The sequence below is a fragment of the Streptomyces sp. NPDC031111 genome (genome assembly GCF_055570675.1).
In genome coordinates, this window is the sequence record NZ_JBVIGS010000014.1 from 1 (window position 1) to 110,371 (window position 110,371).

114 protein-coding genes, 1 rRNA gene and 2 riboswitches (1 of these 117 cut by a window edge) are annotated in these 110,371 nt (G+C 72.5%); of the genes, 59 read left to right on the forward strand and 56 right to left on the reverse strand.

Going from position 1 to position 110,371, the window contains the following annotated elements; translation table 11 throughout:
• The 11 genes from rrf to ACZ470_RS26405 form a co-directional block, all read left to right on the forward strand.
• A 5S ribosomal RNA gene (gene rrf / locus ACZ470_RS26355) occupies positions 1-95 on the forward strand; the annotation flags it as partial.
• A gap of 109 nt (positions 96-204) precedes the next feature.
• Positions 205-813 (forward strand): CDP-alcohol phosphatidyltransferase family protein, encoded by a 609-nt coding sequence (locus ACZ470_RS26360; protein ID WP_468431050.1) that lies wholly within the window; start codon positions 205-207, stop codon positions 811-813.
• A gap of 116 nt (positions 814-929) precedes the next feature.
• On the forward strand, positions 930-3,425 hold the full coding sequence (locus ACZ470_RS26365; protein ID WP_468431052.1) for a sugar phosphate nucleotidyltransferase: 2,496 nt from the start codon (positions 930-932) through the stop codon (positions 3,423-3,425).
• A gap of 142 nt (positions 3,426-3,567) precedes the next feature.
• Positions 3,568-4,461 carry a DUF881 domain-containing protein gene (locus ACZ470_RS26370; RefSeq protein WP_468431054.1) on the forward strand — a complete coding sequence of 298 codons (894 nt, stop codon included), beginning with the start codon at positions 3,568-3,570 and terminating at the stop codon, positions 4,459-4,461.
• Positions 4,458-4,790, forward strand: a complete 333-nt coding sequence (locus tag ACZ470_RS26375; protein WP_003988855.1) for a small basic family protein — start codon at positions 4,458-4,460, stop codon at positions 4,788-4,790. Before ACZ470_RS26370 ends, ACZ470_RS26375 begins: the two co-directional genes overlap by 4 nt.
• Before the next feature lie 5 nt (positions 4,791-4,795).
• The gene (locus ACZ470_RS26380) at positions 4,796-5,704 is read left to right on the forward strand and encodes a DUF881 domain-containing protein (RefSeq protein ID WP_468431055.1); all 909 of its coding nucleotides are present in this window, start codon (positions 4,796-4,798) and stop codon (positions 5,702-5,704) included.
• Positions 5,705-5,765: 61 nt separating this feature from the next.
• Positions 5,766-6,701 (forward strand): FHA domain-containing protein, encoded by a 936-nt coding sequence (locus tag ACZ470_RS26385; RefSeq protein WP_468431057.1) that lies wholly within the window; start codon positions 5,766-5,768, stop codon positions 6,699-6,701.
• Between the two features lie 38 nt (positions 6,702-6,739).
• Entirely contained in the window at positions 6,740-7,477 is a 738-nt protein-coding gene (gene ftsR, locus ACZ470_RS26390; RefSeq protein WP_468431059.1) for a transcriptional regulator FtsR, read from the forward strand.
• Positions 7,478-7,562: 85 nt separating this feature from the next.
• Positions 7,563-8,036, forward strand: a complete 474-nt coding sequence (locus tag ACZ470_RS26395) for a bifunctional nuclease family protein (protein WP_004934251.1) — start codon at positions 7,563-7,565, stop codon at positions 8,034-8,036.
• Between the two features lie 189 nt (positions 8,037-8,225).
• Complete coding sequence (locus ACZ470_RS26400; protein WP_468431061.1) at positions 8,226-8,909, forward strand: MerR family transcriptional regulator; 684 nt, start codon at positions 8,226-8,228, stop codon at positions 8,907-8,909.
• A 55-nt stretch (positions 8,910-8,964) separates the two neighbouring features.
• Positions 8,965-10,371, forward strand: coding sequence for a DNA polymerase IV (locus ACZ470_RS26405; RefSeq protein WP_468431063.1), 1,407 nt, complete (start codon positions 8,965-8,967; stop codon positions 10,369-10,371).
• Between the two features lie 9 nt (positions 10,372-10,380).
• On the opposite strand, the gene ACZ470_RS26410 is transcribed toward ACZ470_RS26405, so the two are convergent.
• Positions 10,381-10,755 carry a PRC-barrel domain-containing protein gene (locus tag ACZ470_RS26410; protein ID WP_468431065.1) on the reverse strand — a complete coding sequence of 125 codons (375 nt, stop codon included), beginning with the start codon at positions 10,753-10,755 and terminating at the stop codon, positions 10,381-10,383.
• 113 nt (positions 10,756-10,868) lie between these two features.
• Positions 10,869-10,964, forward strand: a riboswitch (glycine riboswitch).
• A 175-nt stretch (positions 10,965-11,139) separates the two neighbouring features.
• On the opposite strand from ACZ470_RS26410, the gene gcvP reads away from it, so the two are divergent.
• Entirely contained in the window at positions 11,140-14,025 is a 2,886-nt protein-coding gene (gene gcvP, locus ACZ470_RS26415) for an aminomethyl-transferring glycine dehydrogenase (protein ID WP_468431067.1), read from the forward strand.
• Positions 14,026-14,239: 214 nt separating this feature from the next.
• Here the strand turns inward: gcvP and ACZ470_RS26420 are convergent, their stop codons facing one another.
• The 7 genes from ACZ470_RS26420 to ACZ470_RS26450 form a co-directional block, all read right to left on the reverse strand.
• Positions 14,240-15,337, reverse strand: coding sequence for an ABC transporter ATP-binding protein (locus ACZ470_RS26420; protein ID WP_468431069.1), 1,098 nt, complete (start codon positions 15,335-15,337; stop codon positions 14,240-14,242).
• Positions 15,338-15,341: 4 nt separating this feature from the next.
• Positions 15,342-16,169: an ABC transporter permease gene (locus tag ACZ470_RS26425; protein WP_468431071.1), complete on the reverse strand. Its 828-nt coding sequence runs from the start codon at positions 16,167-16,169 to the stop codon at positions 15,342-15,344.
• On the reverse strand, positions 16,166-16,981 hold the full coding sequence (gene modA, locus ACZ470_RS26430) for a molybdate ABC transporter substrate-binding protein (protein WP_468431073.1): 816 nt from the start codon (positions 16,979-16,981) through the stop codon (positions 16,166-16,168). Before modA ends, ACZ470_RS26425 begins: the two co-directional genes overlap by 4 nt.
• A gap of 166 nt (positions 16,982-17,147) precedes the next feature.
• A complete protein-coding gene (locus ACZ470_RS26435) occupies positions 17,148-17,543 on the reverse strand; it encodes a TOBE domain-containing protein (protein WP_468431075.1) in 396 nt (131 codons plus the stop codon).
• A 47-nt stretch (positions 17,544-17,590) separates the two neighbouring features.
• Positions 17,591-18,625, reverse strand: coding sequence for a LacI family DNA-binding transcriptional regulator (locus ACZ470_RS26440; RefSeq protein WP_468431076.1), 1,035 nt, complete (start codon positions 18,623-18,625; stop codon positions 17,591-17,593).
• A gap of 243 nt (positions 18,626-18,868) precedes the next feature.
• Positions 18,869-19,069: a DUF5999 family protein gene (locus ACZ470_RS26445; protein ID WP_073934577.1), complete on the reverse strand. Its 201-nt coding sequence runs from the start codon at positions 19,067-19,069 to the stop codon at positions 18,869-18,871.
• Between the two features lie 316 nt (positions 19,070-19,385).
• Positions 19,386-19,970 carry a hypothetical protein gene (locus ACZ470_RS26450; protein WP_468431078.1) on the reverse strand — a complete coding sequence of 195 codons (585 nt, stop codon included), beginning with the start codon at positions 19,968-19,970 and terminating at the stop codon, positions 19,386-19,388.
• Between the two features lie 563 nt (positions 19,971-20,533).
• Between ACZ470_RS26450 and ACZ470_RS26455 the strand changes: the two genes are divergently transcribed.
• Both ACZ470_RS26455 and ACZ470_RS26460 read left to right on the forward strand, forming a co-directional pair.
• Positions 20,534-22,051 carry a glutamate-cysteine ligase family protein gene (locus ACZ470_RS26455; protein ID WP_468431080.1) on the forward strand — a complete coding sequence of 506 codons (1,518 nt, stop codon included), beginning with the start codon at positions 20,534-20,536 and terminating at the stop codon, positions 22,049-22,051.
• A 79-nt stretch (positions 22,052-22,130) separates the two neighbouring features.
• Complete coding sequence (locus ACZ470_RS26460) at positions 22,131-22,931, forward strand: CPBP family intramembrane glutamic endopeptidase (RefSeq protein ID WP_468431082.1); 801 nt, start codon at positions 22,131-22,133, stop codon at positions 22,929-22,931.
• Between the two features lie 54 nt (positions 22,932-22,985).
• On the opposite strand, the gene ACZ470_RS26465 is transcribed toward ACZ470_RS26460, so the two are convergent.
• Entirely contained in the window at positions 22,986-23,795 is an 810-nt protein-coding gene (locus ACZ470_RS26465; protein WP_468431084.1) for a PhzF family phenazine biosynthesis protein, read from the reverse strand.
• Between the two features lie 163 nt (positions 23,796-23,958).
• Between ACZ470_RS26465 and ACZ470_RS26470 the strand changes: the two genes are divergently transcribed.
• The 4 genes from ACZ470_RS26470 (at position 23,959) to ACZ470_RS26485 (ending at position 27,529) form a co-directional block, all read left to right on the forward strand.
• Positions 23,959-24,591, forward strand: coding sequence for a PadR family transcriptional regulator (locus ACZ470_RS26470; RefSeq protein WP_468431086.1), 633 nt, complete (start codon positions 23,959-23,961; stop codon positions 24,589-24,591).
• Between the two features lie 179 nt (positions 24,592-24,770).
• On the forward strand, positions 24,771-25,301 hold the full coding sequence (locus ACZ470_RS26475) for a Clp protease N-terminal domain-containing protein (protein ID WP_468431087.1): 531 nt from the start codon (positions 24,771-24,773) through the stop codon (positions 25,299-25,301).
• Positions 25,302-25,347: 46 nt separating this feature from the next.
• Positions 25,348-26,352, forward strand: coding sequence for an EamA family transporter (locus ACZ470_RS26480; protein WP_468431089.1), 1,005 nt, complete (start codon positions 25,348-25,350; stop codon positions 26,350-26,352).
• Between the two features lie 220 nt (positions 26,353-26,572).
• The gene (locus tag ACZ470_RS26485; protein ID WP_468431091.1) at positions 26,573-27,529 is read left to right on the forward strand and encodes a DMT family transporter; all 957 of its coding nucleotides are present in this window, start codon (positions 26,573-26,575) and stop codon (positions 27,527-27,529) included.
• A gap of 101 nt (positions 27,530-27,630) precedes the next feature.
• Here the strand turns inward: ACZ470_RS26485 and ACZ470_RS26490 are convergent, their stop codons facing one another.
• Positions 27,631-28,314 carry a pyridoxamine 5'-phosphate oxidase family protein gene (locus tag ACZ470_RS26490; protein ID WP_468431093.1) on the reverse strand — a complete coding sequence of 228 codons (684 nt, stop codon included), beginning with the start codon at positions 28,312-28,314 and terminating at the stop codon, positions 27,631-27,633.
• A 35-nt stretch (positions 28,315-28,349) separates the two neighbouring features.
• Here ACZ470_RS26490 and ACZ470_RS26495 point away from each other — a divergent pair, with 35 nt between their 5' ends.
• A complete protein-coding gene (locus ACZ470_RS26495) occupies positions 28,350-29,687 on the forward strand; it encodes an aminotransferase class I/II-fold pyridoxal phosphate-dependent enzyme (protein WP_468431095.1) in 1,338 nt (445 codons plus the stop codon).
• 174 nt (positions 29,688-29,861) lie between these two features.
• On the opposite strand, the gene ACZ470_RS26500 is transcribed toward ACZ470_RS26495, so the two are convergent.
• Positions 29,862-30,812 carry a DMT family transporter gene (locus ACZ470_RS26500; protein WP_468431096.1) on the reverse strand — a complete coding sequence of 317 codons (951 nt, stop codon included), beginning with the start codon at positions 30,810-30,812 and terminating at the stop codon, positions 29,862-29,864.
• Between the two features lie 74 nt (positions 30,813-30,886).
• Here ACZ470_RS26500 and ACZ470_RS26505 point away from each other — a divergent pair, with 74 nt between their 5' ends.
• Entirely contained in the window at positions 30,887-31,834 is a 948-nt protein-coding gene (locus tag ACZ470_RS26505) for a LysR family transcriptional regulator (RefSeq protein ID WP_468431098.1), read from the forward strand.
• On the opposite strand, the gene ACZ470_RS26510 is transcribed toward ACZ470_RS26505, so the two are convergent.
• Entirely contained in the window at positions 31,809-32,279 is a 471-nt protein-coding gene (locus tag ACZ470_RS26510) for a pyridoxamine 5'-phosphate oxidase family protein (RefSeq protein ID WP_468431100.1), read from the reverse strand. The two genes, ACZ470_RS26505 and ACZ470_RS26510, sit on opposite strands and share 26 nt — an antisense overlap.
• Before the next feature lie 38 nt (positions 32,280-32,317).
• Positions 32,318-32,821, reverse strand: coding sequence for a Rieske (2Fe-2S) protein (locus tag ACZ470_RS26515; protein ID WP_468431102.1), 504 nt, complete (start codon positions 32,819-32,821; stop codon positions 32,318-32,320).
• Positions 32,822-33,031: 210 nt separating this feature from the next.
• Here ACZ470_RS26515 and ACZ470_RS26520 point away from each other — a divergent pair, with 210 nt between their 5' ends.
• Positions 33,032-33,796 carry a HipA family kinase gene (locus ACZ470_RS26520; RefSeq protein WP_468431103.1) on the forward strand — a complete coding sequence of 255 codons (765 nt, stop codon included), beginning with the start codon at positions 33,032-33,034 and terminating at the stop codon, positions 33,794-33,796.
• The gene (locus tag ACZ470_RS26525) at positions 33,793-34,176 is read left to right on the forward strand and encodes a DUF3037 domain-containing protein (RefSeq protein ID WP_468431104.1); all 384 of its coding nucleotides are present in this window, start codon (positions 33,793-33,795) and stop codon (positions 34,174-34,176) included. The genes ACZ470_RS26520 and ACZ470_RS26525 overlap by 4 nt, the downstream gene beginning before the upstream one ends.
• Before the next feature lie 87 nt (positions 34,177-34,263).
• Here ACZ470_RS26525 and ACZ470_RS26530 read toward each other — a convergent pair whose 3' ends face one another.
• Positions 34,264-34,818: an excalibur calcium-binding protein gene (locus tag ACZ470_RS26530; protein ID WP_468431106.1), complete on the reverse strand. Its 555-nt coding sequence runs from the start codon at positions 34,816-34,818 to the stop codon at positions 34,264-34,266.
• 300 nt (positions 34,819-35,118) lie between these two features.
• Between ACZ470_RS26530 and fabG the strand changes: the two genes are divergently transcribed.
• The 5 genes from fabG to ACZ470_RS26555 all read left to right on the forward strand — a co-directional run bounded on the left by fabG (position 35,119) and on the right by ACZ470_RS26555 (position 39,841).
• Positions 35,119-35,880, forward strand: a complete 762-nt coding sequence (gene fabG / locus ACZ470_RS26535; protein WP_468431107.1) for a 3-oxoacyl-ACP reductase FabG — start codon at positions 35,119-35,121, stop codon at positions 35,878-35,880.
• Positions 35,881-35,894: 14 nt separating this feature from the next.
• A complete protein-coding gene (locus tag ACZ470_RS26540) occupies positions 35,895-36,653 on the forward strand; it encodes an SDR family oxidoreductase (protein WP_468431109.1) in 759 nt (252 codons plus the stop codon).
• Positions 36,654-36,867: 214 nt separating this feature from the next.
• Complete coding sequence (locus ACZ470_RS26545) at positions 36,868-38,454, forward strand: ABC transporter substrate-binding protein (RefSeq protein WP_468431110.1); 1,587 nt, start codon at positions 36,868-36,870, stop codon at positions 38,452-38,454.
• Between the two features lie 90 nt (positions 38,455-38,544).
• Positions 38,545-39,228, forward strand: a complete 684-nt coding sequence (gene ung, locus ACZ470_RS26550) for a uracil-DNA glycosylase (protein WP_468431112.1) — start codon at positions 38,545-38,547, stop codon at positions 39,226-39,228.
• A gap of 97 nt (positions 39,229-39,325) precedes the next feature.
• Positions 39,326-39,841, forward strand: coding sequence for a hypothetical protein (locus tag ACZ470_RS26555; RefSeq protein ID WP_468431114.1), 516 nt, complete (start codon positions 39,326-39,328; stop codon positions 39,839-39,841).
• 28 nt (positions 39,842-39,869) lie between these two features.
• On the opposite strand, the gene ACZ470_RS26560 is transcribed toward ACZ470_RS26555, so the two are convergent.
• The 3 genes from ACZ470_RS26560 to ACZ470_RS26570 all read right to left on the reverse strand — a co-directional run bounded on the left by ACZ470_RS26560 (position 39,870) and on the right by ACZ470_RS26570 (position 41,624).
• The gene (locus ACZ470_RS26560) at positions 39,870-40,205 is read right to left on the reverse strand and encodes a hypothetical protein (RefSeq protein ID WP_468431116.1); all 336 of its coding nucleotides are present in this window, start codon (positions 40,203-40,205) and stop codon (positions 39,870-39,872) included.
• A 273-nt stretch (positions 40,206-40,478) separates the two neighbouring features.
• Positions 40,479-40,991, reverse strand: a complete 513-nt coding sequence (locus ACZ470_RS26565; protein ID WP_468431118.1) for a DinB family protein — start codon at positions 40,989-40,991, stop codon at positions 40,479-40,481.
• Between the two features lie 30 nt (positions 40,992-41,021).
• Positions 41,022-41,624 (reverse strand): TetR/AcrR family transcriptional regulator, encoded by a 603-nt coding sequence (locus ACZ470_RS26570; protein WP_468431120.1) that lies wholly within the window; start codon positions 41,622-41,624, stop codon positions 41,022-41,024.
• Between the two features lie 84 nt (positions 41,625-41,708).
• Between ACZ470_RS26570 and ACZ470_RS26575 the strand changes: the two genes are divergently transcribed.
• Together ACZ470_RS26575 and ACZ470_RS26580 are read left to right on the forward strand one after the other, a co-directional pair.
• Positions 41,709-42,896: an FAD-dependent monooxygenase gene (locus ACZ470_RS26575; RefSeq protein WP_468431121.1), complete on the forward strand. Its 1,188-nt coding sequence runs from the start codon at positions 41,709-41,711 to the stop codon at positions 42,894-42,896.
• Positions 42,897-42,909: 13 nt separating this feature from the next.
• The gene (locus ACZ470_RS26580; RefSeq protein ID WP_468431123.1) at positions 42,910-43,815 is read left to right on the forward strand and encodes a Gfo/Idh/MocA family protein; all 906 of its coding nucleotides are present in this window, start codon (positions 42,910-42,912) and stop codon (positions 43,813-43,815) included.
• On the opposite strand, the gene lnt is transcribed toward ACZ470_RS26580, so the two are convergent.
• Both lnt and ACZ470_RS26590 read right to left on the reverse strand, forming a co-directional pair.
• Positions 43,739-45,304 carry an apolipoprotein N-acyltransferase gene (lnt, locus tag ACZ470_RS26585; RefSeq protein ID WP_468431124.1) on the reverse strand — a complete coding sequence of 522 codons (1,566 nt, stop codon included), beginning with the start codon at positions 45,302-45,304 and terminating at the stop codon, positions 43,739-43,741. The two genes, ACZ470_RS26580 and lnt, sit on opposite strands and share 77 nt — an antisense overlap.
• A gap of 70 nt (positions 45,305-45,374) precedes the next feature.
• Positions 45,375-45,860 carry a nuclear transport factor 2 family protein gene (locus ACZ470_RS26590; protein WP_468431126.1) on the reverse strand — a complete coding sequence of 162 codons (486 nt, stop codon included), beginning with the start codon at positions 45,858-45,860 and terminating at the stop codon, positions 45,375-45,377.
• Between the two features lie 94 nt (positions 45,861-45,954).
• On the opposite strand from ACZ470_RS26590, the gene ACZ470_RS26595 reads away from it, so the two are divergent.
• Together ACZ470_RS26595 and ACZ470_RS26600 are read left to right on the forward strand one after the other, a co-directional pair.
• Entirely contained in the window at positions 45,955-46,566 is a 612-nt protein-coding gene (locus ACZ470_RS26595) for a DUF4291 domain-containing protein (protein WP_468431127.1), read from the forward strand.
• A gap of 36 nt (positions 46,567-46,602) precedes the next feature.
• Positions 46,603-47,343 carry an SDR family NAD(P)-dependent oxidoreductase gene (locus ACZ470_RS26600; protein WP_468431129.1) on the forward strand — a complete coding sequence of 247 codons (741 nt, stop codon included), beginning with the start codon at positions 46,603-46,605 and terminating at the stop codon, positions 47,341-47,343.
• A gap of 19 nt (positions 47,344-47,362) precedes the next feature.
• Here ACZ470_RS26600 and ACZ470_RS26605 read toward each other — a convergent pair whose 3' ends face one another.
• The 3 genes from ACZ470_RS26605 to ACZ470_RS26615 all read right to left on the reverse strand — a co-directional run bounded on the left by ACZ470_RS26605 (position 47,363) and on the right by ACZ470_RS26615 (position 49,188).
• Entirely contained in the window at positions 47,363-47,542 is a 180-nt protein-coding gene (locus ACZ470_RS26605; RefSeq protein ID WP_468431131.1) for a hypothetical protein, read from the reverse strand.
• A gap of 122 nt (positions 47,543-47,664) precedes the next feature.
• Positions 47,665-48,540 (reverse strand): undecaprenyl-diphosphate phosphatase, encoded by an 876-nt coding sequence (locus tag ACZ470_RS26610; RefSeq protein WP_468431133.1) that lies wholly within the window; start codon positions 48,538-48,540, stop codon positions 47,665-47,667.
• Positions 48,541-48,717: 177 nt separating this feature from the next.
• Complete coding sequence (locus tag ACZ470_RS26615; protein WP_468431135.1) at positions 48,718-49,188, reverse strand: winged helix-turn-helix transcriptional regulator; 471 nt, start codon at positions 49,186-49,188, stop codon at positions 48,718-48,720.
• A gap of 115 nt (positions 49,189-49,303) precedes the next feature.
• Here ACZ470_RS26615 and ACZ470_RS26620 point away from each other — a divergent pair, with 115 nt between their 5' ends.
• Entirely contained in the window at positions 49,304-50,473 is a 1,170-nt protein-coding gene (locus ACZ470_RS26620; RefSeq protein ID WP_468431136.1) for a thiolase family protein, read from the forward strand.
• Between the two features lie 16 nt (positions 50,474-50,489).
• On the opposite strand, the gene ACZ470_RS26625 is transcribed toward ACZ470_RS26620, so the two are convergent.
• The gene (locus ACZ470_RS26625; protein ID WP_468431138.1) at positions 50,490-51,263 is read right to left on the reverse strand and encodes a TVP38/TMEM64 family protein; all 774 of its coding nucleotides are present in this window, start codon (positions 51,261-51,263) and stop codon (positions 50,490-50,492) included.
• A 49-nt stretch (positions 51,264-51,312) separates the two neighbouring features.
• Here ACZ470_RS26625 and ACZ470_RS26630 point away from each other — a divergent pair, with 49 nt between their 5' ends.
• The 3 genes from ACZ470_RS26630 (at position 51,313) to ACZ470_RS26640 (ending at position 54,431) form a co-directional block, all read left to right on the forward strand.
• Positions 51,313-52,044, forward strand: coding sequence for a DNA alkylation repair protein (locus ACZ470_RS26630; protein ID WP_468431140.1), 732 nt, complete (start codon positions 51,313-51,315; stop codon positions 52,042-52,044).
• Positions 52,045-52,342: 298 nt separating this feature from the next.
• Positions 52,343-53,512 carry an elongation factor Tu gene (gene tuf, locus ACZ470_RS26635; RefSeq protein ID WP_468431142.1) on the forward strand — a complete coding sequence of 390 codons (1,170 nt, stop codon included), beginning with the start codon at positions 52,343-52,345 and terminating at the stop codon, positions 53,510-53,512.
• Between the two features lie 73 nt (positions 53,513-53,585).
• Complete coding sequence (locus tag ACZ470_RS26640) at positions 53,586-54,431, forward strand: spermidine synthase (protein ID WP_468431144.1); 846 nt, start codon at positions 53,586-53,588, stop codon at positions 54,429-54,431.
• On the opposite strand, the gene ACZ470_RS26645 is transcribed toward ACZ470_RS26640, so the two are convergent.
• Together ACZ470_RS26645 and ACZ470_RS26650 are read right to left on the reverse strand one after the other, a co-directional pair.
• Complete coding sequence (locus ACZ470_RS26645; RefSeq protein ID WP_468431146.1) at positions 54,393-55,712, reverse strand: MFS transporter; 1,320 nt, start codon at positions 55,710-55,712, stop codon at positions 54,393-54,395. The genes ACZ470_RS26640 and ACZ470_RS26645 overlap by 39 nt on opposite strands.
• A gap of 58 nt (positions 55,713-55,770) precedes the next feature.
• On the reverse strand, positions 55,771-56,784 hold the full coding sequence (locus tag ACZ470_RS26650; protein WP_468431148.1) for a DUF8017 domain-containing protein: 1,014 nt from the start codon (positions 56,782-56,784) through the stop codon (positions 55,771-55,773).
• A 133-nt stretch (positions 56,785-56,917) separates the two neighbouring features.
• Here ACZ470_RS26650 and ACZ470_RS26655 point away from each other — a divergent pair, with 133 nt between their 5' ends.
• Together ACZ470_RS26655 and ACZ470_RS26660 are read left to right on the forward strand one after the other, a co-directional pair.
• On the forward strand, positions 56,918-57,355 hold the full coding sequence (locus ACZ470_RS26655; RefSeq protein ID WP_468431441.1) for a DUF4442 domain-containing protein: 438 nt from the start codon (positions 56,918-56,920) through the stop codon (positions 57,353-57,355).
• Between the two features lie 78 nt (positions 57,356-57,433).
• Positions 57,434-58,063 (forward strand): DedA family protein, encoded by a 630-nt coding sequence (locus tag ACZ470_RS26660; RefSeq protein WP_468431149.1) that lies wholly within the window; start codon positions 57,434-57,436, stop codon positions 58,061-58,063.
• A gap of 68 nt (positions 58,064-58,131) precedes the next feature.
• Here ACZ470_RS26660 and ACZ470_RS26665 read toward each other — a convergent pair whose 3' ends face one another.
• Positions 58,132-58,662, reverse strand: a complete 531-nt coding sequence (locus ACZ470_RS26665; protein ID WP_468431151.1) for a gamma carbonic anhydrase family protein — start codon at positions 58,660-58,662, stop codon at positions 58,132-58,134.
• 115 nt (positions 58,663-58,777) lie between these two features.
• On the opposite strand from ACZ470_RS26665, the gene ACZ470_RS26670 reads away from it, so the two are divergent.
• On the forward strand, positions 58,778-59,575 hold the full coding sequence (locus tag ACZ470_RS26670; protein ID WP_468431153.1) for an acyltransferase: 798 nt from the start codon (positions 58,778-58,780) through the stop codon (positions 59,573-59,575).
• A gap of 7 nt (positions 59,576-59,582) precedes the next feature.
• Here ACZ470_RS26670 and ACZ470_RS26675 read toward each other — a convergent pair whose 3' ends face one another.
• Positions 59,583-60,440: an EamA family transporter gene (locus ACZ470_RS26675; RefSeq protein ID WP_468431154.1), complete on the reverse strand. Its 858-nt coding sequence runs from the start codon at positions 60,438-60,440 to the stop codon at positions 59,583-59,585.
• Between the two features lie 97 nt (positions 60,441-60,537).
• Here ACZ470_RS26675 and ACZ470_RS26680 point away from each other — a divergent pair, with 97 nt between their 5' ends.
• Both ACZ470_RS26680 and ACZ470_RS26685 read left to right on the forward strand, forming a co-directional pair.
• Positions 60,538-61,110 carry a helix-turn-helix domain-containing protein gene (locus ACZ470_RS26680; protein WP_468431155.1) on the forward strand — a complete coding sequence of 191 codons (573 nt, stop codon included), beginning with the start codon at positions 60,538-60,540 and terminating at the stop codon, positions 61,108-61,110.
• 43 nt (positions 61,111-61,153) lie between these two features.
• Positions 61,154-61,711, forward strand: a complete 558-nt coding sequence (locus tag ACZ470_RS26685) for a YbaK/EbsC family protein (RefSeq protein WP_468431157.1) — start codon at positions 61,154-61,156, stop codon at positions 61,709-61,711.
• 15 nt (positions 61,712-61,726) lie between these two features.
• On the opposite strand, the gene ACZ470_RS26690 is transcribed toward ACZ470_RS26685, so the two are convergent.
• A complete protein-coding gene (locus ACZ470_RS26690) occupies positions 61,727-62,770 on the reverse strand; it encodes a cation diffusion facilitator family transporter (protein WP_468431159.1) in 1,044 nt (347 codons plus the stop codon).
• A gap of 60 nt (positions 62,771-62,830) precedes the next feature.
• On the opposite strand from ACZ470_RS26690, the gene ACZ470_RS26695 reads away from it, so the two are divergent.
• Positions 62,831-63,190 (forward strand): ArsR/SmtB family transcription factor, encoded by a 360-nt coding sequence (locus tag ACZ470_RS26695; protein WP_437034929.1) that lies wholly within the window; start codon positions 62,831-62,833, stop codon positions 63,188-63,190.
• A 13-nt stretch (positions 63,191-63,203) separates the two neighbouring features.
• On the opposite strand, the gene ACZ470_RS26700 is transcribed toward ACZ470_RS26695, so the two are convergent.
• Both ACZ470_RS26700 and ACZ470_RS26705 read right to left on the reverse strand, forming a co-directional pair.
• Positions 63,204-64,427: a 4-hydroxybenzoate 3-monooxygenase gene (locus ACZ470_RS26700; RefSeq protein WP_468431161.1), complete on the reverse strand. Its 1,224-nt coding sequence runs from the start codon at positions 64,425-64,427 to the stop codon at positions 63,204-63,206.
• A 61-nt stretch (positions 64,428-64,488) separates the two neighbouring features.
• Positions 64,489-64,896, reverse strand: a complete 408-nt coding sequence (locus ACZ470_RS26705; protein WP_468431163.1) for a CoA-binding protein — start codon at positions 64,894-64,896, stop codon at positions 64,489-64,491.
• A gap of 204 nt (positions 64,897-65,100) precedes the next feature.
• Here ACZ470_RS26705 and ACZ470_RS26710 point away from each other — a divergent pair, with 204 nt between their 5' ends.
• From ACZ470_RS26710 to ACZ470_RS26720, 3 genes are read left to right on the forward strand one after another with little or no spacing between them, the layout of a single operon-like run.
• Positions 65,101-65,826, forward strand: a complete 726-nt coding sequence (locus tag ACZ470_RS26710; RefSeq protein ID WP_468431164.1) for a hypothetical protein — start codon at positions 65,101-65,103, stop codon at positions 65,824-65,826.
• Entirely contained in the window at positions 65,823-66,383 is a 561-nt protein-coding gene (locus tag ACZ470_RS26715) for a SixA phosphatase family protein (RefSeq protein WP_468431166.1), read from the forward strand. The genes ACZ470_RS26710 and ACZ470_RS26715 overlap by 4 nt, the downstream gene beginning before the upstream one ends.
• 9 nt (positions 66,384-66,392) lie before the next feature.
• A complete protein-coding gene (locus tag ACZ470_RS26720; RefSeq protein ID WP_468431168.1) occupies positions 66,393-67,019 on the forward strand; it encodes a YigZ family protein in 627 nt (208 codons plus the stop codon).
• A 166-nt stretch (positions 67,020-67,185) separates the two neighbouring features.
• Here the strand turns inward: ACZ470_RS26720 and amcB are convergent, their stop codons facing one another.
• Positions 67,186-68,334: a cyclophane-forming radical SAM peptide maturase AmcB gene (gene amcB, locus ACZ470_RS26725; RefSeq protein WP_468431170.1), complete on the reverse strand. Its 1,149-nt coding sequence runs from the start codon at positions 68,332-68,334 to the stop codon at positions 67,186-67,188.
• Positions 68,331-70,604 carry a tetratricopeptide repeat protein gene (locus ACZ470_RS26730; protein WP_468431171.1) on the reverse strand — a complete coding sequence of 758 codons (2,274 nt, stop codon included), beginning with the start codon at positions 70,602-70,604 and terminating at the stop codon, positions 68,331-68,333. Before ACZ470_RS26730 ends, amcB begins: the two co-directional genes overlap by 4 nt.
• A 149-nt stretch (positions 70,605-70,753) precedes the next feature.
• Between ACZ470_RS26730 and ACZ470_RS26735 the strand changes: the two genes are divergently transcribed.
• Together ACZ470_RS26735 and ACZ470_RS26740 are read left to right on the forward strand one after the other, a co-directional pair.
• Complete coding sequence (locus ACZ470_RS26735; protein WP_468431172.1) at positions 70,754-71,917, forward strand: exonuclease SbcCD subunit D; 1,164 nt, start codon at positions 70,754-70,756, stop codon at positions 71,915-71,917.
• A complete protein-coding gene (locus tag ACZ470_RS26740; RefSeq protein ID WP_468431174.1) occupies positions 71,914-74,910 on the forward strand; it encodes an AAA family ATPase in 2,997 nt (998 codons plus the stop codon). The genes ACZ470_RS26735 and ACZ470_RS26740 overlap by 4 nt, the downstream gene beginning before the upstream one ends.
• Before the next feature lie 7 nt (positions 74,911-74,917).
• Here the strand turns inward: ACZ470_RS26740 and ACZ470_RS26745 are convergent, their stop codons facing one another.
• Positions 74,918-75,364, reverse strand: a complete 447-nt coding sequence (locus ACZ470_RS26745; RefSeq protein ID WP_468431176.1) for an Lrp/AsnC family transcriptional regulator — start codon at positions 75,362-75,364, stop codon at positions 74,918-74,920.
• A 94-nt stretch (positions 75,365-75,458) separates the two neighbouring features.
• Between ACZ470_RS26745 and ACZ470_RS26750 the strand changes: the two genes are divergently transcribed.
• From ACZ470_RS26750 to ACZ470_RS26760, 3 genes are read left to right on the forward strand one after another with little or no spacing between them, the layout of a single operon-like run.
• Positions 75,459-75,935, forward strand: coding sequence for a rhodanese-like domain-containing protein (locus tag ACZ470_RS26750; protein WP_468431177.1), 477 nt, complete (start codon positions 75,459-75,461; stop codon positions 75,933-75,935).
• Positions 75,936-75,978: 43 nt separating this feature from the next.
• Positions 75,979-76,491, forward strand: coding sequence for an immunity 21 family protein (locus ACZ470_RS26755; protein ID WP_468431179.1), 513 nt, complete (start codon positions 75,979-75,981; stop codon positions 76,489-76,491).
• A 55-nt stretch (positions 76,492-76,546) separates the two neighbouring features.
• Positions 76,547-77,392: an SDR family oxidoreductase gene (locus ACZ470_RS26760; RefSeq protein WP_468431181.1), complete on the forward strand. Its 846-nt coding sequence runs from the start codon at positions 76,547-76,549 to the stop codon at positions 77,390-77,392.
• A 15-nt stretch (positions 77,393-77,407) separates the two neighbouring features.
• On the opposite strand, the gene ACZ470_RS26765 is transcribed toward ACZ470_RS26760, so the two are convergent.
• Together ACZ470_RS26765 and ACZ470_RS26770 are read right to left on the reverse strand one after the other, a co-directional pair.
• Positions 77,408-79,096, reverse strand: coding sequence for a DUF885 domain-containing protein (locus ACZ470_RS26765; protein ID WP_468431183.1), 1,689 nt, complete (start codon positions 79,094-79,096; stop codon positions 77,408-77,410).
• Between the two features lie 32 nt (positions 79,097-79,128).
• A complete protein-coding gene (locus tag ACZ470_RS26770; protein ID WP_468431185.1) occupies positions 79,129-79,620 on the reverse strand; it encodes an Lrp/AsnC family transcriptional regulator in 492 nt (163 codons plus the stop codon).
• A 72-nt stretch (positions 79,621-79,692) separates the two neighbouring features.
• On the opposite strand from ACZ470_RS26770, the gene ACZ470_RS26775 reads away from it, so the two are divergent.
• A complete protein-coding gene (locus ACZ470_RS26775) occupies positions 79,693-80,868 on the forward strand; it encodes a trans-sulfuration enzyme family protein (protein ID WP_468431186.1) in 1,176 nt (391 codons plus the stop codon).
• A 68-nt stretch (positions 80,869-80,936) separates the two neighbouring features.
• On the opposite strand, the gene ACZ470_RS26780 is transcribed toward ACZ470_RS26775, so the two are convergent.
• The 3 genes from ACZ470_RS26780 to ACZ470_RS26790 form a co-directional block, all read right to left on the reverse strand.
• Positions 80,937-82,205, reverse strand: coding sequence for a GNAT family N-acetyltransferase (locus ACZ470_RS26780; protein ID WP_468431188.1), 1,269 nt, complete (start codon positions 82,203-82,205; stop codon positions 80,937-80,939).
• Positions 82,206-82,302: 97 nt separating this feature from the next.
• Entirely contained in the window at positions 82,303-83,889 is a 1,587-nt protein-coding gene (locus ACZ470_RS26785) for an alkaline phosphatase D family protein (RefSeq protein ID WP_468431190.1), read from the reverse strand.
• Positions 83,890-84,024: 135 nt separating this feature from the next.
• Positions 84,025-84,855 (reverse strand): alpha/beta fold hydrolase, encoded by an 831-nt coding sequence (locus ACZ470_RS26790; protein WP_468431192.1) that lies wholly within the window; start codon positions 84,853-84,855, stop codon positions 84,025-84,027.
• A gap of 163 nt (positions 84,856-85,018) precedes the next feature.
• Here ACZ470_RS26790 and ACZ470_RS26795 point away from each other — a divergent pair, with 163 nt between their 5' ends.
• Positions 85,019-85,906, forward strand: a complete 888-nt coding sequence (locus ACZ470_RS26795; protein WP_468431194.1) for an RNA polymerase sigma-70 factor — start codon at positions 85,019-85,021, stop codon at positions 85,904-85,906.
• Positions 85,907-86,053: 147 nt separating this feature from the next.
• On the forward strand, positions 86,054-86,815 hold the full coding sequence (locus ACZ470_RS26800) for a GntR family transcriptional regulator (protein WP_468431196.1): 762 nt from the start codon (positions 86,054-86,056) through the stop codon (positions 86,813-86,815).
• Positions 86,816-87,130: 315 nt separating this feature from the next.
• Here ACZ470_RS26800 and ACZ470_RS26805 read toward each other — a convergent pair whose 3' ends face one another.
• From ACZ470_RS26805 to ACZ470_RS26815, 3 genes are all read right to left on the reverse strand, one after another.
• Complete coding sequence (locus ACZ470_RS26805) at positions 87,131-88,288, reverse strand: ROK family transcriptional regulator (protein ID WP_468431198.1); 1,158 nt, start codon at positions 88,286-88,288, stop codon at positions 87,131-87,133.
• Positions 88,289-88,395: 107 nt separating this feature from the next.
• Positions 88,396-89,058, reverse strand: a complete 663-nt coding sequence (locus ACZ470_RS26810; protein WP_468431200.1) for a response regulator transcription factor — start codon at positions 89,056-89,058, stop codon at positions 88,396-88,398.
• Between the two features lie 14 nt (positions 89,059-89,072).
• On the reverse strand, positions 89,073-90,242 hold the full coding sequence (locus ACZ470_RS26815; protein WP_468431443.1) for a sensor histidine kinase: 1,170 nt from the start codon (positions 90,240-90,242) through the stop codon (positions 89,073-89,075).
• A gap of 108 nt (positions 90,243-90,350) precedes the next feature.
• Between ACZ470_RS26815 and ACZ470_RS26820 the strand changes: the two genes are divergently transcribed.
• From ACZ470_RS26820 to ACZ470_RS26830, 3 genes are all read left to right on the forward strand, one after another.
• Positions 90,351-91,271 carry an ABC transporter ATP-binding protein gene (locus tag ACZ470_RS26820; RefSeq protein WP_468431202.1) on the forward strand — a complete coding sequence of 307 codons (921 nt, stop codon included), beginning with the start codon at positions 90,351-90,353 and terminating at the stop codon, positions 91,269-91,271.
• A 2-nt stretch (positions 91,272-91,273) separates the two neighbouring features.
• The gene (locus tag ACZ470_RS26825) at positions 91,274-91,999 is read left to right on the forward strand and encodes an ABC transporter permease (protein ID WP_468431204.1); all 726 of its coding nucleotides are present in this window, start codon (positions 91,274-91,276) and stop codon (positions 91,997-91,999) included.
• A 68-nt stretch (positions 92,000-92,067) separates the two neighbouring features.
• Entirely contained in the window at positions 92,068-92,505 is a 438-nt protein-coding gene (locus ACZ470_RS26830; RefSeq protein WP_468431206.1) for a hypothetical protein, read from the forward strand.
• A 10-nt stretch (positions 92,506-92,515) separates the two neighbouring features.
• On the opposite strand, the gene mug is transcribed toward ACZ470_RS26830, so the two are convergent.
• The 8 genes from mug to ACZ470_RS26870 all read right to left on the reverse strand — a co-directional run bounded on the left by mug (position 92,516) and on the right by ACZ470_RS26870 (position 101,949).
• Positions 92,516-93,064, reverse strand: coding sequence for a G/U mismatch-specific DNA glycosylase (mug, locus tag ACZ470_RS26835; protein ID WP_468431445.1), 549 nt, complete (start codon positions 93,062-93,064; stop codon positions 92,516-92,518).
• Entirely contained in the window at positions 93,061-94,503 is a 1,443-nt protein-coding gene (purB, locus tag ACZ470_RS26840; protein WP_468431208.1) for an adenylosuccinate lyase, read from the reverse strand. The genes mug and purB overlap by 4 nt, the downstream gene beginning before the upstream one ends.
• A 77-nt stretch (positions 94,504-94,580) precedes the next feature.
• On the reverse strand, positions 94,581-95,357 hold the full coding sequence (locus tag ACZ470_RS26845) for an SGNH/GDSL hydrolase family protein (protein ID WP_468431210.1): 777 nt from the start codon (positions 95,355-95,357) through the stop codon (positions 94,581-94,583).
• Positions 95,358-95,415: 58 nt separating this feature from the next.
• Positions 95,416-96,429: a hemolysin family protein gene (locus ACZ470_RS26850; RefSeq protein WP_468431212.1), complete on the reverse strand. Its 1,014-nt coding sequence runs from the start codon at positions 96,427-96,429 to the stop codon at positions 95,416-95,418.
• The gene (locus tag ACZ470_RS26855) at positions 96,426-97,793 is read right to left on the reverse strand and encodes a hemolysin family protein (protein ID WP_468431214.1); all 1,368 of its coding nucleotides are present in this window, start codon (positions 97,791-97,793) and stop codon (positions 96,426-96,428) included. The genes ACZ470_RS26850 and ACZ470_RS26855 overlap by 4 nt, the downstream gene beginning before the upstream one ends.
• A 132-nt stretch (positions 97,794-97,925) precedes the next feature.
• Positions 97,926-98,351 carry a GNAT family N-acetyltransferase gene (locus tag ACZ470_RS26860; RefSeq protein WP_468431216.1) on the reverse strand — a complete coding sequence of 142 codons (426 nt, stop codon included), beginning with the start codon at positions 98,349-98,351 and terminating at the stop codon, positions 97,926-97,928.
• A 174-nt stretch (positions 98,352-98,525) separates the two neighbouring features.
• The gene (locus tag ACZ470_RS26865; RefSeq protein ID WP_468431218.1) at positions 98,526-101,093 is read right to left on the reverse strand and encodes an FtsX-like permease family protein; all 2,568 of its coding nucleotides are present in this window, start codon (positions 101,091-101,093) and stop codon (positions 98,526-98,528) included.
• Between the two features lie 4 nt (positions 101,094-101,097).
• On the reverse strand, positions 101,098-101,949 hold the full coding sequence (locus ACZ470_RS26870) for an ABC transporter ATP-binding protein (RefSeq protein WP_468431220.1): 852 nt from the start codon (positions 101,947-101,949) through the stop codon (positions 101,098-101,100).
• Between the two features lie 197 nt (positions 101,950-102,146).
• Here ACZ470_RS26870 and ACZ470_RS26875 point away from each other — a divergent pair, with 197 nt between their 5' ends.
• Both ACZ470_RS26875 and ACZ470_RS26880 read left to right on the forward strand, forming a co-directional pair.
• Positions 102,147-102,386, forward strand: a complete 240-nt coding sequence (locus ACZ470_RS26875) for a toxin-antitoxin system HicB family antitoxin (RefSeq protein ID WP_344561835.1) — start codon at positions 102,147-102,149, stop codon at positions 102,384-102,386.
• 4 nt (positions 102,387-102,390) lie between these two features.
• On the forward strand, positions 102,391-102,765 hold the full coding sequence (locus ACZ470_RS26880) for a fic family toxin-antitoxin system, toxin component (RefSeq protein WP_468431223.1): 375 nt from the start codon (positions 102,391-102,393) through the stop codon (positions 102,763-102,765).
• On the opposite strand, the gene ACZ470_RS26885 is transcribed toward ACZ470_RS26880, so the two are convergent.
• The 4 genes from ACZ470_RS26885 to bioB form a co-directional block, all read right to left on the reverse strand.
• Entirely contained in the window at positions 102,766-103,467 is a 702-nt protein-coding gene (locus ACZ470_RS26885; RefSeq protein WP_468431225.1) for a class I SAM-dependent methyltransferase, read from the reverse strand.
• Between the two features lie 69 nt (positions 103,468-103,536).
• Positions 103,537-104,253 (reverse strand): dethiobiotin synthase, encoded by a 717-nt coding sequence (gene bioD, locus ACZ470_RS26890; protein ID WP_468431227.1) that lies wholly within the window; start codon positions 104,251-104,253, stop codon positions 103,537-103,539.
• Between the two features lies 1 nt (position 104,254).
• Positions 104,255-105,535, reverse strand: coding sequence for an adenosylmethionine--8-amino-7-oxononanoate transaminase (locus ACZ470_RS26895; protein WP_468431229.1), 1,281 nt, complete (start codon positions 105,533-105,535; stop codon positions 104,255-104,257).
• Positions 105,528-106,682 carry a biotin synthase BioB gene (bioB, locus tag ACZ470_RS26900; RefSeq protein ID WP_468431231.1) on the reverse strand — a complete coding sequence of 385 codons (1,155 nt, stop codon included), beginning with the start codon at positions 106,680-106,682 and terminating at the stop codon, positions 105,528-105,530. Before bioB ends, ACZ470_RS26895 begins: the two co-directional genes overlap by 8 nt.
• A gap of 147 nt (positions 106,683-106,829) precedes the next feature.
• On the opposite strand from bioB, the gene ACZ470_RS26905 reads away from it, so the two are divergent.
• Positions 106,830-107,957: an 8-amino-7-oxononanoate synthase gene (locus ACZ470_RS26905; RefSeq protein ID WP_468431233.1), complete on the forward strand. Its 1,128-nt coding sequence runs from the start codon at positions 106,830-106,832 to the stop codon at positions 107,955-107,957.
• 68 nt (positions 107,958-108,025) lie between these two features.
• On the opposite strand, the gene ACZ470_RS26910 is transcribed toward ACZ470_RS26905, so the two are convergent.
• Both ACZ470_RS26910 and ACZ470_RS26915 read right to left on the reverse strand, forming a co-directional pair.
• Positions 108,026-108,250, reverse strand: coding sequence for a DUF397 domain-containing protein (locus ACZ470_RS26910; RefSeq protein ID WP_468431235.1), 225 nt, complete (start codon positions 108,248-108,250; stop codon positions 108,026-108,028).
• A 9-nt stretch (positions 108,251-108,259) separates the two neighbouring features.
• A complete protein-coding gene (locus ACZ470_RS26915; RefSeq protein ID WP_468431237.1) occupies positions 108,260-109,120 on the reverse strand; it encodes a helix-turn-helix domain-containing protein in 861 nt (286 codons plus the stop codon).
• Between the two features lie 212 nt (positions 109,121-109,332).
• Here ACZ470_RS26915 and ACZ470_RS26920 point away from each other — a divergent pair, with 212 nt between their 5' ends.
• Positions 109,333-109,830, forward strand: coding sequence for an ATP-binding protein (locus ACZ470_RS26920; RefSeq protein WP_468431239.1), 498 nt, complete (start codon positions 109,333-109,335; stop codon positions 109,828-109,830).
• A 25-nt stretch (positions 109,831-109,855) separates the two neighbouring features.
• Here the strand turns inward: ACZ470_RS26920 and ACZ470_RS26925 are convergent, their stop codons facing one another.
• Entirely contained in the window at positions 109,856-110,329 is a 474-nt protein-coding gene (locus ACZ470_RS26925; RefSeq protein WP_468431241.1) for a C40 family peptidase, read from the reverse strand.
• 3 nt (positions 110,330-110,332) lie between these two features.
• A riboswitch (cyclic di-AMP (ydaO/yuaA leader) is annotated at positions 110,333-110,371 on the reverse strand; it runs 151 nt beyond the window's last position.

Here is a 110,371-nt window from a genome sequence, read left to right on the forward strand (position 1 = left end):
AAACGCCCGGTTACATTCCGAACCCGGAAGCTAAGCCTTACAGCGCCGATGGTACTGCAGGGGGGACCCTGTGGGAGAGTAGGACGCCGCCGAACTCCTTTTAGAGCTCTGGCTCTTGGGCGTACAGCCCGAGGGCCAGAGCTTTTTTGCGTTGAGGTAGGGTCGGGGGGCATCGTCGAAACGTTTCCCACAGGAGGATCCCGGGTGGAGGTCCAGGAGACGCGGGTCCAGACAGACCGCGTCCTCACCATCCCGAACATGCTCAGCATGGCGCGGCTTGTTGGCGTACCGCTGTTCCTGTGGTTGATCCTCAGGCCGGAGTTCGGCGGTCCGAAGAGCGACGGCTGGGCCCTCCTGGTGCTGGCCTTCAGCGGCGTCAGCGACTACCTGGACGGCAAGCTCGCACGACGGTGGAACCAGATCAGCAGCCTGGGCCGGCTGCTCGACCCCGCCGCCGACCGGCTCTACATTCTCTCGACTTTGGTCGGCCTCACCTGGCGCGAGATTCTGCCGCTCTGGCTGACCGCCGTACTGCTGGCCCGTGAGTTGGTTCTGCTCGTGATGGTGGGCATCCTCAGGCGGCACGGCTATCCGCCGCCGCAGGTGAACTTCCTGGGGAAGGCCGCCACCTTCAACCTGATGTATGCCTTCCCACTGCTCCTGCTCAGTGACGGAACTGGCTGGATCTCGTCACTCGCTGCTATTTTCGGCTGGGCGTTCGCCGGATGGGGTACAACCCTGTATTGGTGGGCAGGAGTGCTCTATGTGGTCCAAGTCCGCCGCCTGGTCCGTGCGGACGCCATGGCCGATTGAACTCGCTGATTGGCGCGCGCATGGCGGCGCGATGGCCCGCAGTGGAAAAGTGCGGGACAATCATGGCGGGTGAAGTCGGCTAGACCGTCGTCTCTTTCGAGGAGGACGCTTCCGACATGAAGGCCGTCGTGATGGCCGGAGGCGAAGGCACCCGCCTTCGCCCCATGACCTCAAGCATGCCCAAGCCGCTCCTGCCGGTGGCGAACCGGCCGATCATGGAGCATGTTCTGCGGCTGCTCAAAAGGCATGGGCTCAACGAAACCGTTGTGACTGTCCAGTTCCTCGCTTCGCTCGTCAAGAACTACTTCGGTGACGGCGAGGAGCTCGGAATGGAGCTCACCTATGCCAATGAGGAGAAGCCACTCGGTACCGCCGGGAGCGTGAAGAACGCCGAGGAAGCACTGAAGGACGATGCTTTTCTCGTCATCTCCGGCGATGCCCTCACCGACTTCGACCTCACCGAGCTGATCAATTTCCACAAGGAAAAGGGTGCCCTGGTCACGGTCTGCCTGACCCGCGTCCCCAATCCGCTGGAATTCGGCATCACCATCGTGGACGAGGAAGGCAAGGTCGAGCGCTTCCTCGAGAAGCCGACCTGGGGGCAGGTCTTCTCCGACACGGTGAACACCGGTATCTACGTCATGGAGCCCGAGGTCTTCGACTACGTCGAGCCCGATGTGCCCGTCGACTGGTCCGGTGACGTCTTCCCCCAGCTGATGAAGGAAGGCAAGCCCATCTACGGCTATGTCGCCGAGGGCTACTGGGAGGACGTCGGCACGCACGAGAGCTATGTGAAGGCGCAGGCCGACGTCCTGGAGGGCAAGGTCGACGTCGACATCGACGGCTTCGAGATCTCCTCGGGCGTCTGGGTCGCCGAGGGAGCCGAGGTGCATCCCGACGCCGTACTGCGCGGGCCCCTCTACATCGGTGACTACGCCAAGGTCGAGGCCGGCGCGGAGATCCGCGAGCACACCGTCGTGGGCTCCAACGTCGTCGTGAAGAGCGGCGCGTTCCTGCACAAGGCGGTCGTGCACGACAACGTGTATGTCGGGCCGCACAGCAATCTGCGGGGCTGTGTCGTCGGCAAGAACACCGACATCATGCGCGCGGCGCGGATCGAGGACGGCGCCGTCATCGGCGACGAGTGTTTGATCGGTGAAGAATCGATCGTCCAGGGCAATGTGCGGGTCTACCCGTTCAAGACCATCGAGGCCGGTGCCTTCGTCAACACCTCGGTCATCTGGGAGTCCAGGGGACAGGCGCATCTCTTCGGGGCCCGGGGCGTATCCGGCATCCTGAACGTCGAGATCACCCCGGAACTGGCCGTGCGTCTCGCGGGCGCGTATGCGACGACGCTGAAGAAGGGCTCCACCGTCACCACGGCGCGCGACCACTCCCGTGGTGCCCGTGCGCTCAAGCGGGCGGTCATCTCCGCGCTCCAGGCCAGCGCCATCGACGTACGGGACCTGGAGAACGTTCCGCTGCCCGTCGCGCGCCAGCAGACCGCGCGGGGCAGCGCGGGCGGCATCATGATCCGGACCACGCCCGGAGTGCCGGACTCCGTCGACATCATGTTCTTCGACGGACAGGGCGCCGACCTCTCGCAGGGCAGCCAGCGGAAGCTGGACCGGGTGTTCGCGCGACAGGAGTACCGGCGCGCCTTCCCCGGCGAGATCGGCGATCTGCACTTCCCGGCCAGTGTCTTCGACTCGTACACGGGTTCGCTGCTGCGGAATGTCGACATCACCGGTATCGCGGAGTCCGGGCTCAAGGTGGTCGTCGACGCGTCCAACGGCAGTGCCGGCCTGGTGCTGCCGAGCCTGCTCGGCAAGCTGGGCGTCGACTCGCTGACCATCAATCCCGGCCTCGACGAGTCGCGGCCGACCGAGACGGCCGACATGCGGCGCTCGGGGCTGGTCCGGCTCGGGGAGATCGTGGCGTCCTCCGGTGCCGCGTTCGGTGTGCGGTTCGATCCCGTCGGTGAGCGGCTGTCCCTGGTGGACGAGAAGGGCCGGATCATCGAGGACGACAGGTCCCTGCTCGTGATGCTCGACCTCATCGCCTCCGAGCGGCGCAGCGGCCGGGTGGCGCTCCCGGTGACCACCACCAGGATCGCCGAGCAGGTGGCGGCGTACCACGGTACGCAGGTCGAGTGGACGACCACGTCGCCCGACGACCTCACGCGCGTGGGCGGCGAGGAAGGGACGATCTTCGGCGGTGACGGCAAGGGCGGCTTCATCGTCCCGGAGTTCAGCAGTGTCTACGACGGCACCGCGGCCTTCGTCCGACTCATCGGGCTGGTGGCGCGGACCCAGCTCACGCTCAGCCAGATCGACGCGCGGATTCCGCGGGCGCATGTGCTCAAGCGGGACCTGGCGACCCCGTGGGCCGTCAAGGGACTGGTGATGCGGCGCGTCGTCGAGGCGGCCGGAGACCGCTTCGTGGACACCACCGACGGCGTGCGCGTGGTGGAGACCGACGGCCGCTGGGTGATGGTGCTGCCCGACCCGGCCGAGGCCGTCACCCATCTGTGGGCCGAGGGGCCCGACGACGCCTCCGCCCAGGCCCTGCTCGACGAGTGGTCGGCGGTCGTGGACAGCGCGGGAAGGTGAACGGCCTGAGCGGGGTGACCCGCGCGGGACGGTGAAACGAGTGGTACGCCTGCGTGCCGGACAAGTGTCCCCAACGGGGCCTGTCCGGCATGCCGGTAGGGCCGTTCGGAGGTAGTGGTCCCGGCGTGCGACGATGTGCGGCATGCCGCAGCAACCCCCCGTTCGGAGCACACCCGCGCGGCCCGCGCGCCCGGACGCCTCCATGTCGTTGATCAACAACGTCATGGACCACAGCCTCGACGACGGGTACGCCGAGGCCGCCGCGCGGAAGAAGGCCGACGGCGACGGCGGCATGCCGAAGACGCTCAGGGCGAAGCTCGGCCTCGCCGGCGGTCTGGTGCTCGCCGCCCTGATCGTCACCGTGGGCGCCGCCCAGGCCCGTGTCGCGGCTCCCGTCGTCGCCAAGGAGCGCGAGGAGCTCATCGACCGGATCGACCGGGAGACCGACGCCGCGGAGGAACTCGAGGACAGCGTCGACGAACTGCGCGCCGATGTGAGCGCGCGGCAGCGCGAGGCGCTCCGGGACAGCGGCGGCGACCGGTCCGCGGTGGTGGGCGTCCTGTCCGGAGCCGTCGCGGTGCACGGGCCCGGGCTCCGGCTCGTGGTGAACGACGCCAAGGACGCGAGCGGGGGCGGCGACGGCGACCCGCGGTCCGTCTCCGGGTTCTCCGACACCGGGCGGGTCCGCGACCGCGACATGCAGCGCGTCGTCAACGGACTGTGGGAGTCCGGAGCCGAGGCGGTCTCGATCAACGGACAGCGGCTGACCGCCCTGTCGGCGATCAGGGCCGCGGGAGACGCGATACTGGTCGACAACAAGCCGCTGGTGCCGCCGTACACGGTGCTCGCGGTGGGGGACGGCGGGGAGTTGAGTGACCGGTTCCAGAACAGCGCGGACGGTCTCTATCTGCATGCCCTGCAAGAGAACTACGGAATCCGGACGGCCATCTCCGCGGAGGACGACGTCCGGCTGCCCGCCGCAACGAGTGTGATCGTACGTACCGCACAGCCGATAACCGAGAAGGGCACATCGTGATCGCCGTACTGGGCCTCGTCGTGGGAGTCGTGGCCGGACTGTTGGTCCGGCCCGAGGTTCCGGCGGTCGTCGAGCCTTACCTGCCGATCGCCGTCGTCGCGGCGCTCGACGCCGTGTTCGGAGGGCTGCGGGCCATGCTCGACGGCATCTTCGACGACAAGGTGTTCGTGGTGTCGTTCCTGTCGAACGTCGTGGTGGCCGCGCTCATCGTGTTCCTCGGCGACAAGCTCGGTGTGGGAGCACAGCTGTCCACGGGCGTCGTGGTGGTTCTCGGCATCCGTATCTTCTCCAACGCCGCGGCGATCCGCCGGCATGTGTTCCGGGCGTGAGGCCGATGAGTGAGCGCGAGCACGACGAGACGACACGCGCGGCGGTGTCCCCGCCCAGGTCCGCCCCCGACGCCTCGGCCCCGGCCGGGCTGCGCAGGGAGCTGCCCGCGGAGGTGCCCGTCGGGGTGCCCGTGAGGGCGTCCGCGCCCGTCGAGGACGGTGCGCCGCAGGAGGTGCCCCCGACGCCGGGCCCGACCGGGCGGCAGCGGCTGGTGGCGGGGCTGTGGCCGCCGCGGGTGACCCGGGCCCAACTCATCGTCGCCCTGCTGCTGTTCGGTCTCGGCTTCGGTCTGGCCGTCCAGGTGGCGTCGAACAGCGACAGCGACAGCGCGCTGCGCGGGGCGCGCCAGGAAGATCTTGTGCGCATCCTCGATGAACTCGACGACCGCACAGAACGTCTTGAGGACGAGAAGCAGGGACTCGAGAAGCAGCGGGACGAGCTGGAGAACAGCTCCGACCAGGCCGAGGAGGCCCGAAAGCAGACGATCGAGAAGGAACGGCAACTCGGCGTCCTGGCGGGCACCGTGGCCGCGCAGGGGCCGGGGATCACGATGACCATCGAGGACACGAAGGGGACGGTCGAGGCGAACATGCTGCTCGACGCCATCCAGGAGCTGCGCGCGGCCGGTGCCGAGGCGATCCAGGTGAACGGTGTGCGGGTGGTGGCGGGCACCTACCTGACGGATTCCGGGAACGGCGTCGGCGTGGACGGGAACAAGATCACCGCGCCCTATCGTTTCAAGGTCATCGGCAAGCCGCAGGACCTCGAGCCGGCGCTCAACATCCCCGGAGGTGTGGTGCAGACTCTCGAGAAGGAACAGGCGACCGTTACCGTGGAGCAGTCGACCAAGATCGTCGTGGATGCCTTGCGGGCGGTGAAGCGGCCTGACTACGCTCGGTCGTCCTCCCAGTGAACCGGGGGTGCATGGGGGGCGTCCGGCGAGGGCATGAGGTTGCGGGGGGTCGGCGCACCGATTGGCTGGTGCGTGGTGGAAACTGTCTGGCGGAGGCGGACGTTGTGAAGATGTCCGGGTCGGCCAATGTGTTCAGTCAGGGTTCGTCCTGCCCCACGGGCGGGTCTGTTTCGGTCAAGGGGAATCGCCCGTGAAGTTGTTTGCGAAGTTGTTCGGCAAGAGCGCGCGGCGAGAGGACAGCGACAACGCGACCGCTCGCCATCGTGCACAGCCCGAGGCGGAAGGTCAGCGTCCGCTGTTCCGGGACCAGGTGGGCGGCCCGGGCGCGCCGTCCGTTGACCCCGCACAGTCGGGCGGCATAGGTTTCGGGCAACCGTCGACCTCAGGTACGGGTGGAGGGTTCTCCGACCCGTACGCGTCCCACGCCCCTGGTGGGCAGCCGCGGCAGGAGGATCCGTCCATGTCGGCCCTGGTGTGTACGAGGTGCGGTAACCGCAACGCGGAGAACAGCCGCTTCTGCTCCAACTGCGGCGCGCCGCTCAGGCCCGGGGTCACCCCGGAGCGCCCTTCCGAGACGACGTCCACGATCTCGATCTCCGGTCTCGAGGCCTACGACGCCGAGGCCACCGGCCAGACGCAGATGCCGACGCTCTCTCCCGAGGCGCAGGCGGCCGTCGACGCGCTGCCGATGGGCTCCGCGCTGCTGGTGGTGCGCCGCGGGCCGAACTCGGGCAGCCGCTTCCTGCTGGACGGCGACCTGACCACGGCCGGGCGTCACCCGCAGAGCGACATCTTCCTGGACGACGTGACGGTCTCCCGTCGGCACGTGGAGTTCCGGCGCAGCCCGGACGGCTCCTTCACGGTGGCCGACGTGGGCAGCCTCAACGGCACGTACGTCAACCGGGAGCGGATCGACCAGGTCGCCCTGTCCAACGGTGACGAGGTGCAGATCGGAAAGTACCGGCTGGTCTTCTACGCGAGCCAGCGGGGCTACTGACCTCCCCGGATCCGTCCGGGGGACCCCAGGGAAGGTCCATGGTTCAGACACCGAGCGGCGGTGCCGGGCACGGCGCCGCCGCCGCGGGCACCGGACTGATGAGCATCGGCGCGGTGCTGAACGCGCTGCGTGAGGAGTTCCCCGAGGTCACCATCTCCAAGATCCGCTTCCTGGAGTCGGAGGGGCTGATCGAGCCGCAGCGGACCCCGTCCGGGTACCGCAAGTTCAGCGCCGGGGACGTCGAGCGGCTCGGCCATGTGCTGAGGATGCAGCGCGACCACTATCTGCCGCTCAAGGTGATCCGTGAGCACCTGGACGCCGTGGAGCGCGGCGAGGCCGTCCGGCTCCCCGCGCTGGGCCGTCCGGGGGACGGGGAGGCCGCCGGCCGGGAGCCCGCCGCCGAGGGGCCCGCGCGTATCGGACGCGGCCGGCTGCTGGCGGCCGCCGGCATTGACGAGCCGATGCTCGCCGAGTGGGAGTCGTACGGGCTGCTCGCCCCGGTCGAGGACGGGGTCTACGACGCCGAGGCGGTCACCGTCGCCGGGCTCATCACCGAGCTGGGGCGGTTCGGTATCGAGCCGCGCCATCTGCGGGCGATGAAGGCCGCAGCCGAGCGTGAGGCCGGACTGGTGGACCAGGTGGTGGCTCCGCTGAAGCGCCACCGGAACCCGCAGACCAGGGCCCACGCGGAGGCCCGTGCGAAGGAGCTGGCGGGGCTCACGGTGAAGCTGCACGCGGCGCTGGTGCAGGCGGCGCTCGGGGTGCGGCTGCCCTGAGGCGGGCCGGCCTCGGGGGGCCGGATCGGCCACCCGTTCCCTGCCCGACTACCCAAACGTCCCGGGCACGGCCTAGGGTTGCTGTGTGAACGAGCTCGATGTCGTAGGTGTCCGGGTCGAGATGCCCTCCAACCAACCGATCGTGCTGTTGCGTGAAGTGGGCGGCGACCGCTACCTCCCCATCTGGATCGGACCGGGGGAGGCGACGGCCATCGCCTTCGCCCAGCAGGGCATGGCACCCGCACGGCCGCTGACCCACGACCTGTTCAAGGACGTGCTGGAGGCCGTCGGCCAGGAGCTCACGGAAGTGCGCATCACCGACCTGCGGGAGGGCGTGTTCTACGCGGAGCTGGTGTTCGCCAGCGGTGTCGAGGTGAGCGCCCGCCCCTCCGACGCCATAGCGCTGGCCCTGCGGACCGGTACGCCGATCTACGGCAGTGACACGGTGCTGGACGACGCCGGGATCGCCATCCCGGACGAGCAGGAGGACGAGGTGGAGAAGTTCCGCGAGTTCCTCGACCAGATCTCGCCGGAGGACTTCGGAACCAGCAATCAGTGAGGGGGCGCCGCCGCATCGGTTCGGCCGCCGGGGCACGCCCCGGGAGCATTCGGCTAGCCTTTCCCCGCGGTGGGGTACGGGAAACCACTCTTAGGGTGATTATCACTCGGCGTGCCGAGTGTGGCGATCGTTGACGCACCCTTGGTGACTGCCTACCGTCGAGGAGGCAGGTCAAGGACGGAGGTCGGCGTGAGAAGCAGCGGCGACGGTTCGGTGGGGGGTGCCCCCGGACACGGTTTCGGGGCGAGTGGGCCGTACCCTCCCCAGAGCTCCCGGCTCCGTTCGAGCGGCGGGTATCCCGCGCAGGGCGGCGCGATCGACCAGGCTCCGCAGCGACCGACGGCTGTGCCGAGCAGCGGAGGGGCGACGTCCATGGCGTCCGAGCAGATCGGCTACCGGGGGCCCACGGCCTGCGCCGCCGCCGGTATCACCTACCGGCAGCTCGACTACTGGGCCCGTACCGGGCTGGTCGAGCCGAGCGTGCGACCGGCCCACGGATCGGGCACCCAGCGGCTGTACAGCTTCCGCGACGTCGTCGTGCTGAAGATCGTCAAGCGGTTCCTCGACACGGGCGTCTCCCTCCAGAACATCCGCACCGCCGTACAGCATCTGCGCGAGCGCGGCTTCAGCGACCTGGAACGCATGACGCTGATGAGCGACGGGGCCACGGTCTACGAGTGCACCTCGCCCGACGAGGTCCACGCCCTGCTCCAGGGCGGCCAGGGAGTCTTCGGCATCGCGGTCGGCGTGGTGTGGCGGGACGTCGAGAGCGCGCTGTCGCAGCTGCACGGAGAGCGCATCGACACCGGCGAGACCCTGATCGGCCACAATCCGATGGACGAGCTGGCACGACGGCGGAACAAGGCGGTCTGAGCCGCCGGGCGTTCCGACGCCCGCATTGTCAGTGGTATGGGGCAGCATCGGACATGTGAGATCCGCGCCCACGATCCTGCATCTCGACATGGATGCCTTCTTCGCCTCGGTGGAGCAGGCGTCCAAGCCGAGCCTGCGCGGGAAGGCGGTCGTCGTGGGCGGGCTCGGGCCGCGCGGTGTGGTCGCGACCGCCTCGTACGAGGCCCGGGTCTTCGGCGTCCACTCGGCGATGCCGATGGCGCAGGCCCGGCGGCTCGCGCCGAACGCCGCGTACCTGGTCCCGCGCTTCGCCCTCTACCGGTCCATCAGCGAGCAGGTGATGGGGTTGCTGCGGGCCCTGTCGCCCCTGGTGGAGCCGCTCAGCCTGGACGAGGCGTTCGTGGACCTGGAGGCCGGTGGCGCGGCCTGGGACGAGCGGTCGGCGCGGCTGGCCGGGGTGAAGCTGCGCGGGGACATACGAGCGGTCACGGGACTCACGGGGTCGGTGGGGCTGGCCGCCTCGAAGATGCTGGCGAAGATCGGCTCCGAGCAGGCGAAGCCGGACGGACTGGTGCTGATCGAACCGGGCACGGAGCGAGCTCTGCTGGCCCCCCTGCCGGTGCGCACCCTGCCGGGTGTGGGACCGGCGACCGGCGACCATCTGCGGCGAGTGGGGATCCACACCGTGGGGGAGCTCGCGGAGGCGGGGGAGGACGAGCTCGTACGGCTGCTGGGCAAGGCGCACGGGCACGCGCTGTTCGCCATGGCGCTGGCCCGCGACGAGCGGCCCGTGGTGGCCGAGCGGGAGACGAAGTCGGTGTCGGTCGAGGACACGTACGACGTGGACATCCACGACCGGGGGCGGGTCGGGACGGAGGTGCAGCGGCTCGCCGACCGGTGTGTGCGCAGGCTGCGGGCGGCGGGGCTGTCGGGGCGCACCATCGTGCTGAAGGTGCGGCGGTACGACTTCTCGACCCTCACCCGGTCCGAGACGCTGCGGGGCCCCACGGACGATCCCGCGGTGGTACGGGAGGCGGCGGCGCGGCTGCTGGACTCGGTCGACACCACGGGCGGGGTGCGGTTGCTCGGCGTCGGGGTCAGCGGGCTGGCCGACTACACCCAGGAGGACCTGTTCGCCCAGGCGGCGGGGGTGGGCGCGGCCGACTCCCCGCCCGAGGAGGCCGCTCCCGCGCCCACGCCGGACCGGGAGACCCCCGCCGAGCGGCGCTGGCCGGCGGGCCACGACGTACGGCACGCCGCGTACGGTCACGGATGGGTGCAGGGCAGCGGGCTGGGCCGGGTCACGGTGCGCTTCGAGACGCCCGACTCGGAGCCGGGCCGGGTGAAGACCTTCCGCGTGGACGACCCGGCCCTGGAGCCTGCGGATCCGCTGCCGCTGGTGCCCATGCCCCCCGGGCCCCAGGACGGTGAGGGCGGTGAGGGCGCGGAGGCCGGTGAAGGGGCGCGGTCGGAGAGCCGGTGAGCGGGGGGATCAGACAGGCTTGTCGTTGCCCGCGAGTTTGCCGAAGTCGCGGTCCGGCAGCGGCGGAGGCGCGGCGATGTCCAGACCGTAGTGGTGGTAGAGCTGGAGCTCCTGCTCGGGGGAGAGATGGCGGCCCACGCCGAAGTCGGGGGCATCCTTGATGAGGGCCCGTTCGAAGGGGACGTGCAGGGCGCCGTCGACGAGTTCGCTCGGCTCCAAGGGGACGAACGCGTCCCTGCTGAACAGTCCGGTGCGTATCGCCGCCCACTCCGGTATGCCGGTGGCGTCGTCGAGGTAGATCTCGTCGATCGTGCCGATCCGGGTTCCATTGCGGTCGAACGCCTTGCGGCCGATCAGGTGGCGCGGATCGATGTCGGTCTGCACGGGCCCTCCACTGGTCGCAAACTCATCCGTAAGCACTACAAAACGGCACAATCGGCGGAGCGGCCACTCGAAGGCCCTGGCATTGTGCTCGCTGGTACGCTGACAACGGCTGCTGACCCCGTGCGGGAGAGCCCTCCGGACACCATCGGAGGCGCCGAAGGAGCAAATCCTCCCCGGAATCTCTCAGGCACACGTACCGCACGGACGAGGTCACTCTGGAAAGCAGAGCGGGTGTCGACGGCTTCCGCTCTCACCGACGGTGAAAGCCGGACCCCCTTCGGGCGATCCGGTGAAGCTCTCAGGTTGAGATGACAGAGGGGGAGGCCGTCCGGGCACCCGTGCCGTGGTGCCCCTCGAAGGTCGTCGGACCAGGAGGCCTCCTCAATGACCGCCCCTCGCACTCCGCTCTCCGAGCTCGAACAGGGAATCCCCTTCGAGCAGCGCCACATCGGCCCCGACCACGAGGCCCGGGCCAAGATGCTCGCCCAGGTCGGGTACGGCTCGCTGGACGAGCTGACGGCCGCCGCCGTGCCGGATGTCATCAAGAACGCCGACGCGCTGGACCTGCCCGGCGCGCGGAGCGAGGCCGAGGTGCTGGCCGAGCTGCGGTCCCTGGCCGACCGCAACGAGGTGCTCGGCTCGATGATCGGGCTCGGCTACTACGGGACCTTCACCCCGCCCGTCATCCTGCGCAACGTGATGGAGAACCCCGCCTGGTACACGGCGTACACGCCCTACCAGCCGGAGATCTCCCAGGGCCGGCTCGAGGCGCTGCTGAACTTCCAGACCGTGGTCGCCGAGCTCACCGGCCTGCCGACCTCGGGCGCCTCCCTGCTCGACGAGGGCACCGCCGCCGCCGAGGCGATGGCGCTGTCCCGGCGCATGGGCAAGAACAAGAAGGGCCTGTTCCTCGTCGACGCGGACGCGCTGCCGCAGACCGTAGCGGTCATCGAGACCCGCGCCGAGCCGACCGGCGTGGAGGTCGTCGTCGCCGACCTGAGCGACGGCATCCCCGCCGAGCTCGACGGGCGCGAGATCAACGGCGTGCTGATCCAGTACCCGGGCGCCTCCGGTGCCGTACGCGACATCAAGCCGGTGATCGACCAGGCGCACGAGCGCGGCGCGCTCGTCACCGTCGCCGCGGACCTGCTCGCCCTCACGCTGCTGAAGTCGCCGGGCGAGCTGGGCGCGGACATCGCGGTCGGCACCACGCAGCGCTTCGGTGTGCCGATGGGCTTCGGCGGCCCGCACGCCGGCTACATGGCCGTGCAGGAGAAGATGGCGCGCAGCCTGCCCGGGCGGCTCGTCGGCGTCTCCGTCGACGCCGACGGACACAAGGCCTACCGCCTGGCGCTCCAGACCCGTGAGCAGCACATCCGCCGCGAGAAGGCCACCAGCAACATCTGCACCGCCCAGGTGCTGCTCGCCGTCATGGCCGGAATGTACGCGGTGTACCACGGCCCGGAGGGGCTGCGGCTCATCGCCCGGCGCACCCACCGGTACGCCACCGTCCTCGCCGAGGGATTGCGGTCCGGCGGAGCCGAGATCGTGCACGGCTCCTACTTCGACACGCTGACCGTGCGGGTCCCGGGACGCGCCGCGGAGGTCGTCGCCGCCGCCCGCGACAACGGCGTCAACCTGCGCCTCGTCGACGCCGACCACGTCTCGATCGCCTGTGACGAGACCACCACCCGGGAGCGGCTGACCGCCGTGTGGGGCGCCTTCGGCGTCGAGGGCGACGTCGAGGCCCTGGACGCGGCAGCGCGGGACACGCTGCCGGACGCCCTGCTTCGTAATGATGAGTATCTGACGCACCCCGTCTTCCAGCAGCACCGCTCCGAGACCGCGATGCTCCGCTACCTGCGCCGTCTCGCCGACCGCGACTACGCGCTGGACCGCGGCATGATCCCGCTGGGCTCCTGCACCATGAAGCTCAACGCGACCACCGAGATGGAGCCGGTCACCTGGCCCGAGTTCGGGCAGCTGCACCCCTTCGTGCCCGCCGAGCAGGCGCGGGGCTACCTCACGCTCATCCACGAGCTGGAGGAACGTCTCGCCGAGGTCACCGGCTACGACAAGGTGTCCCTCCAGCCCAACGCCGGCTCCCAGGGCGAGCTGGCCGGTCTGCTCGCCGTACGCGGCTACCACCGCGCCAACGGCGACGAGCAGCGCACCGTCTGCCTCATCCCGTCCTCCGCGCACGGCACCAACGCGGCCAGCGCCGTGATGGCCGGGATGAAGGTCGTCGTCGTCAAGACGTCCGACGACGGCGAGATCGACGTCGCTGACCTGCGGGCGAAGATCGGGCAGTACCGCGACGAGCTCGCCGTCCTGATGATCACGTACCCCTCGACGCACGGCGTGTTCGAGGAGCACGTCGCCGACATCTGCGCCGAGGTGCACGAGGCCGGCGGCCAGGTGTACGTCGACGGCGCGAACCTCAACGCCCTGGTGGGCCTGGCCAAGCCGGGCCACTTCGGCGGCGACGTCTCGCACCTGAACCTGCACAAGACCTTCTGCATCCCGCACGGTGGCGGCGGTCCCGGCGTCGGCCCGGTCGGCGTACGGGCGCACCTCGCCCCGTACCTGCCGAACCACCCGCTCCAGCCGGAGGCCGGCCCGGAGACCGGCGTGGGACCCATCTCGGCGGCGCCGTGGGGCTCGGCGGGCATCCTGCCCATCTCCTGGGCGTACGTCCGGCTCATGGGCGGCGAGGGGCTCAAGCGGGCCACACAGGTGGCCGTGCTCAGCGCCAACTACATCGCCAAGCGCCTCGAGCCGCACTACCCGGTGCTCTACACCGGCCCCGGCGGGCTGGTCGCGCACGAGTGCATCATCGACCTGCGCCCGCTGACCAAGGCCACCGGCGTCAGCGTGGACGACGTGGCCAAGCGGCTGATCGACTACGGCTTCCACGCGCCGACGATGTCGTTCCCGGTGGCCGGCACGCTGATGATCGAGCCCACCGAGTCCGAGGACCTCACCGAGCTGGACCGGTTCTGCGAGGCGATGATCGCGATCCGCGCGGAGATCGAGAAGGTCGGCTCGGGCGAGTGGCCCGCGGACGACAACCCGCTGCGCAACGCCCCGCACACCGCCGCCGCGCTCGGCGGGGAGTGGGAGCACGCCTACGACCGCGAGGAGGCCGTCTTCCCGGCCGGGGTGAGCGCCGCCGACAAGTACTGGCCGCCGGTGCGCCGCATCGACCAGGCCTTCGGCGACCGCAACCTGGTCTGCTCCTGCCCGCCGCTGGACGCGTACGAGGACTGACGCACGGCGAAGGGCCCCGCTCGACCGGAGCGGGGCCCTTCGGCATGCCGGGCGCCTTCAGGCCGGGCGACGCGGCGGCGTGGGCCTGCCGCGCCGTGCCCGGCTGTCGCGCACGTCCCTCGTCCGCCCGAAGGGCCCCGCCGGCGGCAGGTACGTGCTCGGGGCGAGAGGGCGTGCGAGGTGTCGTCGGGCAGGCGGGTTCTTCGCAACAGGCCTACGCCGGGTACGCGTGGGTCTGGGTCGCCTTGACCGCGGCCCAGACCGGTGCGCCCGGGTGCAGGTCGAGTTCGGCGGCCGCGACCGTCGTGAGGTCGGCGGCCAGGGAGAGTTCGCCGGTGAGCTCCGCGCGGATCTGGTCCCCGTGGGTCTCCAGCCCGGCGACCTCGCAGCGCCAGAGGTTGCGGGCGCTGGAGCCGGTGGGCCGGTCGCGGTACAGGACCACCGCGCCGGGCGGGAACGCCACGAAGGCGGGACCGGAGAGATCCTCCGTGGTGCTGACGGAGGGCCCCGCGTCGAGCCGCACCGTGTGGCCCTCCCCCCGGCCCCGGTACAGGTTCAGGCCGACGAGCTGGGCGATGTACTCGGTGCGCGGGTGACGGGCGATGTCGGAGGGCGTGCCCTCCTGCACGATCCGTCCCCGCTCCACGACGACCAGCCGGTCGGCGAGCACCATGGCGTCCAGCGGGTCGTGCGTGACCAGGACGGCGACGGCCTCGAAAGCGGCCAGATGACGGCGGAGCTGCGCCCGCACCTCCAGCCGGGTGCGGGCGTCCAGGGCCGCGAGGGGCTCGTCCAGGAGCAGCAGCCGGGGGCGGGTGGCCAAGGCACGGGCGACGGCGACGCGCTGTGCCTGGCCGCCGGACAGCCGCCGGGGCTTGGCACCGGCGTGCTCGGCGAGACCCATGCGGTCCAGCCACTCGGCGGCCCGGGCGCGTGCCTCCGCCTTGCCGGCGCCCCGGCAACGGGGCCCGAACGCCACGTTGTCGAGGGCGGTGAGGTGGGGGAAGAGCAGGTAGTCCTGGAAGACCACACCGACCGGGCGTGACTCGGGCGGTGTGCGGCGCAGGTCCGCCCCGTCCAGCCGCAGACGGCCGGCGGTGAGCGGGGCGAGGCCCGCGAGGGCGCGCAGCGCGGTGGTCTTGCCGGCGCCGTTCGGGCCCAGCAGGGCGACGACCTCACCGGGCGCCGCGGTCAGCGCGATGTCCAGGCGGAACGAGCCGCGGTCCACGACGAGGTGGGCGTCCAGCCCTGCGGCGGCGTCGCCGGGCACGGTGCCGGCCGGATCGGACAGGTGGTCGAGCTTCCTCGGCATGGTGTCAGACCGTCCTCATCCAGCGGTCCCGCAGCCCGGCCAGTACGGCGATGGACACCGCCAGCAGGACCAGGCTGAGGGCGATCGCCGCGGCCGGGTCGTTCTGGAGGGCGAGGTAGACCGCGAGCGGCATGGTCTGCGTACGGCCGGGGAAGTTGCCGGCGAAGGTGATCGTCGCGCCGAACTCCCCGAGGGCCCGTGCCCAGGCCAGTACGGCACCGGCCGCGACGCCCGGCGCGATCAGTGGCAGGGTGACCCGGCGGAAGGCGGTGAAGCGGGAGGCGCCCAGCGTGGTGGCCGCCTCCTCGTAGCGGGGGTCCGCCGCCCGCAGCGTGCCCTCGACGCTGATGACGAGGAACGGCATCGCCACGAACGTCTCGGCGAGGACGACGCCCGTGGTGGTGAACGGCAGCGTGATGCCGAACCAGGCGTTCAGCCACTGGCCGACGACACCGTTGCGGCCCAGGGCGAGCAGCAGGGCGACACCGCCCACCACCGGCGGCAGGACCATGGGCAGCGTCACCAGGGCGCGGACCAGGCCGCGGCCCGGGAACTCCGTACGGGCCAGCAGCCAGGCCAGCGGAACGCCGACGACCAGGCTCAGCGCGGTCGCCGTCGTGGCGCAGAACAGCGACAGGCGCAGCGCCTCCCATACCTCGGGGCTGGTCAGCTGCTCGGGCAGGCTGCGCCAGGGGGCGCGGAGGAGCAGGGCGAGCAGGGGGACCAGGAGGAACGCCAGTGCCAGGAGGGCGGGCGCGAGGAGGGCGAGCGGGACACCACGGCCGGGGGCGCGGGGGCGCGCCTTCCCGGGAGCTTCCTGGCCGGTGGTCATGGCGTCAGGAATCCCGACTCACCCAGGACCCGCCGGCCCTCGGCCGACTTCACCAGTGCCACGAACGCCCTCGCCGCCGAGGGATTGGGGGCGTTCTTCAGCGGGGCGATCGGATAGTCGTTGACGGCCTCGGCGGACTCCGGGAATTCCACGCCCTCCACCTTGTCACCGGCCGCCTTCACATCCGTGCGGTACACGACGGCGGCGTCGGCCTCCTTCAGTTGGACCTTGGTCAGGGCGCTCTTGACGTCCTGCTCGTACGAGGCCGGCGTGAGGTCCACGCCGCCGGCCTCCAGCGCGGTCCGCGCGGCGGCTCCGCAGGGCACCGTCCTGTCGCACAGCACGACCTTCAGACCGGACGCGGTCAGGTCCTCCAGGGCGTCGATCCCGTGGGGATTGCCCGGTGCGGTGGCGATCTCCAGCCGGTTGCGGACGAAGGTGCTGGGACCGCCCGCCGTGAGCCCTTCGTCCGTGACGAGCTTCATCGTGGTCGTGCTGGCCGCCGCGAAGACATCGGCGGGGGCGCCGTTGGTGATGCCGGCGGCCAGGCTGTCGCTGCCGCCGAAGTTGAACGTGACCTCGCTCCCCGGGTGCTCCTTCTCGAACCGCTCGCCCAGCGTCGTGAAGCTCTCCTTCAGCGAGGCGGCCGCGAAGACGGTGACCGTGCCGCTGACCCCCTGCCCACCGGACCCGGAGGACGAGGCCGACTCCGAGCCGGACGAGGAACAGGCACTCAGTGCCAGAACGGCGGCGGTCACCCCGGCGCCGGCGATCCGACGGCTCCGGCGGGTCCGGTGCGGGGAACGGGGCATCTCGGGGCACTCCCTCTGTCAGCCGGTGGAAGAGCCCGCGAAGCCCTCCCCCATACGCCGATCATACTGACGCATCTGCCAGGGAATCACCCCCTGTCTCATCGCATGAGCGAGGGAAAGTCGTGAAGAGGCACGCATGTGCGTTCCCACAGGATGCCGCTACCGGTCAGGTGCGGTCGATATGGACGTTTGTCGACTTCACGCGGGCGGTGGCCTCCATGCCCACCTCCAGCCCCAGTTCCTCGACGGCCTCCCGGGTGAGCAGCGAGACCAGCCGGTGCGGGCCCGCCTGGATCTCGACCTGGGCCGCCACGTCGCCGAGCTTGATCGCGGTGACGATGCCCGGGAAGGCGTTGCGGGCGGAGGTGTACGGCGCGTCCTCCTCGACGGCACCGGACCGGGCGAGTTCGACGGAGAACGCGGCCAGGTCCCGTCCGTCGACGAGCCGCCGCCCGCCGTCGTCGCGGTGGGTGGTGATGCGCCCCGCGTCCGCCCAGCGGCGGGCGGTGTCCGGACTCACTCCCAGCAGCCTCGCTGCCTGGCCGATCGTGTAGGACTGCATGCCGGTCACGATAAGTGGTGCCGGAGGTCCGGCACCCTCCGGTCCCTTCAGCCCCGCCCGGCGGGAGCCGCGGTGCTCGCCCGGACGACCAGCTCCGTGCCCAGCTCGACGCGGGGGGAGTCCGGCTGTTCGTCGCGGGCCAGACGGAGCACCGTGCGGACGGCGAGCTTGCCCATGTCGGCGAGGGGCTGGCGGACAGTGGTCAGCGGCGGTGCCGACCAGCGGACTTCCGGCAGGTCGTCGAAGCCCACCACGCTCATGTCCTCCGGAACCCTGAGCCCTCGGCTGCGCAGCGCCTCGATCGCCCCCAGCGCCATCTGGTCGCTCGCCGCGAACAGCGCGGTCGGCGGCTCCGGCAGATCCAGCAGGGTGTTGCAGGCGGCGAAGCCGGACTCGGGGAGGAAGTCGCCCGGGACGACCAGCGACGTGTCGAGGGCGATGCCGGCGCCCTCGAGCGCCGCACGGTAGCCGTCGAGCCGCGCGCGCGAGCAGAGCAGGCGCGCCGGGCCGGCGATCAGCCCGATCCTGCGGTGCCCCAGGGCCAGCAGATGTTCGGTCGCGGCCATGCCGCCCGACCAGTTGGCGGCGCCGATGGTCGGCACGTCCAGGGCGGGGGAGCCCGCCGGGTCCACGACCACCAGCGGCACGCCGAGGATCCGCAACTCCTCGTGCAGTGTGGACTCCAGCGCCGAGGTCACGAGGATGACGCCGTCGGACGCCCGCGCCCGCAGATTGCGCATCCACTCCCGGGCGTCACCGGAGCGCCCGTGGATCGCCGAGACGACCGTGCCCACCCCGGCCCCGTGGGCGACCTCCTCGACACCGCGGATGATCTCCACCGCCCAGGGGCTGTCGAGGTCGTTGAAGACCAGGTCCAGCAGGGCCGCACGCGAGGGGGAGACGGTGGGGCGCTTGCGGTAGCCGTGACGGCGCAGCAGGTCCTCGACCCGGGCCCGGGTCTGCGGGGAGACGTCGGAGCGGCCGTTGACCACGCGGGAGACGGTCGGCACGGAGACGCCTGCCTGCCGGGCGATCTCCGTGATCGTGACTCTGCCCTCGGCATCGGCCTCTCGTGCTGCCACTTGCCCCACCTCCGTGACGGAAACCCGCGAAACTTCCAGGAGTCTTCCGGAAACCGGGCGCCCGTGGGAAGGCGTAACGGGGCGAACTCTTGCCGCCCGGGCCGCCCGGTCACCGGTTCCATGGGCCGGACTACGCTGAGTGATCCACTCCGGACACGCGTCGGGGCCGGTGCGCAGAAGGTCCTGCGTCCGGCCCCTCGTGTTCCCCGGGGCCCCGTACCCCCGGTCGTCCTCGGACGGTGGTCAGGCCGTGGTCAGGCTGGCACCCCGGGGGCGCTGCGGGGCGATGATCCTGCCGTCGGGCAGGAGTTCACCGGTGTCCTCGAAGAACACGACACCGTTGCACAGCAGGCTCCAGCCCTGCTCCGGGTGGTGCGCCACGAGACGGGCGGATTCCCGGTCGGCGGAGTCGGCTGAGGGACACGGTGGCTGGTGCTGGCACATGGGTGGGATCTCTCGCTCTGTGGTGACCTGTGAGTCGGCTGTGGTGTCAATTCCGCGGCGTGAAGCTTCGTTCATGACCGTCCCCCGTTGTGATAAGTCGGTCGGAAACCAGTGTTGCCCCATGGACGAGGATCCGCAGGGATTTCGCGGCACCGCTCCTCACAGGTTGATGACGCGTCACCCGCGCGGACGGTTCATCTCAACTGCACTGTCACTTCGGGTGGTTCGCCCTGGCCGGATGGGGCTAGTCCCCCCGTGCACAGCGGCGTACCCCGCCGCGCCGGACGTTCCGGGCGGCGGGGTACGGGGCGAACTCTCAGGCGGGCGAGCCGAGCAGACGGTTCGGGGTCACCCGGTGCGTCAGTACCGGCAGCAGTTCGGTGACCCGGTGCGGACGGTGGGCCGCGATGCCGGGCGGTGCCGGGGCGAGCGGGACGAGCAGATCGGTGGCGGCCGGGTGGCCGGTGGCGCCGTCCGCCTCGGGGTCGCCGTGCAGCCAGAGCGTGAGCATGTAGAGGCCGGGCACCGAGAGCAGCCGGGGCTGGTACGGCTGTGTCATGGTCTCGGCCTGGCGCAGCGCGAGCTCGGTGGACGCGATGTAGGGCCCCTCGAAGAAGCGGGAGAAGGTCCAGCCGTCCGCGGTGAGCACCGTGTCCGCGGCGGCCACCGCACGGTCACCGGTGCGGATCAGGAACCGCCAGCCGGCGAGCCGCGTGGCGGTCGTGCCGTCCGCGGTGACCCGGTCCAGCACGTGCACGGGAAGGGGCAGCTCGGGTGAGGCGGGGCCCTGGGCGGCGAGCAGGGAGGGAGTTCGGGCTTCGCTGACCGCGGTCGGCGAGGAGAGCGCGGTCAGGACGGAACGCAGTGCGGGCGCGGGAGCCGGGGGGACATGCAGCGGCATGGTGGGTCGCCTCTCATTCGAAGGCACAGTGGCGCGAGGGCGGGACGTGGCGGGGCGGACGGCGCTGTCAGCTCACGGAGGTCAGAGAGGTGGGGGCCAGGGCCTGAGCCCGAGGGACGGGGGTGAGGACTGCCGCACGCCGCCTCTCGGCTGGATCGCTCGAACCGTGGGCGCCAACCTTCTGCCTTGCCTGCGAAGTTTATACGACACGTGTTCAGACTATGTTTCGTCTAGCCGTTTCCGACCGGCGGAACAAGGGTACTTCTGGCCGGTGAAATGCGAAAATAATCCCGATTCCAGGCAGGCCCCACGCCGATGACCTCGGAAAATGACCGCGAGGCGGTCGGCCAATTCTCGTCGGCGTTTTTCACGAGTTCGCAACCGACTCGTAAGACGCGTTCTGTGCCATGCCCCGTGAATGTGCCACTGGTCACCCTCCATCAGAGTAGCGGTCGGCGGTCCGGTCCGGGGCGTTATCAATCGCATCGACGGGGCATCCTCCCCTGTGGACCGGGACCCCGGCGGCCGATCTTCGGTCCGCCCATCCGAGGAGGGACGCTTCGATGGGGGAGAAGGTCGTGGCAGGTCAGTTCGACCTGTCCGATCGTCAGCGCTACCGCGAGAAGCTCCGCAGGTGTCTGACGGGCTTGGAGCGACTCCTGGCGGAGAAGCGGTTCGACCGCCCCAAGAACCTCATGGGGCTGGAGATCGAATTGAATCTCGCGGGCGCGGACGGCATGCCGAAAATGTTGAATGCGCAAGTCCTCGAACGGATCGCCAGCAGGGACTTCCAAACAGAACTCGCCATGTTCAATCTGGAAGTGAACATCGCCCCCCACCGATTGGGTGGACGGGTATTCGACCGGCTCGACGAGGAACTGCGCACTTCCCTCGCGTACGCCGGCCGGAAAGCCGGCGAGGTGGACGCGGGGATCGTGATGATCGGCATCCTGCCGACACTGGACCGGGACGACCTGGTCTCCTCGAACCTTTCCGACGTCGACCGCTACGCATTGCTCAACGAACAGATCGTGGCCGCGCGCGGTGAGGACTTCACCCTCGACATCGACGGCGTCGAACGCCTCAGCTGCACCTCCAAGTCGATCGCCCCCGAGGCCGCCTGCACCTCGGTGCAACTGCACCTCCAGGTCACCCCGGAGCGCTTCGCCGGGGTGTGGAACGCGGCCCAGGCCGTCGCCGCCGCCCAGATCGCCGTCGGCGCCAACTCGCCGTTCCTGTTCGGCCGTGAACTGTGGCGCGAGTCCCGGCCACCGCTGTTCCAGCAGTCCACCGACACCCGTCCGCCCGAGCTCCAGGCCCAGGGGGTGCGGCCCCGTACCTGGTTCGGGGAGCGCTGGGTGACCTCGGCGTTCGACCTCTTCGAGGAGAATCTGCGCTACTACCCGGCCCTGCTGCCCATCTGCGACGACGAGGACCCGCTCGAGGTGCTGGACCGGGGTGGCGTCCCCAGCCTCGCCGAACTCGTGCTGCACAACGGCACCGTCTACCGCTGGAACCGCCCGGTCTACGGCATCGCCGACGGCGTCCCCCACCTGCGCGTGGAGAACCGCGTGCTGCCCGCGGGGCCCACCATCACCGACGTCATCGCCAACGCGGCCTTCTACTACGGAGTGATCCGCGCCCTCGCCGAGGACAGCCGCCCGGTGTGGACCCGGCTGCCCTTCGAGGCGGCCGCCGCCAACTTCGACGCGGCCTGCAAGTACGGCATCGACGCCCGCCTCACCTGGCCCCGGCGCGGTCGCTACGGCGGTACGGGCGAGGTGGACGCGGTCACCCTCGTACGGGACGAACTACTGCCGCTCGCCGAGGCCGGGCTGGACGCGTGGGGGATCGAGCCCGCCGACCGCGACCTGTACCTCGGAGTGATCGAGGAGCGGTGCCGGCGCAGGGTGAACGGCGCGACCTGGCAGGCCGCGACCTTCCACCGGGCCCTGGACCTGGGCCTGAACCGGGAGGCCGCCCTGGCCGCCACCACCCGCCGCTACCGCGAGCTGATGGAACAGGGAGACCCCGTGCACACCTGGCCGGTGGGCCTGCCGGAACCCGTGCCCACGGTCTGACCCGCGGACCGGCCCCCTGGCCGGGCACACAGCCGCTGCCCTCATACTGATCGGACCGATCGGTGATGTGGAGGCAGGTGTGCAGGCGGAGGCGGGCCCGGGGACCGATTTCCTTCCCGAGCGGAGACTGTCGCGGACGACGCTGCGCAACGAGACGCTGCTCGTGCTCGCGCTGTCACTCGGCGCGAGCGGAGTCTCCGCGCTGATCAGCTTTGTCGGCTCGGTCACCGAACCGGGCGGACTGAAGGACCAGGCGGCCACCCTCAACGCCTCGGCCGCGCCGGGCCGCCCCTGGTTGGACCTGGCCTGGCAGCTCTTCGGGATCACCACGGCGCTCGTGCCCGTGGCGCTGGTCGCGCACTTCCTGCTGCGGGAGGGCGTGGGGCTGCGCGTCCTCGGCTTCGACCGCACCCGCCCCTGGTTCGATTTGGGCCGCGGAGCGGCGGTCGCGGCGGTGATCGGCAGCAGCGGCATCGCCTTCTACCTGGCCGCGCGCGGGCTCGGCTTCAACCTCACCGTGGTGCCGGAGGCGCTGCCCGAGGTGTGGTGGAAGTACCCCGTGCTGATCCTCTCGGCGTTGCAGAACTCGATCGTCGAAGAGGTCATCGTCCTGGCGTATCTGCTGCGCCGGCTCGACCAGCTGGGCTGGTCCCCGCTGGCCGCGATGGCGGGCAGTTCGGTGCTGCGTGGCTCGTACCACCTCTACCAGGGCATCGGCGGTTTCATCGGGAACATGGTCATGGGCGTGGTGTTCGTGTACCTGTACCGGCGCTGGGGCCGTGTCGGGCCGCTGGTGGTCGCGCACACGCTGCTCGACATCGGGGCGTTCGTGGGATACGCGCTGCTGGCCGGCAAGGTGGACTGGCTGCCGACGGCGTGAGACGGCGGCGAAGGGGCGTACGGCACGGTCGTACGCCCCTTCGCCTTGTCCGCCTCAGACCAGCAGGTCGCCCTCGATGACCGTCACGGCCCGCCCACTCAGCAGGGTGCGCTCGCCGCGCAGTTCGGTGCGGACGCGTCCGGAGCGCGGTGAGGCCTGGAGGCCGGTGAGGTCGGAGCGGCCGAGGCGCTCGGACCAGTACGGGGCCAGAGCGGTGTGCGCGCTGCCGGTGACCGGGTCCTCGTCGATGCCGACGTTGGGGAAGAAGCACCGGGAGACGAAGTCGTAGCCGAGGGCGGAATTCTCGGCGCGGGCGGTGGCGATGACGCCCCGCTCGGAGTAGGCGGCCAGCGCCTTGAGATCGGGCCGCAGGGCGTGCACGGTCCGCTCGTCGGCGACCTCGACGAGCAGGTCCCCGATGTTCGGACCGGTGTCGAACGCCGTGAGCGGCCGGGTGCCCAGCGCCTCGGCGACCCCCTCGGGGAGGTCGACCGCGGTGAGCGGGGCGGTGGGGAAGTCCAGGGTGACGGCACCGTCGTCGCCGGGGGTGGCGATGAGCACGCCGCTGCGGGTGGCGAACCGCACCGGGCCCTGGTGCGCGCCGGTGGTGTGCAGGACGTGCGCGGTGGCCAGGGTCGCGTGGCCGCACATCGCGACCTCGGTGGCGGGGGTGAACCAGCGCAGCGCCCAGTCGGCCTCGCCGCCCGCGGGGAGCGGGTGGGCGAAGGCCGTCTCGGCGTGGTTGACCTCCAGGGCGACGTTCTGGAGCCAGGGGTCGTCGGGGAAGGCGTCAAGCAGCAGCACTCCGGCGGGGTTGCCGGCGAAGGGCCGGTCGGTGAAGGCGTCGACGATTCGAATCCGCATGTCCTGACGGTAGAGGCGGTGCGAAGCCGCAGGCCAAGGCCAATTCGCGGAGGGCGGCCCCTTCGCGGCGGCCGCCGTCACGGTGGAAGGGGTTGTCGTAAGAGCTCTTCCGATATATCGTTGAAGCATCGCGACAGATCAACGATGGAATGGAGTGGTTGCGATGCGTACCCATGGTCACGAGCACGGACACGGTCACGGCGGCCCGCGCGGCGGACGTGGTGACTTCGACCGGCTGCGGGCCGCCTTCGGTCCCTTCGGACCCGGAGGCCCGGGCGGTCACGGCGGCCCCTTCGGCCCGGGTTTCGGGCACGGCGGCCCCTGGGGCGGACGAGGACGCGGCGGACCCAGGGGGAGGGCGCGGCGCGGTGACGTACGGGCTTCGATCCTGGCCCTGCTGAAGGACCGTCCCATGCACGGCTACGAGATGATCCAGGAGATCGCCGAGCGCAGCGGCGGGGCGTGGAAGCCCAGCCCCGGCTCGGTGTACCCCACCCTCCAGCTGCTGGAGGACGAGGGGCTGATCGTCAGCGAGTCCGAGGGCGGGAAGAAGCTGTTCTCCCTCACCGACAGCGGCCGCGCGGCCGCCGAGGAAGGTCCCGAGGCCCCCTGGGAGGAGGCCTCGCGCGGGGTCGACTGGGAGGCGCTGAGCGAGATCCGGCAGGCCGGCTTCGGCCTGATGGAAGCCTTCGGACAGGTCTGGAAGACGGGCAGCAAGGAGCAGCGGGAGAAGGCCCTCGCCGTCATCAACGAGGCCCGCAAGAAGCTGTACCTGATCCTCGCCGACGAGGACTGACGACGGGCCGTATCCGAACGAGGGGCGTGACGCCAACCGGCACGCGCCTCTCGCGGTGAAACGCCCTGATCTCCTTCGCAAGGAGGAGATTCCGGCCCGGGACGTCCACTTCCCGTGGGATGCCAAGATGCTTCCCGCCGGGGATGTCCCGGGCCCGCGTGGCTGATGGGGTGGAGGATGTGCAACCCCGTATCCCCCGGCAGCAGGCCCAGCTCCAGGAGCAGGGCGTCCACCGAGCGGAGAGCGATGCCAGGCTCAGTGCCGAGCTGGCAGCGGTGGTGGCCGGTGCCCGCCGCAGAGTGGTCCGGGACGGGGACCGGCAGATCGACACCGCCCATCTCCTGCACTCGCTCCTGGAGTCCGACGCCGAGGTGAGAGCCGTCTTCGGCGAGGGCCCGCGGATCGACCGGCTGCTCGGCTATCTGGTCCAACGCAGCATCGGCTACGGCCTGCGCTGGCAGGGAGCCGTCGAGGACTCCGGCGGCGTCCCCGTGGTGACCGAGGCGGCGGGCTTCTCGCCGCTCGCCGCGGGCTGCATGGAGCGGGCCCATGAGCGTGCCGCCCGCCGCGGCGACCTCCCGGCCGGCGGCACGGACCTGCTCGCGGCGATCGTCGTGGCCCCCCGGGCGCGTGCCGCGGAGGTGCTCGAGCGCGCCGGAATCGACCCCCGGGAACTGGTGGCCCGGCTCGAGGCGCCGTCCGGCCGCTGAGACAGGTGCCACGGGGGATGACGCTCCTGTCGCTGCCTGTCATCATGTGCCGGTGTCTACCTCTGTCAGTGCCCGGAGCGATCGCGGAAAGGGCGTCGGGCTCGGTCTCGCGCTGCTCTCCGCGCTCGCTTTCGGGGGTTCCGGTGTGGCGGCGAAGCCGCTGATCGAGGCGGGTCTGGACCCGCTCCACGTCGTGTGGCTGCGGGTGGCGGGCGCGGCGCTCGTCATGCTGCCGCTGGCGGTGCGCCACCGGGGACTGCTGCGCCGCCGGCCCGGCCTGCTCGCCGGGTTCGGCCTGCTCGCCGTGGCCGGCGTCCAGGCCTGCTACTTCGCGTCCATCTCCCGCATCCCCGTCGGGGTCGCCCTGCTGGTCGAGTATCTGGCGCCCGCGCTCGTGCTCGGCTGGGTGCGGTTCGTGCAGCGACGGCCCGTGACCCGTGCCGCCGCGGTCGGCGTGGTCCTGGCGGTGGGCGGGCTCGCCTGCGTGGTCGAGGTCTGGGCGGGCCTCGGCTTCGACGCCCTCGGTCTGCTGCTCGCGCTCGGCGCGGCCTGCTGCCAGGTCGGCTACTTCGTCCTGTCCGACCAGGGCACCGACGGCGGCGCCGAGGCCCCCGACCCGCTCGGCGTGATCGCCTACGGCCTGCTGATCGGCGCCGCCGTCCTCACGGTCGTGGCCCGTCCCTGGTCCATGGACTGGTCCGTGCTGACCGGCAGCGCGGAGATGAACGGCACACCCGTGGCCGCCGTCGCGCTGCTGGCCTGGATCGTCCTCGTCGCCACGGTCGTCGCGTACGTCACCGGGGTGGTCTCGGTGCGCCGGCTCTCGCCGCAGGTCGCGGGTGTCGTGGCCTGCCTCGAGGCGGTCATCGCCACCGTCCTCGCCTGGGTGCTGCTCGGTGAGCACCTGTCGGCGCCGCAGATCGTGGGCGGAGTGGTCGTACTGACGGGCGCCTTCATCGCCCAGTCCTCGGCACCGGCGAAGGGGTCCGGGGAGCCGGTGGTGACCGGCGGGCCGGAACGGGAGTTGTCCGCGCCGGGAAGGACCGCATAAGGTGCTGATCATGCACGCTCGCGCACTTGTTCTTCCGCCTCCGGCCGCCTGAGGCGGGCCCTCCGGTACATCCGCCCGGCACGCCGCCGGGCGTAACGGTGCTGCCCGCAGACGAAGTCCGCGGATCCCGTCGGCCCTCTCCGGGCCCGATGCGGGATCCCTTCCCGAACTTCCGCACCCGCGCCGACGCGCGGGGTGCGCGCATCTGCGGAGAGAACACGTGTCGAACGCCGTCTCCGGCCTGCCCGTCGGGCGAGGCCTCCTCTATCTGATCGTCGCCGGTGCCGCCTGGGGCACCGCGGGCGCCGCAGCGTCACTGGTCTACCGGACCAGTGACATGGGGCCCGTCGCCCTGTCCTTCTGGCGCTGCGCCGTCGGCCTCGTCCTGCTGCTCGCCGTCCGGCCGCTGTCCCGCCGGGCCCGGACCGCCGCCCCCGAGCCGCTCGGCCGCCGGGTGGTGCGGGCCGGAGCCACCGGGATCGGGCTCGCGGTCTTCCAGACCGCCTACTTCGCGGCCGTCTCCGCCACGGGACTCGCCGTGGCCACCGTCGTGACCCTCGGCGCCGGACCCGTGCTGATCGCCCTCGGCGCGCGACTGACCATGGGAGAGCGCCTGGGGCGCGGCGGACTGGCCGCCGTCGTGGGCGCGCTCGCCGGACTCGTCGTGCTCGTCCTCGGCGGTGGGGAGGCGACCGTGGACCCGTGGGGCGTACTGCTCGCCCTGGTGTCCGCGGCCGGATACTCGGCGATGACCCTGCTCACCCGCTGGTGGGGACGCGACGGGGGCACGGACTCCTCGGGTACGACCGTCGCGGCGTTCGCCGTCACCAGCCTGGTGCTGCTGCCGTTCGCCGCCGTCGAGGGACTCGTGCCGCACACCGACGCGCCCGGCGTGTTGCTGGGCCTGCTGGCGTACGTCGCCTCCGTGCCGACGGCGCTCGCGTACGGCCTGTACTTCGCCGGCGCGGCCGTGGTGCGTTCGGCGACCGTGTCCGTGATCATGCTGCTCGAGCCGGTGAGCGCGGCGGTCCTCGCGGTCGCCCTGCTCGGCGAACGGCTCACGGTGGCCACCCTCGTCGGCACCCTGCTGATGCTCGGCTCCGTCGCGGGCCTCGCGGTGGGCGAGGCCCGCGAGGCGCGGACCCGCAAGGCGCAGCCGGACGCGCTCCCGGCGTGACGGACCGGGGGCCCTTCCGCGCGGGAGGGCCCCCGGGTCAGGCGGAGCGCTCTCGGTCCTCGCCCTGGAGCGCCGCGGCGCCGGGAATTGTCAGACAGGCCTTAGGGGGTCGCCAAGTAGTCGGGCAGAGTCGTGTCGGGGGACAGGGCGGGGTCGGGGAGGGGGGTGTCGTAGCCCTTGCGGAGAGGGACGATGCCGGCCCAGTGGGGGAGGGAGAGGTCCTCGGGTTCGTCGTTGACGCCGCCGGTGCGGAGCTTGGCGGAGACCTCGTCCAGGTCGAGGCGGATCACCGCGGTGGCGGCCAGCTCCTTCTTGTTGGCCGGCCGGGAGTCGGCGGAGCGCCCCGGTACGACATGGTCGACCAGGGCGTCGAGCGCCTGCCGCTTCTCCTCGGGGTCGGCCACGTCGTACGCCACGCCGTGCACCACCACGGAGCGGTAGTTGATCGAGTGGTGGAAGGCCGAGCGGGCCAGTACCAGTCCGTCGACGTGCGTGACGGTCAGGCAGACCGGGAGGCCGGGATCGGCCTGGCCGGCCGCGCGCAGCGGGCGCGAGCCGGTGGAACCGTGCACGTACAGGCGCTCGCCGACCCGGGCGTAGAGCGTGGGCAGCACCACCGGCGCGCCGTCCCTGACGAAGCCGAGGTGGCAGACGTAACCCTCGTCGAGTATCGCGTGCACCAGGTCCTTGTCGTACGCGGCCCGGTCGGGGGAGCGGGTGGGGACCGTGCGCTCGGTGGGCGGGTAGGTGGCGGCGGGCCGCTGCTGCGGCTGGGTCCCCTGCATGGTGCTCTCCATTGCACTAGTGCATAATTGGCTTTGTGCTAGGAGAGTATCGGATCAGTGGGCGGCGCGCAGCGGAGATTTCCGCGAGCATCGAGCGCGGGGTGGGGGAAGGGGCGCTGCGTCCCGGCGAACTGCTTCCCCCCATGCGGGAGTTGGCGGAGCGGCTCGGAGTGAACCCGAACACCGTCGCGGCCGCGTACCGGACCCTGCGTGAGCGCGGGGTCATCGAGACCGCGGGCCGGCGGGGGAGCCGGGTGCGGTCCAAACCGGCCACCACGGCACGCGATCTCATCCGGGTGGAGGTCCCACCGGGCGTACGGAACCTGTCCGAGGGCAACCCGGATCCCGCGCTGCTCCCGGAACTGGCCGGGGCGTTCGCGGCGGCGGCCGCGCAGGGAGACCGGGAGCCGGTGCTCTACGGGCACGCCCCCGTGGACCCCGAACTGGCGCGGCTGGCGCGCAGCGGAATGGACGCCGACGGTGTTCCCGACGGGCCCGTCGCCGTCACCTCGGGAGCGCTGGACGCCTTGGAGCGGGTACTGGCGGCGCACCTCAAACCCGGGGACGCGGTCGCCGTGGAGGACCCCGGATGGGGCAGTCTGCTGGACCTCGTCCCGGCGCTCGGACTGCGCGTCGTCCCGGTCGGGGTCGACGAGGAGGGCCCGGTCCCCGACGCCGTGGAGCGGGCACTGGCGGGCGGGGCGCGCGCCCTGATCGTCACCGACCGCGCGCAGAACCCGACCGGCGCGGCGCTGAGTGCCGCACGCGCGCGTGCCCTGCGGTCGGTGCTCGACGGTCACCCGGAGACGCTGCTGATCGAGGACGACCACGGTCATCACATCGTCGACCTGCCGCTGCACGCTCTCGCGGGTACGACCCGCAGCTGGGCCTTCGTGCGGTCGGCGGCCAAGGCGTACGGTCCCGACCTGCGGCTGGCGGTGCTCACCGGGGATCCGGTCACCCTCGACCGGGTGCGCGGGCGTCAGCGGCTCGGGCCCGGCTGGGTCAGCATGATCGTCCAGCGCGCGGTGGCCCGGCTGTGGAGCGAGGGCGCGGTGGAGCCGGCGAGGGTGGCCGCGCGGTACGGGGGGCGGCGGGACGCGTTGATCGGGGCGCTGGAGCGGCGGGGGGTCGCGGCGTATGGGCGCAGTGGGATGAACGTGTGGGTGCCTGTGCCGGATGAGACCGGCGCGGTCGCCCGTCTGCTGCACGCGGGGTGGGCGGTGGCGCCCGGCGCCCGCTTCCGGATGAACGCGGCGCCGGGGATTCGAGTGACCGTCTCGACGCTGGGGGAGGGGGAGATCGAGGTTCTGGCTGAGGCGATTGGTGCGGCGGTTGGGCCGGGCGAGGGGGCTGGGCGGACGTATGTCTGAGCTCCCGGGGTGCGGGCTGGGCGAGGGGTGTCGCGCAGCCCGGCGTTTGCGGGGTGCCGCTGCGCCCACCCGTGCCGCCCCAGCGGCACGACTGCCCGCAGCTACGGCGGCTGCGACTGCCCAGCTACGGCGGCTGCGCCAGCCCGCAGCTACGGCGGCTGCGCCGGCCCGCAGTTATGCTGCGGGCTTTTTGGGTCTCACCTGTGTCAGGGCTGCGCCGGCCAGGACGATTGCCGCGCCCACCGGGGTTGACCAGGTCAGGGTTTCGCCCAGGAGGGCGATGCCGGCTGCTGCCGCGATCACCGGGACGAAGTACGTGACCATCTGGCCGGTCGTCGGGCCGACCTCGGCGACTATGCCGTACTGGACGAGCACGGCCAGACCCGTGCCCAGCGTGCCCAGCGCGGCGATCGCCAGCAGCGGTCCGACCGCGAGGCGGGTCGGCATCGTGGTGAACAGCGGGGTCACGACGGCCAGTTGAGCCGTGGCGAGCAGCAACTGGGCGCCGGTCAGGGACAGGTTCGAGTGGCTGCTGCCGGCCAGGGTGCGGCGGACGTAGATCCAGCCGACGGGGTAGCTCAGCGAGGCCAGCAGGGCCAGCGCCGTGCCGCGGGCGTCCAGGCCCTGGAAGCCCTGCCAGGCGCCCAGCACTGTCAGCACCCCGAGGAAGCCCACGCCGAGCCCCGCCACCCGCACCCGGGTCGGCCGGTCCTCGGACAGGGCCACCAGCGACAGCGCCATGCCCCACAGCGGCGAGGTCGCGTTGCAGATGCCGGCCAGCGTGGACGGGATGGTCAGCTCCGCGAAGGCGAACAGCGAGAACGGCAGGGCGTTCAGCAGGAATCCGGCGACCGCGAGATGACCCCAGGTGCGCGCACCGCGCGGCAGCCCCTCCCGCCGTACCGCCATCGCGACCGCCAGGACGGCGGTCCCGAAGGCGAGGCGGCCGAGTGTGACCTGGAAGGGGGCGTAGCCCTGGGTGCCGACCTTGATGAGGAGGAAACTGAACCCCCAGATCAGGGACAGCGCGCCGAAGCGCAGCCGCCAGTCCAGGCGGGGACGCGTGCGTTCCCGGGCGGGGCCGGCCGGGCTCGGCGTGGTGGTGGTCGCGGTGACGCTGCTCATGGACGCAACGATGCTGGACAGCATCTCGTAGCACAATCGAGATTTCGCACGCGGTATCTCGTAGCATCGCTTACATGTTGAACCTGGAGCGCCTGCGCACCCTCGACGCCCTCGCCCGGCACGGCTCGGTCAGCGGCGCGGCCGAGGGACTGCACATCACGACCTCGGCCGTCTCGCAGCAGATGTCCAAGCTGGAGCGCGAGGTCGGCCAGCGGCTGCTGGCCAAGAACGGGCGCGGAGTCCGGCTCACCGACGCGGGCCGGCTGCTCGCCGAGCACGCCGCGCGCATCCTCTCCCAGGTCGAACTCGCCCAGTCCGACCTGGAGGCGCAGCGCGGACAGGTCGCCGGTGAGCTGCGCGTCTCGGCGTTCCCGACCGCCGCGCGGGGACTCTTCCCGGTCGCGCTCGCGGACCTGCGCGAGCGGCACCCCGCGCTGCGCGTGCGCTCCCGCGAGCTGGAACCGGAGCAGGGCATCCGGGGAGTGGTGCGCGGGGACCTCGATCTCGCGGTGGTCCTCGACTGGTACAACAAGCCGATGCCGCTGCCCGACGGCCTGGTCAAGGCGCTCCTGCTCGACGACCCGGCGGACGTGGCGCTCCCGGCCGGCCACCGGCTGGCCGGAAGGGACGAGGTGGACCTCGCCGAGTTCGCCGAGGACGAGTGGATCACCTGGGGCGAGGGCGAGTTCTGCCACGAGTGGCTGATGTTCACGCTGCGCTCCAAGGGTATCGAGCCGATCGTCGCCCACCGCGCAGCCGAGAGCCACACCCAGCTCGGACTGGTCGAGGCGGGGCTCGGCGTCTGCATCGCGCCACTGCTCGGGCGCAACCCGCTGCCCGACGGGGTGGTGACCGTCCCGCTCCGGCAGCGCGTACGACGGCACGTCTTCGTCGTGTGGCGCGCCGACGCCGACCGCCGCCCGTCGATCCGGGCGGCGGTCGAGGCACTGCGGGCGGCGGGGGAGCGCGTCGGGTGGGCGGGGAGCGCCGGCGGCGCTACGGCAATGTCGGGAGCTTCCTGAAGTCCCAGGACACCGTCTTCTCCGGGGTCAGGCGCAGCCAGGCGTGCCGACCGTCGTGGGGCATCTCGTCCAGACCGAAGTTCTTGCGGGCGAACAGGGTCTCGGGGACGTCGAGTTCCGCGCGCAGCTCGCCGGTGCGCGGGATCTCGCCCACGAACTCCACCCGGCCGGACAGCTCGACGCCGCGCAGTTCGCCGTACTCCTCGCCCGTGTCGACCACGATCGCCACCCGCGGGTCCCGGCGCAGGTCCGCCCAGCGCCTGCTGCGCACCACGGAGTACAGCCACAGCGAGGTGCCGTCCCAGGCGAACCAGAGCGTGCTGACGTGCGGCGCGCCGTCGGCGGACACCGTGGCGACCCGGCAGGTGCGCTGGACGGTGAGGAACTCGTCCAGCTCGCCGGGCGTCATCATGATCTTCCGGCCCCGGCGCTGAGTGGCGGTCATACGGCCCTTTCTCTCATGTCGTGCACGGCGCCGTCACCTCAGGCGAGGGTGATCGAGTCCCCGCTGACGGTGATCTCCACGGCGGGCAGCGGTTTGGTCGCCGGGCCGCTCTTCACACTGCCGTCGGCGATGGAGAAGTTGCTGTTGTGACAGGGGCAGTTGATGACTCCGTCGGCGACGCTCTTCACCGCGCACCCCTGGTGGGTGCAGGTCGCCGAGAACGCCTTGAACTCGCCCGCCGTCGGCTGGGTGACGACCACCTTGCGGTCGGCGAATACCTTTCCGCCGCCCTCGGGGATGTCGGCGGTCGCGGCGAGCGGCTCGGCACCGGCGCCGGCGTTCTCGCCGCCGCCCGAACCGCCGCCGCTCGTGCCGCCGTCGTCCGAGGAGCCTCCCCCGGAGCCGGAGTCCGCGGCGGGGCTCGACGAGTCGTCGTCGGAGCCTCCGCACGCGGTCAGCGCGACGGCGAGACCCGCCGCTCCGGCCGCCGCCACGACGGCTCGGCGGGCGGGTCCCGATGCGTACTGGGGCGATGCGGTCATGCCGGTGTGTCCCTTCCGGGTCAGGATGCGTGATCTGGGGAGAGGTACGGTCGGCGGGCCCATGCCGTTCATGCGTTGCGAGCTTGGCCTGCCCGCGGTCGGACGGGCGTAAGTCACAGCTGTCGTTTCCCTGTCGGGCCCCGGGCGCCGTCCGGGCCCTCCCGCCCGGGTCGCCTCCGACGTGCGGCGACGCGCCAGTAGCCTGGGGCGATGCTCAAGGAAGTCATCGCGACCCGATTCATCGCGCCGCTGCGCGAGGGCGGATCGCTGCCGGGACTCGTCGAGGCCGACGACCACGGCACCTACGTGCTGAAGTTCACCGGCGCCGGACAGGGCCGCAAGACGCTGGTCGCCGAGGTCGTCGTCGGGGAACTCGCCCGTCGGCTGGGGCTGCGGGTGCCGCGCCTGGTCACCGTCGAGCTCGACCCCGTGCTGGGGCTCGGCGAGCCCGACCAGGAGGTGCAGCAGCTGCTGAAGTCCAGCGGTGGCACCAACCTCGGCATGGACTTCCTCTCCGGCGCCCTCGGCTTCGACCCGCTCGCCTTCGAGGTGGGCCCCGAGGAGGCCGGGCGGGTCGTCTGGTTCGACGCCCTGGTGAACAACGTCGACCGCTCCTGGCGCAACCCCAACATGCTCCGCTGGCGCGGCGGACTGTGGCTCATCGACCACGGCGCGACCATGATCTGGCACCACAACTGGCCCGGCGCCGAGGCGTCCGCCGCCCGTCCCTACGACGCCTCCGACCACGCCCTGAGATCCTTCGCGCCGGACATCGCCTCCGCCGCCGCGGAACTCGCGCCGCGGGTCACCGAGGAACTGCTCGCCGAGGTCACCGCCGAGGTCCCCGACCTCTGGCTGACCGGGGAGCCGGGCTTCGAGACCCCGGACGAACTCCGGCGGGCCTACGCGCGGCCGCTGATCGCCCGAGCGGCCACCGTCCACCAGCACATCCACGGCCTCGAGGGGGACCAGTGAGCGACCGGCACGTCTTCGAGTACGCGCTGCTGAGGGTCGTACCCCGCATCGAACGCGGGGAGTGCGTCAACGCCGGGGTGCTCGTGTACTGCCGGCCCAAGTCGTTCGTCGCCGCCCGCACCCACCTCGACGAGGCACGGCTGCTGGCCCTCGACCCGAAGGCCGATCTGCCCGGTGTCCGGGCCGCGCTCCGCGCGGTCGAGGGCGTCTGCGCGGGCGGCGACGCGGCGGGGCAGGCGGCGCGGGACGACGCCGGGCGGCGCTTCCGCTGGCTGATCGCCCCCCGGTCCACCATCGTCCAGCCCGGTCCCGTGCACACGGGACTCACCGCCGACCCGGCGGCGGAGGTGGAGCGGCTGCTCGACCTGCTCGTGCGCTGACGTTTCAGTTCGGTCCGGGGGACCCACCTCAAGGGGCACGGGGAACTGCGCGAGCAACCACAGCGGAGCCGCGGCACCCCACGGCGCTCAGGCCCCGCGGCGCCTCACCAGGTAACCCGTCGCGACGACCGCACCGGTCACGAACGTCGCTCCGACGCCCATGTCCCAGCCGCTGGGCCCGGATTCCGACGCGCCGCCCAGTCCGCCCTGCACCCCGCGCGTCGGCGCGACGGAGGCGGGGACCGTGGTCGCGGGCGCGGACGGTGACGTCGGCGCGGTGGTCGGGGTCGCGGTCGCGGTCCGGGTCGGCGTGGCCGTCGTGGGTGACGGCGAGCGGGTCGGCGCGGCGGTGGTGGGCGACGGGGACGGGGGCCGGGTGGGTGCGGGGCTGGACGGCGCGGGCCGGTACGTGGACGAGGTGAGACCGCGCCGGGGCAGCGCCTCGCAGGCCACCCCGTCGTCCGGACCCGGATCCTCGTCGAGCCGGTGCGGATCGCTCCGGTCCGTGTCGAAGAAGACCTGCGCGTCCTCCTGGTACGTGAAGTCGCCGCAGTCCAGGTCCTGGGCGTGAGCGGTGTCGGCCAACGGCACGATCGCGGCGAGCGCGATCAGCGTGCCTATGGCACCGGAGCGACGGTGCATGGAACGCCTCCTTTCCGGCCACGGGTGGCCCGCGCTTCGACGCTAGGGGCCGCCGGGCGCGAGGGCGCGCAGCGCTGGGCCGATCGGGTTCTTCGCACGGGCGCCGGGGGCGGGACGACGACGGCCCGGCACGGGCGGCCGGGAGACTCCCCGCGCGGGGAATGGATCACACACGCGCGGTGTGCCGTTGACACCGGGTGCCAGGGCTTCTAGCGTCACGTCTGCTGAAGGTACTAAGCGGTCGCTCATTGAACGAGTCCGGCCGCAGGAGCCGCATCCCAAGGGCGAGGAGAAGCAGCAATGTCCACCACTGAGCAGCGGGTCGCGGTCGTCACCGGCGCCGCGCGCGGCATCGGGGCCGCCACCGCCGTACGACTGGCCGCCGAGGGCCGCGCGGTCGCCGTGATCGACCTCGACGAGGCAGCCTGCAAGGACACCGTCGACAAGATCACCGCCGCCGGTGGCAAGGCGATCGCGGTCGGCTGCGACGTCTCCGACGAGGCGCAGGTCGAGGCGGCCGTCGCGCGGATCGCCGAGGAGCTGGGCGCGCCGACGATCCTCGTCAACAACGCGGGCGTGCTCCGCGACAACCTGCTGTTCAAGATGAGCGTCTCCGACTGGGACACCGTCATGAACGTGCATCTGCGCGGTGCCTTCCTGATGTCCAAGGCCTGCCAGAAGCACATGGTGGACGCCGGTTTCGGCCGGATCGTCAACCTGTCCTCCTCCTCCGCCCTCGGCAACCGGGGCCAGGTCAACTACTCGGCCGCCAAGGCCGGTCTTCAGGGCTTCACCAAGACCCTCGCCAAGGAGCTCGGCAAGTTCGGCGTCACCGCCAACGCCGTCGCCCCCGGCTTCATCGCCACCGAGATGACCAAGGCCACCGCGGACCGCGTCGGCATGGGCTTCGAGGACTTCAAGGCCGCCGCCGCCACCCAGATCCCGGTCGCCCGGGTCGGTGAGCCCGAGGACATCGCCAACGCGATCGCCTTCTTCACCGGCGAGGCGGCCGGCTTCGTCTCCGGCCAGGTGCTGTACGTCGCCGGCGGACCGCTCGACTAGGGAAGACCGAGGACATGACTTCAGTGGAACTCTCCGGCAAGGTCGCCCTGGTCACCGGCGGCAGCCGAGGCATCGGCTACGGCGTCGCCGAGGCGCTGGTCGCACGCGGCGACCGGGTCTGCATCACCGGACGCAACGAGGACGCCCTCAAGGAGGCCGTCGAGAAGCTCGGCGCCGACCGGGCCGTGTACGTCGCCGGCAAGGCGCACGACGAGGCCCACCAGGCCGTCGCCGTCGAGCGCGTGATGGAGGCGTTCGGCCGCGTCGACTACCTGGTCAACAACGCCGGTACCAACCCGGTGTTCGGGCCGATCGCCGACCTCGACCTGAACGTGGCGCGCAAGGTGTTCGAGACCAACGTGATCTCGGCGCTCGGCTTCGCGCAGAAGACCTGGCACGCCTGGCAGAAGGACAACGGTGGCGCGATCGTCAACATCGCCTCCGTCGCGGGCATCGCGCCCTCCCCGTTCATCGCCGCCTACGGCGTCAGCAAGGCCGCGCTGATCAACCTGACCCAGCAGCTGGCGCACGAGTTCTCGCCCGGCGTGCGGGTCAACGCGATCGCCCCGGCCGTGGTGAAGACCAAGTTCGCGGAGGCGCTGTACGAGGGCCGTGAGGCGGAGGCGGCCGCGGCCTACCCGCTGGGCCGGCTCGGCGTACCGTCCGACATCGGCGGTGCCGCCGCGTTCCTCACCTCGGACCAGTCGGACTGGGTGACCGGTCAGACCCTGGTCGTCGACGGCGGTATCTTCCTCAACGCCGGCGTCGCCTGAGCGCGTCGCCCGCGCGGGGCCACTGTTTCGACCGTCCGGCACGGGCGCCCGTTGACGAAAACGGCGCCCGTGTCGGCGTATCGGGGTCGCGACCGTGGGTGACAACGTAGTCATCGCGAAGTTGATCTCAAGGGCCGTACAGAGGGGGGTCAACGGTGCGAACACTGCGGTAAGGTCTGCCGACCCTTGGGACGGCAGATCGAGGAGCGTGCGCGTGTTCAACCGGAACCGATGCCTGCGGCGGGTGGCGGCCATCGCGTCCATATCGTCCTTGGTGACCGGATGCGGCATCCTGTCGTCCGACACCTCGGACGACGAGGGACCCATCGTCGTGGGCACCACCAGCTCGCCGAGCACGCTGGACCCCGCCGCCTCCTGGGACAGTTCCTGGGAGCTGTTCCGCAACATCTACCAGACCCTGCTGAGTTACCCGGTCGGCGCGACCACCCCCCAGCCGGACGCCGCCAAGAGCTGCGAGTTCTCCGACAGCACCAACCAGGTGTTCCGCTGCGAGCTGCGCGAGGGCCTGACGTTCTCCGACGGCGGCACCCTCGACGCCAAGGCCGTCAAGCACTCCATCGACCGCATCCGGGAGATCAACGTCAACGGCGGCCCGGCCGGTCTGCTGGGCAGCCTCGAACGGGTGCAGGCCCCCAGCGAGCGCGAGGTCGTCTTCTACCTCAACAAGCCGGACGCCACCTTCCCGTTCGTGCTCGCCACCCCCGCGATGTCGATCGTCGACCCCGACGCCTACCCGGCGGACGCCCTGCGCGAGGACGGCGGTGTCCTCGGCTCCGGGCCGTACACCCTCCAGTCCTACGAGGAGGGCAAGGAGGCCGAACTCGCCCGCAACGACCGGTACAAGGGCTTCGCCGAGCGCCGGAACAACGCCGTGACCGTCCGCTACTTCCAGGACTCCGCCACCATGGTCAAGGCGCTGCGGGACGACCAGGTCGACCTGACCTACCGCGGACTGGCGGCGGGCGACATCATCGATCTCCAGGGCAGGACCTCCAAGGAGGAGGAGATCCAGCTGATCGACGGGACCGGGACGGACATCAACTACCTGGTGTTCAACCCGAGGGACCCGTGGGCCGGCAAGAAGGAGGTGCGCCAGGCCATCGCCCAGGTCGTCGACCGCGCGGCGATCGCGCACAAGGTCTACAGGGACACCGTCGACCCGCTGTACTCCATGGTCCCCAAGGGCCTGACCGGCCACACCACCGGCTTCTTCGACGACTACGGCGAGCCCAGCGTCCCCAAGGCCCGGCGGATCCTCACCGGGGCGGGCATCACCGAGCCGGTCCCGCTCACCCTCTGGTACACCACGGACCGCTACGGCTCCGAGACCGCGCTGGAGTTCAAGGAGATCGAACGTCAGCTGGAGGCGTCCAAGCTGTTCGACATCACGCTCAAGAGCCGCCCCTGGAAGACGTACGTCGAGGGCTACCAGAACGGCGAGTACCCGGTCTTCGGGCGTGGCTGGTCCCCCGACTTCCCGGACGCGGACAACTTCATCGCCCCGTTCGTCGGCAAGCAGAACGCGCTCGGCACGCCGTACGAGGCGGACAAGATCACCACCGAGCTGCTGCCCAGCTCCCGCCGGGAGAGCGACCGCGGGAACGTGGTGAAGCAGTTCGAGGAGGCCCAGCAGATCCTCGTCGACGACGCGCGGCTGCTGCCCCTGTGGCAGGGGCGGCAGCACATGGCGGCGAGCCGTGACATCTCGGGGACCGAGCGGGCGCTGGACCCGTCGACCATCATGATGATGTGGGAACTCTCCCGGAAGACCAGCTGGTAGAGCCCGGTACGACCGGCCGCGGGGCCGGTTGTCAGTGGTCGCCTGTAGGTTCTGTGCCCTGGAAGTGACCGCACACGTAAGGACATTGACGTGACCGACATCGCCATGCTGCCCGAGTCCTGGCGCGGGGTTCTGGGCGACGAGCTTCAGCAGCCCTACTTCAAGGAGCTGACCGAGTTCGTCGAGGAGGAGCGGGCGAACGGTCCCGTCTATCCGCCCCGCGAGGAGGTCTTCGCGGCGCTGGACGCCACGCCGTACGACAAGGTGAAGGTCCTGGTCCTCGGCCAGGACCCCTACCACGGCGAGGGCCAGGGGCACGGTCTGTGCTTCTCCGTTCGGCCGGGTGTGCGGATTCCGCCGTCCCTGCGGAACATCTACAAGGAGATGCACGCCGAGCTGGGCACGCCCATCCCGGACAACGGCTATCTGATGCCGTGGGCCGAGCAGGGCGTGCTGCTGCTCAACGCGGTGCTCACGGTCCGCGCCGGCGAGGCCAACTCGCACAAGGGCCGGGGCTGGGAGCTGTTCACCGACGCGGTGATCCGCGCGGTGGCCAACCGCCCCGACCCGGCGGTCTTCGTGCTCTGGGGCAACTACGCGCAGAAGAAGCTGCCGCTGATCGACGAGAGTCGGCACGTGGTGGTCAAGGGGGCGCACCCCTCGCCCCTGTCGGCGAAGAAGTTCTTCGGCTCCCGGCCGTTCACGCAGATCAACGAGGCGGTGGCGGCGCAGGGCCACGAGCCGATCGACTGGACCGTCCCGAACCTGGGCTGAGCCGCCCGCTCCCGCTCCACGGAGCGGCTTGTCCGGTATCGCCCCCGTCTGCGGTTAGCGTCGGGGGCGACAGCCGGCGAGCGGTGCGGAGGACGCGGTGACGGAGCGACAGGAGCAGGCGGCACCGGACGCCGTGCTGACGCGGATCGGTCAGGTCGTGATGCTGCACCACGCGGGGGACCGCGAGGAGGCCCGGCACCGGTTCCTCGGCCTGTGGGCGGAGATCGGCGAGCACGGCGACCCACTGCACCGCTGCACCCTGGCGCACTACCTCGCCGACACCCAGGACGACCCGGGGGACGAACTGGCCTGGGACCTGCGGGCGCTGACAGCGGCCGAGGAGGTCGCGGCCGATCCTCTCGACGCGTACGAGGGTTCCCTGGCCGTGCGCGCCCTCTACCCGTCACTGCACCTGAACCTGGCCGCCGACTACGCCCGGCTCGGCCACCCCGACGCCGCCCGCACGCATCTCCGGCGCGCCCGGGGCGCGGCCCGCTCCCTCGCCGACGACCGCTACGGCGAGGGGGTACGGGCCGCCATCCGGCGGCTGGAGATCCGGCTGGACGAGGGTGAACCCCGCGGGGGCTGGGGACCGCCGAGACAGCGTCCGTAGCACCGGACGCCGTACCGCCCGGACGGGATCAGCGGCCGTACGTCTTCTCGCAGATGGCCGCCTCCTGGCTGCCCGGTTGCCAGCCGCCGTACTGCCTGCCCAGCGCGCAGAGGTCCGCCCCGCCGGACGGGGCACGGCGCGTCGGCTCGGCGGCCTCGGGGAGGTCCGCCGGAGGACGCTGCGCGCTGCCGTTGCCGCCGCTCCCGGGGCGCGGTGCGGGGTCCTGCCCCTTCCGGTCGTCGGACGGGGCGTCCCGCTTCTTCGGGGCGGTCGTGGGAGTGGCGCGGCGCGACGGGGAGGCGGACGTCTTCGGCGGCCGGTCCGGGCCGATCATCTCCAGGGCCTCGCGTGCCGGTGCCTGCACGACCTGGGTCCCGTCCGGTCCGACGGAACGTGGTTCGGACCGCTGCGCCGGTGCCGTCGCCGGTCCGGGGGCGAGGGGACGCTGGACCGTCACACAGCCCGAGAGGGCCGAGACAGCCACGGTCACCAGAAGCGTTGCTGTGGTCGTCGTTCGATGCACTCGCGCCACTCTGCTGGCTCCGGCCCTCCGGGAGAGGGCGGACAGGCACAGCATGCCCCGCACGAGTGATCCCGCGCCCCGTACGGAGGCCCCGGGTGGGCCGCGGGTGACGCGTCAGTCGCCGGTGGCGCCGTCGATCCCCTCGCGGAGCAGATCCGCGTGGCCGTTGTGCCGCGCGTACTCCTCGATCATGTGCGTGTAGATCCAGCGCAGGCTGACACGTTCGCCGGTGCGACCGCGCCGGCCGAGGGAGACGTCGTCCAGGGCGAAACCGGCCGCGTGGCGCCGGGCGACCTCGATCTCGCTCCGCCAGGCGGCGTACGCCTCCCGCCAGGTGTCCGTCCCGGTCGGATGGAACTCGCCGTCCGGGTCGGCCTCGCTGAAGTACAGCGGGCCGGCCTCCTCGTCCGCGAGCACCCGGCGGAACCAGATCCGCTCCACCTCGGCCATGTGCCGGACCAGACCCATCAGGGACAGCTCCGAGGGCGGCACCGACGCCGTGCGCAGCTGCTCGTCGGTCAGCCCCTCGCACTTCCAGGCGAGGGTGCGGCGGTGGTAGTCGAGCCACCCCTCCAGCATGGTGCGCTCGTCGGCGTTTCCCGCGGGTTCGTCGCGCTCGGTCGTCATGGGGTCATCCTGGTCCAGTACCGCCCGTGCTCACCAGGGGTTTTCCGCGCCGAGCAGACCGGCCAGCAGTTCTCCCAGATCCGTGCGCACCTCCGCGAGGCTCGGCACCCGCGCGCTGAAGGAACCGGCCACGCAGGAGAACATCAGCCCGTCCGCCCAGGCGATCAGCGACAGGGAATGCCGGTCCGGGTCCGTCGAGCCCAGCCCGGTGACGAGGGCGGTGAGCTGATCGCGGAAACGGGCGCCGGCCGCGTCGAAGTGCGCCCGCAGTTCGGGGCGGCGGGTGGCCTCCAGGGCCAGTTCGTAGCGGGCGAGGGTCAGCGCCCGGTTGCGGGTCAGCGCGCGGTGGGTGGCCAGCGCCAGGGAGTCCAGCAAGGGGCCGGCGCCGGCCCGCGGGTCCGGCATCTCGTGCAGCGCGAGCACGCGCGCCTCCCGCTCGGCGAGCCGTCGAACCGCCAGCTCCAGCAGCGCCTGGCGGGTGCGCGCCAGATTCGAGGTGGATCCCTGGGGGAGCCCGGCCGCCTCGTCGACCGCCCGGTGGGTCAGCCCGCGCATCCCGCGTTCGGCCAGCAGGGCGAGCGCGGTGTCGGCGATGAGATCGGCACGGGCGGCGCCTGCGGTGCGTACGGACATGGAGGTCAAACTACCCGGCTCACTACGGCTGTAGTACGGTGGAGTCCTGCGGCACTACAGGTGTAGTCGACGCGAGGAGGAGTCATGGCACGGGTCGAGCGGGCGATCGTCATCGGCGGCGGTATCGGCGGCCTCACCGCGGCGGCGGCCCTGCACGGGCGCGGGGTGCGGGTGACGGTGCTGGAGCGGGCCCGCTCACTGGAACCGGTCGGCGCGGCCATCTCGCTGGCCCCCAACGCGCTGCGCGCCCTGGACGTCATCGGCCTCGGCGACGAGGTCCGCGCCCTGTCCGCCTGGCAGGGCGACGGAGGGCTGCGTACGCCGGGCGGACGGTGGCTGTCCCGTACCGACGCGGCCGCGGCGGCCGAGCGCTTCGGCGGCCCCCTCGTCCTGCTGCACCGCGCCACCCTCATCGGCCACCTGGCCGCGCGGCTCCCCTCGGACGCCGTCCGCACCGCCGCCGACGCCCGACTCCTCGATCCCGGTGTCCCCGGCGACGCCCGGCGCCCGGCCCGCGTCGGCACCCCCGACGGGGAACTGGAGGCCGACCTGGTCGTGGCCGCCGACGGCGTCCACTCCGCCGTACGCCGCGTGCTCTTCCCCGGCCACCCCGGCGCCGTGTACGCCGGGTTCACGACCTGGCGGGTCGTGATCCCGCTGCCCGGCGTGGAGTTCGCCTCGCACGAGACCTGGGGACGCGGCCGCCTCTGGGGCACGCACCCGCTCAAGGACGGCCGGATCTACGCCTACGCCGCCGCCGTGGCGCCCGCGGGTGGGCGTGCCGACGACGAGCGCGCCGAACTGCTGCGGCTCTACGGCGACTGGCACACCCCGATTCCCGACGTACTGGCCGCCACCCGCCCCGAGGACGTACTGCGCCACGACGTCCACCACATCGAGGTGCCTCTGACCGCCTTCCACCACGGCCGGGCGGCCCTGGTCGGCGACGCCGCGCACGCCATGCCCCCGAACCTCGGCCAGGGCGGCAACCAGGCCATCGAGGACGCGGTCACCCTCGCCCACCACGTCGACGACCTGCCCGCCTACACGGCGGCCCGGCTGCCGCGCACCACCGCGATCGCCCGCCGGGCGGTGCGGGCGGCCCGCCTCAACCTGATGACCGGCCGCCTCGGCATCGCCGTACGCGACACCGCGCTCGCCGCTCTGTCGAAGGCCGGACCGGCACTCCTCCTGCGCGGCTTCGACGACATCGCCGCCTGGCGCCCGCCGCCGGAGCCGTATGCTTCGCAGACCACGGCAGGCAATGGCTAGAGGAGAACACCCCGTGAAGGTCGGCTGCATCGGACTCGGTGACATCGCGCAGAAGGCCTACCTCCCGGTGCTCGCCCACCAGCCCGGAGTGGAACTGCATCTCCAGACCCGCACCCCCGCGACGCTCGACCGGGTCGCCGACGGCCTCCACCTCCCGCCCGGACAGCGTCACGCGGACCTCGACGCCCTGCTCGCCCAGGACCTCGACGCGGCCTTCGTGCACGCCCCGACCGAGGCCCACCCGGAGATCGTGACCCGGCTCCTCGAGGCGGGCGTACCGACGTACGTGGACAAGCCGCTCGCCTACGAACTCGCCGACTCGGAGCGGCTGGTGGCTCTGGCCGAGGAACGCGGCACCAGCCTCGCCGTCGGCTTCAACCGGCGCTTCGCCCCCGGCTACGTCCAGTGCGCCGACCACCCGCGCGAGCTGATCCTCATGCAGAAGAACCGGATCGGGCTGCCCGAGGAACCGCGCACGATGATCCTCGACGACTTCATCCACGTCGTGGACACCCTGCGCTTCCTGGTGCCCGGCCAGGTCGACGACGTGACCGTGCGCGCCCGCACCGAGGGCGGGCTGCTGCACCATGTGGTGCTCCAGCTCTCCGGGGACGGCTTCACCGCGCTCGGCGTGATGAACAGGCTCAGCGGCTCGGCCGAGGAGATCCTGGAGGTCTCCGGGCAGGACACCAAGCGCCAGGTGGTCAACCTCGCCGAGGTGATCGACCACAAGGGCCAGCCGACCGTGCGCCGGCGCGGGGACTGGGTGCCGGTGTCGCGGCAGCGCGGCATCGAGCAGGCGGTGCTCGCCTTCCTGGACGCGGTCCGCGCGGGCAAGGTGCTCAGTGCCCGGGACGCGCTGGCGACCCATGAGCTGTGCGAGCGGGTGGTGCGGGCCGTCCACGAGCGCCTGGCCTGATCCGCGCAGCCTCGGTGAGGCCCCAGGCCGCGAGGATCACGAGCGCTCCGTACAGCGGCCAGTCGCCGAGGCGGACGTACGGCGTGGTGCCGTGCGCCAGCGGGACCTCGTACACCTGTACGGCGCTGGTGTCCGTGCCGAGCCAGGGGCCGACGCGTCCGCCGCCCGGTCCGTACACGGCGGAGACGCCCGTCAGCGTCGCGTGCACCATCGGGCGGCCGGTCTCGGCGGCCCGCAGCGCGGCCAGCGAGGCGTGCTGCTCGGGCGCCCAGCTCTGCTGGAACGTCGACGTGGAGGACTGGGCGAGCAGCACGTCCGCGCCGTGGTCGGCGAGACGCCGGCTCATGTCGGGGAACGCGGACTCGAAGCACACCATCGGGCCGATCCGCAGCCCGTTCCCCGCGTCCATCACCACCTGCTCCGAGCCGCGCCGACGGTCCTCACCGGCCGCCTTGCCGACGGACGTGGCCCAGCCCAGCAGGGAGCGGGCCGGGATGTACTCACCGAAGGGGACCAGACGCATCTTGTCGTACCGGTCACCGGTGGGGCCGTCCGGGCCGATCAGCACCGAACTCTTGTAGATCCCGGGCTTGTCCGAGCGCCGGGCGTCCACGTTGACCAGGATCTCGGCGTTCGTCTCGCGGGACAGCGCGGCGAGCCGCCCCGCGAGGTCCGGCCGCTCCCCGAGGTCGAAGCCGACGCTGCTCTCGCCCCAGACGATCAGGCCGACGTCCTGCCCGACGAGTTCGCGGGTGAGCTGTTCCTCGCGGTCGAAGCGGCGGTTCGCGCTGTCGGGTCCGGAGACGATCCCCGGCTGCACGAGCGCGATCCGGACCCGGTCGTCGGTGTCGGGCCGGGGCGAGAACACCCAGGCGGCGGAGGTGACGACGGCCGCGGCGAGGAGCCCGGCGACGGCCGCCACCCGGGCCCGCCGGAACGCCACCAGTGCCGCCACGGCCACGTTCAGGACCACCACCAGGAAACTGAGCAGCCATATGCCGCCGACCGACGCCAGCCGCAGCGCGGCCTCCACCTGCCACTGGCTCGCACCGAGGACGCCCCAGGGGCCACCGAGCCCCTGCCAGGAGCGGACGAGCTCGATCGCCAGCCAGCCCGACGGGACCACGACGAGCGCGGCCAGGACCCGGCCCCGCGACGGCCGGCCGCCGAGCAGCCGCCGCACCAGCCACCCCCAGGGCGCCCACAGCGCGCCCAGCAGGGCGGCGATGACGAACGTGAACACGTGCAGGTTCGGCAACAGCCAGTGGTGCATGGCCAGCATGAAGCCGAAACCGCCCCACCAGCCGTCCCAGGCGGCCCGCCTCCCCGTCGGCGCGGACCGGGCCAGCAGGATCCACGGGACCAGGGCGACGTAGGCGAACCACCACAGGGACGGGGCGGGGAAGGCCAGGACGGGCAGGGCTCCCACGACCGCGGCGACGGCGGAGCGCCGCCACGGGGAGGCGAGCAGGTGGCCGAGCGTCTTCATAGGCGCCTCCCTACCCCGTGGTGCCTCCAGTGTGCGTCCCGGAGGTGATCCGGGACAGTGCGACGCCGGGTCAGTTGATCACGGGAGCGGTCCGCCGGTCGGGAAGGCGGCGCCACTTCTCCCGCACGACCACCTCACTCAGCCGCCAGCCGTCGGCCGTTCGCCGCATCGCGAAGGCGCACCGGCCGCCGCACACGAAGTCCGGCTCGGCGGACGCGCCGTCCCGCCCGGTGCGGGCCATCGGATTCACGTAGTCGGCCTGCACCTGGGCCGTGTCGCCGGTGTCCTGCTCCCAGATCCCGAACCGGACCCGCCGGTTGACGATCAGATGCTGCCGCACGGGGAAGCCCCCGAGGCTCTCCGCGAGCCATCCGGCCACCGTCCGGGCGTTCCCCTCGATGCCGCCGGCCGAGCGGTAGTCCGCCCGCCCGTCCGGAGTGAACAGCCCCCGGTACGTATCCCAGTCGCCGTCGTCGACGGCCACCGCGTACTCGGTGACGAGCCCGTCCACGGCCAGCCGGTCCCTCACGGTCGCGAGCTCCACACGCTGCGTCATCGGCTCAGTGTTGGCCATGGGACGTGCCCAGCCAAGGGGGCGTGCGCGGATATTCGGTGGCCGTCGACGTACCGCGGGGCCGAGTCTGGACGCCGTGAACGATCAGCAGGCCGAGGTCCGCCCGAAGTTCGAGGTGCGCGCCCGCCACACCGAGTCCACCGTCACCGTCTACCAGGCCTACCGCCCGAAGATCGGCCGCGCCGCGGCCCGCCACGGCCGCTTCACGTCGTCCTGGAGCCGGGAGCGCATGACCTGGATCAAGCCCTCGTTCCTGTGGATGATGTACCGCTGCGGGTGGGGGACGAAGAAGGACCAGGAGACCGTGCTGGCCGTGGAGATCAGCCGGGAAGGGTTCGAGTGGGCCCTGCGGAACGCGTGTCTCTCGCATTACGTGCCCGTGCTGCACGGGGACCCGGAGACGTGGAAGAGCGAGCTGCGGAAGGCGCCCGCGCGGGTGCAGTGGGACCCGGAGCGGGATCTGCGTCTCAGCCCGCTGGCGTACCGCTCGTTGCAGCTGGGGCTCGCGGGGGAGGCCTCCGCGCGGTACGCGGACGAGTGGATCGTGGGGATCGAGGACGTGACGCCGCTGGCCACGGAGATCCATGCCCTGGTGCGGGAGGGGGAGCTCGAGCGTGCGGCCGGGCTGCTGCCCGAGGAGCGGCCCTACCCCCTCGACGACGAGGTGCTCGCGCATCTGCGAGCCTGAGGATCTTCGTCCCGCGCTCTTCGCCTGGAGGTACTCATGAAGCGTCTCGTCACGGTGGTCACCGGTGGCAGCCGGGGGATCGGTGCCGCGACCTGTATGCGGCTCGCGGCGGAGGGGCACGACGTGGTGGTGAACTACGTCCGGGACTCCGCGGCCGCCGAGGACGTGGCGGAGGGGGTGCGGGCCGCCGGGGCGCGGGCCGTGACCGTGCGCGCGGACACCTCCGTCGAGGCGGACGTCGACCGGCTCTTCGAGGTGGCGGAGCGGGAGCTGGGGCCGTTGACCGGGCTGGTGAACAACGCGGCGGTGACGGGGCCGCTGGGGCGGTTCACCGAGGTCGGCACGGACGTCCTGAGACGGGTCGTCGACGTGAACCTCATCGGGACCCTGCTGTGTTCGCGGCGGGCCGCACAGCTCATGACCCCACGGGGCGAGGGAGTGATCGTGAACATCTCCTCGGGCGCCGCCACCCTGGGCAGTCCCGGCGAGTACGTCCACTACGCGGCGACCAAGGCCGCCGTGGACACGCTGACGCTGGGGCTGGCCAAGGAGCTCGGCCCGGACGGTGTCCGGGTCAACGGGGTGGCCCCGGGGGTGATCGACACGGAGATGCACGCAGCCATGGGCGCCCCGGACCGGGCCCGGCAGGTCGCGGGGACCGTTCCGCTGCGGCGGGCGGGGCGGGCCGAGGAGATCGCGGCGGCCGTGGCGTGGCTGATGTCGCCGGACGCCTCGTACGCCACGGGGGCGGTGCTGAGAGTCGCGGGAGGGCGCTGAGCCGGACCGCGGGGGAGGGTCAGGCCGCTTCGACGACCCGGCCGCGGATCGCCGCCGCCCACTCGACCACCAGCAGCTCGTACTGCTCGCGTTCCTGGGCGGACAGGGACCCGCCCGCGCGCAGCCACAGCGCGCGGATCTGCTCGTTGACCTCGGCGGCGGACCGCACGGAACCAGGGGTCACTAAGTCGGGGGACATGCGGACAAGCCTAGGGCCAGGGACTGACAGTGCGCTACCGGACGGCTACGCACACCGTATGTCCTCGGTCACGTGCCCGGGTCACGTTCCCTTCCCGCGCCCGGATCACCTCAGGCCGGGACTCAGCCCGCCGACTCCGCCGCGTGCGGGCTGAGGGCGCCCGTGGCGACCAGGACGATGATCACGACGCCCAGCGCGATGCGGTACCAGACGAAGGGCATGAAGCTCTTGGTCGAGATGAACTTCATGAACCAGGCGATCACCGCGTACCCGGTGGCGAAGGCGATCACCGTCGCGAAGAGCGTCGGGCCCCAGGAGACGTGTCCGCCCTCCGCGGCGTCCTTCAGTTCGAACAGGCCGGAGGCCAGCACCGCGGGGATGGCGAGCAGGAAGGAGTAGCGGGCCGCGGCCTCGCGCCGGTAGCCCATGAACAGACCACCGCTGATGGTGGCGCCGGAGCGGGAGACGCCCGGGATGAGGGCCATGGCCTGGCAGACGCCGTAGATGAGGCCGTCCTTGACGCTCAGGTCCCCGAGTTCCTTGCGCTGTTTGGCCACGCGGTGCCGGCCGCCGCTCTCGTCCCGCGCCGCGAGACGGTCGGCGACACCGAGCACGATGCCCATGCCGATCAGCATCGCCGCCGTGAGCCGCAGATCCCGGAACGGGCCCTCGATCTGGTCCTTGAGCGTCACCCCGAGCACACCGATCGGGATCGAGCCGACGATGACCAGCCAGCCCATGCGCGCGTCCTGGTCGCCGCGCATCTCCTTGTTCGTCAGCGAACGGGTCCACGCCGACAGGATCCGCCCGATGTCCTTGCGGAAGTAGATCAGGACCGCGGTCTCCGTGCCGATCTGGGTGATCGCGGTGAAGGCCGCGCCCGGGTCCTCCCAGCCGGAGAAGGCCGCGGTCAGCCGCAGGTGCGCGCTGGAGGAGACGGGCAGGAACTCGGTCAGCCCCTGGACGAGTCCGAGGATGAGGGATTCAAACCAAGACATGAGTCAGCGGAGTCCAAGTGCCGATCGTGGAACGGGCGACGGGCGCACCGCACCGCCGTGTGCGGTGATCGATGATCAGGTGCGCCGAGGGGGAAGCGTAGCGCCCCAAGATGACAGCCTCGACACAGGGGCTTCACGCCTCGCGGTCCGTCCGGCATGTGAGCCGGCGCACAGGTCTCAGGCCGCCGTCGGGCCGCCCACCGTCCACCCGGGTGCCTGCGGATGGGACGTCAGGTCGTCGTGGCGCACCTCGTCGCCACAGGCCCGGCAGGTGACGACCGGGACGAACTCGTTGCCGCAGACGTGCTCGAGCACCATCGGCAGATCGCCGTCCTGGTGCAGATGGCGGTCGCCCCACTCCTTGAGGGTCAGCAGGACGGGCTCCAGTTCCAGGCCCGCCCGGGTGGGCCGGTACTCGAAGCGCTGCGGACGCTCGCTGTAGGGGTGCTTGTCCAGGATCCCGGCGTCGACCAGCCGCCGCAGCCGCGTGGCCAGGATGTCGCGCGGAGCGCCGATGTTGCGCACCAGCTGGTCGAAACGACCGTTGCCGAGGCAGACCTCGCGGAGTACGAGCAGCGAGTACTTCTCGCCGACCAGCGCGAGCGTGTCGGCGATCGAACAGGGGCGCGGGTCTTTGGAGGCGGCCATGCGGTCAAGTCTAGGTGAGGGTTTGTTTTTCCAACTCACCCAGCTATGGTGGGTTTGAATTTCCTACTCACCAGTACGCCGTCCTCGACCGATCCCGCCCCAGGAGGCCCGCACCATGCGTGACGCAGTCGTCGTCGAAGCCGTACGCACCCCCATCGGCAAGGGCAAGCCGCACGGCGCCCTCGCCCACGTCCACCCCGTCGAACTCCTCGCCCACACCCTGCGCGCCCTCGTCCGGCGCTCCGGCGTGGACCCCGCGCTGATCGACGACGTCATCGGCGGCACCGTCGATCAGGTCGGCGAGCAGGCCATGAACACCACCCGGTACGCCGTCCTGTCCGCCGGACTGCCGGAGTCCGTGCCGGCCACCACCGTGGACCGCCAGTGCGGCTCCTCCCAGCAGGCCGTGCACTTCGCGGCCCAGGGCGTCATCTCGGGCGCGTACGACCTCGTCGTCGCCTGCGGCGTGGAGTCCATGAGCCGGGTGCCCATGTGGTCCAACGTGCCCGAGGGCAAGGACCCCTTCGGTCCGGGAGTGGCCGAGCGCTACCCCGAGGGGCTCGTCCCGCAGGGCATCAGCGCGGAGCTCATCGCCGCCAAGTGGTCGCTCACCCGCGAGCGGATGGACTCCTTCGCCGTCTCCTCGCACCGCAAGGCCGCCGAGGCGTGGGACGCCGGCCTGTTCGACGCCGAGGTCGCGCCGCTCGACGGCGTCACGCGCGACGAGTGCGTGCGCCCGGACAGCTCCACCGGGACCCTGGCCGGTCTCAGGCCCGCCTACCACGACCCGGTCTTCGCCGAACGCTTCCCGCAGATCGAGTGGAACGTCACCGCCGGCAACGCCAGCCCCGTCAACGACGGCGCCTCCGCCGTGCTCATCACGTCGAGCGAGACCGCCGCCCGCCTGGGCCTGCGCCCGCTCGCCCGGCTGCACAGCTTCGCCGTCACCGGCTCCGACCCGCTGCTGATGCTCACCGGTGTCGTCCCGGCCACCGAGAAGGTGCTGCGCCGCGCCTCCCTGTCGCTCGACGACATCGACCTGTTCGAGGTCAACGAGGCCTTCTCCAGTGTGGTCCTCGCCTGGCAGCAGGAGACCGGTGCCGACCTCGGCAAGGTCAACGTGCACGGCGGCGCGATCGCCCTCGGCCATCCGCTCGGCGCCAGCGGCACCCGGCTGACGACGACCCTGGTCCACGCGATGCGCGAGCGCGGCGCCCGTTACGCCCTGCAGACCATGTGCGAGGCGGGCGGACTCGCCAACGCGATGGTGCTCGAACGCGTCTGACGTCCCCCCGGCCGGCTCACCGCCCGCGCAACTGGTGCCGCTTGCGCCACGCCACGACCGCGCCAGCCAGAGCCGGTACGGCGATGCAGGCCAGCGCGATCAGGAAGGCCGGCGACGTCGGCGTGGAGGCGCGGGCGCCGGCCACGACGTAGGCGGCGGTGTTCGGGATCGACCCGAGCGCCGTCGCCAGCAGGAACGGCAGCAGGCCCATACGGGAGACGGCGGCGCAGTAGTTCGAGGCGGCGAAGGGGATGCCCGGGAACAGGCGGGCCGCCAGCATCGAGCGGAAGCCGTGCCGGCTCAGCTGGTCGTCCGCGGCCTTCAGCCAGCGCCCGCGCAGCAGCGGACGCAACGCCTCCTGGCCCAGCGCCCGCCCCAGGCAGAAGGCCAGCCCGGCGCCCAGCACCGTGCCGCCCAGCGCCGCGGCCAGGCCGAGCTGGGAGCCGAACAGGGCGCCCGCGGCGAGGTTCAGCAGCGGGCGCGGCACGAACGCCACCGTGCACACCCCGTAGGCCACCGCGTACGCCACGACCGCCGCCGCCCCGCCGACCTGCGTGGGCCACCCGTCGGTGAGCAGCCGCTGCGGCTCGAACGCGAGCACCAGCGACGCGGCGGTGGCGAGCAGCAGGACGAGCAGGGACAGCCGTGACCACGGGGACAGCACGACTCTGGCGCAGCGGGCGGCGAAGCCCGTGGCCGGGGCCGGCACGAGTGGCGCGGCGAGGTCCGTGGCGTCGGCCCGGGGAGAGGCCGTGGCGGTGCCCCCAGAGCGGGTGGTGGCATCGAGCATCCGGTGACACTAACCGACAAATGTGTGTGATCGCCGTAGTGTTCGTCTCATGCGCGTCACAGAGGACCGGACGAGCACACCGCCCGTGCCGGACAGCCCGCTCGCCGACACCGTGCTGGGGCGGCTCACCGCGGCCTACGGGGCCGCGGCCGACCCGGAGCGGGCCGTGGCCATGCGCGCCTACATGAAGGACGTCGCCCCCTTCCTCGGCCTGGCCACCCCGGCCCGCCGCGCCCTGTCCCGCACCGTCGTGGCGGGGATGCCCCGCCCCGCCGAGGCCGACTGCGCCGCCGTCGCCCTGCGCTGCTGGGAACTGCCCGAGCGCGAGTACCACTACTTCGCCGTGGACTATCTGCGCCACCACGTGCGGCACTGCTCCTCTGGCTTCCTGCCCGTCGCCCGGCACCTCGTCACCACGGTCCCGTGGTGGGACACCGTCGACCTGCTCGCCGCGCACGTCGTCGGGGCGCTGGTGGCCGCGGACCCGGACCTGACCGCCGAGATGGACGAGTGGATCGGCGACGACGACATGTGGCTCGCCCGCACCGCCCTGCTCCACCAGTTGCGCTACAAGGAACGCACCGACACCGAACGCCTCTTCGACTACTGTCTGCGCCACTCCGGCCACCAGGACTTCTTCATCCGCAAGGCCATCGGCTGGTGCCTGCGCGAGTACGCCAAGACCGACCCGGACGCCGTACGGGCCTTCCTGGCGCGCGAGCAGGGACGGTTCGCGCCGCTGTCGGTACGGGAGGCGCTGAAGAACATCGGCGCCCGGTAGCCCGGCGCGGCGCGTAAAACCATTCGACGCGGGGCGGGCCGTCGGCAATGATCGACGCCATGTTCCGGTACGCCTTCCACCTCGCAGCATCCGCCGTCGCGGATGCCCCGAAGGCTGCCGTTCCCGCATTCGTCGCCGCAGTCGACGGCGCCCGAAGCTGACCCTCCCCGGATCGTCCGGCGGACCCCCCAGGGGGAGGGTCGGCCAGGTTCCTGGGGTCCCCGTCCCGGCCGCGCGCCGACCCGCCGCGCCCGGGGCCGATCACGCGTCACCCTTCGAGAGGCTTCGAGGTACCGCCATGTCCAAGACGGCGTACGTCCGCACCAAACCGCATCTGAACATCGGCACGATGGGCCATGTCGACCACGGCAAGACCACCCTGACGGCCGCCATCACCAAGGTCCTCGCCGAGCGCGGCTCCGGCAGTTTCGTCCCGTTCGACCGCATCGACCGCGCGCCGGAGGAGGCCGCCCGCGGCATCACCATCAACATCGCGCACGTCGAGTACGAGACCGACACCCGGCACTACGCGCACGTCGACATGCCCGGCCACGCCGACTACGTCAAGAACATGGTCACCGGCGCCGCGCAGCTCGACGGGGCGATCCTCGTCGTCTCCGCGCTCGACGGGATCATGCCGCAGACCGCCGAACACGTCCTGCTGGCCCGTCAGGTGGGCGTCGACCACATCGTCGTCGCCCTGAACAAGGCCGACGCGGGCGACGAGGAGCTGACGGACCTGGTCGAGCTGGAGGTCCGCGACCTGCTCTCCGCGCACGGCTACGGCGGCGACTCCGCGCCCGTCGTACGGGTCTCGGGGCTGAAGGCGCTGGAGGGCGACCCGCGCTGGACGGCGTCGATCGACGCGCTGCTCGACGCGGTGGACACCTATGTGCCCATGCCCGAGCGGTATCTGGACGCGCCGTTCCTGCTGCCGGTGGAGAACGTGCTCACCATCACCGGCCGGGGCACCGTCGTGACCGGCGCGGTGGAGCGCGGCACGGTCCGCGTCGGCGACCGGGTCGAGGTGCTCGGCGCCGAGGTGGAGACCGTGGTGACCGGCCTGGAGACCTTCGGCAAGCCCATGGAGGAGGCGCAGGCCGGGGACAACGTGGCGCTGCTGCTGCGCGGTGTCCCCCGGGACGCGGTACGACGCGGGCACGTGGTGTCCGCGCCGGGCAGCGTGGTGCCGAGCCGCCGCTTCACGGCCCAGGTGTACGTGCTGTCGGCCCGCGAGGGCGGCCGTACGACACCCGTGGCGACCGGGTACCGGCCCCAGTTCTACATCCGCACGGCGGACGTCGTGGGCGACGTCGACCTCGGTGAGGCGGCGGTGGCGCGGCCCGGGGACACGGTCACGATGACCGTCGAGCTGGGCCGCGAGGTGCCGCTGGAGCCGGGGCTCGGTTTCGCCGTCCGTGAGGGCGGACGCACCGTCGGCGCCGGCACGGTGACGTCGGTCGGCTGAGCGGCGGGACGGCTGCCCGCCCCCACTGACGGGGGCGGGCGGCCTGCCGTACGGACGACGGCACAATGGGACGGTGAGCGAGCCCATCCCCGTGTCCCGCGCCGTCGATCACGGCACCGCCAAGCTGATGCCCGACGTCGACCGGGAGCGGGCCTGGCTGCTGACGGTCGACGGGGCACCCCAGTCGTACGTCGACCTGGACGAGCCGACCCATCTGGAGTTCGAGTACGCCCGGCGGCTGGGGCACGTCCTCGACACCGTGGGCGAACCGGGGCGGCCCCTGGACGCCCTGCACCTCGGCGGCGGCGCGCTCACCCTGCCCCGCTACCTGGCCGCCACCCGTCCCGGCTCCCGGCAGCACGTCGTGGAGTTCGACGGGGGACTGCTGGAGCTGGTCGCCGAGCACCTGCCGCTCGCCGAGGACGCCGACGTCACGCTGCACGCGGCGGACGCCCGCGCCTGGCTGGAGGCGGCCCCCGACGACAGCGCGGACGTCCTGGTCGCCGATGTCTTCGGGGGCTCACGGGTCCCCGCGCACCTGACCTCCGTCGCCTACGTCCGTGAGGCGGCCCGGGTCCTGCGGCCCGGCGGGGTCTACCTCGCCAATCTCGCGGACGCGGCCCCGTTCGCCTTCCTCCGCTCCCAACTCGCCACACTGGGGACACAGTTCGAGGAACTGGCGCTGGTCGCCGAGCCGGGCGTGCTGCGCGGCCGCCGTTTCGGCAACGCGGTGCTGGCCGCCGCCCACCGCCCGCTGGACATCGCCGCCCTGGCCCGCGCCACCGCGGCCGACGCCTTCCCCGCCCGGGTCGAACACGGAGCGGCGCTCCGCGACTTCACGCGCGGCGCGCGCCCGGTGCGGGACGAGGACGCCGTACCGTCACCCGAGCCCCCCGAGGGGGCGTTCGGCATCGGCTGACGCGCGCGGGACCCCGGTGTCGCCCGAGGTGTCGCCCGGGTCCGTGCCGGTGACCTGGCGGGTCCGGCGCCGCAGATTGCGGACGTCCGGCACGCACAGGACCGCCGCTGTGACGACCACGACCAGTGCGGCGCAGCCCCACAGGGCCTCCGGACGCCCGAACGCGGTCTCCGCCGGCCCGGCCAGGGCCATCGCCGCCGGCACCATCGCGACCGAGCCGAACCAGTCGTACGCCGAGACCCGGGACAGCTTCTCCTCCGGTATCTCCTGGTGCAGCGCGGTCATCCAGGAGACGCCGAACACCTCCAGCGACACGCCGGTCACGAACATCACCGCGCACAGCACGGCGACCGGCACCGGCACGGCGAGCGCGGCCGACGGCAGGGCCAGCGGGAACACGCACAGGATGCCGACGAACAGCAGACGGCGCGGCTGCCAGCGGGTCATCAGCAGCGCCCCGCCGACCGTGCCCGCGCCGAAGAAGGCCAGCGCCACGCCCCACGGAGCGGCGCCGCCCAGGTGGTCCCGGGCGACGAGCGGCCCGTAGACCGCGTCGGCCGCGCCGACGACCGCGTTGGCGACGGAGAACTGGACGACGACGCCCCACAACCACGGGCGGCCGATGAACTCCCGCCAGCCCTCCTTCAGATCGGCGAGCATGCCGCCGCCCGGGGCGCGCGGCGGTATGTGCCGCACATCGAGGAACGCCCGCAGCGCCGCGGCGACCGCGAACGCCGCCGCATCCGCCGCCAGCACCCATCCGGGTCCGATCGCGGCGACCATGGCACCGCCGAGCGCGGCACCGCCCAGGGTCGCGCCGTGCATCGCCATCCGGAACACCGCGAACGCCCGGCCGGCCTGCTCGCCGTCCACCGAGGACAGCAGCATGCCCTCGGCGGCCGGGTTGAAGAACGCCTGCCCGGTGCCGCCGAGCGCGCTGAGCAGCATCATCTGCCACAACCGCGCCTCGCCCGACAGGACGAGCGCCGCGAACGCGGCCTGCGAGACACAGTTCAGGGCGTTGGCCGCGACCATCACCCGATGGCGCGGCAGCCGGTCCGCGACGGCACCGCCGATCAGCAGGAACAGCACCAGCGGCAGGGTGCGGGCGGCGGCCACCAGACCCACGTCCCCGCCGTCGCCGCCCGCGCCCAGTACGGCGAACGCGGCGGCGATCAGCGCGCCGTGGCTGCCCAGGTTGGTCACCACGGCGGCGGCGGTCAGCAGGGAGTAGTTGCGGCCGGCCCAGGCGGGGCGGCGGCGGAGGGCGGTGGTCGGCACCCCGTGACTATCGCCGGGCCGGGGCCGACTTGCCAACTGCTTTGCCGGCCCCGACCTGCTACGACTCCGTGGGCGCGTCCTCCGTGAGGCGCACCGTGCTGAGGATCTTCTGCATGGTCGCGTCCGGAATCTCGTCCTTGACGCCCTTGGCGCCGTAGAGGTTCCAGGTGACGAAGTCGCCGGCGCCGTTCTTGAACGCGAACGTGATCGCCTTGCCCTCGCTGTCGCACTTGCCCTTCTGCGGCGTGTTCTCCGAATGCGCCGTGGCCACGCTGCCCTTGATGCCGGACTTCGTGGTGTACGCCTTCGGCTTGTCGTACTTCACGCTCTTCTTGTCGGGCTGGGTGTATCCGCCGTAGATCCACCACGGCACTCGCGTCTCGGCCGCCATGTCGGTGTTCTTGGCGCCGTTCTCACCGCGCGTACCGGCGGTGGCGAGGGCGGTGTCCTCCTCGCGGCCGTCCTTGTTGTCGTCGCTCGTGCACCACTTGGACTTCAGATAGGCCGGAGCCGTGACGGTGGTGCTCTCCAGCTCACCGTCCTTCTCCTCCCATTCGAAACCCACGCTGGTGCCGGGAGTCTCGATCTCCCAGTCGGCGGGGACGTCGAACTTCGTGCCGAAGCGGGTGTTGACGACGACCTTCCACCCCGGGATGGTCGCCTTCTCCTCGCCGCCGCCGCGCGGGTTGTCCTCCGAGGCGGAGGTGCTCGGTTCCGCGGAGGTCTCCTTGGACGCGGTCGCGGACGGCTTGCCGTCCTTCTTGCCGTCGGCCTCGTCGTCCTTGTCCCCGCCGAGCACCAGGAAGCCGGTGACGCCCGCGGCCACGACGACGGCCGTCGCGGCCACGATCGCCACCAGCTTCGTACGGTTCCCGCCGCCCCCGCCCTGCGGTGACTGAGGACCGCCCGCCACGGTCTGCGCGCCCCACCCCGACTGTTGCTGCTGGTACGGGTTCGGCTGCTGATAGCCGGGCTGCTGATACGGATTCGGCTGTTGGTACCCCGGCTGCTGGTACGGGTTGTTCGACTGCGGGTTCTGCTCGCCCCCGGGCGGCTGCTGTCCTGGCCACATGGGCAGCAACCCTAGCCGCGCCACGGACACGATTGGGTCACCGCCCTTTGACGGGGACGTAGCAACTCGGGTGCCGCCGGGCATGGCAACCGAGGCTACTCGTGGGTAACATGTGCTCATGAGCGCAGACCAGATGTCCATCGGCGAGATGCTCGCCGCCACGGTGCCCATGGCCCGGACCCTCAACCTCCAGTTCCTGGAGACCACGCCCGAGCGGGCCGTGGTGGCCCTGCCGGACCAGGCCGACTACCACAACCACGTGGGCGGGCCGCACGCCGGCGCCATGTTCACCCTCGGTGAGTCGGCGAGCGGCGCGATCGTGCTCGCCGCGTTCGGGGACCAGCTGGCGCGCGCCGTGCCGCTGGCCGTCAGCGCCGAGATCGCCTACAAGAAGCTCGCGATGGGCCCGGTCACCGCGACCGCGACCCTCGGCCGGCCGGCCGCCGAGGTCGTCGCGGAACTCGACGAGGGAACGCGTCCCGAATTCCCGGTCGCGATCGCCATCCGCCGCGAGGACGGCGCCGTCACCGGCGAGATGACCGTCGTCTGGACCCTGCGCCCCAACGGCTGACCACCGGCTTCGCCCGGTAGGCTTCCCGTTCGTGCGCCGGGACCGGGCGCACGAACGGTGGACCGGGAGGACAGGGCGTTGCACGTGCAGGAGTGGCTCGAGACCGTACCCGCGGTCGCCGTGTACGCGCTGGTGGGACTGGTCATCGGCCTGGAGAGCCTGGGCATCCCGCTGCCGGGCGAGATCATCCTGGTCTCCTCCGCGCTGCTCGCCTCCCAGCACGGCGACATCGACCCGGTGATCCTCGGCGCCTGCGCCACCGTCGGCGCGATCGTCGGCGACTCGATCGGCTACGCCATCGGTCGCAAGGGCGGGCGGCCGCTGCTGGCCTGGCTGGGCGCCAAGTTCCCCCGCCACTTCAGCGAAGGGCACATCGCCACCGCCGAACGGTCCTTCCAGAAGTGGGGCATGTGGGCCGTCTTCTTCGGCCGTTTCGTGGCCCTGCTGCGCATCTTCGCCGGCCCGCTCGCGGGTGTGCTGCGGATGCCGTACTGGAAGTTCCTGATCGCCAACGTCCTCGGCGGCATCGTCTGGGCGGGCGGCACCACCGCCGTCATCTACTACGTGGGCATCGTCGCCGAGTCCTGGCTGAAGCGCTTCTCCTGGCTGGGCCTGGTCCTGGCGGTACTGATCGGCATCACATCGATGCTGCTACTGAAGCGCAAAGCACAAAAGGCAGCCCCGGAACCAGTCGTCGCCGCCGACTAGAAGCGCCCCGAAGGGGCGCGGGGAACTGCGCGACCAGCGCCACACAACCCGCAGTACGCCGACAACCCTTACGCCCCGTGCTCTTCCCGGTGAACCTTCGCCAACTCCGCATACATCGTCCCGTTGAGCGTGAGCCCCTCCCGCTCCTCAGCGGTCAACGACCGCCGCACCTTCGCCGGCACCCCCGCGACCAGCGACCCCGGCGGCACCCGCATCCCCTGCGGCACCAGCGCCTGCGCGGCGACAAGGGACCCCGCGCCGATCACGGCGCCATTGAGCACCGTCGCCCCCATCCCGATCAGACAGTCGTCCTCGACCGTCGCCCCGTGAACGACCGCGTTGTGCCCGATCGACACCCGCTCGCCCACGCCGACCGGAAACCCCGGATCGGCGTGCAGGGTGCAGTTGTCCTGCACGTTGCTGCTCGCGCCCACGGAGATCCGCTCCACGTCCCCGCGCAGCACCGCCCCGTACCAGACGCTCGCGCCCGCGTGCAGCGTCACGTCCCCGATCACCGAGGCCGTGGGCGCCACGAAGGCCTCCCCGTCCACCTTCGGCTCCTTGCCCCCGATACCCGTGATCAGCGCGCGGTGCGTCATCGCCCTCTCCTCCACACGACGTCGTAGACACCCCGCACCGTACGCCAGTCCGGTGGGGTGAAGATCACAGGGCCACCGGCCCGTCCGCGCGGTGCCCGCCGACTACGGTGAGCGGGTGCCGAAGCGCAAGAACACGTTCTCGTCCTGGCCGCGTCGCCTCGCTCAGCGCGCGGTCCACGCGGGGTGGGCCTGGGTGCAGCGCACGGGCTCGGTGACCGCCGACCACCCCGGCCGCTTCCGCTTCGGCGCCATGGGAACAGGTACCAGGCTCGCCTTCCCGCTCGGCACGGTCTTCGGCGAGCCCTGGATCCGGCTCGGCGCCCACTGCATCGTCGGCGAGCAGGTCACCCTCACCGCCGGTCTGATGCCCGGCCTCGACCTCGGCCCCGAGCCGATCCTGCGCATCGGCGACGGGGTCGTGCTGGGCCGCGGCAGCCATCTCATCGCCGACACGACGGTCACCATCGGCAGCGACTGCTACTTCGGGCCGTACGTCTACGTCACCTCCACCAACCACTCCTACGACGATCCGCACGAGCCCATCGGCAGGCAGTGGCCGCGTATGGAGCCGGTGGAGATCGGCCCCGGCTGCTGGATCGGCACCGGCGCGGTGATCCTCCCCGGGGCACGGATCGGACGGAACGTGGTGGTGGCCGCGGGCGCGGTGGTGCGGGGCACGGTGCCCGACCACTCGGTGGTCGCGGGCGCCCCGGCCCGTGTGGTGCGCCGCTGGACCCCCGCCGACGGCTGGCAGCCCCCGCTGCGCACCCCGGCGCCCGTACCGATTCCCGAGGGCGTCACCCCGGAGCAATTGCGGGCGCTGTCGGAACTGGACGAGGAGGGCGCGGCCCGGCTGGCCGAGCTGGACGCGAACCCGGCGGCCCGGCTCGCCGAGCTGGAACCCGAGGGCTGACCCGCCCTCACCCGGTCGCCAGCAGCACCGATCCCACCAGGGCGAGTCCCGCCCCCGCGGCCTGGACGGCACGCAGCCGTTCGCCGATCAGGCCCCTGGCGGCGACGGCGGTCACCACCGGATAGAGCGAGGCGAGCACCGCGGCCACCATGACCGGGCCCGTCTGCGCCGCGATCGCGTACGTGCCGTTGGCCGCCACATCGGCGAGGCCGACGAACGCCAGCGCCGGCAGCGAGCGCCAGGGGAACCCGTCCGGGCCCAGGGCGGGACTGCCGCGCCGCACGGAGACGTACAGAGCGAGGCCGCCGGCCGTGACGTTGGTGACCCGCTGCACGAACAGGGCGAGGAAGAGGCCGGTGAGCGTGGTCGACGCCTCGGCGATCAGGGCCATCACCGCGCCGAAGCCGAACGCGGCGAGCAGCGTGAGGAGGACCGCCTGCCGCTGCACCGGCGCTCCCCGGAACTGCGGTCCGCCGGCCAGGACGACACCGGCCACGGCCACCAGGACGCCCGCGAACTGGAGCACTCCGGGCCGCTCGCCCAGCATCAGCCCCACCCCGACCGGCACGGCCACGCCGATCGAGCCGAGCGGCGAGACGACGCCCATCGGGCCCAGGGCGAGCGCCTTGTAGAAGGCGAGCATCGCCACCGGGCCGACCAGTCCGGCGGCCACCGCGAACCACAGCCGGCCGTCCGCCTCGCTCCAGGCGCCCGTCGCGAGGACGATCGCGCCGAGCACGGCCACCGCGACGGACTGCGAGACCACGACCACGGTCAGCGCGGGGGTGCGCCGGGTCAGCAGGCCGCCGCCGAAGTCGGCCAGGCCCCACAGCAGGCTCGTGGCCAGGGCGAACAGTGCTGTCACAGGGGGCCTCGCAGTACAGTGCGGTGAACGATCGGGTGCACCTCACCGTAGTAGAACAGACTGAACTCTGTCATCCAGAATATTGAACGGATGGAATGTGTCGGACCTCGACCTGCTGACCCAGTCCCTGGCCCGCAACGTCAAGCGCTGGCGCACCGAGCGCGGCTTCACCCTGGACGCGCTGGCGGCGCGGGCGGGCGTCAGCCGGGGCATGCTCATCCAGATCGAGCAGGCCCGCACCAATCCGAGCATCGGCACGGTGGTCAAGATCGGCGACGCGCTCGGCGTCAGTGTGACCACCCTGCTCGACTACGAGCGGGGCCCGAAGGTGCGGATCGTCCCCGCCGACCAGGCCGTACGGCTCTGGCACACCGAGGCCGGCAGCTTCAACCGGCTGCTCGCGGGTACCGAGGCCCCCGGCCCGCTGGAGATGTGGGACTGGCGGCTCATGCCGGGCGAGAGCAGTGACTCCGACCCGCACCCCTCCGGCACGGTCGAACTCGTGCACGTCACCTCCGGGGAGCTGACCCTCACCGTCGACGGGGTGGAGCACCGGGTGCCCGCCGGCGCCACCGTGTCTTTCGAGGCCAACGCGCCCCACACGTACGGCAATCAGGGCGACGTCCCGATGGAGATGATCATGACCGTCTCGGTGCCGCCCGTGCACTGAGACACCCCCCGGACGGCCCCGTCCCGGCTGTTACGGTGCCGCCATGCGCGCACCCATCGGAGACTTCGACCACGCCACCCCCACCCCCGACTGCCTCGACGAGCTCACCGCGCCGGTCGCCGCCGCCGTCCGCGCCTGGAGCGGCAGTGTGCCCGCCGACCGGATCCTCTACGTCGACACCGACCCGCGCTGGGCCGACACCGCCGTCTTCGTCGAGCACTACGGCCGGGACCTGCTGGAGCGATCGGCCAACTGCGTGGTGGTGGCGGGGAAGCGCGGCGGCGGGACCACGCTCGCCGCGTGCGTCGTCCTGTCCACCACCCGGCTCGACGTCAACGGCGTCGTGCGCCGTCACCTCGGCGCCCGCAAGGCCTCCTTCGCCCCGATGGACACGGCCACGGGGGAGACCGGCATGGAGTACGGCGGCATCACCCCGGTCGGACTGCCCGGCGACTGGCCGGTGCTGGTGGACGCCGCCGTCGTGGACCTGCCGTACGTGCTGGTGGGCAGCGGCCGGCGGCGCGGCAAGCTGCTGGTTCCGGGCAAGGCGTTCGCGGAGCTGCCCGGAGCGGTGGTGCTGGAAGGGCTGGGGGTGGCGTGAGGGCGGCCTGAGGGGTCACCTCACCGCGTGGTGGGCCAGCGCCAGATGCGGGTCCGCCACGCCGGGCACCGGTTCCGGGTCGGCGTGGACCAGGGCCGCGGTCAGCCGTGGGACGGCGTGCAGCAGCGCGTGCTCGGCCTCGACGGCGACACGATGCGCCTCGCGCACGGTCGCCTCGCCGTCCACCACGACCGCCACCTCGGCGCGCAGCCGGTGGCCGATCCAGCGCAGCCTCAGTTCGCCCACCCCGCGCACCCCCGGAACCCGCGCCAGCGCCTGCTCGGCGCGGTCCACCAGCGCCGGGTCGACGGCGTCCATCACCCGTCGGAACACCTCCCGGGCGGCGTCCCGCAGCACCAGGACGATCGCCGCGGTGATCGCCAGTCCGACCACCGGGTCGGCGAACCGCCACCCCAGGGCCGCGCCGCCGGCACCCAGCAGCACCGCCAGTGAGGTGAACCCGTCGGTGCGGGCGTGCAGTCCGTCGGCGACCAGCGCGGCCGAGCCGATGGCACGACCGACGCGGATGCGGTAGCGGGCCACCCACTCGTTGCCCGCGAACCCGACGAGCGCCGCGACGGCGACCACCGGGACGTGCTCCACCGGACGCGGGTCCAGCAGCCGGTCGAACGCCGTCCAGCCCGCGAAGACGGCGGACGCGGCGATCGTCAGCACGATCACGAGGCCCGCCAGGTCCTCCGCGCGCCCGTAGCCGTAGGTGAAGCGGCGGGTGGCGGCGCGCCGCCCCAGCAGGAAGGCGATGCCCAGCGGTACGGCGGTCAGCGCGTCCGCGGCGTTGTGCACCGTGTCGCCGAGCAGCGCCACCGAACCCGACACGGCCACCACGGCCGCCTGCGCCAGCGCCGTCACCCCGAGCACCGCCAGCGAGACCCACAGCGCGCGCACGCCCCGGGCCGAGGACTCCAGCGCGGAGTCGAGCTTGTCGGCGGTCTCGTGGGAGTGCGGGGTGAGGAGATGGGCGAGGCGGTGGAGCGGGGAAGTCCGGTGGTGCTGGTGTTGGTGCCCGTGGTTGTGGCCGTGGTGGTGGCGGTCGGTCACGATCGTCCCCTTCCGTGCGCGGGCTGGACGCGGCGGCGCCCACGACGCCATTATGTGCGTATGAGCGCACGCATGCACCTATCACCTGCGCATGATGCGCACCCACGCACGCCCGGCGAGGAGCACTTCGCGCTCGCGGCGGAGCTGCTCGCCCTGCTCGGAGACCGCACCCGGCTGACCCTGCTGCACGCCCTGACCGGCGGCGAGGCCGATGTCACCACGCTCACCGAGGCGTGCGGAGCGGCACGGCCCGCCGTCAGCCAGCACCTCGCGCGGCTGCGCCTCGCGGGGTTGGTGGACACTCGCAAGGAGGGCCGCCGGGTGATCTACTCCCTGCGCGACGGCCATCTGCGGCGCCTGGTGGACGAGGCGCTGAACGTGGCCGACCACCGGATCGGCGACCGCCCCCCGCACGACTGACGCCACACCGGTGTCAGTGCCGTACGGCCGTGCCCAGGTACTGCTCCGCGAAGGCGGCAGCGGCGGTGGGGGAGGTGAACAGGCGGCGCAGCCGGGCGAGCGTGGTGCCCGCGCGGAACGGGTCCCCCGCCGCGCCGCCGTGGTACAGCTCGGACAGCCACTGCGAGAACTCCTGGTAGTCCCACACGCGCCGCAGACAGGCCTGTGAGTAGCCGGCCAGTCCGCTCTCGTCGTCCCCGGTGAGGCGGGCGACCAGCGAGTCGCCGAGCAGGAACGCGTCGTGCAGGGCCAGATTCATGCCCTTGGCGGCGATCGGCGCGACCAGGTGCGCCGCGTCCCCGGCGAGATACAGCCGCCCGAACGCCATCGGCTCGGTGACGTAGTCGTGCATGTCCAGCACGCGCTTCTCGATCAGCGGCCCCTCGGTCAGCGGGGCCGCTCCGGCCGCCCCGAGCCGGCGTCGCAGCTCCGCCCAGACGCGCTCGTGCGGCCAGTTCGCCGGGTCGTCGCCGGGCGGGCACTGGAGGTAGTAGCGGGTCACCTCCGGGCTGCGGGGCATCTGACCGGCGAAGCCGTCGGGATGGCAGCCGAACAGCACGCAGTCGGCGGACGGCGGCGCCTCCGCGAGCAGGGCCAGCCAGCCGATGCCGTAGTCGTGGCGGGCGACGCGGGCCCGGCCGGGCGGGAGGGAGGCCCTGGTCACCCCGCGGGCGCCGTCGCAGCCCGCGACGTAGTCGCACCCGACGACCTGCCGCCGCCCGGTCTCCGGACAGAGGTAGGACACCGACGGACTGTCGCCGTCCAGGTCGTGCAGCCGTACGTCGCGCACCCCGAACCGCACGGCCCCGCCGCGCACGTCCGCGTACTCGCGCACGAGGTCGGTCACCAGCAACGGCTGCGGGTAGACCCAGTGGTGGCTGCCCGTCAGCTGCTGGTAGGAGAACCGGTACCGCTCCCCGTCGAAACGGAACTCGCAGGCGGTGTGCAGTTCGGCCCGCTCCAGCAGGTTCCGCGCGAGTCCCCGCCGCTCCAGACCGCGTACCGCCCACTCCTCGATCACCCCGGCCCGGGGCCGCCGTTCGATGAACTCCCGGGTCCCGGTCTCCAGGACCAGGCAGTCCAGACCGGCCGCCCGCAGGATGTTCCCGACGGTGAGCCCGGCGGGTCCGGCGCCCACGACGACCACCGGAAAGCGTTGCGGGGCAAGGGAGTTGGCGTGGGGGGAGCTCTGGCTCATCGGGTCATTATGGCGGCACGGCACCTCCTGGGCGCCGTGCCGTGCGGACCCTCGGTACCGGCTAGCCGAGCCGGGGTATCTCGATCGCCGGGCAGCGGTCCATCACCATCTCCAGGCCCGCCGCGCGGGTCCGCTCGTAGGCCGCCTCGTCGATGACGTCGAGCTGGAACCACACCGCCTTGGCGCCCTTGGCCACCGCCTCGTCGGCCACCGCCCCGGCCAGGTCGCTGTTGACGAACACGTCAACGACGTCCACCTCGAAGGGGATGTCCGCGAGGGAGGCGTAGCCCCGCTCGCCGTGCACGGTCTCGGCCTTCGGGTGCACGGGCACCACCCGCTTGCCGAACCGCTGGAGCACCTGGGCGACGCCGTACGCCGCGCGCTGCCGGTTCGACGACAGGCCCACCACGGCCCACGTGTCACCGAGCCCGGTGAGGATCTTGCGGACCGTCGCCTCGTCGCCGTACACCGTCGGCCTCCCGTGGGTCGAGAAAGAGCTGTCACTGCCGACAACGAGACGGGGCGCACGGTGATTCCCGGTGCCACCCCTCCACCCGGAGGGGTCGTGGACTGTACCGGCCGCACGGGTGTCCGGCGCGGGGAACCGCACACGGTGACCCGAAAAGCGGCCCGGATACCTGCGTACGCCCGCTCACGCGCCTACGCTCGCCTCGTGCTGCGCATCACCGACGCCCGAACCGGCGAACCCGTGGACGCCGCCCCCGCCCGCCGGGGTCTGACCCGTGTCCAGGCCCACACACAGGGGTTCGACGTGTCGAACCTGCGTGTGCTGCTCGTCGCCGACCTCCTCGTGCGCGCCCTGGAGCTCGGCGGCACACCGGTGTGGGCGCTGCTCACCGGCGAACGGCAGCGGGCGGAACTGCTCGCGGCCGCCGCGGCCCTCGGGGTCCGCCCCTTCGAGGACGGCGGGGACACCGGCACCGGGCTGGGCGAGGCCCAGGTGCTGCACGTGGTGAGCGAGGGCGGCGCGACACCCGACGGTGTGCGCGTGGCCGTGGCCCCCGTGCACCGGCAGGCGTCCGGCCCGCCGGACGACGCAGACCCCGGCGTCCTGCGCCTGGCCCTGCTCGCCCACCCCAGGAACACGCCGGTGCGGATCGACCCCGCCGCCCTGGCCGCCGCCGGCGACACCCTCGACCGCTGGCGTCGCGCGGTCGCCGACTGGGCGCGGCGGCCCTCGCGCCCCATCCCCGACGCGGTGCGCGCGGACCTGCGCGCCGCGTGGGAGGACGATCTGGACACGGCCGGCGTGCTGGACGTCCTCCGCGCGGTGGAGACGGACCCGGACCTGGCCGACGGCGCCCGCTTCGAGACCTACGCCTACGCCGACCGGCTCCTCGGCCTCGACCTCACCCGCGACCTGGGAACCCCGGCGTGATCGAGCGCGCCGGGCGGGGACCGCTGCGCCGCCTCGTCGTCCTGCGCCACGCCAAGTCCGCCCGGCCGGAGGGCGTCCCCGACCACGACCGTCCCCTCGCCCCGCGCGGCGACAGGGACGCCCCCGCCGCCGGACGCGCGCTCGCCGAGGCCGACTGCCTGCCGGGCCTCGCGCTCTGCTCCACCGCCGTCCGGGCCCGCCGCACCTGGGAGCTGGCCGCCGCGCAGTGGGGCACGCCCCCGCCGGTCCGCCACGACCCGCGCCTCTACCACGCCGGCGTCCCCGAACTGCTGGCCGTGGTGCGCGAGGTGCCGGGCGAGGTCGAGACGCTGCTGCTGATCGGACACAACCCGGGACTGGAGGACCTCGTCCTGACCCTGGCCGGCGACGGACTGGACGACACCCTGGACCGCGTCCGCGTGAAGTTCCCGACCTCCGCGATCGCGGTCCTGTCCTGGCGCGGCGCCGCATGGCGGGACCTCGCCCCCGGCGCCGCCCTCCTGACGTCGCTGACCGTCCCCCGGGGCGGGCGACGCCAGCCGCGCGGGGGCGCATAGGCTGGCCGGATGCAGGACGAGTACCGCACCGTCGCCCGCGCGGGTGTGCACGAGACCGAGGTCAACCGCTCCCGCTTCCTGTGCGCCCTCGCCCCGGCGGCCACGGAGCGGGAGGCGCAGTACTTCGTCGCCGCCGTCCGCAAGGAGCACGCCGACGCCACCCACAACTGCTGGGCGTACGTCATCGGCGCCGACGCCTCCACCCAGAAGGCGAGCGACGACGGGGAGCCCGGCGGCACCGCCGGCGTCCCCATGCTCCAGATGCTGCTCCGCCGCGACATGCGGTACGTCGTCGCCGTCGTCACCCGCTACTACGGCGGCGTCAAGCTCGGCGCGGGCGGACTCATCCGCGCGTACGGCGGCGCGGTCGGCGAGGCCATCGACAACCTCGGCACGATCACCCGCCGCCGCTTCCGGCTGGCCACCGTCACCGTCGACCACCAGCGCGCCGGCAAGGTCCAGAACGACCTGCGCGCCACCGGACGCGAGGTCCGCGACGTGCGCTACGCCGAGCAGGTCACCATCGAGATCGGCCTCCCGGACGCCGACGTGGACGCCTTCCGCGCCTGGCTCGCCGACGTCACCGCCGGGTCGGCGGGGTTCGAACTGGGCGGGGAGGCGTACGGGGACGCCTGACGGGACTCACGGGGCGGACCACCGGGCGGGCTCGTACAGTGGGCTGCCTTCGGAGCCGCCCGAATAGAGGGTCACGGCGTGCGCGCACGGGGCGTCACCGCAGTCCTCGCAGACTTCGGTATCCGGCAGGGGGAACAGCTCCGCACCGAGGGACCGCATGCGGCCCTCAACCGTGGGCTCTTCCGGCGACTCGTTCCGCATCGCGCATCAGTCCTTCCATCAGAAGTTTTCTGCTGTTGCGGCAGAAGAGGGTCTCGGTCGCGTCCAGCCGGCCCGTCTCGAAGTACTTGTTGGCGGCCTGCCCGCCACGGCAGTAGGCGAACAGGTCGCACACGGCGCGACAGGCGTCGACCCCGGCCAGGGCTTCGGCGACCCAAGGAGTCTCCTCGGCATGGGTCAGGCAGCCGGCCAGTCCCCGTTCCCGCACGTCGCCGACGGTGAACCGGCCGTGGCGCGCGGAGGAGAAGCCGGCGAGATCCGGGCTGAGCGGCACCACCTGTCCGTCCCAGGTGACCATGGGAAGCGGATCGACCGGCAGGCCAGCCCACCGCCCGGCGGCGCCGGCAAGCTCCGCCCTGACATACCGCCAGGCGTGTCCCAGATCCCGCAGCGCCATGTCCCGGTCGGCTCGCCCGCGAGCGGCCAGCGCGGCCCAGAACTCCGCGATGTTCTCGTCGTCGTGGAGGCTCCCGGCGTGTACGCCCTTGCGTTCCACCAGGTTCACCCCCAGAACGCGGCAGCCGAGAGCGGCGAACCACTGATGCAGTTCGGCCGCCTTGCGCGCGGACGGGTCGGACACGACGGCGATGGCCCCGAACGCGATGCCGTGCTTCTTGAGCAGCTCGATGCCGCGCAGCACGCGATCCGTTGCCTCCCGCCCGGTGCGGTCCACCCGATCGGTGCCGGGGCCGGGACCGTCGACACTGACCGAGACGTCGATCCGTCGCTCCGCGAACAGCCGGCACCACGCCTCGTCGATGAGCGAGGCATTGGTCTGCACGGCGTGCCGTACCGGGTGTCCACGGCCCGGAGGAAACCGGTCGAACAGCTCCCGCAGCCGGGACACCCCCGTGGTGAGTGGCTCGCCGCCGTGCCACAGCACGGTGACCGGGTGGTGTTCCGACCAGGAGTCGACGGTCCCCGCGACGGCGTCGGCGACCTCGTCGGACATCACGCGGGCGAGCCGACGGGAGGGCAGGTAGCAGTAGCGGCAGTCGAGGTTGCACAGCGGGGTCGGCTGGAGCAGGACACGGGAACTGGTCCTCGCCAGCCGTGCCTCCGGGGCGGCGCGGGCCGGTGGCGACGGCCGCGTCATCGGCTCCCCGCTTCCCCGAGCGGTTCGTCTTCCCTGTGCCCGGCGGCGGTGAGGAGCTTCAGCGTCTCGCCCTCGCCGTAGCGGTCGGCGACCTCCCGGTAGAGGCACAGCGCCTGGAGGTGGGCCGCGACGGCCTCGTCGCGACGGCCCGCGCGCCGTAGTGCGACCCCGAGGTCGTTGGCGGCGATCGCCTGGCCGTGCCGATGGCCCACCTCCTCCTGTTCCCGTACGGCGAGCAGGTGGGCGTCGACGGCCTCGTCGAGGCGGCCCAGCGCGGACAGGGTGACACCGAAGTCGTTCCATGCCGTGGCGATACGCTCCCGTGCGCCCAGCTCCTGGAAGACCGAGCGAGCGGTGGTGTGCGCCGCCAGGGCCTCCTCAAGGCGCCCGGTCTCCCGGAAGGAGCGTCCCAGATTGTTCGTCGCGGTGGCCTCGTGGAGCCGGTCCCCGACCGCGTGGAACATCTCGCGGGCCCGGGTGAGCGCGACGACCGACTCGTCGCAGCGGCCCAGCTTGAACAGGGCGCGGCCGACGTTGTTCCAGGTCGACGCCTCGAGCTGCCGGTCGCCGGCCGCGTGCACCAGCTCGCGGGCTCGTTCGTGGGCCTCGATCGCCTCGTCGAATCTGCGGGCTTCGGTCAAGGAGACTCCCAGCATGTCCCACGTCTTTCCCTCTTCGAGGCGGTCCCCGCGCGACGCGTGGATCTCGCGGGCCCGCGTGTGCGCCGCGACGGCCTCCTCGATTCTTCGGCTGTAGCGCAGAGCCAGTCCGAGAGCGTTCCATGCCCGACCCGCGCCGAGGTCGTCACCCAGGGCGCGTGCCGCTTCTGCCGCGCACCGGTAGACGGACACGGCGTCATCAAAGTATCGGCGCCAGCTGAGATAGCCGTAAAGGCTCAGCGCCAGTCCCAGTCCGGCCCGTGCGTGCACGGGGTCGGACGCCCACAGCGCGGCGGAGATGAGGCCGGTGCGCTCGTGGTCGAGCCAGCTCAGCGCGTCCCTTCGGTCCCTGAACCCGGGGGAGGGAGCGGGGCCGGGCCGGGACTGCACGTGCCGGTCGGCCGCCTCGGCGCGCCGCTGGTAGTGGGCGAGGAGCCGGGCCCGTGCCTGCGTGCCCTCGGCCCGCAGTGACGCCTCGTGGGTCACTCGGTCCAGCGCGTAGGCGCGGACCAGGTCGTGCATGGTCCAGTAACCGCGTGCACTGCCGGGTCCCACCAGATGGGCACGGACCAGCACGTTCAGCTCCGGCCGCGGCAGCGCGTCGGCCCCGTACAGCACGGTGATCACTTCATCGCTTGTCTCCGGTCCCGGGGCGAGCGCCAGGAGCCGGAACAGGCGGGAGGGACCCGGACCGAGGCGGCGGTAGGACAGGTCGAACGCGGCCCGCACGCCGCGTTCGCCATCGTCCAGGTGATCGATGACCGTGGCGGAGTCGGCCAGCTCCGCGACCAGTTCCGTCACCGGTTTGCCCGGATCGGCGATGAGCAGGGCGGCGGCGATCTGGAGCGCCAGGGGCAGATACCCGCACAGGGCGCACAGGTTCCCGGTCGCCTCGGGGGCGTCCAGTACGCGTGGGTCGGCGGGGGCGGCCGTGCGCAGGGCCACACCCAGCACGTCGCGGGCCACCTCCGGTCGGAGGACGTCGAGATGGAGGAGGTGGGCACCGAGCTGCGGCATGGTGTCGCGGGAAGTGACGAGGACGCGGTGCGTGTTGTGGCCGGGCAGCAGCGGCCTGACCTGACGGGGATGCGAGGCGTTGTCCACCACGATCAGCACCGCACCGCTCGTGCGGGCCCGTTCGGCCAGGACCGAGCGGTAGAGGCCGGCTCGTTCGTCCAGCGTCGCAGGCACATGGGCGGCCGCCACGCCCAGTGCGCGCAGCAGGGCCTCCACGAGCTGTTCGGCTCCGGCGGGCGTCTCGTCGTAGCCGTGACAGTCGACGAACAGCGCGCCGCCGGGAAACCATCCTCGTTCCCGTGCCGTGTGAGCCGCTCGCACCGCCAGTGCGGTCTTGCCCACGCCGCCCAGCCCGGCCACCGCGGTCACCGGGACCGGGGTGCGGCCACCGGGGCCCGGGGCCAGTGCCGCCAGCAGCGCGTCGAGTTCCTCGGCACGCCCGGTGAACTCGGCGGCAACCGGCGGAAGCGCGTCCTCTACGTGCGGCATGGGGCCGTAGTGATGATGATGCTCGACCTTCTTCCCGATCGCCTCGCCCCGGAACGTCCCGTTGCGGAAGTCGATCCGGTCCCCGTTGTGTGTGTCCCCGCTCACACGGTCCATCCTGCCCTGAAAGGAAGACCTCCGGCAGAGCGGCAATCCGCAATGAATCCGACATGAACGGCGTTTATGGGCCTGTCATGACGGGCGATACGGGAGTAACCGCCCGTGCTGTCGGACCCGGCGGTTACGCTGCGGGGATCATGAGACTGCTGCACACTTCCGACTGGCACCTCGGCCGGTCCTTCCACCGGGTCGGCATGCTCGGTGCCCAGGCCGAGTTCATAGGTCACCTCGTCGGCACCGTGCGTGAGCGCGACGTGGACGCGGTGGTCGTGTCGGGAGACGTGTACGACCGAGCCGTGCCGCCGCTCGCCGCCGTCGAGCTGTTCGACGACGCCCTGCACCGGCTCGCGGACCTCGGCGTGCCGACGGTGATGATCTCCGGCAACCACGACTCGGCCCGCCGCCTCGGCGTCGGCGCCGGGCTCATGGGGCACGCGGGCATCCATCTGCGGACCGAGCCGTCCGCGTGCGGCACCCCGGTGGTGCTGTCCGACGAGCACGGGGACGTCGCCTTCTACGGGCTGCCGTACCTCGAACCCGCCCTCGTGAAGGACACGTTCCAGGTGGAGAGGGCCGGCCACGAGACGGTGCTCGCCGCCGCCATGGACCGGGTCCGCGCCGACCTCGCCGCCCGTGCGCCCGGCACCCGCTCCGTCGTCCTCGCACACGCCTTCGTCACCGGCGGGGAACCCAGCGACAGCGAACGGGACATCACCGTCGGCGGCGTGGCCGCCGTGCCCGCCGGGGTGTTCGACGGAGTCGACTACGTGGCGCTCGGGCACCTCCACGGCTGCCAGACCCTCACCGAACGCGTGCGCTACTCCGGCTCCCCGCTGCCGTACTCCTTCTCCGAGGCCGCACACCGCAAGAGCATGTGGCTGGTCGACCTGGCCGCCGACGGGACGGTCACCGCCGAGCGCGTGGACTGCCCGGTGCCCCGCGCGCTGGCCCGGATCCGCGGCACCCTGGAGGAACTGCTCGCCGACCCCGCGCTGGCCCGGCACCAGGAGGCGTGGATCGAGGCGACCCTCACCGACCCGGTCCGACCGGCCGACCCCATGGCCCGGCTCACCGAGCGCTTCCCGCACACCCTCAGCCTCGTCTTCGACCCGGACAGGGCGGCGGACGATCCCGAGGTCTCCTACGCCCGCCGCCTCGCCGGCCGCGACGACCAGCAGATCGCCGAGGACTTCGTCACCCACGTGCGCGGCGCCGAACCCGACGCACACGAGCGGACCGTCCTGCGGGACGCCTTCGACGCGGTACGCGCGGACGACGCGGTGCGGGAGGTCGCGCGATGAGGCTGCACCGGCTGGACATCACCGCCTTCGGGCCCTTCGGCAGCACCCAGAGCGTGGACTTCGGCGAGCTGTCCGCCGCCGGGCTGTTCCTGCTGCACGGCCCCACCGGCGCCGGCAAGACCTCCGTACTGGACGCCGTCTGCTACGCGCTGTACGGGTCCGTCCCCGGAGCCCGGCAGAGCGGGCAGGGCATGACACTGCGCAGCGACCACGCCGCCCCGGGCGTCCGCACCGAGGTCACCCTCGAACTCACCGTCGCCGGACGCCGGCTGGAGATCACCCGGCAGCCGCCCTGGGAACGCCCCAAGAAGCGCGGCCCCGCGGGCACCACGGTGGACAAGGCCCAGACCTGGCTGCGGGAACGCGACGCCGCCTCGGGAACCTGGAAGGACCTCAGCCGCTCGCACCAGGAGATCGGCGAGGAGATCACCCAGCTCCTCGGCATGAGCCGGGAGCAGTTCTGCCAGGTCGTGCTGCTGCCCCAGGGCGACTTCGCGCGCTTCCTGCGCGCCGACGCCGAAGCCCGCGGCAAGCTGCTGGGCCGCCTCTTCGACACCCGCCGCTTCGCCGACGTGGAGAAGCGCCTCGCCGAACGCCGTCGGGCCGCCGAGTCCCGGGTGCGCGACGGCGACGCCGACCTGCTGGCCGACGCGCACCGGATGCAACAGGCCGCGGGCGGCACCATGGAGCTGCCCGAACTGACCCCCGGCGAACCCGGACTGGCCGAGGCCGTGCTGTGCGCGGCCGCCGTCGCCCGCAGCACCGCCCGCGAACAGCTCACCGTCGCCCACTGCCGCCTCGCCGCCGCCGAGTCCGCCCTGACCGCGGCCGACCGCGCACTGGACGACGTACGCGAACGGGACCGGCTGCAACGGCGCTTCGCCGAGGCGCGGGAGCGGGCGGCGCGCCTTCAGGAGCGGTCCGGCGCCCACCGGGAGGCGCAGACCCGCATGGAGCGGGCCCGCAAGGCCGAGAGCGTCGCCCCCGCCCTGGAACTGCGGGACTCCGCCGAAGCCGAGCACCGGCGCGCCGCCGCGGCCGACCTCCGCGCGCGTGCCCTCCTCCCGGCGTCCCACGCGGACGCGGGAGCGGCCGGGCTCGCGGCCGCCGCCCGCCGGGCCGCCGAGGAACTGGGCGGGCTGGAGTCCGCCCGCCGGGCCGAGCGGCGGCTGACGGAACTCTTCGATGAGCGGGCCGACCTGGACCGGCAGGAACGCGCCGACGAGGAGATCCTGGAGGACGCGGAGACGTGGCTCGCGGACTGGGAGGAGACCCGGACCGGTCTGCAAAACCGCATCGAGTCCGCGCAGCAGGCCGCGACCCGGGCCGGTGAACTGGCCGTGCTCCGCGACCCCGCGCGGCAGCGGCTGAACGCCGCGCGGCTGCGCGACCAGCTCGCCGGGGACACGGAAACCGCCGCCGAGCAGGCCAGTATCGCCCGGGAGCGGTCGCTCGCGGCCCGGCAGCACTGGCTCGACCTCAAGGAACAGCGGCTGAACGGCATCGCCGCCGAACTGGCCGCCGGTCTCACCGACGGCCACCCCTGTGCCGTCTGCGGCGCCACCGAACACCCCGCCCCCGCCCGCAAGGTCCAGGGACACGTCGACCGCGAGACCGAGGAACGCGCCCTCGCCGAGTACCAGCGCGCGGAGGACCGCCGCGCCGAGGCCGAGCAGCACCTCGGCGTCGTACGGGAGGCGCTGGCCGCCGCGAGCGCCGAGGCAGGGGACGGCGCCACCGAACAACTCTCCCGCGCGGTCGACGAGCTGGAGCAGGAGTACGCGCGGGCGCGGGACGCCGCCTCCGTGCTGCACTCCGCGCAGGAACAGCTCCGCCGCGCGGAGCACGAGCACGAACTGCGCGTCGCCGCCCAGCGCGAGGCGGCCGTCCGGGCGGCCTCCCGCGTGGGCCACCGTGACCGACTGGACCGGGAGCGCGCCACCCTGGAGGAGGAGTTGACCCGGGCGCGGGGAGACGCCACCAGCGTGGCCGCCCGTGCCGCACAGCTGGAACGGAGCGTCGCGCGGCTCACGGACGCCGCCGAAGCTGCCCGCGCCGCCGACGACGCCGCCCAGCGGCTCAAGAAGGCCGACGCCCGGCTCGCCGACGCCGCCTTCCGCGCCGGGTTCGACACCCCGGGGGCCGCCGCCGACGCCCTCCTCGACGACGCCGCCCACCGCGACCTCCAACGGCGCCTGGACGCCTGGCAGCACGAGGAGACCGCGGTGCGCGCCGTCCTCGCCGAGCCGGAGACCGCGGCCGCCGCACAGCAGCCGCCCGCCGACCTCGGCTCCGCGCAGCGGACCGCCGAGGAGGCCGGCCGCCGGGCGCGCGAGGCGGCCTCCGCCCACGACGCCGCGGCCCGGCGCTGCGCCGAGCTCGACCGGCTCTCCGCGCGGGCCACCGCCGCGGTACGCCGGCTGGGACCGCTGCGCGAGGAGTACGACCGCGTGGCCCGGATGGCCGGACTCGCCGCCGGCACCTCGGCGGACAACGAACGCCGGATGCGCCTGGAGTCGTACGTCCTCGCCGCCCGCCTGGAGCAGGTCGCCGCCGCCGCGACCGTACGGCTGCACCGCATGTCGTCCGGCCGCTACACCCTCGTCCACTCCGACGACCGCACCGGGCGCGGCCGCAGCGGACTCGGGCTGCACGTCGTCGACGCCTGGACCGGGCGGGAACGCGACACCGCGACCCTCTCGGGCGGCGAGACCTTCTTCGCCTCGCTCGCCCTCGCGCTCGGCCTCGCCGACGTCGTCACCGACGAGGCGGGTGGGGTGCGGCTGGACACCCTCTTCATCGACGAGGGCTTCGGCAGCCTCGACGACCAGACCCTCGACGAGGTCCTGGACGTCCTGGACTCCCTGCGCGAACGCGACCGCAGCGTGGGCATCGTCAGCCACGTCGCCGATCTGCGGCGCCGGATACACGCCCAGCTGGAGGTCGTGAAGGGCCGCTCCGGTTCGGAACTGCGACAGCGCGGGACGGGATGAGGGCGGCTCACCGCCCCAGGGGGCGGCGCGGCAGCGGCGAGGAGTAGACGACGCTGGTGGTCACCGAGCCGAGGGCGCCGATCCGGCCCGACACCTCCTCCAGATGCCGCATCGAACGGGCGGCGACCTTGATGACGAAGCAGTCGTCGCCCGTCACATGGTGTGCCTCCAGGATCTCGGGCGTCGCGGCGACGAGGTCGTGGAACGGCTTGTAGTTGCCGGTCGGGTAGCGCAGCCGCACGAACGCCAGGACGGGCAGCCCGATCCGCTCCGGATCCACCACGGCCGCGTAGCCCTGGATGACCCCGGCCTCCTCCATGCGGCGCACCCGCTCGGTGACCGCGCTCGCGGACATCGAGACGGCACGGGCGAGTTCGGCGAAACCGGTCCGTCCCTCCCGCTGGAGGATGTCGAGAATGCGCCAGTCGGTGGCGTCCGGTGAATACGCGGTCATTCCCGAGAAGTAGCAGAGGAATCCCCGGCTGGGCAAGGCAAGGACCGGGGATCCTCGCTTCAGGAACGGATCTCGCGACCGTAGTTTCTCTCCCATGACCACCAACACCGTGAACCCCGTGCTGCGCGTGGCCCCCGCCTCCCCTGCGGAGGCGGCCGCCCACTTCCGTGCGAGCCTCGCCCTTTACGCCGACGTCTCCGATGTGGCCGCCGCGCTCGCGGCCGGCGGTGACCCCGGCTTCGTCCTCGTGGACTCCCGCTCCAGCGAGGCATGGGACCAGGGTCACGTCCCCGGCGCGGTGCACCTTCCCACCGCACTCGTCCCCGAGCGGGCGGCGGAACTCCTGGATCCGTCGGTCCCCGTCGTCACCTACTGCTGGGGCCCCGGCTGCAACGGCGCCACGCGTGCCGCGCTCGCCCTCGCCGAACTCGGTTACCAGGTCAAGGAGATGCTCGGCGGCTTCGAGTACTGGGTGCGCGAGGGCTTCGAGTTCGAGACCTGGCAGGGACGCGAGCGCCGCACCCCCGACCCGCTCACCGCGCCCGCCGACGCCGACGACTGCGGATGCTGAACCCGTGGCTCCGGTAAGGGAGTCGACCCGGTAGGTTCTGCGCATGGTGCGATACGCGGAACCGGGCACGGTCGAGTGGGTGGAGTCGGGCGGCGGGCCGCTCATCGCGGTGCCGGAGACGGTGCTGCCGTTCTGGACGGGAGCCGACGGCGAGGAGACGGCCTCCGACTACGACCGGGCCTGCGAGGTGGACGGGCTCCTCGGACTCCTCCCGGTCGGCGACTCCACCGCCCTGGTCCTGGGCGACGAGCCGGCCGCGACCGCGTACCTCCCCGAACACGGCACCCTCGTCCGCTGGATCGCCGGCGACTCCGAGGCGGAGCTCCTGGCGAGCGTCCCGGCGGCGCTGCACACCGCGCAGTGGCAGCCCGAGGTGCACTGGAAGGTACCCGGCAGGGTCGTGCTGTTCGACGCGGCCTGGCCCGGACCCGACTCCACGGGCACCGACCACGTGAGCCTCACGCTCACTCCGGGCCGTTACGCGGTCCGCGCGGCCCAGGTGCAGCCCGGCCCCGAAACCTGGCTCACCGTCATCCAGATCCGGCCCCTGCACTGAACCGCCGGGGATATTCGGGTGCGTCGGGGCGGTGCGGACCCCATGATGGGTGATCATGCCCCGACTTCCGCACCCCGCGCCCGAAGCACTCCGTCGTGACCCGCTGCCCCTGCGCGGCCGTACCGCGCTGGTCACCGGGGCCAGCCGGCGCGGCGGCATCGGTCATGCCGTGGCCCGGCGCCTGGCCGCCCACGGAGCGAGCGTCTGCCTGCACCACCATGTGCCGCACGACGCCGCGATGCCCTGGGGCGCCGACCGGATCGAGGACGTGACCGCCTCGGTGCGCGACGCCCTCGGCGACCCCGACGCGCGGGTGGTCGCCCTGCCGGGCGACCTCAGCGACCCGGCGGCACCCGCCGAACTGCACGCCCGGGCGGTCGAGGCGCTCGGCGGGCGGCTCGACGTCCTCGTCGCCAACCACGCCCTCAGCGGCTCCGACGGCACTCTCGACGCCATCGACGCCGCCATGCTGGACGCGCACTGGGCCGTCGACGCCCGGTCGGTGGTGCTGCTCGTGCAGGCCCACGCCCGGCACCGCGCCGCGCTGCCGCCGCGCACCCCGGGCGGACGCGTGCTGATGATGACCTCCGGGCAGGACATCGCCGGCGGAATGCCGGGCGAGATCGCCTACGCCCTCCAGAAGGGCGCGCTCGCCTCCGTGACCCGCTCCCTGGCGACCGCCCTGGCCGAGCACGCGGTCACCGTGAACACCGTCAACCCCGGCCCGGTGGACACCGACTACATGACCGGCGACGACTACGACGCCATCGCCGCGCTCTTCCCCGCCGGACGCTGGGGCATGCCCGACGACCCCGCCCGCCTCATCGCGTGGCTGGCCACGGACGAGGCGGACTGGATCACCGGTCAGGTCATCGACTCCGAGGGCGGCTTCCGGCGCTGACGGCGCCGGCCCGGCTCACAGCGCCGACAGCTCGTCCACGAGGTCGTCCAGACCCAGCGACCCCTGGGACAGGGCGGCCATGTGCCAGGCCTTGAGGTCGAAGGCGTCGCCGTGGCGCTCGCGGGCCTTCTCACGGCCCAGCAGCCACGCCCGCTCGCCGAGCTTGTAGCCGATCGCCTGGCCCGGGATCGTCAGATAGCGGGTCAGCTCGCTCTCCACGAAGTCCGCCGGGCGGCTGCTGTGCGCCCCGAAGAACTCCTGCGCCAGCTCGGGCGTCCAGCGCTCGCCCGGACGGAACGGCGAGTCCGCCGGGATCTCCAGCTCCAGGTGCATGCCGATGTCGACGATGACCCGGGTCGCCCGCATCATCTGCGCGTCCAGATAGCCCAGTCGCTCCTCCGCGTCCGCGAGGAACCCCAGCTCGTCCATCAGCCGCTCCGCGTAGAGCGCCCACCCCTCGGCGTTGGCGCTGACCATGCCGACGGACGCCTGGTAGCGGGAGAGGGAATCGGCCACGTGAACCCACTGCGCCAACTGGAGGTGGTGGCCGGGGACGCCCTCGTGGTACCAGGTGGAGACCAGGTCGTAGACCGGGAAGCGGGTCAGGCCCATCGTGGGCAGCCAGGTGCAGCCCGGCCGGGAGAAGTCCTCCGACGGGGGCGTGTAGTACGGCGCCGCCGCGCTGCCCGCCGGCGCGATCCGCGACTCCACCTTCCGTACCCGCTCCGCGAGGTCGAAGTGGGTGCCGTCCAGGGAATCCATCGCCCGGTCCATCACACCCTGGAGCCACTCCCGGACCTCGTCGACGCCCTCGATGTGCCGGCCGTGCTCGTCCAGGTGCGCCAGTGCCACCCACGGCGTTTCGGCCCCCGGCAGGATCTTCTCGGCCTCCTTCTTCATCTCGCCGAGCAGCCGGTGGTACTCGGACCAGCCGTACGCGTACGCCTCGTCCAGGTCGAGATCGGTGCCGTTGAAGTAGCGGGACCAACGCGCGTACCGCTCCCGGCCCACGGTGTTCGGCGCGCCCTCGATCGCCGGGGCGTACACGTCGCGCATCCAGTCCCGCAGTTCGACGACGGCCGCGGTCGCCGCGCGGGCGCCCTCGTCCAGCTCCGTGCGCAGCGCCTCCGGTCCCTCGGCCGCGAAGTCCTCGAACCAGCCGCGCCCCTCGCCGGTGTCCGCCCACTCGGTGAGCTGCCCGACGAACGTCTCCGTCGGCCGCGGAGCCGCGTACAGCTTGCGCTCCAGGCCGAGCGCGAGGGACTCGCGGTAGCCGGCCAGCGCGGCCGGGACCGCGCGCAGCCGCTCCGCGATCGCCGCCCAGTCCTCCTCCGACTCCGCCGGCGTCACCGTGAACACCTCGCGCACCGAGTGCACGATCGTGCCCAGGTTGCCGACCGAGCGCAGCCCCTCGTCGGCCTCGTGCACGGCCAGCTCCGCGGTGAGCCGCTCGCGCAGCAGGCGGGCGCAGCGGCGCTCGATGTCGCTGTCCGCGCCGGGCCGCCGCTCCGCCTCGGCGAGCCGCGAGAGTGTCGCCCGCTGCAATTCGGCGACCGCCTCCTGACCGGCGGGCGAGAGGTCGGGCAGCCGGGAGGAACTCTCCTTCACACCGAGGAAGGTTCCGGTGACCGGGTCGAGGGCGATGAGCTCGTCGACGTAGGCGTCGGCGACCTGACGGGGGAGCGCGCTGTTGGTCTCAGACATGATGACCATCCTGGTACGCGGCCCTCGGCTCGTCACCCGGTTTGCGCCGAGGGCGTAGGCGGCAGCATCGGTCCGCAGTCCCACTGCTGGAAGATCAGCCGTGTCTCCACGCGGGCCACCTCGCGCCGGGCCGTGAACTCGTCGAGCACCAGCCGCTGGAGATCCGCCATGTCCGCGACCGCCACATGCACCAGATAGTCGTCGGGGCCGGTCAGATGGAACACCGTCAGTGACTCGGGCAGCGCCCGGATCCGCTCCACGAACGGCCCCACCAGCTCCCGCCGGTGCGGTCTGACCTGTACCGACAACAGCGCCTGGAGCCCCCGGCCCAGCTTGGCGGGATCCAGCTTCAGCCGGTGCCCGAGGATCACGCCCGAGCGGCGCAGCCGGGTCACCCGGTCCAGACAGGTGGACGGCGCGACCCCGACCTGCGCGGCGAGATCCCGGTACGTCGTCCGGGCGTCGTTCTGCAACAGCCGCAGCAGATGAAGGTCCACCGGATCCAGTACGACAGATTCGGCCATCGACCGAACGTAGCACGGGATCGGGGCTCAGTGGTCCGTTCGGTGTTCACCCTTCCGTCCATGGACTTGGGCATGGACACGCGACGCACCACACGAGCACTCGCCACCGAGGCCGTGCACGCAGGCCGCGACGACCTCGCCGGACTGGGACTGCACGCCGCTCCGATCGACCTGTCGACCACCTACCCGTCGTACGACAGCCGCGCCGAGGCCGCCCGCATCGACGCCTTCGCCACCACCGGCGCGGAACCGGAGGGCCCGCCGGTCTACGGGCGGCTCGGCAACCCGACCGTCGCCCGTTTCGAGACCGCCCTCGCCCGGCTGGAGGGGACGGAGTCGGCCGTCGCGTTCGCCAGCGGCATGGCCGCGCTCAGCGCCGTGCTGCTGGTGCGCGGCTCGATGGGACTGCGGCACGTCGTCGCCGTCCGCCCGCTGTACGGGTGCAGCGACCATCTGCTGACCGCCGGACTGCTCGGCTCCGAGGTGACCTGGACCGACCCGGCCGGGGTCGCCGACGCGCTGCGCCCCGACACCGGCCTGGTGCTCGTGGAGTCCCCGGCCAACCCCACGCTCGCCGAGATCGACCTGCGGGCCGTCGCCCACGCCTGCGGCTCCGTGCCGCTGCTCGTCGACAACACCTTCGCCACCCCGGTCCTCCAGCGCCCGGCCGAGCACGGGGCACGGCTGGTGCTGCACAGCGCCACGAAGTACCTCGGCGGCCACGGGGACGTGCTGGCGGGCGTGGTGGCCTGCGACGAGGAGTTCGCCGGGCGGCTGCGCCAGGTGCGGTTCGCCACGGGCGGCGTGCTGCATCCGCTGGCCGGTTATCTGCTGCTGCGGGGACTGTCGACCCTTCCGGTACGGGTCAGGGCGGCCTCCGCGAACGCGGCGGAACTCGCCCGTCGGCTCGCCGGGGACCCGCGCGTGGAGCGGGTGCACTATCCGCGCATCGGCGGGGCGATGGTCTCCTTCGAGGTGCACGGGGACCCGCACGAGGTGATCGCCGGCGTACGGCTGATCACTCCGGCGGTGAGCCTCGGCAGCGTCGACTCCCTCATCCAGCACCCGGCGTCCATCAGCCACCGCATCGTCGACGCCGGCGACCGCAGGGACGCCGGGGTCGGTGACCGGCTGCTGCGGCTCTCGGTCGGCCTGGAGGACGTCGAGGACCTGTGGGCCGATCTGGACGCGGCCCTGGGGGAGCGGGCCGGGACTCCCGCGTCGGCCGGGGCGGTGGCCCGGGGCTGAGCGGCGCCCGCGCCACGAACGGCCCGGCGGGACCCGCCGGGCCGTCTCCCGCATCCGTGCGCGACCGCCTACGACCGGCCGATCCGCTCGCCGTACTCCCGCTCCTCCGGCACCCGGGGGTCCGGCACGACGTCCAGCCGGGCCGTGATGACCAGGGTGCCCTCCTCGACCTGGTAGTCGAGCGGCAGGCCCAGGGCGCGCATCGCGGCGACCATGCCGGTGTTGGACGACTGCGTCACGGCGTACACCTGGGCGCAGCCCGCCTCGGCAGCCATCGCCACCAGCCGGGTGAGGAGTTCACCGCCGATGCCCCGGCGCTGCCAGGCGTCCTCCACGACCAGCGCCACCTCGGTCTCGTCGCCGTCCCACAGCAGATGGCCGAGGCCCACGATGCGGCCCGAGGCGGTCTGTGCGGCGAGCGTGCGGCCGAAGCGCGGGCTGAGCAGATGGTTCAGATAGCGCTCGGCGTCGCCGACCGGGCCGTGGTACCGCAGGCGCAGGGTCTCGGTGGAGCACCGCTCGTGCATCTCCCGCGCGGCCGCCAGATCGCCGGTGTCCGCGCGGCGCACGGAGATCGCGCTCCCCTCGGACAGCGTGAGCACGTCACGGCCGCGCGGGATCCGCGGACCGAGCCGGGCGTCCAGCGCCACCAGCGCCCGGGCGCGCGCGAACTCCGTGGGGGTGAACGGCAGATACGGCCGCTCCACGGTGATCACACCGCCCTCCGGGTCACGCAGCCGGATCACGGTGTCCTCCAGGGAGCCCTCCTCCGGTACCGCCTCCGGTGCCCGCCGGCCGCCGAGGGTCGTGGCGGGGTGGGAGCGGATCGTGCACCGCCCCAGCAACTGGCGCAGGGCCAACGGCAGTTCGGCCGCGTCCTGTGCGGTGCGGGCGGCCAGGCCCAGGACCCGGGTCGGTGCGTCGACCAGATCGTGGGCGTCGGCGCGCTCGGTCCAGGCGTCCGAGCCCCCGGCGAGCGACACGGCCGCGGTGAGGTCCGTCCCCTCCGGTGCCCGCAGCAGGAACTCGTCGACGGTGTGCTCGCCCAGCGGGTGCGTCTGGAGGCTCAGGATGTCGACCCGCCGCTCGGCCAGCGCCGTGCACAGCGAGGCCAGCGCGCCCGGTTCGTCCTTCACCGTCGTCCGCATCCGCCACAGCACGCTGTTCCCGGCCGCGGCGGAGGGCGGCCGGGCACCGCCGGTATCGAGCGCCGGCGGTGCGTGGCCGTGGCGCCGTGCCCACCATGCGTGGAAGGCGGCCGTGCACCGCGCGGCGTGCTCGACGGGGTTCCACCGGCGGTGCGCGCCGCCGTGCCGGGTGTTCGTCACGTCAGACATGTCTCGACTCATACAGCCACTGTGAAGGAATCGTGTTTCGTGATCACGAACGCACTGTGACTGACGGGTAAAGCATGCTTCTGTCTGTTTTGCTGCGTTACTGGCCGACGAGGCCCGGCCGCAGCGTCTTCGTGAACAGCACCGTGCCGTCCTGCTCCCGCATACGCACCGTCAACTCGCCGCTGTCGCCGTCGATGTCGACCTCGCCGAAGAACTGGTAGCCGCCGGCGGGCGAGACGTTGGAGGCGGTCGGCGCCTTCACCCACACCCGCTCCGGACCGAAGGTGCCGTCGAGCGCGCTGGCCGGGAAGGCGCCGGCGTTCAGCGGACCGGAGACGAACTCCCAGAACGGCTCGAAGTCGTCGAACGCGGCCCGCGACGGCTGGTAGTGCTGGGCCGAGGTGTGGTGCACATCGGCCGTCAGCCACACCGTGCCGGTGATCCGCCGGTGCTTGACGAACCGCAGCAGCTCCGCGATCTGCAACTCCCGTCCCAGCGGCGCCCCCGGGTCACCCTGCGCCACCGCCTCGACGTGCTGCCCGCCCTCGGACGTGTCGGGTACGACGAGGCCGATCGGCATGTCGGCCGCGATCACCTTCCACACCGCCCGAGACCGGGCCAGCTCCCGCTTCAGCCACTCCAACTGCTCGCGCCCCAGGATGCCCTGCGGATCCACCGTCTGGTCGCCGGAGGAGTTGGCGTTGCGGTACGTCCGCATGTCCAGCACGAACACATCGAGCAGCGGACCCTGCCGCAGCACCCGGTACACCCGGCCCTCGCGGGCGCCCGGACGCAGCGTGGACATCGGGAAGTACTCGCTGAACGCGCGCCGCGCCCGCGCCGCCAGCACGTCGACGCTCTTCTCCGTGTACCGGGCGTCCGTGTCCGCGATCCGCTGGCCCGGGTACCAGTTGTTGCGCACCTCGTGGTCGTCCCACTGCACGACGGACGGCACCCGGGCGTTGAACCGGCGCAGGTTCTCGTCGAGCAGGTTGTAGCGGAAGTTCCCGCGGAACTCGGCGAGGGTCTCGGCGACCTTGGACTTCTCCTCGGTGGTGATGTTCCGCCAGACGCCGCCGTCCGGCAGGGCCGCGGTCGCGGCGATGGGGCCGTCGGCGTAGACGGTGTCGCCGCTGAACAGGAAGAAGTCGGGGTCGAGCCGCTCCATCGCGTCGAAGATGCGGTAGCCGCCGAAGTCCGGGTTGATGCCCCAGCCCTGCCCCGCCAGGTCGCCCGACCACAGGAACCGCACGCCGTCGCGCCGCCGGGCGGCGACCGTGCGGAAGGTGCCCGTGACCGGCTCACCGGTGCGGCGCGGGTCGTCGGGGTCGGCGAGCAGCACCCGGTAGTGGATCTGCTCGCCGGCCGGCAGCCCGCGCAGCCGGGTCGTGCCGGTGAAGTCGGTGTCCCCGCCGATCAGCGGACCGTGCCATCTGCGCGGGTGACGGAACGACTCGGTCGCCGAGGTCTCGACGATCATCCGGGCCGGGCGGTCGGACCGCACCCACACCAGCCCGGAGTCACGGGTCACGTCGCCCGTCTGCACGCCCCACTCGGCCCGCGGGCGCCCGGAGCGGGCGAAGGCGGGCGCCGCCCCGAGCGCGGTGGGCAGGGTCAGGGCCGCCGAGGCCGCGAGCGAGCCGCGGAGCACGGCGCGGCGACCGGGGAGCGGACGGTGTGACATGGATGCGCCTCCAGGGACGGGATCCGGCCAGTGTGCGCTGCCACAACTACTCGCCCGGCGCGGCTCGCACGCAAACCCCACATGAACAACTGATCCCACGGGGGCGAGCGCCACGCCGGACTCCGGGCCCCTGGCTCAGCGGCTGCCGTCGAGGATGACGCGCGCGACGAGCGCCGGGTCGTCGTTCATCGGGACGTGGCCGCAACCGGGCAGCCGGACCAGCCGGGCCCGGGGGATGATCCGCTTGGCGCGGACGCCCTGCCGGGGGAGGAGCAGCCGGTCCCGGGCGCCCCAGGCGACGGTCACCGGGATGGTGGGCACGTCGTCGGTGAACCGTACGGTGGTGCCCGCGCGGAGGGTTTCGGTGAATCCGGTGGCCCCGGCGAGCGCGAGCGTCTCGGCGACCACGGCCTCGGGGGCGCGGCGTCCCGGACGGGCGTAGATGGTGCTGGTCAGCGCCGCCCGGCCGGCCGCGGAGCGGGCGAGGCGCTCCACCAGCGGGAGGGGCATCCGCTCCGCGATCCGCCGCATGCCGATGAGCACGGCGAAGGCATACCGCCGCTCGGCCGGGGTCCAGAAGCCCGCCGGGGACAGGGCGGTGACGGACCGCACGAGTCGTTCGCGGCCGAGCTCCAGGGCCAGCAGGCCGCCGAGCGAGTTGCCCGCGACATGCGGCCGGTCGAGCTCCAGCTCCTCGCACAGGGCGCCCAGGGCGGCGTTCATGGTGGGCAGGTCGTGGGTGAGGCCGTCGGGCAGCGACGGGGAGGCGCCGAAGCCGGGCAGGTCCACGGCGATCACCTCGCGCTCGGTCGCGAGGATGTCCACCACGGGGTCCCAGGCCTGGCGGTGATGGCCGATGCCGTGCAGCAGGAGCAGCGGTTCGCCGCGGCCCACGCGCGCGTAGGACAGGGTCACGGTCTGCGGGCCGCGGGGTGAGGTGACCTTGAAGGAGACGGTCGCGGACATGAGGGTGCTCCTCGTCTGGGACTCGCGGAAACGGACGCCGCCCGGCGCCGTAGACAGCTTGTCAGCAATTGCTACCGACGGGTAGTCCCCGGGTCGGCGCCCGTCGTCGGCCGACGGCCGGTGCCGCCTGGACACCACCGCGCGGGTCGGCTGGGATGGTGCGGTGACCACCGACACCGTGACCGACGTCTTCGAGGAACACCGCCCCGTTCTCCTGGGGGTCGCCTACCGCATGCTCGGCCGGGTGACCGACGCGGAGGACGTGGTCCAGGACGCGTGGCTGCGCTGGTCCGGCGGCGACCGGGCCGATGTGCGCGAACCGCGCGCCTACCTGGTGCGCGTCACCACCCGCCTCGCCATCGACCGGCTGCGCCAGATCAAGGCGCGCGGCGAGACGTACGTCGGCCCGTGGCTGCCCGAGCCGTACGTCACCGACTTCGGCGACACCGTCCCGGACACCGCCGAACGGGCCGTGCTCGCCGACTCCGTCTCCCTCGCCGTCCTCGTCGTCATGGAGTCCCTGTCGCCGCTGGAGCGCGCGGTGTTCGTGCTGCGGGAGGCGTTCGGCTACCCGTACGCCGACATCGCCGCCATGCTCGACCGCGGCGAACCGGCCGTACGCCAACTCGCCGGCCGCGCCCGCAAGCACGTCGAGGAACGGCGCCCGCGCTACGAGGTCGATCCCGCCCAGCGCCGCGATCTCACCGAGCGGTTCCTGGCCGCGGCGACCGACGGCGACCTGGAGGGCCTGCTGGAACTGCTCGCGCCGGACGTGCGCCTGGTGGGCGACAGCGGTGGCAAGTCGCGCGCCCCGCTGCGGGTCCTGGAGAGCGCCGACCACGTGGGGCGCTTCCTCCTCGGCGTCGCCCGCAAGGGCATCCCCGACCTCTCCGTCCGCTTCCTGGAGCTCAACGGCGGCCTCGCCGTGCTCGCCCTGTCCGGCGGCAAGCCCGACTCCGTCTTCCAACTCGACGTCGCCGACGGGCGCGTCCAGGCGGTGTACGTCATCCGCAATCCCGACAAGCTGCGGTCGCTCGCCGCGCTGCTGTAGCGGCGGCACGCACCCACGTCCCCCGTCGTCCTGCCGATTGGTCTTGACCAAGGGTGAGGGCCGCCCTATGGTCGCTGATAAGTGAAACAACCTTTAATAAACAAGGGCGCTAAAACGCCTCCGGACACGGCGATCGTGGAGGACAGGGTGGGGACCACGCAGCTGGAAACGGTGCCGGAACCGAAGTACTGGCATCTCAGGACGGTGCTCAGCGAGGCGCTGGACTCGGAGTTCTCCGTGGGCGAGATCCTGCCCAACGAGCGCGACCTCGCCGCCCGCTTCGGCGTCGCGCGCGCCACGCTCCGGCAGGCCCTGGAACAGCTCGAACTGGAGGGCAGGCTCCAGCGCCGCCGCGGTGTGGGCACGACCGTCGCCCCGCCACGCATGGGCGTCTCCGTCGGCACGGCGCAGCACGCCTGGCCGGGCGGGTCGGCCGACGCCTGGCAGTCCCTCGACTGCGCGCTCGAGGTGCCGCCCGCCGCCGTCGCCGAGACCCTGGTGACCGGCCGCGAGGAGCCCGTGCACGTGGTGCGGCGCTCCCGCGTCTCCCACGGACAGCCCGTCGCCGCCGAACTGCTGTACATCCCGGCCGACTCCGTGCCCGACCTGTCCGGCATCGACGCGCCGTCCGGCCCGGCCCGCGCGCGTGCGGTGCTGCGGGAACTCCAGCGGCTGGAGCTGGAGCGGCAGGAGAACGCGGTGGAGCTGGGCTCCGCCCGCGCGGACGACGCGAAGGAACTGGACCGCCTGCCGGGCGCGCCCGTCCTCGTCGTCACCACCCGCTTCATCGCCCGCGGCCGCACCGCCGCGCTCTCCGTCGCCACATACCGCGCGGACACCTGCCGCCTCACCTTCGGCGACAGCGGCGGCGTAGAAATCCACCACGGCCCAGACCGCCAGGCCTCCTGACAGGGTGGACTTCGCGTAGCTGCGGGCATTCGCACCCGCCGCCGCTGCGGGCAGTCGTGCCGCTGGGGCGATGGGGGTACCTCCCACTCGAGCGAAGCCGAGAGTGGGGGAGGGTGGGCGCAGCGGCACCCGGCAGGCGCCGGCGAGCGGAACCCACCCCCGCCCAGGTGGCACCGGAGCGGAGGTGTTCCGCAGCCCGGCGTCAACGGGGTGCCGTCGCGCCCACCTGTGCCACCATGCGGCACGACTGCCCGCGGGAGCGGGCGCGAGGCGCGCCGGGACCCCGGGGCGCTGGGCGCCGATACGGCGTGCCCGCTAGCGGCGAGCCGTCACCGTGCCCTCCACCGCGAAGAGTTGCTCCTCGACATGGTCGAGTGCCAGCCGCACCGCCCCCGTGGCGACCGCCGCCTCGCCAAGGTGCGACAGCGTGACCCTCGGCGGCCGCAGACAGTAGCGGGCCAGCTCGCGCCGCAGCGGCTCCAGCACGCCGTCCAGCCCCGCCGCCCAGCCCCCGATCACGACCAGCTCCGGGTCGAGGGCCAGCACCAGCGCGGCCACGTCGTGGACGAGCCGCCGGATGAAGCGGTCCATGGCCGCCAGCGCCCGCTGGTCCCCCTCGCGGGCCTGGGCGAACACCTCGGCGACCGCCTGCTCGTCGAGCGGGTGCAGCGGCTCGTCCGTGGTGGACAGCAGCGCCTCCGGGGTCGCCTCCCGACCCAGCAGATGCAGCGCCCCGATCTCCCCGGCCGCCCCGCCGTACCCCCGGTGCAGCCGCCCGCCGATCAGTGATCCGGCGCCCGGGCTCAGCCCGGCCAGCACGAACACCACGTCGTCGGTCTCCCGGGCAGCGCCCTTCCAGTGCTCGGCGACGACCGCCGCGTTGGCGTCGTTCTCCACCAGCACCGGACACTTGAAGGACCGGCTCAGACGCTCGCCGAGGCCCAGCCCCGTCCAGCCGGGCAACGCCGTGCCCAGCCGCACCGTGCCGTCCGCCTCGACGATCCCGGGGGTGCCCACACCCACGGCCCGCAGGGAGCCGCGCGGGACACCGGCCCGGCGCAGCAGCTCAGCGACGGCGGTGCGCAGCCGCTCCAGCCGCTCGTCGGCGTCGACCGTCTCGTTGACGTCCCTCGCCTGCGCGCCGATCACCTTGCCGTCCAGATCGGCCAGCAGCGCGGCCACCCGGTGCACACCGATCTCCAGGCCGAGCAGATGCCCGGCCTCCGCCCGGAACCGGAACCGCCGCGCCGGCCGCCCCTGCCGCCGCGCGGCGCCTTCCTCGGCCGCCGTCTCCACGACGAGGCCCGCCTCGATGAGCCCCTCCACGACGCCTTCCACGGTCGGCCGGGACAGTCCCGTCACCCGGGTCACCTCGGTCAGCGTCGCGCAGTCCGTGGCCCGCAAGGCGTGCAGCACCACCGCGGAGTTGATCCTTCGCAGCAGCGAGGGGTCCCCGCCGGTCAGCCGACCCACCGTCCGTCCTCCCAGCTCGTGCGCGTGTTGGGCGGATCGTACTCGGCGCGGCCGACCCCGGCGACCTCCGGGCACGGCCGCCCGGCGACCGCTCCCCGGGACACGGCTCAGCCCGGCGCCACGAAGCCCGACTCGTAGGCAGCGATCACCGCCTGGGTGCGGTCACGCGCCCCCAGCTTCGCCAGTACGGCACTCACATGGGACTTCACGGTCTCCGTCCCCACCACCAGCTTCGCGGCGATCTCCGCGTTGGTCAGGCCCCGTGCCATCAGCCGCAGCACCTCCCCCTCACGCTCGGTCAGCCGCGCCCGCTCCAGCACGGCGCGCGCCGCGCGGTTGCCGTCGCCGTCGCCGTACTCGGCCGCGAGCCGCCGCACCGAGGCGGGGAACAGCAGCGACTCGCCCTCGGCGACCAGCCGTACCGCGTGCACGATCTCGGCGGGCCGCGCCCGCTTCAGCAGAAACCCGTCGGCGCCCGCGCGCAGCGCACCATAGACGTACTCGTCGTTCTCGAACGTCGTCACGACGAGGATCTTCGGCGGCGCCTCCACCGACCGCAGCAACGCGCGCGTGGCCTCGATCCCGTCCAGCAGCGGCATGCGTACGTCCATGGCGACCACGTCCGGCCGCAGCCGCCGCACCAGCGGGATCACCGCCGCCCCGTCGGCCGCCTCACCGACGACCTCGATGTCCGGCTGCGCCTCCAGCACGGCCCGCAGACCCGCGCGTACCAGGGGTTCGTCGTCGACGAGCAGAACGGTGACCGGCATCCTGCCAGCGTAGATCAGCGCAACGGGAGCTCGACCCGCACCCGCCAGTCACCCTCGTCCGGCCCGGTGCGCGCCTGCCCGCCCAGCAGGGCCGCGCGCTCACGAATGCCGCGCAGACCGCTGCCCCGGCCGGGACCGGGTGCCGCCCCGGTGAACGGATTGCGGACCTCCAGGCCCAGCGAGCCGTCGTCGACCGCGATACGGACCCGGACGGGGACGGCGCCCGCGTGCCGCAGCACATTGGTCAGCGACTCCTGGAGGATGCGGTACCCCTCGCGGGAAACCGGCCCGGGAACGGTGTCCAGGGGCCCGGTCACCTCGACGTCCACCTTCGCGCCGGACGCCCGCGCGGACTCCAGCAGCCGGTCGGCGTCCGCGAGGGTCGGCCGGCCGCCCACCGGCCGCCCGGACTCGCGCAGGACGCCGAGGACCCGCTCCAGGTCCTCCAGCGCGGCCCGGCCGGTCTCCTCGATGGCGTCCAGGGCCCGGTCGGTGAAGGCGGGATCGCCGGCCGCGCGGGCGGCGCCCGCCTGCACGACGGCCACGGTCAGGGCGTGACCGATGGAGTCGTGGAGTTCCCGGGCGATACGGGTCCGCTCCAGGAGCTGCTCGGTGCGTTCCTCCATGGCGGCCAGCCGCTCGGCGGGGGAGGGGCCGAGCAGGCGCTGCGCCAGCGCCGTGATCAGACGGCCCCAGCCGACCACGGTCGCCCCCAGGACCGCCAGCGCCGGGGGCAGCAGGAGGACGTGCCACCAGCGGTGGCCCTCCAGGAGGAGCAACTCACCGGAGGCCGTGTCCCCGCCGAACACCGCCGCCGTCAAGTCCACCACGGCGAGAAGCAGTTGCACGGTGCACAGCGAGGTCGCGCTGCCGATCAGCAGCCGCGCCTGAAGCCATACGACGAGCCTGCCCCGGTCGCTCCAGGAGGCGGACGGCGCGGCGACGATGGCGCCGCTCTCGCTGTCGTGCCGCTGACCGGTCAGCAGCAGCCGGGCCTGCAACCCCTCCACGGTGCGCATCGCGGGCACCAGACCGACGGGCAGGAGCACCACGGCCGCCGCCACCCAGGTCCACCACGCCTCCTCGAGGAACAGCCACATCGACGGCCACACGATGGCGATGAACAGATGCAGCAACCGTGTGTACGTCACCGTCCGGCCGAACGGGAGCAGCAAGCCGACCATGCCGTCATCGTGCCAGCCGCCACCGACGACCGGCCTCCCCCGCACGGGGGAGACGATCTCCACCGGCGGGGGAGGCACCGCCCCCGTACGAGCCGTCACGCTGCTGCCATGACCAGCATCGACGTCCAGGACCTCACCAAGGAGTACGGCACCCGGCGAGCCGTGGACCACCTCTCCTTCCGCGTTCTGCCCGGCCGGGTCACCGGCTTCCTCGGCCCCAACGGCGCGGGCAAGTCCACCACCATGCGCCTGGTGCTCGGCATCGACCACCCCACATCCGGCTCCGCCACCATCGGCGGCCGTGCCTACGCCACCCTCCAGGAACCCCTGCGCCAGGTCGGCGCCCTGCTCGACGCACACGCCGCCCACGGCTCCCGCTCCGGACGCGACCATCTGCGCGTGCTGGCGGCGAGCCACCGCATTCCGGACCGCCGCGTCGACGCGGTGCTGGAGGAGACCGGGCTGGGCTCGGCGGCACGCCGCCGGGTGCGGACGTACTCCCTGGGCATGCGCCAGCGGCTGGGCATCGCCGCCGCGCTGCTCGGCGACCCGGCGGTGATCATGCTCGACGAGCCCTCCAACGGCCTCGACCCGGAAGGCATCGTGTGGATCCGCACACTGCTGCGCCGGCTCGCGGACGAGGGCCGTACCGTCCTGGTCTCCAGCCATCTGATGAACGAGACCGCCTCCTTCGCCGACCATCTGGTCGTCCTCGGCCGTGGCCGTCTGCTGGCCGACACGCCGATGCGGGAGTTCATTGACAGGCGCGTGCGCCCCGCCGTCCGCATCCGCACCTCCGATCCCACCGCCCTCCAACGGGTCCTCGCCCGGCACGGTCACGATGTCGTGGAACACCCGGACGGCCACTGGAACGTGCCGGACGCGCGCGTGGACGACATCGGACGCATCGTCTCCGCCGTGGGGGTACCGATCCTCGAACTCGCGGCGGACGAGGGCACGCTGGAACAGGCCTATCTGGACCTGACCGCCGCCGAGACCGAGTTCGCCGCACAGCCCCAGGAGGCCTGACCATGCCGTTCGCACCCGTGTTCCACGCCGAGTGGCTGAAGATCCGCACGGTCCGTTCGCTGCCGGGAGCGCTGCTGGCGCTGTTCGCCGTGACCACGGCGTTCTCCGCGGTCGCCGGGGTCTCGAACACGTCCGACCCCGAGTTCGACCCGCTGTTCATGGCGCTGTCCGGTGTCGCACCGGGACAGATCGCCGCCATTTCCTTCGGCGCCGTGGCCGTCTCGGCCGAGTACCAGAGCGGCGCCCTGCGGCTCTCGCTGGCCGCGGTCCCGCGGCGCGGGCAGTGGTACGCCGCCAAGGTCGCGGCGATCGCCGTCCCCACGCTGGTCGTGAGCCTGTTGACCGCCCCGGCCGCCCTCCTCGTGGCGCGGGCGGGACTCGGCACGGCGGCGAGCGGCCTCACCCTGGCCGAGCAGATCCGCGGTGTCGTGGGCGGCGTCGTCTACCTGACGCTGATGGCCCTGTTCGCCGCGGGCCTGGCGACCGTGCTGCGCAGCGGAGTGGCCACGCTGTCCCTGCTCATCCCCTTCATCCTGATCGTGTCCTTCGTGATCGGTGACGCGGCCGGCACCGTCGCCGACTTCCTGCCCGACCGTGCCGGACAGGTGGTGCTGTACGAGACCCACGACGGAACCCTCGGCCCCTGGTCGGGACTTGCGGTGCTCACGCTGTGGACGGCCGCCGCGCTGCTGGCCGGGGCGTGGAGTCTGCGCCGCCGGGACGCCTGACCAGGGCGCCTGACCGGAAGTCGGCTGACGCACCGCCAACTGTCAGTGGCGACGGGTTTACTGGATCCATGAACATCGCCCAGCACATTGCCCTCATCGACGAGCTGTGCTTCCGCCCCTTTCCGGCGGAGCACGGCCCGTCCGACGTCGGCTTCGGGGGACCGGGCCACCATGTCGCCGTGCTGGAGACCGGTGACGGCCCGGGCCGCGATCCCGCGCGGTGGGCGGTGACGGTGGACCAGTTCGAGAAGGACCGCGACGCCGTGTACGAGGTCCTGGCCTCCCGCTGGGGGGACGTCGACCCCTGGAACCTGGGGACGGTCCTGCTGCGCACGGCACAGGAGGAGATCCCCGAGCCGTGGGAGTGGCTCAGCGTCCGCGCGGGCGTGGCCTGGCTGTGGGAGGTGCAGGGCACCGGCCGCTGGGTCGCCGTCGCGGTCGCCGACCGGGACCCGGCCGACGAGATCCAGCTGCTGGCGGTGGTCACGGAGACGGCCCCGCCATGACCACCGGCCGTCACCGCTCCGCCGCGGCCTCCCGCAGCCGGCCGAACTCCTCGGCCAGCGTCGCCGGTGTCCAGTGCGCGTTCAGCCCGCTCGGATTGGGCAGCACCCACACACGGGTGTCGCCGATGGTCCGCGCCTGCCGTCCCACCCGCGCCGTCCGGTCGTCGAACGCCGCGCGGTACGCGGTGACCCCCACCACGGCGAGCCACCGCGGCCGGAGCCGGGCCACCTTCAGCGCGAGCAGCCGCCCGCCCTCCCGGTACTCCTCGGCCCCCAGCTCGTCCGCCCGGGCCGTGGCCCGCGCCACCACATTGGTGATCCCGAGCCCGTACGACAGCAGCTCGCGCTGCTCCGACGGCAGCAGCAGACGGGGCGTGAAGCCGGAGCGGTGCAGCGCCGGCCAGAAGCGGTTGCCGGGGCGGGCGAAGTGGTGGCCGGTCGCGGCCGTCATCAGACCGGGGTTGATGCCGCAGAACAGCACCTGGAGCCCGTCCGCGACCACATCCGGTACGAGACGGTCGCGGGCGGCCTCCAGCTCCTCCCGGGTGAAGCGCCTCAGAGGATGGCCCCCGGGGTGTAACCGGCGGCTTCCGGGTGCCGCTTCACGATCTCGTCGACACGGCCGACGACGGTGGCGACCTGGTCGCTCGCGGCACCGGTGAAGGACAGCTTGTCCGCCATCAGCGCCTCCAGCGCGGCGCGGTCGAGCGGCAGCCGCTCGTCGGCGGCGAGCTTGTCGAGGAGGTCGTTGCGCTCGGCGCCCAGCTCCCGCATGGCGAGGGCGGTGGCGACGGCGTTCTCCTTGATCGCCTCGTGCGCGACCTCGCGGCCGACACCCGCGCGCACCGCGCCCATCAGCACCTTGGTGGTGGCGAGGAACGGCAGATAGCGGTCCAGCTCCCGGGCGACGACGGCGGGGAAGGCGCCGAACTCGTCGAGGACCGTCAGGAACGTCTCCAGCAGACCGTCGAGCGCGAAGAACGCGTCCGGCAGCGCGACCCGGCGCACCACCGAGCACGACACGTCGCCCTCGTTCCACTGGTCGCCCGCCAGCTCGCCGGTCATCGAGGCGTAGCCGCGCAGGATCACCATCAGGCCGTTGACGCGCTCACAGGAGCGGGTGTTCATCTTGTGCGGCATCGCGGAGGAGCCGACCTGGCCCGGCTTGAAGCCCTCGGTGACCAGCTCGTGCCCGGCCATCAGCCGGATCGTCTTCGCCAGCGACGACGGCGCGGCGGCCAGCTGCACCAGCGCGGTGACGACCTCGTAGTCCAGCGAGCGCGGGTAGACCTGGCCGACCGAGGTGAACGCCTCGGAGAAGCCCAGATGGCCGGCGATCCGCCGCTCCAGCTCCGCCAGCTTGGCCGCGTCCCCGCCGAGCAGGTCCAGCATGTCCTGCGCGGTGCCGACCGGCCCCTTGATGCCGCGCAGCGGGTAGCGGCCCAGCAGCTCCTCCACCCGGCCGTACGCGACCAGCAGCTCGTCGGCGGCGGTCGCGAACCGCTTGCCGAGGGTGGTGGCCTGCGCGGCCACGTTGTGCGAGCGGCCGGCCATGACCAGCTCGCCGTACTCGCCGGCCAGCCTGCCCAGACGCGCCAGCACGGCCACCGTGCGGTCGCGCATCAGCTCCAGCGACAGGCGGACCTGGAGCTGCTCGACGTTCTCGGTCAGGTCCCGGGAGGTCATCCCCTTGTGCACGTGCTCGTGCCCGGCGAGGTCGTTGAACTCCTCGATCCGTGCCTTCACATCGTGCCGGGTGACCTTCTCGCGCTCGGCGATGGAGGCCAGGTCGACCTGGTCGAGGACGCGCTCGTAGTCGGCGATCGCCGCGTCCGGCACCTCGATCCCGAGGTCCTTCTGGGCCCGCAGCACGGCGAGCCAGAGCTGCCGCTCCAGCTTCACCTTCTGCTCGGGCGACCAGAGCGTGGCGAGCTCGGCGGAGGCGTAGCGTCCGGCGAGGACGTTCGGGATACGGGGCTTGGCGGGCGCAGCAGTCACGTACATGGAGTCTACTGGCGATTCCTGCAGGCCGGCGCCACGGGGTGGTTCGGCGGAAGCTACAAAGGGCCGCGGTGTCAGCCGGCCTCGTACGGCAGCAGCTCCGGGCGCTTCGGCGGCAGGCCGTCGCCGGAGGAGCGGCCGGTGAGCCGGCGGCCGATCCACGGCAGCAGGTGCTGCCGGGCGAACCGGACGTCCTCGACCCGCCGCGCCACCCACCGCGGCGGCAGCGTCGCCTCCGGGGGCAGGTGCCACTCGGGGTCCTCCGGCGAATGGCCGAGCGTCTGCCAGACCGCCTCCGCGACCCTGCGGTGTCCGTCCGCCGTCAGATGCAGCCGGTCCACGTCCCACAGCCGGGGATCGGCGAGCGACGGCGCCCCGTACAGGTCGACGACCAGCGCGCCGTGCCGCTCGGCGAGTTCGTCGACGCAGGCGAACAGGGCCTCCATGCGCGGACGGAAACGCTCCAGGACGGGGCCCTGGCGGCCGGGGCTGCGCATCAGCACCAGCTGCCCGCAGTGCGGGGCAAGACGCTCCACGGCCTCGGTCAGCAGATCCCGGACCCGCGCCATGTCGCACTTGGGCCGCAGGGTGTCGTTGAGCCCGCCGACCAGCGTGACCACATCGGCCCGCATCGCCGCGGCGACCTCGACCTGCTCGTCGACGATCTGCTGGATCAGCTTGCCGCGCACCGCGAGGTTGGCGTACCGGAACCCGGGAGTGGTGGCCGCCATCCGCGCGGCGAGAAGGTCGGCCCAGCCCCGGTAGGTGCCGTCGGGAAGGAGGTCCGACATGCCTTCGGTGAAGGAGTCGCCGAGGGCGACAAGGCTGCTGTAGGTGGGATTCTTCTGCATGGCGACAGAGATGGTATCCCGTGGCACATACCCAGCGGTCGGTCACCCTTCCCGCTACTCAGGTCCGCTGCCCGAAGAGCTCCCGCAGGACGTCCTCCATCGTCACCAGTCCGGCCAGCCGCCCGTCGGCCCCGAGGACGGCCGCCAGATGCGTACGGCTGCCCCGCATGGCGGTGAGGACGTCGTCCATCGGCGTGCGCTCCCGCACCCGCGCGATGGGCCGCATGTCGTCCAGCCGGAACGGCACATCGCGCGGTGAGGCGTCCAGGGCGTCCTTCACGTGCAGATAGCCGACGATCCGCCGCTGCTCGTCCACCACCGGGAAGCGGGAGAACCCGGACTCCGCCGACAGCCGCTCCAGGCCCTCCGCCGTGACGCCCACGCGCGCGTAGACCACGCGCTCCAGCGGCATCACCGCGTCGCGCACCGGCCGCCGGCCCAGCTCCAGGGCGTCGTGCAGGCGTTCCCGCGCACGGTCGTCGATCAGGCCCGCCTCACCGGAGTCCTTCACGATCTGGGCCAGCTCGGCGTCCGAGAAGGACGCGACGACCTCGTCCCGGGTCTCGACCCGCAACAGCTTCAGCAGCGCGTTGGCGAAGGCGTTGATGGTGAAGATGACCGGGCGCAGCGCGCGGGACAGCGCCACCAGCGGAGGGCCCAGCATCAGCGCGCTGTGGGCCGGCTCGGCGAGCGCGATGTTCTTCGGCACCATCTCGCCCAGCAGCATGTGCAGATAGGTCGCGAGCGTCAGCGCGATCACGAAGGACACCACGTGCCCGGCGCCCTCCGGGACTCCGACCGCGTGGAACACCGGTTCGAGAAGATGCTCGATCGCCGGCTCGGCGACGACACCGAGGACCAGGGTGCACAGCGTGATGCCCAGCTGCGCGGCGGCCATCAGCGCGGACACGTGCTCCAGCCCCCACAGCACGCTCTTCGCGCGCCGGTCGCCCCGGTCGGCGTACGGCTCGATCTGGCTGCGGCGGACCGAGATCAGCGCGAACTCGGCGCCGACGAAGAAGGCGTTGACGACCAGGGTCGCCAGGCCGATCAGCAACTGTACGACGGTCATCGCCGCGCCCCCTCGCCGTCCGCGGTTCCGGTCGGGTGCCGATCCGCCGCGTGCCGGTCACCGCGCGGCGCGTGCAGCCGGACGCGTGCCGCGCGGTGACCGGTGGCGTCCAGCACCTCCAGCCGCCACCCGGCGACCTCGAAGGCGTCACCGACGGCCGGGATGCGACCCAGCTCGACGGCCACCAGCCCGGCGAGGGTCTCGTACGGCCCCTCCGGCGCGCGCAGGCCGACCCGGGCGAGCTGGTCCACGCGGGCGGAGCCGTCGGCCGAGAACAGGGCGCGCCCTTCCTGGTCGGTGCCGGCCCGGGCCAGGTCGGGTGTCTCGTGGGGGTCGTGCTCGTCGACGACCTCCCCGACGACCTCCTCGACGATGTCCTCCAGCGTGGCCACCCCCGCCGTGCCGCCGTACTCGTCGATCACCACGGCCATGGTGCGCCGCCCGGAGAGCCGGTCCAGCAGCCGGTCGACGGTGAGCGTCCCGGGAACCAGCAGCGGTTCGCGCATCAGCTCCGACACGGGCACCTGGGCCCGGCGTTCGGCGGGCAGCGCCACCACGTCCTTGACGTGCGCGGTGCCGACGACCGCGTCGAGGGTGTCGCGGTAGACGGGGAACCGGGACAGCCCGGTCGCCCGGGTCACGTTCGCCACGTCCTCGCAGGTCGCCCGGACGTCCAGGGCGATGACCTGGACGCGCGGTGTCATCACGTTCTCCGCGGTGAGGTCGGCGAGGTTCAGCGTGCGGACGAACAGCTCGGCGGTGTCCGGTTCCAGCGCGCCCTCCCTGGCGGAGTGCCGGGCGAGCGCCGCGAGCTCCTGGGGCCCGCGCGCGGAAGCCAGCTCCTCGGCCGGCTCCACGCCGATACGGCGCACTATGCGGTTGGCCGTGTTGTTCAGATGGGTGATGAACGGGCGGAAGGCGGCGCTGAACCAGCGTTGCGCGTTGCCCACCCGCTTGGCGACGGCCAGGGGCGACGAGATGGCCCAGTTCTTGGGCACCAGCTCGCCGACCACCATCAGGAACACCGTCGACAGGGCCGTGCCGATCACCAGGGCCAGGGAGCGCGCCACCGAACGGGAGACGCCGATGTCCTCCAGCGGGCCCGCGATGAGCGCGGCGATCGACGGCTCGGCCAGCATGCCGACCACCAGATTGGTGACCGTGATGCCGAGCTGTGCGCCGGAGAGCTGGAAGGTCAGCGCCCGTACGGCCTTGAGCGCGCCCGCGGCGCCGCGCTCGCCGCGCTCGACGGCACGCTCCAGCTCGGCCCGCTCGACCGTGGTGAGGGAGAACTCGGCCGCGACGAAGGCGCCGCAGGCGAGCGAGAGCAGGATCGCCGCCAGAAGGAGGAGCACTTCGGTCATCGGGTCACCTCTGTCCCATGGTCGGACAGGACGGGGAGGGATGCGCGATGTCGGGGGAGGGGTCGCCCATGGGCGGACGCACACAGCCTTTCTTCGGGGCCCGGCAGTAGTGGGGTGCCGTCGGCCCGAGGGTCAGCCGGTGAGGGGCTTCACCCAGCGCCGCCAGCGTTCCTCGGGCGCGTACCCCGCGGCGTCCCAGGCATGATGGGCGGTTTCGTTGCTCTCGAGCACCATCGCGTCCGCGCGGCGCCCGCCGAGCCGTACGAACCGGTCCTCCGCGGCGGTGAGCAGCGCGGAGGCGATGCCCTGTCGGCGGTGGTCCGGGTGGACCGCCAGCCGGTACAGATGGCACCGCCAGCCGTCGAAGCCGGCGATCACCGTGCCGACGAGGTCGCCGCCGCTCTCGGCGAGGATCAGCGCCTCGGGGTCGCGGGCGACCAGTCCTTCCACGCCCGTCCGGTCGTCGCTGATGCTCGTGCCCTCGGCGGCCACCTTCCAGAAGGCCAGTACGGTGTCGAGATCTCCGGGCGTCGCGGCCCGTATGCGCGGTTCGGTCATGCGGTGATCCCAGCACAGGTGATCATGGGCGGCACGCCATTTCACGATCCGGACCACTGCGGTGGACCGACGTTTCCTTCGCCCCCGCCGCCCCTTCCCGTCCCGGACCTGGGACTCCGCCCCGGACCCCGCTCCTCAAACGCCTGAGGGGCTGGTTTCACCGGAGGGCTCATTTCACTCGTGGGCGATGGCCTCCAGGACGTTCATTCGTGATGCCCGCAGCGCGGGCAGGAGGGCCGCCGCGATGCCGACGACCGCCGAGCCGATCACGACGGCCACGACGGTGCCCCAGGGGATGGCCAGCGCGGTCATGCCCTGGAGGGCGAGGACCTGCTGTATGCACAGGCCCCACACCAGCCCCAGCGCGAGGCCCAGGACCGCGCCGAACACCGCGATCACCACCGACTCCAGCCGGATCATCCGCCGCAGCTGCCGCCGCGCCAGGCCGATCGCCCGCAGCAGGCCGATCTCGCGCGTGCGCTCCACCACCGACAGCGCGAGGGTGTTGACCACGCCGAGCACCGCGATGATGATCGCCAGCCCCAGCAGGGCGTAGACGAGGTACAGCAGCACGGCGATCTGGTCGTGCACCAGGTCCTTGTAGTCCGCCTGGTCACGGGCCTGCACCTGGGGATACGGCTCCAGCGCCGTGTCCAGCCGGTCGCGCAGCTCGTCCACGCCCGTCCCGTCGGCCGCGTTGACGTACAGCGCGGAGTCCTGCCCGCCCGGCACGTACTCCTCGACCGTCGCGATGCCGAAGAACAGCCCGCCCCGCATCCCGAAGCCCTCGCCGCCCTCCATGTCGGTGAGGGCGGCCACCGTCAGCCCGGTGCTCCGGCCGCCGGGGAACTCGACCGGGACCGTGCTCCCCATGCGGACGCCGTGCTCCTCGGCGAAGTCCGCGTCCATGGCGATGTTGCCGTCCGCCAGGGCGGCCGCCGTGCCGCCGCTCGCGTACGTCATCCGCGCGACGTCGTCGACCCGGTCGTCGTACCCGGCGGCGGTGGTCTCGATCCGCTCCCCGTCCGGCAGCCGCACCGCGAGCGGCGCGAACCGCTGCCGTACGACCAGCCCGACGCCCTCCGTGTCCCGGACGCGGTCGGTGACCTCCTGGGAGAACGGCATGAAGTTGGCGTTCTGGAGCACGAAGTCCGCGCCCAGCGTCTTGTCGATCTGCTCGTCGAAGGAGCGGGACATCGAGGCGCTGGCCACCGACATCCCGCCGACCAGGGCCAGCCCCACCATCAGCGCGGCCGCGGTCGCGCCCGTACGGCGCGGATTGCGCAGGGCGTTGCGCTGGCTCATCCGGCCGACCGGACCGAACAGGGCGGGGAAGGCCCCGCCCAGCACCCGGATCACCGGCCGCACCAGCAGCGGACCGGCGACGACGGTCGCGATCAGGGTGAGGACGACACCGAGCCCCAGCAGCGAGGCCGCCGACGAGGTCTCCGTGCTGAGCACGCAGCCCACCAGCGCGGCCGCGCCGAGCGCGCCCACCACGGACCCCACCACCGCGCGGACGCGCAGCGGCCGCCCCACTCCGGCGATCTCCGCGTCCGCGAGCGCGGCCATGGGCGACACGCCCGCCGCGCGGCGGGCCGGGAGATACGCCGCGACGAAGGTGACGCCCACGCCGACGACGTACGCGGTGACGGGGGTGACCCAGCCGACGACCATCTCCGTGGTCTTGAGGTTCATGCCGAACGCGCTCATGAGGCGGATCAGACCGAAGGCGAGCCCGATGCCGGCCGCCAGCCCCACGGTCGAGCCGACCAGACCGAGCAGCACCGCCTCGGTGAGCACCGACCGGCGCACCTGCCTGCGGTCGGCGCCGAGCGCCCGGAGCAGCCCGAGTTCGCGGGTGCGCTGGGCGATCAGCATCGAGAAGGTGTTGACGATCAGGAAGACGCCCACCAGGACGGCGATCCCGGCGAATCCGAGCATCACGTACTTGATCACGTCGAGGAACGCGCCGAGTTCGTCGGCGGCCGTCTTCGCCAGCTCGTCCGCGGTTTGGACCTCGTAGGCGCCGCCGCCGAGCTCGGCCGTGACCCGGCGCTTCAGCTCCTCGTCGGTCACGCCCGGCGCCGCCTCCAGGGAGACGCTGGTGGCCCGCTCCGCCGAGCCCAGCAGCTTGGCGGCCGCCACCTCGGGGTCGAGGAAGACGAGCGCCGCGCCGGGGTTCGTGGTGGTGAACGTGGCGATGCCGACGACCTCCACGCGGAAGGAGCCCGGCTGTGCCTGCACCGACAGCGTGTCCCCGATCCCGACGTCCTTGGCGTCGGCCGTGTCCGCGTCCAGGACCGCCTCGCCGTCGCCGCGCGGGGTGCGGCCGGAGGTCAGCTCCACCACACTGCGCTCGGTGACGTGCCAGTCCACCGCGAGGGTCGGCGCGCCCGTGGTCGGCCCCACCGATTCGTTGTCGCTGTCGACGACCGTGATGTTCTCGACCTCGACGTCCGGATGCGCGGACTCGACGCCGTCGACGCGGGCCAGGTCCCGGGCGAGCGAGGCCGGCACGGTCTGGACGGCGCCCGTGGGCACCGACGACTCCAGCTCCTCCCGGGGCCCCACCGTCACGTCCGCGGAGGTGGAGGCGAAAAGCCGGTCGAAGGTACGGGAGACCGTGTCGGAGAAGATCAGGCTGCCCGCGACGAACGCCACGGACAGGACGACGGCCAGCGCGGACAGCAGCAGCCGCCCCTTGTGCGCGAGGAAGCTCCGCAGCGTCGCCTTCAGCACGGCGTCAGTCCCTCTCGGAGGTCGGCTCGTCGTCCGCCGGGACGGCTCCCGGAGCGGGGCCGCCGGCAGCTTCCGACGGGGCGCGGATCACGTCGAAGCGCTTCATCCGTTCCAGCACCGACCCCGCCGTTGGCTGCCGCATCTCGTCCACGATCCGGCCGTCCGCGAGAAAGAGCACCAGGTCGGAGTGGGCGGCGGCACCCGGGTCGTGGGTGACCATGACGACGGTCTGCCCGAGCGAGTCCACGGCCTCGCGGAGGAATCCGAGCACTTCGAGACCCGCGCGCGAGTCGAGGTTGCCGGTCGGCTCGTCCGCGAAGATCAGCTCGGGCCGGGAGGCCAGTGCCCGGGCGCAGGCCACCCGCTGCTGCTGTCCGCCGGACAGCTGCGCGGGGCGGTGCTTGAGGCGGTCCCGCAGGCCGAGCGTGTCGATGACCTGGTCCAGCCATTTCTCGTCGGGTTCCCGGCCCGCGATGTCCATGGGCAGGGTGATGTTCTCCCGGGCGTTCAGCGTCGGGATGAGGTTGAAGGACTGGAACATGAACCCGACGCGGTCCCGCCGCAGCCGGGTGAGCTCACGGTCCTTCAGACCGGTGATCTCGGTGTCTCCCAGCCACACCTGCCCGGCGGAAACGGAGTCGAGCCCCGCCAGACAGTGCATCAGCGTGGACTTCCCGGACCCCGACGGGCCCATGACGGCCGTGAACCGTCCGCGCACGATGTCCACGTCCACCGAGTCCAGGGCCAGCACGGTCGTCTCGCCCGAGCCGTACGCCTTGGTCAGGCCGCGGGCGCGGGCCGCGATCCCGTCGGCCGACGCGAGGCCGGGGGCGTGCTCCGCAGCAGGTGTGGACAAGGCCGCCTCCTCCGAGTGGGCGTCAGGTGGTGCCTGTCGCCCCGAGCGTAGTGTGATCCGTCCCACACCTGATATCCCCCGTGGGTGCGGGTCGGTCTCCTTCCCAGGTCGTGCCCCCGATGCCGGTGTAAGGGGCACCTTCTCGGGCGCGGTCGCCGCACTTGCCGCCGCTAGCACCCCGGCGCTAGCTTCGAGGTATGGCGAAGACCCAGCTGAACGTCCGCGTGGACGAGGGCACCGCCCGCGCGGCGCGGGAACGTGCCCTGGCGCGGGGGATGAGCGTGAACCGCTACATCGAGGAACTGGTCCGGCAGGACACCGGCGAGGCGGGCCGCGCGTTCGTCGAGGCCGCCGCCGACTTCATGAAGCAGTACGAGAGCGTCTTCGCCGAGGAGTTCGGCAAGGAGCGCGAAGGCACGCGCGAAGGTCGCCGCTGAGCCGTTGAACGACCTGCGCATCGACCTCGCGTGGCTGCTCATGCTCGCCGAGCAGCAGACCCCGGGCGACCCCCAGGTCACCGACTGGGGTGCCCTCGTCGCCGCCGTCGCACGCCACGGGGCCGAGATCTTCGACGTCCCCGTCTACGACAGCCCGCACGCCCGCGCCGCCTCGCTGCTCCAGCTGCTGATCCACGTCCCCGCGCTGGAGCGCTCCAACGCCCTCTTCGCGTCCGCCGTGGCGTACGCCTATCTCGTCGCCAGCGGTCTGAAGGTCGTCACCTCGCCCGAGCAGGTGCGCGATCTGGCCCGGCTGGTCAAGGACGGCCAGGCGACCGTGGACGAGATCGCCGCCGAGCTGCGCCGCTGGAGCGAGTGATCAGCGCAGGGTGGTCGCCGCGTCGCCCGGCGGCCGCCACGCGGTGCCCATGACGCAGTACGAGGTGGGCAGCGTCGGCCCCTTCTCCGGCATCAGCATCCGCCGGTAGGGGCCGAGCTCGAACCCCGCCTCCCGCAGCGAGGCGACCGGGTCCCGTGCCACATGGCAGCCACCGGCCAGCGGCGGCCACACCGTCCGGTCGAGCGTCCGCTGGGTGACGCGCATGATCCGGCCGCCGCCCCGGCCGTGCTCGAAGAACCGCACCTCGCCGCCCGGCCGCAGCACCCGCCGTAGCTCCGCGAGCGCCCGCCGCACGTCGCGGACGCTGCACAGCACCAGCGACAGCACCGCCCCGTCGAACGCCTCGCTCTTGACCGGCAGCGCCTCCGCCGCACCCGGCGCGACATCCACCGGCACCGGGGCGCGCAGGGCGGCCTCCACGGCCAGCGCGCGCAGCGCCCGTTCCGGTTCGATGGCGACGATCTCCGAGACGGTCCCCGGATAGTGCGCGAAGTTCAGACCGTTGCCCGCGCCGACCTCGATCACCCGGCCGGACAGTCCGCCGAGCAGTCTGCGCCGCACGTCGGCCATTCCCGCGCGGGTCTCGGCGGCGGTGCTGATCCGGGCGTAGTACCGCGCGAACACCGGATGGTGCACGGCGTCCCGCTCCACCTTCGCGGAACGGGCGGACGGTAGCTGCATGAGGACCTCCCCGAGGACGGGCCTACGCCGATTCTCCCCGCAATGCGCCGTCCGCACCCCTGCGCGTCGTCAGGGCGCCTCGCGCGTCCGGAACGTTTCCGCGTCCCAGGTTCCCTCCAGACGGGGCGCCAGCCAGTGCGGTGCCGAGGCGCGGAATTCCGTCGGCGGGAGGGCGCCCGCCCCGGCCGGTACGGCGCCCAGCAGCGGGGCCCCGGTCACGTCGGGCAGGTCCAGCAGGTTGCAGCGCGAGGCCAGATCGGGCTCGGCGGGCCAGCTGCCGATCACGACACCCGCCAGGTCGAGCCCCCGGCGGCGCAGTTCACGGGCCGTCAGCTCGGTGACGTTCAGGGTGCCGAGCCCCGCCGACGCCACCACCAGCACCGGCGCAGACAGCAGTACCGCCGCGTCCGCCAGCGTCCCGCCGGCCGCGTCGAACCGTACGAGCAGCCCGCCCGCGCCCTCCACCAGCACCAGATCGTGCTCGGTGGCCAGCTTGGCGGCACGCTCCGCGATGTCGTGCGGATGAACGGGTGCCCGGCCGGCCCGGCGGGCCGCCGTGGCCGGCGCCAGCGGATCGGGGTACCGGGCGAGCTCGGCCGTGGTCACCGCGCCGGCGAGCCGCGCGGCCTCCTCGGCGTCCCCGGTCTCCTCCGGCCGCACACCCGTCTGCGCCGCCTTCAGCACGGCCACGGACCGGCCGGCCGCCAGCGCCGTCGCGGCGACCGCCGCCGTCACCACGGTCTTGCCGACCTCGGTGCCCGTGCCCGTGATCACCATCACCGGCATGTCATCCCTCCTTCGCCGCCGCGCACACCGCGCCGGCGATGCGCGCCACGTCGGCGTCGCCCGTGACGTACGGCGGCATGGTGTAGATCAGATCGCGGAACGGCCGCAGCCACACGCCCTCACGGACCGCGGCCTCCGTGGCCGCCCTCATGTCGACGGCGTGATCGAGCTGTACGACTCCGATGGCGCCCAGCACGCGTACGTCCCGCACCCCGGGCAGGCCGGCCGCCGGAGCCAGCCCCGCGCGCAGCCCGGCCTCGATCCGCCCGACCTCCGCGCGCCAGTCCTGCCCGAGCAGCAGTTCGATGGAGGTGCACGCCACGGCCGCCGCCAGCGGATTGCCCATGAAGGTCGGCCCGTGCGCCAGCACCGGCACCTCACCGCGCGAGATGCCTCGCGCGACCCGCGCGGTGCACAGCGTCGCCGCCATGGTGAGATAACCGCCGGTCAGCGCCTTGCCCACGCACATCACATCCGGCGTCACCGCCGCGTGCTCCGCCGCGAACAGGGCACCCGTGCGCCCGAAGCCGGTCGCGATCTCGTCGAACACCAGCAGCACGTCGTGCGCGTCGCACGCCTCACGCAGCACCCGCAGATACGCGGGGGAGTGGAACCGCATCCCGCCCGCGCCCTGCACCACCGGCTCCACGATCACCGCGGCCAGTTCACCCGCGTGGCGCTCGATCAGCTCCCGCAGCCGGTCGGCGTACGACTCCTCGTACCCGGCGGGCGGGGCCTCGGCGAACACCTGGCGCGGCAGCACCCCGGACCACAGCTCGTGCATGCCCCCGTCCGGGTCGCACACCGACATCGGCTGCCAGGTGTCACCGTGGTAGCCGCCCCGCCAGGTCAGCAGCCGCCGCTTCTCCGGCCTGCCCAGCGAACGCCAGTACTGGAGGCACATCTTCACCGCGACCTCGACCGACACCGACCCGGAGTCGGCGAGGAACACATGCTCCAGACCGTCCGGAGACATGTCGACAAGGAGCTTCGCCAGCCGGACGGCGGGCTCGTGCGTGAGCCCGCCGAACATCACATGGCTCATCCGCTCCAGCTGCTCGCGCGCGGCCCTGTTGAGCGCCGGGTGGTTGTAGCCGTGGATGGCCGACCACCAGGACGACATCCCGTCGACCAGTTCGCCCGAGCCGTCCGCGAGCGTCAGCCGCACCCCGCTCGCCGACTCCACGACGAGCGGTTCCTGACGCCCCGGCATGGGCCCGTACGGATGCCAGACGTGCCGCCGGTCGAGTTCCAGCAGTTCGGCGACGGACCGCTCAGGCATTGGGCGCGAGGTCCGTTCCGGCGCCCCGGCGGCGTACGGCGACCAGATCGGTGCGCGGCTCCTCGGCCGCGCTCCCGCAGGAGGCACCCGAGCTCGCGGAACCGCACGCGCCGTCGCCCTCGCCGGACCCGCAGCCGCCGCCCGCGCGGTGCTCGGGCAGCGTCACCTCGCCGGTGCCCTCCACCTCGAACCCGGCGTCCGCGATCATCTCCAGGTCCTCCCTGCCGGCCTGGCCCTCGCTGGTGAGGTAGTCGCCGAGGAAGATCGAGTTGGCGAGGTGCAGCGCGAGCGGCTGCATCGTGCGCAGATGCACCTCACGGCCGCCGGCGATCCGCACCTCGACGTCCGGGCAGACGAACCGCGTCATCGCCAGGATGCGCAGGCAGCGCTGCGGGGTGAGGTGCCACTCCTTGGCGAGCGGTGTGCCCTCCATCGGGATCAGGAAGTTGACCGGCACCGAGTCCGGGTCCAGCTCGCGCAGCGAGAAGACCACGTCGACCAGGTCCTCGTCGGACTCGCCCATGCCGGCGATCAGCCCGGAGCAGGCGGACAGACCGGCCGCGTGCGCCTTTCGCACCGTGTCCACCCGGTCGGCGTACGTGTGCGTGGTCGTGATGTCCCCGTACGTCGACTCGGACGTGTTCAGGTTGTGGTTGTAGGCGTCGGCGCCCGCCTCACGCAGCCGCTCCGCCTGGCCGTCGGAGAGCAGCCCGAGGCAGGCGCACACCTCGACGCCCTCGTTCTGCTCCTTGATGGCCTTGATGGTGTCCGAGACCCGGTCGACATCGCGGTCGGTCGGACCCCGGCCACTGGCCACCAGGCACACCCGCTTGGCGCCGCCCGCGAGACCGGCGGCGGCCGCCCGCGAGGCCTCGTCCGGCTTCAGCCAGGTGTACTTGAGGATGTCGGCCTTGGAACCGAGCCGCTGGGAACAGTAGGAGCAGTCCTCCGGGCACAGGCCGGACTTGAGGTTGACGAGATAGTTGAGTTTCACCCGTCGGCCGAACCAGTGCCGGCGCACCTTCCCGGCCGCCGCCACCACATCGAGCAGGTCGTCGTCGGACGTCGCGAGGACGGCCAGAGCTTCCGCGCGGGTCGGCGTCTCGCGCCGAAGCCCCTTGTCCACCAGCGTGTTCAGCAGGTCCATGAGAGCCGATCCTGTCCTACCCGACCCTCCCGGGCCAAGGAGAGTTCGTACAACGGAGGCGCTTCGACGTGTGGGTATTGCCACACAGTGGTCCGCCCGGCCTCCCGCTACTGTCTGTGCACTGCCTACAAAAGCCCCGGAGGACCCATGGCGTTCGGCTGGATCGACGAGCAGGCGGAACTGCGCCGCCGGGCCGGACTCGTACGGACCCTGCGCCCCCGGGCCGCCGACACGCCGCTGCTCGATCTGGCGAGCAACGACTACCTGGGTCTGGCCCGGCATCCGGAGGTCACCGAGGGCGCGGCACGGGCGGCGCGGACCTGGGGCGGCGGTTCGACCGGCTCCCGGCTCGTCACCGGCACCACCGAGCTCCATACCGAGCTGGAACGCGAACTGGCGGACTTCTGCGGCTTCGAGGCGGCCCTGGTCTTCTCGTCCGGCTACGCGGCCAACCTCGCCGCCGTCACCGCGCTGGCCCCGCACGGCTCCCTGATCGTCTCCGACGCGGGCAACCACGCCTCGCTGATCGACGGTTGCCGGCTGGCCCGAGGGACGACGCAGGTGGCGGCCCACGCCGACCCCGACGCCGTGCGCAAGGCGCTGGGCGGGCACGACGGACCGGCGGTCGCGGTGTCCGACACGGTGTTCTCGGTGGACGGCGACGCCGCCCCGCTCGCCGGGCTCGCCGGGGCGTGCCGCGAGCACGGCGCGGGTCTGGTGCTCGACGACGCACACGGTCTCGGCGTGCTCGGGGAAGAGGGGCGGGGGGCTCCGCACGCGGCGGGACTCGCGGGCGCCGACGACGTCGTGGTGACGGTGACGCTGTCCAAGTCGCTCGGCAGCCAGGGCGGAGCGGTGCTCGGGCCCTCCCGGGTGATCGGCCACCTGGTCAACGCGGCCCGGACGTTCATCTTCGACACGGGACTCGCGCCCGCGGCGGCCGGTGCGGCGCTCGCCGCGCTCCGGCTGCTGCGCCGCGAACCCGGGCGGGCGGCGCGGGCCGGCGCGGTGGCGCGGGAACTGCACGGCCGGCTGACGGCCGCGGGTCTGGAAGCGGTGCGTCCGGACGCCGCGGTCGTCTCCGTGCGCGCCCCGTCCCCGGAGCAGGCCGTGCGATGGGCGGCCGACTGCCGGGCGGCCGGCCTGTCCGTGGGCTGCTTCCGTCCTCCTTCCGTGCCCGACGGCATCTCACGGCTCAGGCTGACCGCCCGCGCGGACCTGTCCGGGGCGGAGATCGAACGCGCTGTACGTGTGATCGGCGAGACGCGACCATGAGTCGGCGGGGCACGGCCGTGAGTCGCTCGACGAGGGGTTGATCGGTCGGTCGGTGATTCGGTGGCCGGTCAGCGGACCGCGGTCAGGAACTCCGCCCAGCTGTCGGGGGAGAACAGCAGCGCGGGGCCGTCGGGGGCCTTGGAGTCGCGCACGGCGAGCAGTCCGGCCAGGGGGCCGGTGGCCGGCCGGGCCGTCTCGACGCAGTTGTTCGCGCCGGTGCTGTAGCTGCTGCGCAGCCACCGCACATCGCTCAGCGCGAGGCCGGAGGAAAGGGTCCGAGGCGGTGCAGGCATCGTGCCTCCTTACGCGCCGGCTGCAGTACCGGCGATGAAATCCAACGAGTCCTCGGGTGAAAGGGCGTGGATCGAAAGGGCGTTGAAGGCCTCCGAGTAGGCCCGGAGGTCTTCTTTCCGCTCGAGGTAGAGGCTACTCGTCAAGTGGTCGAGAACAACCACGTCCAGATCAGAAGTGCGCGAAAATGAAAAGATTACGAAAGGACCGGTCACGCCGATGTGCGCCCCGGCGGAGAACGGCAGGACCTGCAACCGCACTTGGGGCAGCCGGGCGGCCTCGACCAGCCGATTCAGCTGACGGGTCATCACTCCCGGACCGCCGACCTCCCGGCGCAGCACCGCCTCGTCCAGGACCGCGCTCAACTCCAGCGGGGGCTCCGCCCGCAGTACGTCCTGCCGGGCCAGCCGCACCTCGACCAGCGTGTCCAGGCGCTCCTCCGACGCGCCCTCCAGGGCCGCCTCCGTCACCGCGCGGGCGTACTCCGGTGTCTGCAACAGCCCCGGGATCACCGTGGTCTCCAGGGTCCGCATCGCGCTCGCCTGCGACTCGAGGCTGATGAAGTCCCGGTAGGTCGGCGGCAGTACACCCCGGTAGGCGTGCCACCAGTGGTCCCTGCTGCCGCGGTCGCCGGAGCCCGACAGCACCAGGAGCAACTCCCGCAGCTGCGGGTCGTCCACGCCGTAGACGTCGAGCAGTAACCGGACGTCGGTCGGCTTCACCCCGCTCGTGCCCGTCTCGATCCGGCTCACCTTCGACTGGTGCCAGCCCGCCAGCCGGGCCGCCTCACCACTGGTGAGTCCCGCCGAGGTGCGCAGTGCGCGCAGTTCGGCGCCCAGTTTCCGGCGGCGCACCGCGGGACCGTGCTGCATGGGCTTCTCCTTACTCCTTCCGAGCCGCCCACATACGGTCTCCCGTCGCAGAGTTCACCGCTTTGAGCGACAGATATATGCATATCTTGGTGGATCGCCGCCCTACGCCGTGCGGTGATGGCAGTCTGGCGACGAAGCACCAGTGCGGGACCGTACTCGAACAATCCGCTCCGTGTCGGACTGCGGTCCCGTGGGAAAGGGACGACCTCGCCATGGCAGACCATCTGGAAGCATCCGTCACTCTGCCGAGCGATCCCGCCTCGGTCTCCGCCGCCCGTGCCCATGTGGTGGGCACGCTGGCCGAATGGGGCATGCCGGCGGACACGGAACTGTGCGACACCGTCCGGCTGATCGTCTCGGAACTCGCCACCAACGCGGTGCAGCACACGCTCGGGCAGTCGCCCACCTTCACCGTGGACGTCGTCCTGGTCCGCGACGAACGGGTGCACATCGGGGTCACGGACAGCCACCCGCGGTTGCCCAAGCGGCTGCCCGCCGCGGTCCAGCAGGACAACGGCCGCGGACTGGTCATCATCCGCTGGCTGACCGCGGAGTGCGGCGGCAGGCTGAGAATCCGCCGCACGCGTGAGGGCGGAAAGACCGTCTCGGTCGAACTCCCGTGGACCGTCCGGCCCGCCGAAGCGGTCACGGCGGCGGGACAGCAGGAGCAGCACGAACCGCCTCCCCGGGAGGCGGCGGGGCGGCGGTGATTGCGGACGCCGCCGCCCCCGCGGTTCACTTCACCCGGCCGTACCAGACGCTCCGGGTCCAGATCTTCTGGAGGCGCACCACGTCCCCGGTCTTCGGGGCGTGCCAGATCTTGCCCTTACCCGCGTAGATGCCCACGTGGTAGACGTAGCCGCCCGAGTGGAAGAAGACCAGGTCTCCCGCCCTGCGGCTGCCAGCGGAGATGTGGCGGGTCTTGTTGTACTGCTGGGCGGCGGTGCGCGGCAGCTTCTTGCCCGCCTTCTTGAACGAGTACAGAGTCAGCCCCGAGCAGTCGAACCTGTTCGGCCCCGTGGCACCCCACTGGTAGGGCGAGCCCTTCTTGGAGGCCGCGATGTGCAGCGCCCTCGTGGCCGGGCTCGCGGCGGCCGCCTCCGAGGCGGCTCCGGGGACCGCGATGGTGCCGCCCACGGCGGCCAGGGTGAGGGCCGAGGCCGTGCCGGCCCGGGCCATGAGAGACGGGACACGATTGAGCGCAGTCATGCGCAACCCTTCGTCAGCCGCCTGTGAAGGATGACCTGTCGG

Bases quoted from the DNA above. Each gene is read 5' to 3' on its own strand.
- ACZ470_RS26365 (WP_468431052.1), top strand. From the start codon at position 930: ATGAAGGCCGTCGTGATGGCCGGAGGCGAAGGCACCCGCCTTCGCCCC.
- ACZ470_RS26370 (WP_468431054.1), top strand. From the start codon at position 3,568: ATGCCGCAGCAACCCCCCGTTCGGAGCACACCCGCGCGGCCCGCGCGC.
- ACZ470_RS26380 (WP_468431055.1), top strand. From the start codon at position 4,796: ATGAGTGAGCGCGAGCACGACGAGACGACACGCGCGGCGGTGTCCCCG.
- ftsR (WP_468431059.1), top strand. From the start codon at position 6,740: ATGGTTCAGACACCGAGCGGCGGTGCCGGGCACGGCGCCGCCGCCGCG.
- gcvP (WP_468431067.1), top strand. From the start codon at position 11,140: ATGACCGCCCCTCGCACTCCGCTCTCCGAGCTCGAACAGGGAATCCCC.
- ACZ470_RS26420 (WP_468431069.1), bottom strand. From the start codon at position 15,337: ATGCCGAGGAAGCTCGACCACCTGTCCGATCCGGCCGGCACCGTGCCC.
- ACZ470_RS26425 (WP_468431071.1), bottom strand. From the start codon at position 16,169: ATGACCACCGGCCAGGAAGCTCCCGGGAAGGCGCGCCCCCGCGCCCCC.
- modA (WP_468431073.1), bottom strand. From the start codon at position 16,981: ATGCCCCGTTCCCCGCACCGGACCCGCCGGAGCCGTCGGATCGCCGGC.
- ACZ470_RS26435 (WP_468431075.1), bottom strand. From the start codon at position 17,543: ATGCAGTCCTACACGATCGGCCAGGCAGCGAGGCTGCTGGGAGTGAGT.
- ACZ470_RS26445 (WP_073934577.1), bottom strand. From the start codon at position 19,069: ATGTGCCAGCACCAGCCACCGTGTCCCTCAGCCGACTCCGCCGACCGG.
- ACZ470_RS26450 (WP_468431078.1), bottom strand. From the start codon at position 19,970: ATGCCGCTGCATGTCCCCCCGGCTCCCGCGCCCGCACTGCGTTCCGTC.
- ACZ470_RS26455 (WP_468431080.1), top strand. From the start codon at position 20,534: ATGGGGGAGAAGGTCGTGGCAGGTCAGTTCGACCTGTCCGATCGTCAG.
- ACZ470_RS26465 (WP_468431084.1), bottom strand. From the start codon at position 23,795: ATGCGGATTCGAATCGTCGACGCCTTCACCGACCGGCCCTTCGCCGGC.
- ACZ470_RS26470 (WP_468431086.1), top strand. From the start codon at position 23,959: ATGCGTACCCATGGTCACGAGCACGGACACGGTCACGGCGGCCCGCGC.
- ACZ470_RS26490 (WP_468431093.1), bottom strand. From the start codon at position 28,314: ATGCAGGGGACCCAGCCGCAGCAGCGGCCCGCCGCCACCTACCCGCCC.
- ACZ470_RS26500 (WP_468431096.1), bottom strand. From the start codon at position 30,812: ATGAGCAGCGTCACCGCGACCACCACCACGCCGAGCCCGGCCGGCCCC.
- ACZ470_RS26505 (WP_468431098.1), top strand. From the start codon at position 30,887: ATGTTGAACCTGGAGCGCCTGCGCACCCTCGACGCCCTCGCCCGGCAC.
- ACZ470_RS26510 (WP_468431100.1), bottom strand. From the start codon at position 32,279: ATGACCGCCACTCAGCGCCGGGGCCGGAAGATCATGATGACGCCCGGC.
- ACZ470_RS26515 (WP_468431102.1), bottom strand. From the start codon at position 32,821: ATGACCGCATCGCCCCAGTACGCATCGGGACCCGCCCGCCGAGCCGTC.
- ACZ470_RS26520 (WP_468431103.1), top strand. From the start codon at position 33,032: ATGCTCAAGGAAGTCATCGCGACCCGATTCATCGCGCCGCTGCGCGAG.
- ACZ470_RS26530 (WP_468431106.1), bottom strand. From the start codon at position 34,818: ATGCACCGTCGCTCCGGTGCCATAGGCACGCTGATCGCGCTCGCCGCG.
- fabG (WP_468431107.1), top strand. From the start codon at position 35,119: ATGTCCACCACTGAGCAGCGGGTCGCGGTCGTCACCGGCGCCGCGCGC.
- ACZ470_RS26540 (WP_468431109.1), top strand. From the start codon at position 35,895: ATGACTTCAGTGGAACTCTCCGGCAAGGTCGCCCTGGTCACCGGCGGC.
- ACZ470_RS26565 (WP_468431118.1), bottom strand. From the start codon at position 40,991: ATGACGACCGAGCGCGACGAACCCGCGGGAAACGCCGACGAGCGCACC.
- ACZ470_RS26570 (WP_468431120.1), bottom strand. From the start codon at position 41,624: ATGTCCGTACGCACCGCAGGCGCCGCCCGTGCCGATCTCATCGCCGAC.
- ACZ470_RS26575 (WP_468431121.1), top strand. From the start codon at position 41,709: ATGGCACGGGTCGAGCGGGCGATCGTCATCGGCGGCGGTATCGGCGGC.
- lnt (WP_468431124.1), bottom strand. From the start codon at position 45,304: ATGAAGACGCTCGGCCACCTGCTCGCCTCCCCGTGGCGGCGCTCCGCC.
- ACZ470_RS26590 (WP_468431126.1), bottom strand. From the start codon at position 45,860: ATGACGCAGCGTGTGGAGCTCGCGACCGTGAGGGACCGGCTGGCCGTG.
- ACZ470_RS26600 (WP_468431129.1), top strand. From the start codon at position 46,603: ATGAAGCGTCTCGTCACGGTGGTCACCGGTGGCAGCCGGGGGATCGGT.
- ACZ470_RS26605 (WP_468431131.1), bottom strand. From the start codon at position 47,542: ATGTCCCCCGACTTAGTGACCCCTGGTTCCGTGCGGTCCGCCGCCGAG.
- ACZ470_RS26610 (WP_468431133.1), bottom strand. From the start codon at position 48,540: ATGTCTTGGTTTGAATCCCTCATCCTCGGACTCGTCCAGGGGCTGACC.
- ACZ470_RS26615 (WP_468431135.1), bottom strand. From the start codon at position 49,188: ATGGCCGCCTCCAAAGACCCGCGCCCCTGTTCGATCGCCGACACGCTC.
- ACZ470_RS26620 (WP_468431136.1), top strand. From the start codon at position 49,304: ATGCGTGACGCAGTCGTCGTCGAAGCCGTACGCACCCCCATCGGCAAG.
- ACZ470_RS26625 (WP_468431138.1), bottom strand. From the start codon at position 51,263: ATGCTCGATGCCACCACCCGCTCTGGGGGCACCGCCACGGCCTCTCCC.
- ACZ470_RS26630 (WP_468431140.1), top strand. From the start codon at position 51,313: ATGCGCGTCACAGAGGACCGGACGAGCACACCGCCCGTGCCGGACAGC.
- tuf (WP_468431142.1), top strand. From the start codon at position 52,343: ATGTCCAAGACGGCGTACGTCCGCACCAAACCGCATCTGAACATCGGC.
- ACZ470_RS26650 (WP_468431148.1), bottom strand. From the start codon at position 56,784: ATGTGGCCAGGACAGCAGCCGCCCGGGGGCGAGCAGAACCCGCAGTCG.
- ACZ470_RS26655 (WP_468431441.1), top strand. From the start codon at position 56,918: ATGTCCATCGGCGAGATGCTCGCCGCCACGGTGCCCATGGCCCGGACC.
- ACZ470_RS26665 (WP_468431151.1), bottom strand. From the start codon at position 58,662: ATGACGCACCGCGCGCTGATCACGGGTATCGGGGGCAAGGAGCCGAAG.
- ACZ470_RS26685 (WP_468431157.1), top strand. From the start codon at position 61,154: ATGCGCGCACCCATCGGAGACTTCGACCACGCCACCCCCACCCCCGAC.
- ACZ470_RS26695 (WP_437034929.1), top strand. From the start codon at position 62,831: ATGAGCGCACGCATGCACCTATCACCTGCGCATGATGCGCACCCACGC.
- ACZ470_RS26700 (WP_468431161.1), bottom strand. From the start codon at position 64,427: ATGAGCCAGAGCTCCCCCCACGCCAACTCCCTTGCCCCGCAACGCTTT.
- ACZ470_RS26720 (WP_468431168.1), top strand. From the start codon at position 66,393: ATGCAGGACGAGTACCGCACCGTCGCCCGCGCGGGTGTGCACGAGACC.
- amcB (WP_468431170.1), bottom strand. From the start codon at position 68,334: ATGACGCGGCCGTCGCCACCGGCCCGCGCCGCCCCGGAGGCACGGCTG.
- ACZ470_RS26735 (WP_468431172.1), top strand. From the start codon at position 70,754: ATGAGACTGCTGCACACTTCCGACTGGCACCTCGGCCGGTCCTTCCAC.
- ACZ470_RS26740 (WP_468431174.1), top strand. From the start codon at position 71,914: ATGAGGCTGCACCGGCTGGACATCACCGCCTTCGGGCCCTTCGGCAGC.
- ACZ470_RS26745 (WP_468431176.1), bottom strand. From the start codon at position 75,364: ATGACCGCGTATTCACCGGACGCCACCGACTGGCGCATTCTCGACATC.
- ACZ470_RS26750 (WP_468431177.1), top strand. From the start codon at position 75,459: ATGACCACCAACACCGTGAACCCCGTGCTGCGCGTGGCCCCCGCCTCC.
- ACZ470_RS26755 (WP_468431179.1), top strand. From the start codon at position 75,979: ATGGTGCGATACGCGGAACCGGGCACGGTCGAGTGGGTGGAGTCGGGC.
- ACZ470_RS26760 (WP_468431181.1), top strand. From the start codon at position 76,547: ATGCCCCGACTTCCGCACCCCGCGCCCGAAGCACTCCGTCGTGACCCG.
- ACZ470_RS26765 (WP_468431183.1), bottom strand. From the start codon at position 79,096: ATGTCTGAGACCAACAGCGCGCTCCCCCGTCAGGTCGCCGACGCCTAC.
- ACZ470_RS26770 (WP_468431185.1), bottom strand. From the start codon at position 79,620: ATGGCCGAATCTGTCGTACTGGATCCGGTGGACCTTCATCTGCTGCGG.
- ACZ470_RS26775 (WP_468431186.1), top strand. From the start codon at position 79,693: ATGGACACGCGACGCACCACACGAGCACTCGCCACCGAGGCCGTGCAC.
- ACZ470_RS26780 (WP_468431188.1), bottom strand. From the start codon at position 82,205: ATGTCTGACGTGACGAACACCCGGCACGGCGGCGCGCACCGCCGGTGG.
- ACZ470_RS26785 (WP_468431190.1), bottom strand. From the start codon at position 83,889: ATGTCACACCGTCCGCTCCCCGGTCGCCGCGCCGTGCTCCGCGGCTCG.
- ACZ470_RS26790 (WP_468431192.1), bottom strand. From the start codon at position 84,855: ATGTCCGCGACCGTCTCCTTCAAGGTCACCTCACCCCGCGGCCCGCAG.
- ACZ470_RS26810 (WP_468431200.1), bottom strand. From the start codon at position 89,058: ATGCCGGTCACCGTTCTGCTCGTCGACGACGAACCCCTGGTACGCGCG.
- ACZ470_RS26815 (WP_468431443.1), bottom strand. From the start codon at position 90,242: ATGGTCGGCTTGCTGCTCCCGTTCGGCCGGACGGTGACGTACACACGG.
- ACZ470_RS26820 (WP_468431202.1), top strand. From the start codon at position 90,351: ATGACCAGCATCGACGTCCAGGACCTCACCAAGGAGTACGGCACCCGG.
- ACZ470_RS26825 (WP_468431204.1), top strand. From the start codon at position 91,274: ATGCCGTTCGCACCCGTGTTCCACGCCGAGTGGCTGAAGATCCGCACG.
- ACZ470_RS26830 (WP_468431206.1), top strand. From the start codon at position 92,068: ATGAACATCGCCCAGCACATTGCCCTCATCGACGAGCTGTGCTTCCGC.
- ACZ470_RS26845 (WP_468431210.1), bottom strand. From the start codon at position 95,357: ATGCAGAAGAATCCCACCTACAGCAGCCTTGTCGCCCTCGGCGACTCC.
- ACZ470_RS26850 (WP_468431212.1), bottom strand. From the start codon at position 96,429: ATGACCGTCGTACAGTTGCTGATCGGCCTGGCGACCCTGGTCGTCAAC.
- ACZ470_RS26855 (WP_468431214.1), bottom strand. From the start codon at position 97,793: ATGACCGAAGTGCTCCTCCTTCTGGCGGCGATCCTGCTCTCGCTCGCC.
- ACZ470_RS26860 (WP_468431216.1), bottom strand. From the start codon at position 98,351: ATGACCGAACCGCGCATACGGGCCGCGACGCCCGGAGATCTCGACACC.
- ACZ470_RS26875 (WP_344561835.1), top strand. From the start codon at position 102,147: ATGGCGAAGACCCAGCTGAACGTCCGCGTGGACGAGGGCACCGCCCGC.
- ACZ470_RS26885 (WP_468431225.1), bottom strand. From the start codon at position 103,467: ATGCAGCTACCGTCCGCCCGTTCCGCGAAGGTGGAGCGGGACGCCGTG.
- bioD (WP_468431227.1), bottom strand. From the start codon at position 104,253: ATGCCGGTGATGGTGATCACGGGCACGGGCACCGAGGTCGGCAAGACC.
- ACZ470_RS26895 (WP_468431229.1), bottom strand. From the start codon at position 105,535: ATGCCTGAGCGGTCCGTCGCCGAACTGCTGGAACTCGACCGGCGGCAC.
- bioB (WP_468431231.1), bottom strand. From the start codon at position 106,682: ATGGACCTGCTGAACACGCTGGTGGACAAGGGGCTTCGGCGCGAGACG.
- ACZ470_RS26905 (WP_468431233.1), top strand. From the start codon at position 106,830: ATGGCGTTCGGCTGGATCGACGAGCAGGCGGAACTGCGCCGCCGGGCC.
- ACZ470_RS26910 (WP_468431235.1), bottom strand. From the start codon at position 108,250: ATGCCTGCACCGCCTCGGACCCTTTCCTCCGGCCTCGCGCTGAGCGAT.
- ACZ470_RS26915 (WP_468431237.1), bottom strand. From the start codon at position 109,120: ATGCAGCACGGTCCCGCGGTGCGCCGCCGGAAACTGGGCGCCGAACTG.
- ACZ470_RS26920 (WP_468431239.1), top strand. From the start codon at position 109,333: ATGGCAGACCATCTGGAAGCATCCGTCACTCTGCCGAGCGATCCCGCC.
- ACZ470_RS26925 (WP_468431241.1), bottom strand. From the start codon at position 110,329: ATGACTGCGCTCAATCGTGTCCCGTCTCTCATGGCCCGGGCCGGCACG.